The following is a 111939-nucleotide window of genomic DNA, read 5'->3' as shown; positions in this document are numbered from 1 at the left end:
GCGGGTGGGCTCGTACCGTGGCCTCGAACACGTCCAGCAGTGTCCGCGGCGCGGCGGCGGGGCGCCCGGGGAAATGCGCAGACGGGCCCACGGACGGTCCGACCGCGTCAGCCTGGGCTACAGGGTCGGCCGCAACGGCCGGTGCGGGGTTCTCGGCGGGCGTGATCGGCTCGATGCCGGCCACCGGGGCGGAGCCGTCGCCCACGGCCGTGATGTCGGCTGCGGGCGCCGCGTCGGCCGCAGGCGCCGCGTCGAGCGCTGCCATCGCGTCGAGCGGCTCTGTGCCGTCGGCCAGGGCCGGCTCCCTCTCCTCGACAGGCCCTCTGCTCGGCATTTCAGCCGACTGGATGCGCTCGACTCCGCAGCCTTCGGCGGCGGTCCGATTCTCCTCCCGCAGCATGTCGCTCCGCGCGGTCACCACCATGTGCTCCTCGTCCCGTCGATCCCTGTCCTGGCGGATGCCCGGCGCGAAGGGCCGAGTAGGTGTCTTCCTGCAGGCAGGCCACTCGGCCCCAAAATAAAACAAGTTGCACCATGCCAAGAGGGTCTGGCAAATAGAGGTCATTTCGGTCTTTTGTTGATGGGGTGGTCACCCGGACGGGCGAGTCCAGAGATACGCGACAAGTATGAGCATTTCAACGTGAAAGAGTCACCGATCCGGATCCCGGACCGCGGTCCGCCCCGTCGGCTCCGGCCGGGCCGAGCCCGCGGCGCGATCCGGCGTCGCCGCCGCGGCGGACGGAAGCCCACCACACCCTCGCGCCGGAGCCGAACGGGCCGAACACGGAGTCGGAGCCGACGGCGGCCGCCCGCCGCACGCCGGGGGCTTCGGCGTACGGCCCGGCACCGGGACGGCCGACAGCGGCCGGATCGCGATGCGGCCGGACCGTCGAGGCGTCACGGCTTTTAGGATGCATAAATAGCAACATAAAGGACATATAACTTAAAGTAGTCTGATGACCACGCATCTTGTGCCATCAAGACGAACCGACTCCGAACCGCTGACGTGGGCAGTACCACAGACGCAGGAGCTGTCGGACGGCCAGCAGCTGCCGCACAGTCGTTTTCTCGACCGGGAGCGCAGTTGGCTGGCGTTCAACGAGCGAGTACTGGAGCTCGCCGAGGACCCGCAGGTCCCGTTGCTGGAGCGGGCCAGATTCCTCGCCATCTTCGCGAGCAACCTGGACGAGTTCTTCATGGTCCGGGTCGCTGGTCTCAAGCGTCGGATCGCGACAGGGGTGGCCCAGTGCTCCGCGTCCGGGTTGCACCCAGGAGAGGTCCTGAAGCAGATCTGGAGCAGGTCCCGCACGCTGATGGCTCGGCACGCCGCGGCCTTCCAGCACGAGGTCCGGCCGCATCTCGCAGCCGAGGGCATCGAGCTGATCCGCTGGCCGGACACGTCGGCGAAGGAACAGGCCCACCTGCACACCCTCTTCCGCGAGCAGATCTTCCCCGTCCTGACTCCGCTCGCGGTGGACCCTGCCCGCCCGTTCCCGTACGTGTCGGGTCTCTCGCTGAACCTCGCGGTGGTGGTGCGCAACCCTGCCTCCGGGCAAAGACACTTCGCCAGGGTCAAGGTCCCGCAGTCCCTTTCCCGGTTCCTCGAGGTCTCCCCGCAGCGGTTCGTGCCCCTGGAGGACGTCATCGGCGCGCACCTGGAGGACCTGTTCCCAGGGATGGAGACGCTTGCCCACGACGCCTTCCGGGTCACCCGCAACGAGGACCTGGAGGTCGAGGAGGACGACGCCGAGAACATCCTGGCAGCGCTGGAGACCGAGCTAATGCGTCGCCCCTTCGGCCCGCCGGTGCGACTTGAGGTGGAGGCGTCGATCGACCCCTCCTTGCTCGATCTGCTGGTACGCGAACTGAACATCACCGAGGCCGAGGTCTTCGCACTGCCCGGACCGCTCGACCTGACCGGCCTGCTGGGCCTGGCGGACCAGGACCGACCGGAGCTGAAGTACCCCGCATTCGTTGCCGGCACCGCGTGCGACGTCCTGTCCGACGTCACATCCGCCTCGCAGCCGGACATCTTGGCCGTGATGCGTGAGCGCGATGTACTGCTGCACCACCCGTACGACAGCTTCGCCGCCTCGGTCCAGGCCTTCCTGGAACAGGCCGCGGCCGACCCGCACGTACTGGCGATCAAGCAGACGCTGTACCGCACCTCGGGCGACTCGCCGATCGTCGACGCACTGATCGACGCCGCCGGCGCGGGCAAGCAGGTGCTGGTCCTGGTCGAGATCAAGGCCCGGTTCGACGAGCACGCCAACATCAAGTTGGCCCGCACGCTGGTGCGGGCAGGCTGCCACGTGGTCTACAGCCTGATCGGGCTGAAAACCCACTGCAAGCTCTCACTGGTGATCCGCCAGGAAGGCGAAACACTGCGCCGCTACAGCCACATCGGCACCGGCAACTACCATCCCAGGACCGCCCGGCTCTACGAGGACCTCGGACTGCTCACCGCGGACCCGGACGTCGGCGCCGACCTGTCCGACCTGTTCAACCGGCTCTCCGGCTACTCCCGCCAGGACAACTACCGCCGACTGCTCACATCGCCGCGCGGCCTGCGGGACACGCTGCTCTCGCGCATCCGCTCCGAGATCGCGCATCACAAGGCCGGAAGGCCCGCATACGTCAAGTTCAAGGTCAACTCGATCGTGGACGAACAAATGATCGACGCACTCTACCGCGCCTCCCAGGCGGGAGTACGTGTGGACGCGTGGGTGCGCGGCGTCTGCGCGATCCGGCCAGGCGTGCCCGGGCTGAGCGAGAACATCCGGGTGCGCAGCATCCTCGGACGCTTCCTGGAGCACTCGCGGATCTTCGCCTTCGCCAACGGCGGCGCCCCCGAAGTCTGGATCGGCAGCGCGGACATGATGCACCGCAACCTCGACCGCCGCATCGAGGCCCTCGTTCGGGTCAACGCCCCCAAGCACCGGGCACAGCTGTCCGAGCTGCTCGACCTCGGAATGTCCCACGGGACCGCGTCCTGGCACCTGGGCCCGGACGGCAGCTGGGCCAGGCACGCACAGGATGCCGAAGGCACACCCCTGCGCGACATCCAGGAACTGCTCATCGCCAGCCGGGTTGCGTACCCGGGCCTGCAACCGCCCTGCCGATCGCTGGCCTGAGCCGTCCACCGGACCGGCACGGCACCCGGTGCCCCAGACACGTGAGCTCGGCTGCGAGGCTTCCGGTCGACTTCACCGTCCAGCCCAGCGGCGACATCGGGTCGCCCCGCTCGTCAGGCTCCACCAGTGCCGGCAGCGCGGACCGCAGACCCGGATCAAGGTCCACGGCCTTCTTCCGACCACCACCGGGCCTGCGGACCCGGTTCATTGGCTCCTCGCCGGCCTCCAACTCGTCCACGCCCTTGCGGAGCGTTGTCTCGCTGACCTGGGCGACCCGCACGACCGCCGGGATGCCGCAGCGACCCAGAATCCGGGCCTAAGCCCCCATCATCAGCCGTCGCTGCCGCTCGTCCAGATGCGGAAACAAAACCTCAAACCTCACTGCGAGTTGATGACAGATCAACTCGGAGATGCCCGTACCACACCAACGAGCCGGATCAGGGGAAGCACCGTGTTGATTCTTTACAGGCCCTTAGGGCGTCCGCCTGTACCAGGTCCGCGTCGACGCCGAGGGCGGCCACCGTGGCGAGGCAGGCGTCGCGCAGCCGCTGGTGCCAGTAGCCCAGGTAGCGGCCGATCTCTCATCGCACCCAGGCTGCCAGCAGGCGCACCTCCTAGCCCCGTTCCACCGCGTACGCCACGGCGGGACGCTCCCGAAACCTGGCCGCCGCCTCTCGTAGCCCGGCTTTACCTCACCTCGATCGCCCGCATCAGGACCGGAAACGCCTTTTCGATCTCACGTGCCCAGTAGGGCCACGTGTGCGAACCGGTGTAGGTCTCGAAGGTCACATCGAGACCGAAGCGGGTCGCCCGCTTGACGAACTCCTGGTTTTGCAGCAATTGAGAGGCTTCGAACTGGACGGAGACGTCAGAAGGATCGGTTTCCGATGGATCCAGTGGTCCGATTCGCCCATTACCGCAGGACACGAACAACTCCGTGCCACGCAGGTCTTTTACGAGATCTGCCGGGTTGTGCGCGGCCCACACGGCGCGCTGCGCCACTGGATCGCCGAAGAGGTCGAGCGGGTCGAACCCGTTCGGTGCGATATGCGTCTGCAGGAGCCACGTCGCGTACCGTTCGGAGGAGACGGGTTCGGTGGTCGGGTGGAGCGTATCCAGGGTGCCGCTGAAGGACGCCGCCGCGCGGAAGAAACCGGGATGGCGCGCCGCGTAGGACATCGCACCGAAGCCTCCCATCGACAGCCCCGCGATCGCGCGCCGGCCGGCAGCGTGGAGCCCCTGGGCGAGGATCTGCGAGAGCTCCACCAGGTGGAATGTCTCCCAGCCCGGCTTGTTCCCGGTACCGCGGGCCCACCAGTCCGTGTAGAAGCCTAGCGCTCCGCCATCCGGCATGACGACCAGTACGTCGCGCTTACGGGCCAGGCGCGCGATGTCGCTGTGCCGCGTCCAGTCCACGTAGTCGCCGTATCCGCCATGGAGAAGGTAGAGGACTGGCCATGAGGCGCTGGGCTGCGAGCCGAACCGGTTCGGAAGGATGATGCGCACCGACGCGGTGTGGCCGAGCGCCACCGAGTTGATCGTGATGTCCATCGTGCGCGGATCAAGGAAGTTCTGCGCGATCACCTTCGCGCCGTTGTCGGCCTGGACTCCGATGAGGCGCGGTTCTCGCGCATCCCGGCCGCGCGCCAGGGCAACGCCCTGCGACATTGCCGTGGCGACTCCGGCCGTCGAAGCGACCCCGATGAAGCGCCTCCGATTGAGCGTCGTCATTGACCTCTCCTCATGCGAAGCGAATCGCCACTCCATCGCGCGCCACAGCGATGAAAATTGAAGTGAATTCAATTAATGCAGGACTGTATAAGCCCTGTTTCATGCATGTCAAGAGTCGGTTGCCTGCTCTACCAGTGCCTGCCACGCGGTCGGGGCGGCAGAAGACGGATGCGGCCTCCGCCATGGTGAGCGTGGCCGGTTCGACCGCCAAGTCGTCCTGGAAATCGGCGATGCCCAGGATGAGCGGACGACGGAACGAAGGGCCGCCTTGAAGCCCCGTCACGGAGCTTGAGTCCAGCAGGTTGACGCCGGCCGCCTGGATCCGGGCCAGGACGTCGTCTGCGCCGTCTCGAGGAGCGAGGTAGACGGCATGACCGTCGAGGCCGCTCTGCCGCCCGGTGGGGCTGGAGCCGATCAGCTCGCCCGCTGTGGCCGCGCGTACGTTCTTGCGGACGATCGTCACGTCGAGACGAAGTTCAGCAACGATGCCGCCGATGCCCATGTGCTTGTTCATCAGCGCGTGGACTGTGGCGTGACGTTCGCGGACATGCTGGGCTCGTATGCCCTCGGGTTCTCCGGCGGGGGTGGGTCATTGCAGGCGGAGCCGGGCGACGAGCCGCTCGGTGGCGTCGGCCAGGACCCGCACCTGGCCGACTTCGGGGTCGGGCAGGACCCCGAAGAGCCGCGGCATCGCGTCCTTGCCGATCACCCCGCGCCGCACGAGGCGTGCCGTACGCGCTGCGCGCGGAGATGGTCTCGCTACTGAAGGCGGCGGCCCGCGAAGTGCGAGTCCTGGGCGTCGGCGTGGTGGACGCCGGACGGTTCCGGCCGCGCGGACGGCCGGGTTGGCACAACATGGGCTGACCTCGAAGGCACCAACGCTGAAGCGGCCGGAGGTCACCCCGCAGACCGCGATGCCGCTGGCGACCGCGCACGAGATCGTGCGCACCTTCACCGTCCCAGCCCTTGTCAGCCTATGACAGGCAACGGTAATTAGAGATGAAGTCAGTTCAACATGAACGCAGAGAGGAGTGGCGAGGATGGATGGCGATGTGCGGGTCGGCCGATTCGAGGGCAAGGTCGCGATGGTGACGGGCGCCGGTTCGGGCATGGGAGCGGCGGCCGCTCGGCAGTTGGCCGCCGAAGGGGCGCAGGCCGTTGTTCTCGCCGACGTGAACAGCGAGGCCGCCTCGGCCGTGGCGAAGGAACTGCCCGCCGGTCGGGCGGTCGCGCTCGATGTGGCGGACGCGGCTGCGGTCGACGCGGCCGTCGATGACGTACTGCGGGAACACGACAGGCTCGATGTCCTGGTCCATGCCGCCGGAGTCGACGACCCGGAGGCCAAGCAGGTGATCGCGGACGCGCTGGCCGAGAGCCGGCCACCGGAGGTCACCGACCGGCTCACCGACGCGGCTTGGCAGCGCGTCATGCGGATCAACCTGGACGGCACCTTCCACCTGCTGCGCGCAGCGGTACGGGGCATGCGGCCGGCCGGGACGGGCGCGATCGTCGTCATAGGCTCTTCTTCGGTCTTCGACACCCCTGTCGGTTATCCCCACTACGCCGCGTCCAAGGCAGGCGTGCACGCCCTGAGCCAGGCGGTGGCCAAGGAGGTCATCACGTCCGGGATCCGGGTGAACGTGGTCGCGCCGGGGCCGACGGAGACCGGCATGGCGGCACGTACACCCGCCGCACTGCGCAGTGATCTCACCGACCCGGGCGTGCGCCCGTACGCCACACCTGAGGAGATCGCCGACATCGCCCTGTTCCTGGCGAGCGACGCCGCGGCGAACCTGGTGGGTGCGGTGCTGCTCGCCAATGGCGGCCGTTTCACGGCCTGACGGGCTGCGGCCCGCCGGTACCGGCCCGGATGGGCGGGGTCCGCCGGCCGCCGCGCCGCTCCGTGCCGCGCCGTGGATGAAGGGGCACGAATCAATTCGTGCACGGTATTGCCCGTCCGGCACCTGATGCCTACGGTCGCGAATTGAGTTCAGTTTGCGAAGTGCTCGAACAGTACTGAGGCGCGGGGCGCGCGGGCGCCTGGCACGAGGAGACGGTCGACGTGGATCAGTTTCCGGTCGTCCTGGTGAGCGGTCTCGCCGGTGGTGCGGTGTACGGCCTGATGGGCCTCGGCCTAGTGGTCATTTATCGGGCGACGGACGTGGGCAATTTCGCGCTCGCCAGCCTGGCGACCGTGGGTCTGTACGCCGCCCTGGCGCTGTACAGCAGCGGCCTGCCGTTGCCGCTGGCCGCGGTGGCCGCAATCGCCGTGACCGCGACGGTCGGCCTGGCTGCCCGTGAAGTGGTGATCAGGCCGCTCGCGCAGGGGGAATTGCTCTCGGCGCTCGTCATGACCATGGGCCTCTCGCTCATCGCGGACAGCGTCATCAGCACGGTCTGGGACGACCAGCCGCGGCTCTTCCCAAGCCTGGTGGAGGGTTCGGTATCGCTCGGGAGTTACTCGATACCCACGCAGAGTCTGCTGACCATCGGCGTCGCGGCCGTCGCGATGGCGATGGTGGCGTACCTCTTCGGCCGCACCACGATCGGCTCCGCCATGCGCGCCGTCGCCGAGTCCGCCGACACCGCGCAGATCCTCGGCCTCGGTGCGCAGCGCATCGCACGGATCGCCTGGGCGCTCGGGCTCGGCCTCGCCGCGCTCGCCGCTTTCCTCTACGCCCCCCGGGCCGGGCCGGTGCCGACAGTGCTCAGCGCGCCACTGTTCCGCGCCTTCGCCGGGATCTTCCTCACCGGGCTGACCAGCATGTACGGCGCCGTCGTCGGCGGGCTGACCATCGGCGTTCTGGACAACCTGGCCGCAAGTTATGTTTCGGCGGGCTACCGGGACACCTTCGTGTTCTCGTTCACCATTCTCGTGCTGCTGATCCGCCCTCAGGGGCTGTTCGGCGTGTGCACGTTCCAGCGGGTCTGAAGAGGCGGTCCATGTCTGTCGTCAGTCGTGCCAGTCTCGCCAGGGCGGCGCTCGGCCGCTCGCCGCAGCCGTACTCATCGTCCGGCTGAACGCCGGGGCAATCCCTCCGTACCAGGCGTACAGCGTCGGACTCGCGGCGGTCTACACCGTGCTCGTCCTCTCGGTCGGTCTGCTCGCAGGTTGGGCGGGTATCTGGTCGGTCGCTCATCCCGCGCTCTTCGCCCTGGGCGCCTACTTCGCGGCGTACGGCAGCACCCACGGCTGGTCACTTGAGGTCGTGGTGCTCGGCGCGACCGCGTGCGGTGCGGCCCCCGGGGCGTTCCTGGGAGCTGCGGGCGCACGGTTCTCGATGCTGTACGTGACCCTGCTGACGCTCGCTTTCACCATGGTGTCGCTCGAAGTCATGGGCCGGTGGACCAGCGTGACCGGTGGCGACCAGGGCATTTCGATGGCGAAGCTGGAGAGCGCCCTGGGCCTTGGCACGCTGGCCAGCGCGGGCACTCAGGCGCAGTACATCGCGGTGGGCGGGGCCGGCATCGCTCTTGCGGTGGCAGCGCCGGCCCGGCCGAGTGCCCTGCGTGTGCGGCTGGTCGCCGCCAAGTCCCACCCGATGGAAGCGCGGTCGATCGGCATCGCGCCGGAGGCCCAGTCCGCCCTGGCCTCCGCCGTCAGCGCCGCGTTCGCCGCGCTGGCGGGTGTCCTGCTGGCCCTCGTCGTCGGGTTCGTCAGCCCGGACCCCTTCTCGCCGGCTCTGGCGATCTCGCTGATCGCCGCGTGCGTACTCGGTGGCGCGGGCACGCTGCTCGGCGCCGTCGTCGGCGGTGCGTACCTGACATGGGCACCAACGGCCGCCGACAGCGCGGGGGTGCCGCAGCCGATCCTCCAAGGCGTCGTGCTCATCGCCGCGCTGCTGTTCCTGCCGGGTGGAGTAGTGCTCTTCCTCGGGCGTACGGCGCGCCGGCTGCTGCGGCGGCCCGCACCGTCGCACGCCCCGACCGCTCCCGAGACCACCGAAGAACCACCGGGGTCCGTTCCCGCACCGGGCGCGGACGCTCGGGAACTGCTCCGACTTGACGAGGCGGCGGTCACCTTCGGAGGCCTCACGGCACTCGAAGGAACCTCGATGTCCGTACGTGCGGGCGAGACCCTCACTATGATCGGCCCCAACGGTGCCGGCAAGACGACGCTGGTGAACGTCCTGTCCGGGCTCGTCGGAGGCAGACGCGTGTCGGGCCGGGCTCTGTACAACGGCAGGCCCCTGTTGAAAACCAGTGCCACCGCCCGCCGCGGGCTCGGCATCGGGCGCACTCTCCAGCACGCCGGGAGGTTCCCCGAGCTGACCGTTCTGGAGAACGTCCTCTGCACCCGTCGCAAAGTCACCGCGCACACCGCCCCGCGCCGATCGGCGGGAAGATCGGCAGTTCACCAGTTTTGCGGTAGTCGATCCAGTCGACATGTCCGATTTCCTGTCCGCCGTCGGTGAGGTCGTCGTATTCCTCGGTGGCGAGCGTCGCGCGGACTTCGCACGCGGCGGTGGCGGCGCCGTGGCCGAGGCGGTCCAGCAGCGGCCGGTAGGTGGCCAGGGCCGCGGCGAGGTCCGATACGTAGGTGTCGCGGTCCATGCCGGGGCTGCGGCCGGTGTAGCCGAGGTTGTACGGGGTGATGGAGAAGCGGACGCCGTCGAAGGCCTCCGCGTACTGGTCGACGATGCGGCGGTGCATGGCGGGCATTACCGGGGGCCCATGCCACAATTGGCCGGAAATCGCGGCCCGTTAATTTAGTAAGATGAACGGCGCACACTCTCCTCCCTCTCACCCCTTCTCTCTTTTCCCCGAAACCTCGGCACTGACGTTCGAAGATGAAGGCGGCGGATTCGGGGCCTGAGGCGCTGTTGACCGGCGCCTGACGGATCGACATCCTAATCACGTGGAGAGGAGTGCCTGTCGCGCTCCTTCCGGGAGGTAAACGGAGGCGGCACAGACCCTCGTCGGGCCGAGGGCGCCGCTCCGCCTCGACATCGATTCCCGAGACCACGGAGAGGATTTACCTGTGCCGGGCAACAAGTCCGACTTGAAGTCGCTCAGGGCGACGAAATACACCTCGTCGCTCCGCCGGGCCGGAGCCGTCGAGCGATTACGCGGCTCCGGTTTCCGCGCGGGGCTCCACCTGCTGGATCTGCTGGATCGGGCGCGCGGCAGGCAGCACCAGCTCCTGCCGCCCCGCCGCTACCGCCGCTTCATCGGCAATGGCGACTTCCTCAAGGTCGGCAGCGAGATCACCGCCTATATGCGCGACGAACTGGGCATGAGCCCGTCCCACGACGTGCTGGACGCCGGCTGCGGAGCGGGCCGCATCGCGGTACCCCTGACAGATGTGCTCACCGAAGGCTCGTACCTGGGCTTCGACATCGTGCCGCACGCGATCGAATGGTGCAGCTCGGCGATCACTTCCCGCCACCCGAACTTCCGTTTCGAGCACGTCGACATCCGCCAGGAGATCTACAACCCCGAGGGCACCCTCTCCGCGTCCGACTTCCGCTTCCCTGCGGACGACGCGGCCTTCGACTTCGCCGCCCTGGTCGGGTTGATCAGTCACCTGCTACCGGAGGAGATGGACAACTATCTGGCGGAATCCGCGAGAGTGCTCCGGCCCGGGGGTCAGTGTTTCGCGACCGCCTACCTGGTGGACGACAAGGTGGCCGAGAACATTTCCCGCGGCAACACCGCGTTCAGCTTCACGCACGATCACGACGACTACTTCGTGCATTCGAAAGAAGAACCGACATACGCCATCGCCTATCGTCTGGAGCACATTCAGGCGGTGGCGGCACGATATGGTCTGCGCATGCGTCGGGAGCCTCGACTCGGCACCTGGGGCATTTCCACCGAACGGCCCGCTTCGATGGACCTTCTCTTCCTCGAACGCGCCTAGCGACACGACACGTTGCCGCCGTCCCGCCATTCACGCGGCGGCTCACCAGAGAGGAACTCCTTCCGCTCATGACCAACAACACCACCGCATCTCCCCAGGACAGAGAAAAACCCGGCGTCATCGTCATCTCGGGCATCTCCGCAGCGGGGAAATCTACCGTCGCGCAGGCACTCGCCGAGCGTTTAACCCGTTCCGTCCATGTGCGCGGTGACTTCTTCCGCCGCATGATCGTCAACGGCCAGGTGCACATGACGGCCGATCCGCCGCCGGATGCCCTCACCCAGCTCAGACTGCGGCACCAGCTCGCCGCCGCGTCCGCCGACGCGTACTGCCGCGCCGGGTTCACCGCCATCGTCCAGGACATCCTGCTGGGTGAGCACCTGGCCGAGATCACCGAGTCCATCACCAGCCGTCCGCTGGCCGTCGTCGTGCTCTCGCCCGACCCGGACGCCGTCGCGGCGCGCGAGGAGAAGCGGGCCAAGTCGGGATACGGGCCGAACTGGCAGCCGCGCGACCTGGACAAGGTGCTGCGGGACAGCACGCCCCGGATCGGGCTCTGGCTCGACACCTCCTCGCAGACCGTCGACGAGACGGTCGACGAGATCCTGGACCGGGCCTGGACCGAGGGCGCCGTCTCCTGAACGACCCATCGGCCGGACCGGCCGGCGACGGAGGTTCCCCTGCGCGTCCGGCCGGTCCGGTCTCCCCGTGCGCACTCCAACGCCCCCGAGGAGGAACCGCGTTGCGCACCATTCGAACAGCATCGGACGGGCAGCCGGTGGGCGTCATCGGCCTGGGCTGCATGGGCATGTCGTACGCCTACGATCCCGCCGGGCGGGACGACACCACCTCGGTCGCCGTGATCCACCGCGCCCTCGATCTCGGCGCCACCCTGATCGACACCGCCGACGTCTACGGCCCCCACACCAATGAGGAGTTGGTCGGCCGCGCGCTCGCCGGCCGCCGGGAGCGGGCGTTCCTGGCCACCAAGGTGGGCTTCGTCGCCGGTGGGACCCGGCTGCGACGTGACGGCCGCCCCGAACACATCCGTGCGGCGATCGACGCCAGCCTGCGCCGGCTGGGCACCGACCACGTCGACCTGTACCAACTGCACCGGGTCGATCCCGAGGTGCCGCTGGAGGAGACCTGGGAGGCCATGGCCGAGGTGGTGAAGGCCGGCAAGGCACGGATGCTGGGCCTGTCGGACGTGACACCCAACCAGGTCCTCAGCGCCCAGGCCGTGCACCCGGTGGCCTCGGTGCAGAGCGAACTCTCACTGTGGACCAGGGACAGGGCGGCGGAACTGCTGCCGTTCACCGCCCGGGAGGGGATCATGCTCATCGCGTACTCCCCGCTCGGCCGGGGCTTTCTCGCGGGCCGGTTCGGCTCGGCCGACGACATTCCCGCCGACGATTTCCGGCGGACGATTCCACGTTTCCAGGGGGAGAACTTCGCGGCGAACCTGCCGCTCGCCGAGAGTGTGCGCGAGGTCGCCGTGCGACGTGGCCTCACCCCCGCGCAGGTCGCCCTGGCATGGGTGCTCTCCCGAGGTGAGCACGTGGTGTCGATCCCCGGCACCAAGAACCCCCGCTACCTGGCGGACAACATCGCCGCCGCCGGCGTCCGGCTGGACGACGCGGAACTGGCGCTGCTGGACGCCCTGCCGGAACCGGCCGGAGCCCGCCAATGATCCCGTACGCGGTCGGCACGGCGCCCCCACGCGCCACCGAGCTACGCGGACGCCGTACGAAAGGAACCTCTCCGTGTCCGGAACCGACAGGTCCACCCTCCGCAGAGGTCTGGGAGTCCTCTCCGTCGCCGTACGTGAGGAACCGTGGATCTTCACCGCGGCGTTGCTGGCCAGCTGCCTCTACGGCGTGGCTCCGGTCGCCACTTCCTGGGTACTGGGCCGGATCACCGAGGGCGTGGTACTGCCCGCGTTCGACACCGGCCGGACCACCACGGCCGCGCTCGTCGGCGCCGGACTCGCCATCTTCGGGGTGGCGATGCTCCGCGTGGTCGGCGTCATCGGACGCCGGGTCGGAGCCGGCATCATGCAGTTCCGACTCCAGGCCACGTACCGCCGCAAGGTCGTGCACCGCTATCTGCGGCTCCCCCTCTCCTGGCACCGGCGACACCCGGCGGGGCAGTTGCTCTCCAACGTCAACGCGGACGTGGAGGCGGCGTGGTCGCCGATCGTGCCACTGCCCACCGCGATCGGCGTGGTGGTCATGCTGCTCGCCGCCATCGTCTCCATGACGCTGGTGGATCCGGTGCTCGCCGGGGTGAGCCTGCTGGTCTTTCCCGCGATCGGTCTGCTGAATGTGTTCTACCAGCGCAGACTGTCGCCCCTGGCGGCACGCGCGCAGAGCCTGCGGGCCGAGGTCAGCGATATCGCGCACGAGAGCTTCGACGGTGCCGTCGTCGTCAAGACGCTCGGTCTGGAGGCCCACGAGACACAGCGGATGACCGTCGCCGCGGAACGGCTGCGCGATGCCAACGTCGAGGTGGGCCGCACCCGCGGCCGCTTCGACCCGGTGCTCGACGCCCTGCCCAACCTCGGCATCCTCACCGTGCTCGCCGTGGGTACGGTGCGGCTGGCGGCCGGGGCGATCAACGTGGGCGAACTCGTGCAGGTGTCCTACCTCTTCACCATGATCGCCTTCCCGGTAAGGGCGTTCGGCTGGGTGCTGGCCGAACTGCCCCGCAGTTCCGTGGGCTGGTCACGGGTACGGCACGTCCTGGACGCCGAGGGCGAGCAGCCCATGGGCGAGCTGCGGCTCTCGGACGCCGGTCCGATCAGCCTGGACACGCGGGGCGTGAGCTACGCCTACGACGGTGGCAACGTGCTGCACGACGTGACCCTTCGGGTCGGTTCCGGACGAACCGTGGCCGTGGTCGGCCCGACCGGCTCCGGCAAGTCGACGCTGGCGGCGCTCATGGTGCGGCTCGTCGACCCGCATGAGGGCGATGTCCTGATGGACGGCAAGGACGCCCGTGAGATGCGGTCCGGTGAAGTCTCCTCGGCCGTGGCGTTCGTGCCGCAGGAGGCCCTGCTCTTCGACGACACGGTGCGCGGCAATGTGCTGCTCGGCCTGGAGGTTCCGGACGAGCGGGTATGGGAGGCGCTGGAGGCAGTGCAGGTCGCCGGTGTCGTGCGGTCGCTGCCGCAGGGACTGGACACCCGGGTCGGCGAACGGGGTGCCACGCTCTCCGGCGGCCAGCGCCAGCGTGTCGCCCTGGCCCGTGCCCTGGTGCGCAGACCGCGGCTGCTGGTCCTCGACGACGCGACGTCGAGCATCGATCCGCAGGTCGAAAGCCTGATCCTCGGACGCCTGCGGGAGGCGCGGGTGCCGTCCACGCTGGTCCTGGTCGCCTACCGGCAGGCCACCATCGCGCTCGCCGACCACGTGGTCTACATCGAGCGCGGACGCGTCCTGGACAGCGGAACGCCCGACGAGTTGCTGGCGCGCTGCGACGGCTACCGGGCGCTGGTCACCGCGTACGAGCGCGAGGAGCAGCAGACGGCCGGTCAGGAATGCTCCGGTGGCGCGAGGGCGGAGAAGGAGCGGACAGCATGAGCCGGATCGGCACGGAGCACAGGACCGCCACGGCCACGTTCCGGCGGGCGCTCCAGGTCTCCCCGGGGTTGCGGGAGGGGCTCCTCGTCGTGGCGGGGCTGGCCCTCCTCGCCGCGGCGGGGAGGGTGGTGGTCCCGATCGCCGTCCAGATCACGCTGGACGGGGGGCTCCAGGCGCCCGGGGAACCGCGTACCGGCTTCGTCCTGACGACGGTGGGCGTGTGCGCGGTGGCGGTGATGTTCACGGCCTGGGTGACGTACCGGATGAACTACCGCCTCTACCGCAGCACCGAGGCGGGGCTCTCGACACTGCGTGTCAAGGCGTTCCAGCGGGTACACGATCTGTCGGCCCCCGCTCTCAGTGGTGAGCGGCGCGGCGACCTGGTGGCGCGGGTCACCGCTGATGTCGACCAGTTCAGCACCTTCCTCCAGTTCGGCGGGATGCTGCTGGTGAGCCTGTGCCAGTTGGTGGTGGGCAGCGCGGTGATGTTCGCCTACTCATGGGGCCTGACGCTGATGGTGTGGGCGGTCTTCGTACCCCTGCTGCTGGTGTCGCCGCCGATGCAGCGCAGGCTCTCGCAGCACTACGGGCGGGTACGGGCCCGGGCGGGCGACATGCTCGCCGCGACGGGGGAGGCGGTGGTCGGGGTCGAGGTGATCCATGCGTACGGCGCCGGCGACCTGATCGGACGGCGTATCGACACGGCCGTCGAGGAGCACCGGCGGGCGCAGAGCCGTGCCCAGCGGCTGGTGGCCGTCACGCTCTCCAGCGGCGAGGTCGCGGCGGCACTGGCCATCGGGGGCGTGGTGAGTCTGGGCGTGGTGCTGGGCATTCAGGGGCATCTGACGGCCGGTGAGCTGGTGGCGTTCCTGTTCCTGGTCACGCTGTTCATCGGGCCTGCCCAGATGAGTACGGAGGTGCTGAACGAGCTCCAGAACGCGTTGGCCGGCTGGCGGCGCTCCTTGGCGGTCGTGGACACGCCTGTCGATGTGGCCGACCCCGGGGAGGCCGGGGTGGAGCTCGAACGGGGCCCGATGGAGGTGCGGTTGGAGGATGTCGGCTACGCGTACCCGGACGGTCCGCAGGTGCTGCACGGAGTGTCGGCGCACATCGCGCCGCGCACCCGAATGGCCGTCGTGGGTGAGACCGGGTCAGGCAAGTCGACCTTCGCCAAGCTGCTGATCCGTCTCGCGGACCCGTCCTCGGGCCGGGTCGCGGTGAACGGCGTGCCGCTGACGAAGGTGCGGTTCTCCTCACTCCGCCGACGGGTCGTGATGGTGCCGCAGGACGGTTTCCTGTTCGACACCACGGTCGGGGCCAACATCCGGTACGGGCGCCCCGGGGTGTCCGACGACGAGGTGCGGCAGGCGCTGGCCACTCTCGGTCTGGAGAGCTGGTGCCAGGGGCTTCCGCAGGGTCTGGACACACCGGTGGGGCAGCGCGGCCAAGCGTTGTCCGCGGGCGAGCGGCAGTTGGTGGCACTGGCCCGCGCCTATCTCGCCGACCCGGATCTGCTGGTGCTGGACGAGGCCACGTCCGCAGTCGATCCCGCCACCGAGCAACGGCTCCAGCAAGCCCTGGAAAAAGCCACCCGGGGCCGTACCGCCGTGTCGGTGGCGCACCGGTTGTCGACGGCGCGGGCGGCGGACCAGGTGCTGGTCTTCGACGGCGGGCGGATCGTCCAGCAGGGCAGTCACGATGAGCTGGTCGCGCGCCCCGGGCGGTACGCCGAGCTGTACGCGGCGTGGATGTCGGCGACGACGTCGGGCACCGGCGCATCCTGATCCGCCGTGCCGGCGGCGGGTGCCCCGGCCCTGGTTTCCGTGAGGGCCTGGGTACCCGCCGCCGGGACGCCCAGGTAGCGTCAGGAGACCCCGCGCATAAGCCTGCTGAGGTTCTTGCGTCCGGCGGCGAGCGCACCGGCGCAGAGCAGCGCGGCGGTGCCGAGTACGGCGAAGTAGGTCGCGGCCGACCACACGGTGGTGAGCTGAACGACCTGGGAGCTGAGTGCGCTGCCCATCGCGACGGACAGGAACCACAGACTCATGATCTGGTTGGCGAAGCGGGCCGGTGCCAGTCGCGTGGTCACGCTCAGACCGGTCGGGCTGAGGCACATCTCGGCCATGATCTGGACGAAGAAGGCTCCCAGCAGCCACATGGGTGAGACGCGTCCGCCGTCCGCCGCGGCCAGCCCGGCTCCCGCCATGATCAGTGTCGCCAGGCCCAGTCCGAACAGGCCGAGGGCGAACTTCGCCGCGGTGCTCGGCTGGCGGCGGCCCATACGCAGCCACAGCACGGCGAACGCCCCGGCAAGCAGGATGCTGTAGAGCGGGCCCAGGGACTGGAACCAGCTCGTGGGGAACTCCCAGCCGAACAGCGTGCGGTCGACGTGGTCGCGGGCGAACAGGCTGATCAGGGAACCACCCTGTTCGGCGATCATCCAGAACATGGCGGCCGCCAGGAAAATCCACACGTAGGCGCGCAGCCTGCTGCGGTCCACCGGATCCAGCCCGGCCGCGCGGAACATCGAGGTGAAGTAGACGACCGGGATGACAATGGTGAGCAACGTGATGGCCTGGATGACCCCGTCGGTGAAGGCCCTGCCGAACAGCGTGCTGACGCCGAGCGCCACGCCGACGAAGGCGAGCGCGCCGCCGCACGCGCCGAGCATGCTCCTGGTTCCGTCCGGAGTGGCGGTCCGCACCGGCCGGCGGACCGTGTCCGGCAGCCGGCTGCCGCTCCTGAGGCAGATGAGGAGTCCGATGAGCATGCCGACCGCCGCAGCCCCGAACCCGGCGTGCCAGTTGACGCGCTCGCCGAGGAAGCCGGTGACCAGCGGTGCGGCGAAGGCCCCGACGCTGATGCCCATGTAGAACAGCGAGAACCCGGCGTCGCGCCGGGCCGCGCCCTTGGCGGTGTCGCTCTCGGGCCGGGCCTCGGCGTCGTACAGTCTGCCGACCATCGTGGAGATGCTGGGCTTGAGCATGCCGGTTCCAGCGGCGACGAGCAGCAGGCCGCAGTAGGTGCCGGCAGCGCCGACGGGCAGCGCCAGGACACAGTGTCCCGCCGTGATGACCGCTCCGCCCGACAGGACGGCCCGGTGCGAACCGAGGACCCGGTCGGCGAACCAGCCGCCGGGCAGCGCCAGCAGGTTGACCAGCGCCCCGTACACACCGAAGACCGCCGCCGCCACGTGCGGTGCGAGGCCGAGTCCGCCGACGTCGGGCGACGCCGCGAGGAAGAGCACGAGGATCGCCCGCATGCCGTAGAAACTGAACCGCTCCCACATCTCGATGCTCCACAGCGTGAGCAGTCCTCGTGGGTGCCGTGCCCTGGCCCTCCGGGCCGGGGCCGTGTCCTGCGCCTTCAACCCGTCCTCCTCCCCCGCGTATACCGGCCGGCCGGAACTCAGCCGGCCGCCGGGGACGTCGGGGGCTGCGCGCCGACGGCGAGGACCGGGATCCCGTCGACCACCGGGTACTCGCGGGAGCAGGTGTCGCCGATGCAGGTCATACGGCTGTTGTCGGGGGCGAGTTCGAGCCGCTGGGTGCAGACGGGGCAGGCGAGTATGTCGAGCAGACGGGTTTCGATCATGGTGACTCTCCTTCGTGTTGCCGGATCCAAGGTTGTCGGGGCTCCGATGCCGGGTCCCCGGGGCTCGGGTGTGCTCGGTGGTGCCGGACCGCGGTGGTCACGCCCGGTACGGTGTCGGCGCCTGTGCGGGCGGATGTTCGCGTACGGCGTCCGCGGGGGACGGTTCGTCGAGCGGGTCCTCGGGGAGAAGTGCCGACACCGGCGCTCCGGCCTTGAGCAGCATCTCCCGGTACTCCTCGGCCGGGTCGGAGCCGAGCACGATGGCGCCGCCGGCTCCGACGGTCCATTGCCCGCCGGACCGGACGGCGGTCCGGATGACGATGTTGAGGTCCGCGCCACCGCCCAGGCCCAGGTATCCGATGGACCCGGAGTAGATGCCGCGCGGTGCGCCCTCCAGCCGGTCGATGATCTCCATGGTCCGCAGCTTCGGGGCACCGGTCATGGAACCGCCCGGGAAGCAGGCGCGCACGCAGCTGACGGCGTCCGCGCCGGGGCGCAGCGTGCCGCGCACGGTGGAGACGAGCTGGTGCACCGTCGCGTACGACTCCACATGCATCAAGCGCGGCACATGGACGGTTCCGATCTCGCAGAGGCGGCCGAGGTCGTTGCGGAGCAGGTCGACGATCATCAGGTTCTCGGCCCGGGTCTTGGGGTCGGTGGCGAGGGATTCCTTCAGCCGCGCGTCGGAGGCGGCGTCGGAGCCGCGCGGTGCGGTGCCCTTGATGGGCTTGCTCTCCACGACCCCGTCGGTGGTGATACGCAGGAAGCGTTCCGGTGAGGAGCAGGCCGCCTCCATCTCGCCGAACCGCAGATAAGCCGCGTAGGGGGCCGGGTTGAGGCGGCGCAGCCGGGTGTACGCGGCGAGGGCGTCGGCGTCGGCCGGGACCGTGAGCGTGTTCGTCAGGCAGATCTCGTAGCTCTCCCCAGCGCGCAGTTCCTCGCGGCAGCGGCGCACGTCCGCCAGGTGCTGTTCCCGGCCCCGGGCGAGCCAGTGGTCCGGCGGGGCGGGGGCGACGGAACCCGGGGCGGTTACGCGCGCGGAGTGCGGCGGGAGCGCGGCGATGCGTGAGCCGGTCTCGCGCAGCCAGAGCTCGGCGCGCTGCTGGTCGGCGCGGTCACGGCGCGACAGGCACAGGAGGTAGGCCGTCCGTTGCTCGTGGTCGACGGCGACCAGCCGGTCGGCGAAGATCCACCCGGCGTCGTCGGCGGTGGACGGCCGGGCGAGCGGTGATCCGCAATCGGCGCGCAGTTCGTAGCCGAAGTAGCCGACGTAGCCGCAGGCGAAGTCGAAGGGGAGGCCGGATGCCTCGGTCCGGCGGCGGGCGAGCTGGTCGCGCAGGTGGTCGAAGACGGTGCCCGCGACCTTGATCATGGTGCCGTCGGCCGCGGTCACCTCGACGTGGCCGGAGTCCGCACGGTAGCGCACGGTCTCGGCCAGGGGTCCGGAGGCGTCGCCGAGGAAGGAGAAGCGCGAGAGGCCCGGTTCCACTCGTGAGCTGTCCAGCCAGAAGGCGTGCGGGGAGTCGGCGAACAGAGCGCGGAAGACCTTCTCGGTGTCCGGTTCCCTCCCCAGCCGGCGTACGTGCAGCCGGTACGGCCCGCCGCCCCGCCGGGCGCCGTCGCCCCGGTTCGTCCTCCCCGCCGGGCCGGACGCCCGGCGGCGGGTGCTGCGCGCCCCGGACACGGACGCGTCGCGGTGGGCGAGGGCCAGGCGCGCGTAGTTGGCAATCAGTTCCGCGCCGAACTCGGTGGAAACGGACTCCGGGTGGAACTGCACGCCCCACTGGGGCAGGGTGCGGTGGCGCAGTCCCATCACCACGCCGTCCTCGGCCCACGCAGTCGCCTCCAGGGCGGCGGGAAGGGGTTCGGGTACGGCCAGCGAGTGGTAGCGGACCCCGGTGAAGTTCTGCGGGAGTCCCGCGAAGAGGCCCTCGCCCCGGTGGCGTATCGGGCTCAGGTGTCCGTGCCGGGGCACCGGCGCCCGGTGCACGCGGGCACCGGTGGCCAGTGCGATGCCCTGGTGCCCCAGGCACACCCCGAGGGTGGGGAGCCCGGAGCCGGACAGCAGGTCGGCGGCCGGTCCGAGGTCACGGGGCCGGCCGGGGTGCCCCGGCCCGGGGGATATCACCAGGCCGTCGAAGGCGTCGGGGTCCACCTGCCGCAGCGCCGGGTCGTCGTTGCGCAGGACCACGGGCTCCACCCCCGTCGTCCGGGCGATGAGCTGGTAGAGGTTGTAGCTGTACGAATCGTAGTTGTCCACGAGCAGCGTCCGCATGAGGGCTCCTGGTGCGGTTCGAACGGCGACGGCGGGGCGGGCCCGCGAACGGATGACGGTCGGGCGGCGGGGGTGCCCGGTGGCCCGTGCCGGGCGTCAGTGGCCCATGGCCAGCCCCCCGTCCGCCGGCACCACGGCTCCGGTGACGTAACTCGCCGCCTCCGAGGCGAGGAAGGCCACCACGGCGGCGATCTCCTCGGGGCGTGCCGCCCGGTTCAGCGGGGTGCCGGCGAGGATGCCGTCCCGGCGCCGCGCGGGCAGGCCGGAGGTGAGCCGGGTGTCGACGAAGCCGGGGAGCACCACGTTGCAGGTCACTCCGTCCGGGCCGAGTTCGCGGGCGACGCTGCGGGCCAGTCCGGTCAGGCCTGCTTTGGAGGCCGCGTAGGAGACCTGCCCGGCCATGCCGAGTGCGGCGGCGACGGAGGAGATCAGGACCACCCGGCCCCAGCCGCCGCGGACCATCGAGGGAGCGGCCCGGCGCACGGCACGCCAGGATCCGGTGAGGTTGGTGTCGACGACGCGCCGGAAGGACGCTTCGTCGGTCCGCATGAGCAGGCCGTCCGCACGGATACCGACCCCCGAGATCAGGATCTGCACGGGGCCCTGCATTTCCTCGGCGCGAGTGAACGCCGTGTCGACCTGCCGGGGGTCGGACACGTCGCAGCGCACGGCCGCGAAGCCGTCGGGTCCTTCGCCGCCGCGCGAGGCGACGGTCACCCGATGTCCCTGGGCGGCGAGGGCGTGTGCGGCGGCCAGGCCGATGCCCCGGCTGCCGCCGATCACCAGGGCGGAGCGCCCGGCGCCTTCGTCCCTGGGGACCGGCGCCCCCTGTGTGTCCTCGGCGGTCCGGTCCTGCGGCCGGAGGTGACGGTGGCTCACGGAAGCGGCACCGCCTTTTCGAGGGGCTGCATGAAGTTCAGCGCCACGGCGACGGGTTCGGGGTGCAGGAGGGCGGCGCGGGCGAGCACCTGGTTGGGGCCGGTGTCCACGACGGTGGTGACGCCGGCGTCCACGACCGTGCGCATCGCGTCGTTCCACCGCACCGGGGCCGAGAGCTGGCGCAGCAGGTCCTCACGCAGCTCGCCGGTGCCGAGGGCGGCCCTGCCGTCACCGTTGAGCAGGACGGGAACGAGGGGCTCGGCCAGGGGTACGGAGGAGAGTGCCGGGGCCATGGCCCGTTGCACGGGGTCCATCAGCGGCGAGTGGGACGCGACGCCCGCGGTCAGCTCCCGGACCCGGACGTCCTGCTCCCGCGCGGCGCGCTCGGTGACCCACCGCACCGCCGCGGTGTCGCCGGAGACGACCGTCTGCGCCGGTCCGTTGAAACAGGCGGGCACCACCACGCCCAGGGCCGCGGGGCAGGCGGCGCACCAGTCGGCCACCCGGCCTGGTCCGGGGCCGCTGACGGATGCCATCAGGGCGGGCCTGCGGCGGGCCTCCTCCCCCATCAGCCGGGCGCGCCGGGTGACGAGGCGCAGGGCGTCATCGAAACCGAGGGCACCGGCTTCGACGAGCGCCGCGAAGTGTCCGAGGCTGTGGCCGCCGACCAGGGCGGGCGGTGACCAGTGGGTTCCGGTGTGTTCGCGCAGCGCTGCGGCGGCCGCGAGGGCGGTCGCGACGACCGCCGGGTGGGAGATCTCCGGTGGCGCCAGCTCGGCCGGGGTCCCTGCGCGGCAGAGCCGTACGAGATCGAGACCGGTCGCCTTCCGGGCGCGTTCGAGCACGTCGGCGGCGGAGCCGAAGGAACGGCACAGCCGGCGGGCCATCGCGGGCAGGTGCGAGCCCGCGCCGGGGAAGACCAGGGCGTAGCGGCCGAGGGAGATGTCGTCGAGGACCGTCATGCGCTCAACTCCCCCCACAGGCGGGCCAGATGCACCTTGCCCGACCCGGTGCGCGGAAGCGTGTCCCGCAGGTCGAAGCGGGTGGGCACCTTGTACGAGGACAGGGTCCGGGCGACGTGCCGGCGCACCTCGGTCTCGGTGACGCCGGGTTCGACGGCCAGGAACGCCACGAAGAGATCGCCGTGTCCCTCGGTGCCCTCCGGTGGTGCCGCGACCCGGCATTCGGTCACGCCGGGTGCAGCCAGGACGGCGCGTTCCACCTCGTCGGGGTCCACCTTGCGGCCGGCCACCGAGATGCGGCGGGTGGTCCGGCCCTCGACCACGACGGTGCGGGGGGTGGGGAGCCGTCCGGTGTCCCCGGTCCGGAACCAGCCGTCGATGTGGCTCGTACGGCTGAGGTCGGGCAGCCCCCAGTAGATGACCGGTCCGCCGTCATGGCGGAGGTACAGCTCGCCGGAGGCGTCCGGGTCGTGCACGGCCCAACTGCCGTCCTCGGTGCGCAGCCGTGCCTCGACGCCGGGCATGAGACGCATCGGCCCGCCCGGGTCGCCGACGGTGTACGCGATCTGGCCGAACTCGGTGCACCCGTACTGGTCGCGCAGTGGGACACCGGCGGCCTTGAGCCAGTCGCGGGCGAGCTGGGCGGGGAGGGGTTCGCCCGCGCTGACGCAGACCCGCGGCGCGGGAGCCGTCGGCGGTTCGCCGACGGCGAGCAGCGAGCGGTAGAGGAACGGCACGCTCTGCACGACGGTGGCATCGCTGCGCCGCAGTGCGGCGGCGAGTGCCGCGGGGGTGGCGGGGTGCGGGGCGAGCACCAGCGTCGCGCCGGTGAGGAGGGCGGGCAGCAGGGCGACACCGAAGGCGTAGGCGTGGTGCAGCGGGGTGGTGCAGAGAATGCGGTCGTCGGCGCGGTAACCGGCGGCTTCGGCGAAGGCCGCCGCGTTGGTGAGGGTGGCGTCCCAGGGCTTGCGTACCACCTTGGGCAGGCCCCCGGTTCCGGAGGTGACCAGGCCGAAGTACCGCGCGGGCGGCTGCTGTCCGGCCGGTGCGTGCCCGAAGGACACGGGTGAGGCGGGCCCTGGAGCGACGGGAACGGCGGACGCCGTTACGGGCGGGCCGGCCGGCGTCGGGGCGGGCTCGCCGGCCGGGGTGTGCCAGGTGGTGGCGCCGGCGAGGGCCGCCACCTGGCCGCGTTCGTGGGCGGTCGCACGGGCGTCGTAGAGCAGTGGTTCGGCACCGTTCGCGGCCACCGCGAGCAGGGCGACGACAGTGTCCGGATGATTGCGCCCGAGTATGCCGACACGTCGGCCCGGCACCCGGTCGCCGGCCGTTCGGTACCGGGCGCGGGCCCGGGTGACCCGTGCGTTCAGCTGTTCCCAGGTGACGGCACCGCTCTCGTGCTCCAGCGCGGGGCGGTGCGGGGTGTGCGCGGCCCACCGGGCGAGGGCCGCGGCCAGGGGCGCCGCGCTCATGCGCCGGCTCCCGGTACGAGGGCGACGCGGGACCCGCCGCCGTACAGCTCGATGCCGTTCGACGGCCGCCGCGCGTACCAGTCTGCGAGCGCGGCGAAGGGCGCGCCGGTGCCGCCTTCGTCGCCGGCGTCGTTCCGGGGTCGTACGGCCGGGTGGCCGCCGCCGGGGCGCCAGTCGGTGATGGTCCCCCAGCCGCCGTCGGCGCTGAGCACCACGGCCGCGGTGCTCAGCGTGGTGGGGGTGGTGTCCCCCGGCACCTCGGGAAGCGGCCAGTGCGCGGTGGCGACCAGGACCCGCGCGCAGCGCCCGGAGGCGATCATCCCGGCCGCGTAGCCCAGCGCGTCCACTCCTCCGGCGGGGCCGGTCAGCGTGATCGCGGTGCCGTCGAGCCCGAGTTCGATACAGAGCCGTCCGGTCAGCGAGTGCGGCGAGTAGTCCAGGAAGCACTCCGGTGCCAGCCAACGGGGGCCCGGTCCGTCCAGCACCTCGGCGATGTACGTGGCGGTGGCCGCGGTGGCGCGGTGGGAGGCGGTGACACAGCCCAGTTCGCGGGCGTCCTCGGAGGTGATCCCGGCGGCGTCCAGCGCCTGCCGGGCGGTGGCGAGGAGTTCGGGGCCCAGCACGTCGCGTACCGCCAGCGGCATGCGGGGCAGGTCGTCGGTGTCCCCGGGCATCGGGGGGATCTGCCGGGGCGCCGAGAGCAGGGCGGTCCCGGCGATCCGGGCGGTGTCACGCCTCACGGCCGAACACCACCGCGACGTTGGAGCCGCCCAGGCCGCACGAGATGGTCATGGCGGTCCGAGGAGGGTGGTCGGGGCTCTTGTCGCCCAGGTTGAGGTGGTCCCAGCGCGGGTCACGGTCCTCCAGGCCGAGCGTGGGGAGCACCTCGCCGCGAACCAGGGTCAGTACGGTCACGATCGCCTCCACAGTGCCTGCGGCCCCCTGGCAGTGGCCGAGCGCTGCCTTGGTGCTCACGACGGGGATGCGGGGCAGGCGTTCGCCCAGCACTTCTTCCAGCGCGCGGAGTTCGGCCACGTCGCCGTGGCGGGTTCCGGCGGCGTGCGCGTTGACGTAGCCGAGTTCCTCCGGTTCGGTGCGGGCGTCCCGCAGGGCGCGGCGGATCGCCTTGGCCACGCCTTCGAAGTCGGGTCGGGCCGCCTGGCTGGCCTCGTTGCTGCCGCCCCAGCCGCGCAGGTGGGCGTAGGCGTGCGGCGAGCTGGACTCGAGAACCATGGCGGCAGCGCACTCGGAGACCCGGATGCCGGAGCGGCGGGTGCTGAATGGGCGGCAGCCGCGGGGACTGAGTGTGCGCAGGGAGGCGAGCCCCTGATAGGCGGTCTCGGTGACCGTGTCCACGCCGCACACCAGGACCCGTTCCGCGGTGCCGTCGCGCAGCAGGTCCGCGCCGACGCCCAGTGCGGTGGCGCCGGCCGCGCTGGCGTTGCCGACCTGGATCACCGGTGCGTCCCACGCGGGTGCGGAGTGCGGGGTCCAGCCCGCGCCGGCGTTCGGGGAACGGCCGTCGCGCCAGTCGCGCCACGCCTCCGCGGAGGGGCAGTCTCCGCTGTCGGTACTGCCGAGCACCAGGACGGTGGGCACACCGCGGCGTCCCGTGCGTGCCTCCGCGTCGGCCAGGGCGTCGGTCGTCGCCCGGTGCAGCAGGTACGGCAGCCTCCCCGGCCGGCCCGGGGCGGGTGCGTCGGGTGCGTCGGCGGGTACGAATCCGGCGATCCGGGCTCCGGTGCGGGAGACGTCGAAGTGCTCGATGGTGCGGAAGTCGGCGGTGCCCCGCTCGCAGTCCCGCCACAGCGCGTCCACACCGGCCCCGCCCGGCGAGAGCACGCCCAGTCCGGTGACCGCGACGGACGGCGCGGTGTCCCGGCCGCGCGGCACCGCGTTCACGGCTGCTCCGCGGGTGGGCGGCCGTGCTCGGACAGGTAGCGCACCAGCGCGTCGACGGTGTCGGCGATGTCCCATAATTCGCCGTCGGCGATCCGGTCGACTGCGCACTCGCGTTCGAGTGCGGCGAGGACGGTGACGATGTCGAGGGAGTCGATGCCGAGGTCGTGGAACTTCTCCTCCCGCCCGACGCTTCTCGCGAGGTCCTCACCGATCCGGTCGGCCAGCCGGTCGCGCACCAGGCTCTCCAGCCGCCCGGTGGTGTCCTGGCCGTCGTGTGTGTGCCGCATCCGTCTCCCCTCTCGTGTGTCCCGCTCAGTGGGTTCGTACGTGCGTGCCCTCGCGGCCGGTGACGGCCGCGACATGGCCGGGGGCACCGGCCGGCAGCGCACGCACCGCCCAGCCCTCCAGGTCGCCGGGGCGGGCGACGCTCACCCGTCCGTCGGCGTCGACCTTCGCGCCGATGCGGCCGAGCGCGTGGCCCAGGGCGGTGCCCGACGCCTTGGCGTAGGACTCGGCACTCGTCCATGCCCCGAGGAGCGCGATCCGGCGGCTGTACGGGGACAGCCCGGCCAGCCGGCGCCGCTGGGCGGAATCGAACAGCCTGGGCTCCAGCCCCCGCAGGTCGACGGTCCTGGCCGCGGTCTCCACGTCTACGCCTACCGGTCGGCCGGCGTAGTCGACGGCGACGGCCGCCAGGAGACCGGCATGGGAGACGGAGATCCGCCAGTCGGGCCCGTCCGGTGCCAGGCGCACCGGACCGTGGTCGGTTCCGCCGCACCCGGGGCAGCGGGTGAGCAGCCCCACCCGCGCGGGGTGCAGGCCGAGCCGGCCGCCGAGCAGCGAGCGCAGCAGGCCACGCGCGACGGTGAACCGGTCCCGGGCCCGGAGGCCCATCCGGGCCGACCTGGCCCGCTCGGCGGGGCTCAGCAGCCCGGAGCAGTGCCGGGCGAACTCCGGGCTGACCACGGCCTGGCGCACATCGGCGGAGCCGTCCTCCGGCGGCGGCCCGCAGCGCGCGAGCCGGGCCAGGCTGCGCGGGTGTGTGAGGGCCTCGGTCGCCGCCGCGGGGCCCGTCGGCAGCTCCGTCACGGGATCTCGCTCTCGTCGAGCCGTGCCAGGATGTCCTCCACGGTCTCCTGCGCCTTCTGCCCGGAGGTGTCGATCCACAGGCCGAGCCGTGCGGTGTCCCGCCGGAAGACCCGGTCCAGTTCGGGGGCGCCCCAGCCGCCGTTGCCGTACGCCCGGGCCGCCCGGCCCGCGTCGCGCCGCAGCACGGTGTCGCTGTCGGGTGCCAGCACGATCACGTGCCTCGGATGTACGTCGCCCAGCAGGCCGACGAACTCCTCCAGGTACCGGCCGAGAAGGTTGTCCTCGGCCACCACGGTGAAGCCCTCGGCGGCGTACGAACGGGTGAGGTGGGCCAGGTGGCGCAGGCGCAGACCGTACTGGCGCAGCGCGGCGGGCGACGGGGCGGGGGTCATCTCGGCCCGGCCGGTCACCACCAGGCGGCGCAGCACGTCGCCCTCGATCAGCACCGCCGGGTCGAAGCGCCGGGCCAGCAGCGCGCTCACCGTCGACTTGCCGCTGCCGGGGATGCCGGTGAGGACGAACACCCGCCCCCGGCCGGAGTCGTGTGAGGCCTCGTTCACGCGACGGCTCCGGCCGCGGACGGTTCACGGGTCGCGCTGCCGGAGCCGTGGTGGACCTGCCACTTGAGCGGGGGCTCACGGAAGGTCATGAGTTCCACGAGGAGGCGGTTGCCGATCGGCTCGACCTTCTGAAAGGCGCGCTTGACCGCTTTGGTGCCCGTCTCGCCGAGGGCGTCGGGGAGGTACTGCTTGATCTGTTCGAACAGCAGCCACTGGCGTCCCTTGCGGTTCTTGGTGACGCGCTCCACGTAGGCGGGCTCGATGCCGTACTTGTTGGCGAAGTGCTTCAGCGTGTCGGCCGTCCAGGCGTCGCTCCAGCGCAGCATGAAGTACGGCAGGTCGGTCAGTGCGAACGGCGGTGGCATCCGGTAGGTGATCACTGACGAGGGTTCGAACCACACGGTGCCGCCCGCGTCCAGGACCCGCCGGCTGAAGTCGAGGTGCTCACGGGTGGTCAGCAGTCCCTCGTCCATGCCGCCGACCCGGTCGAGGACGGAGCGGCGCACCAGCGCGCAGTGGAACTCGATGATGTCGCACTGCTGTCGCCTCAGCTCCTCGGCGGGAACCTCGGAGATGTGCTTCATGAAGTGGCGCTGGGTCTGGACGAAGCTCCTGGTCCCCCAGGTGCCCGAGAACTCCATGTCGCCGCCGGCCATGTGTACGGTCTGCTCATCCAGCGGCCCGTGCAGGTAGAGGGGTCCGACCATCGCGGCCTTCTCCTCGTCGGCGCAGGCGAGGAGGGGTTCGAGCCAGTTGGGGGTGTATTCCACGTCGTTGTCGAGGAAGGCGACGTACTCCCCCTGGGCATAGCGCAGTCCGATGTTGCGGGCGCAGTTCGGGGACACGTACTTGTTGACGCGCACGGCAGTGAAGCGGTGCGCGTCGCTCAGCCGCTTCAGGCGTTCCCAGCGCTCACGCGGGGAGTTGACGTCCACGTACACCACGTGGCACGGGACACCGGTGTTCTCGGAAAAGCTCTTCAGGGACTCCTCCGCGTAGGAGAAGCGCTCCCGGCTGGTGATGACGGCGGTGACGCGGGGCGAGGTATCCATGTCTGCTCCGTTCGCGTACGGGTGAGGGCCGGTGCAGGTCAGTCGGGTCGGGCGGTGACCAGTGCGTAGTGGCCGTACACCGGGGTGGCCTCACACCGCGGGAATCCGGCCTCTTCGAGCAGGGCGGCGATTTCGGGCAGGGTCCGCAGCCGTCCTCCGGTCATGACGGCGAGGGCCATGGAGTATCCGGCGGCGGTCGCGGACAGGTGGCGTGAGTCGTCGAGCAGCACTTGGTGGATCAGCAGGCGGCCGTCAGGGGCGAGGGCCTCGCGCGCCTTGTCCATGAGTTCGCGGGTCCGTTCGTCGTCCCAGTCGCTGAGGACGTCGGCGAAGAGGATCCGGTCCTGGCCGGCCGGCCAGGGGTCCGTGAACATGTCCCCGGGGCGCAGGGTGACGCGGTCTGTCAGTCCGGCGTCCGTCAGGACGCGCGTGGCAGGCTCCTCCACGACGGGCAGGTCCATGACGGTGGTCTCGAGGTACGGGTTGCGCCGGGCCAGCGCCATGGAGAAGGTGCCGACCCCGCCCGCGACGTCCAGCAGCGAGGTGCAGCCCGACAGGTCCAGGTGGGCGGCGAGCGCCGCGGCGGGTGCCGCCGAGTGCGCGTGCATGGCGCGGGCGAAGAGTTCGCCGTGGTGTGGGGAGCGTTCGTGCGTCTCCCAGATGGCCTTTCCCCGGTAGCCGTGCGAGCCGCCGTTGCTGACGACGTGGCGGACGGCTGTGCACCTCTCGTCCCAGCCGAGACCGAGCATCGGGCCCCAGTAGCGCGCGGCGCCCCGCAGCAGGAAGGCGCCCGCGGAGGGGGTGAGGTGGTACTTCGCGCCATGCACGGCGAGGAAGCCGAGCGCGGTCAGGAAGGAGAGGAGCACGGTGGTGCCGTGGGTGTCGAGGCCGCGGGTACGGGCAAGGTCCTCGGCGGACGCGGGCTCCTCGGACAGCACGGAGAAGATGCCGAGCCGGTCGGCGACGGCCAGGGCGGGCAGCCGGTACTGGGACATGTACGTGTCCATCAGCAGCCGGTCGTCGGGGGCCGTCGCGTCGGTGTCGGCGCCGGGGGGCGTCACGGCCCTTCCGGTCACCGGGCGTCCGGTCCGGCCACGCGGTCGACGAGCGTGTCGAGGAGTTCGCCCACGGTCGTGTAGCGCATCGGGTCGATGTCGTCGTTCTCGAAGGTCAGGTCATGCCTCTGCTCGAAATACGTGAACACATACGCAAGGGTGATCGAGTCGAGTTCGAGGGAGGACATCGAGTCCTTCTCGGTGAGGGTTTCCGCACGCTCCGGCGGAGTTTCACACTGCCCCACCAGCACCTTTCGAATATCATCGAAGATTTGACTCCGCAATGGCAATTCGAAGCTGTTTTCGCTGGTCAGCGACATCATGACTCCTTCGTTTCACGGCACTGAGACGCAAAACCCAGGCCATACGCTAGAGAGATATTCAACAGCTGTCAAACCTTGGGAAAATACTTCGGAAATGCCATCGGAGAACGCCGGACCTCCCTGCGGACTTTCCCTTTCCACAAGGCTTCATCGCTTTTTCCTTCGCGTTTCCCCCTACCCGAAGGGCAGTTCCGGCAGCGGTTTCTCCTCACCGAAACACCAGTGCGTCTCCCCGCGCAGCCGACGTACGAGACGGGTCCCGTCCCCGGCGGCCTGTGGGCGTACGGCATCGGCGTACCGGCACATCGCGTCCAGCAGCACATCGAGACTCGCGGCCAGCATCGCGACCTCCTCGTGCGCCATCGCGTAGACACCTTCCGCCCGGAACCGGTGCAGTCCGAGCAGGAGCAATCCGAGTTTCTGGGCGCGGGCGGCGGCTTCGAGGCACGCGGTCGAGACCTCAGCCGTCCGCCGGTCGTCCGAGCCGGCCAGTGCGTGCCCGAGGACGAAGAGCTGTGGCTGGATGTCGCCGAGCACGAGAACGTCCATGCCCTTGGCCAGCAGGAGAGGCAGCCGTGCCCCGGACCACACCCGGGCGTGGAAGGCGCGCAGTTCGGCGATGTCCAGCGCCAGGGGCAGCACGGACCCGGGCACCAGCCGGGCCGCCAGTTCCTCCGGCCGGTGCGCCACCAGGGGCTCCACGCGTTCCAGTACCGCGTACCGGGTGCAGGACCGTCTGAGACCCTCGGTGACCGGAATTATTCGCCGGAACCCCTCGGAGGCGGGGGCGTCGGTGTCGAGCAGATGCAGGCCGTCCTCGTCCAGCCGGTGGGCGAGCACCATGTGGTGGTGGAAGTGCTCCTTCCCCTCGTACTCGTCGCCGGGCCAGTGGTGGCCGTCGGGCATCAGCACCACGGGGGTGCCGGACGCGATGAGGGCGGCGATCTGCGGCCACTGCCGCGCACCCGTCCCGATGCTGGTCAGGTGCCAACGTGCGGTGCAGGCACCGAACTCGCTCATCGGGCCGTACCAGTCACCGCGCCGCACCAGGTCCAGGGGCGCCGCCAGCCCTTGTGCCACCTCTCTCGCACCGTAGCCACGGTGCAGGAGCACCGCCTCGACCGAGCGCAGGAAGCAGCCGAGGCCGTCGAGTCCGATGTTCTTCCAGCCCAGCGCGGTGGCCGGGTCGAAGGCGTAGGGGCGGGCGGCGGTGTCCGTGGACGTTCCGCTGGGGGGCTCGTCGGTCACATCGTCCTCCTGGTGTTCCGCAGCACGGTGGCCATGATCGTCAAGGTCGGGTTGTGCGCCCCGGAGGTGGGGAAGAGGCTGCCGTCGGCGACGAACACGTTGTCCAGCGCGTGCAGCCGGCCGACGCCGTCGGTGACGCCGGCGCGTGGGTCCTCGCCCATCCGCATGCCGCCGAGCGTGTGGAAGTTCCCCGGCACGGTCGCCGGTTCACCGGGAAACGCACGGGAGCGCGTCTCGGGCACGGCCGCGACCTCGTCGGCGCCCGCGGCGCGCAGCAGTGCGGCCAGCCGGGGCAGGTAGAAGCGCTGGGCCGTCGTTTCGTGGTGGTGCGGCGCCCAGGAGATCCGGGGCACCGGCACGCCGCGCCAGTCCCGGGTACAGGGATCGAGTTCGACGCGGTTCTCCCGCTGGGAGACGTCCTCACCATGCATCTGGACGCCCAGCAGCCGGTCACGCAACGGACTCTCGCGCATCAGCCGCTTGAATGCCGTGCCGTACGGAAGGCCCGCCGCTCCGGCCAGCAGGCGACGGTAGATCCTGCCCTCCTGGACCTGGCCCGGCGGGCTGGAACCCAGCTCCACCACTCCGCCCCGGAAGTACGCCAGTCCCGCCTCCCGCGCGGCATCGCGGGCTCCGGGATGCTCCGGGTCGGCGAAGTCGTCCAGCGCGTGGGTGATGTTGCGTCCGCGGTCCTCGCGTACCCGCTCGTTCAGGAACAGCCCGTACGCGACGGAGTACCAGTGGAACATCAGATGCCGCCCGAGGAGACCCGAGGGGTCGGGCAGTCCGGACAACAGGGCCAGCCGGCAGCTCTCCACCGCGGAGCCGGCCAGCACCACCCGCTGAGCGCCCAGTTCACGGCTCCGCCCCGCCGCGTCCACGTACACCACGCTGCTCGCCCGGCGCCCCGTGTGCCGCACCCCGGTGGCGGTGGACAGCGGCAGGACTTCCGCGCCGGCGAGCACCGCGCGGCGCAGCGCCGGGAGCGCGCTGCCGCGCGACTGGTTCGGGCAGCCGTAGCCGCAGCACATCCCGCAGTCGGTGCAGGCCGGTCTGCCGCCGTAGGGGCGGGAGTTGGCGGCCATCGGCATGGGGTACGGGCGCAACCCCAGCCCGCGCGCCGCGTCGGCGACCCGCACCGACGACTCCTGGTCCGGGCCCGGAGGCATGGGGAAGCCGCCCTCGCGCGGCGCGTGGCGCAGCGTCGGGGAAGCCGGCAGCGCCGCCAGATCGCCCTGGACGCCGAGCAGTTCTTCGGTCTCGGCGTAGTACGGGGCGAGTTCGGTGTAGTCGAACGGCCAGTCCACGACCTGGCAGTCCGGGAGGGGGCCGAGGAGGGAGCGCTTGGCGAAGTCCAGGTCCCACAGCCGGGGCGTCTTGGCGTCCCAGTGCACCGATCCCCCTCCGACGGCGGCGGGCAGCGCGTTGACGAAGCCGGTGTGCGGCGGCCCGGGGAACGCGCGGTCCTGGTAGACGCGCGGTTCGGCCAGCGCGTCGGGGTACTCGAAACCGCGCACCGGGCCCTTGATCTCGTCGGCGGAGAAGATGTGGCGGGGCGCGGGGTCCCGCAGGTCCTCGAAGTGGTTCGGGCCGCGCTCCAGCACCACGACGTCCCAGCCGTTCTCGGCGAGCACCATGGCGGCCACCGCTCCGCCCGGGCCGCTGCCGATCACCACGGCGCGCTCAGTCATCGGCCCCTCCGGACGCCACGGCGCGGGCGGCGTCGGTGAAGTGCCGGGCCAGCCTTCGCACAGGGTCCTCACCCTCCCCGGCGTACGGACGCAGCGGCGCGGGCCCGCGGGCACCGTCGCCGGGCGCGGTCCTGGCGCGTGTGCGGGGAACAGGGCCGGGATGCGCCGGGGCGCCGGCCGGGCCGGGCATCCCCAGGTGGAGGGGGCCGTCGGCGGCCGGGGGCTCCCGGTGCGTGGTGCGCCCGCTGTAGACCGGGTCGCCGTATGTCGCCTCGACGGCGTGGTCGAAGAGCAGTCCCCGGAAATCCTCCGCCCCGGGGTCGCGCAGCGCCAGGTGCCGGGCCGCCACCGGAGCGGCGGCGAAGTCGCCGCCCGCGAGACGGTCCAGCACAGCTATGCCGGTGCGGTACGCCTCCTGGAGCTCCCCGACACGCCGACGCCAGCCCACCCGCTGGGCGGGGGTCAGGGGCAGGAACGCGCCGTCGCCCCGCCCGGACGCGTAAACGAGGGGCGGTTCGGCCGTGAAGGCGCCCAGCAGCCGGTCGGCGTACCGCACCGCGTCCGCCTCACGGGCTCCGGGGTCGGTCTCCCCCGGCGCGTCGGTGGGGCCGGGAATGAGCAGCGCGGTCGCTTCGCGCACCACCTCCGCCTGGTGGGCGTCGAAGAAGCTCCACGCCAACTCTTCTAACTTCAGGGAACTTTGACCATAATATCCTGTTACGACCACATTCTTTCCTCCGTACTTGGGGAGATCCGTATGAGCCGTACTGAACCCGTTCCGCCCGCCGTTGCCGATCAGCGCCGGGACGCCAGGGACGGGGCCTTCGCCCTCACCAAGCAGCTCCTGGCCACGACGGCACCCCGTTTCACCGGACGCCACGGCGTGGAGGTGCACAGCCTCGTCTCGTCGGACCATGTGCCGCTCTACCTGTTCGCCGCGAAGTCGCTGGCCCGTTTCTGGCCCGAGGTGACCCCAGTCGTGCACGACGACGGCACACTGACCGCGCGCGACGCCGCACGGCTGCGCCGGCACGCTCCCGATGCGCGGATCATCGGCCGCGCGGAGGCGGACCGCCGGGTCGGGGAGCTGCTCGGGGACTTCCCCGTGCTCGCGGCGGTGCGGCGCAACAACGTCCGCATCCTGCAACTCGTGGACTACTTCCTGCTCAGCGAGGCCCCGATGGTGGTCAGCATGGACAGCGACGTGGTCTTCCTGGCACGTCCGGCGAAGCTGATCGAGTGGGCCGCCACGCCGCCCGCGGACCGCCCGGCCTTCCTGTATTCGCCGGAGTTCGGCTGGGAACCGCAGGGGGTGCACTGGATCACCGACCACCTGCCGGGCACGCCGTACGTGCCGTACATGTGCTGCGGGTTCGCGGCCGTCGACACCGCCGCGTTCTTCGACCCGGCTTTCCTGGAACGCACGTTGGCGGCCCTGCCCCGGGAGGTCAGCTTCGCGCCGCGCTACGTGACGCAGATGTCGTACTCCCTCCTCGGCGGGAGGCTCGGTGAAAAGGGAACGCTCGACCTCGGTGAGCCGTACCGGTCCGGCCGTCTGGAATGGCTGCCCCTGATCGAGGACCGCGTGATCTGCCACTACTTCGCCTCCCACGAACGTTCCACCACCTTCGACAACCTGGCCGGGGAAGGGCCGCTGCTCTCCCGGGCGCTGGGCCTCGCCCCCGGCACCGCGGGGTGACCGGGTGACCCGTGTGGCCGGTACGGACCGGGTCCGTACCGGCCACACGCGTTCACAGCGACATCAGCCGGCCGGCCCCGGCGGCCGAGGCGTACGCCGTCTCCACGACACGTGCGGTGTCGACGATCTCCCGCGCCGGCTCGTGCCACAGGGTCGGATCGGCCAGTACGCGGCGGAAGTCCGCGTACATCGGGGGGAACCACTCCAGGTGGGTCTGGTCCTTGCTGGGCGAGACCAGGGTGTGCTGCCAGGAGCCGTCCGCGCTCCGTCCGGTGACAAGTCCGTCGTCGATCCGCAGCAGGCCCGAGGTCCCGGACACCCGGTAGTGGCTGGACCGTTCGCCGCTCGTCCAGCTCAGCTCGATGTCGCAGTACGCCTCGCCGAACTCCAGGCGCAGCCGTGCTGCCTCGTCCACCGAGTCCGGGTCCCCGCCCGGCCTCTCGACTGTGCAGGAGAGCTTCTGCGGCACACGGCCGAACAGGCGCAGCGCCATGTACACACAGTGCGTGCCGTGGTCGAGCAGGATGCCGCCGCCCGCCAGTTCGCGGGAGCGGCGCCAGTCCGGCGCGTACTCGGAGACGCCGCGCGCGTGACGGTCGCGCAGAATGCGGAAAGCCGCCGACTCCAGCCGTCCGAGGCGGCTGTCGGCCGCGGCCTCCCGCAGGGTCCGCATGACCGGTGATGTCCCGTAGTTGTGCGACGGGAACAGCAGCCGGCCCCGCTCGGCCGCCTCACGGGTGAGGTCGAGGGCATCGTCGCCGCGCACGGCCACCGGCTTTTCGCAGATGACATGGCATCCGGCCGCCAGCGCGGCACGGGTGAGCGGGCCGTGGAACACCGGCGGGGAGCAGATGTCCACGACGTCCGCACCGTCCGCGGCGAGCAGTTCGTCGAGCGTGGCGAACACCCGCCCGTCGGGCAGCAGCCGCGCCGCCCGGTCCCGGCGCTCCCCGGACGGATCCACAACGGCCACCACCTCGGCGCCGTCCACGGACCGATAGCCGCTCAGCCGTGCGGTGCCGGCCACGCCGAACCCCACGATCGCCACCCTCATGCCTGTCCTCCCGGCTCGGCGGCCGGCGGGCAGGGGCCGCCGGCCTCGACCAGACTCCGGTGGAAGGCGGGTGACGCCGCGACGAGGTGCCCCCGCGCCGCCACGAACTCGCCGCCGCCCCAGCCGGTGACCGTTCCCCCCGCCTCGGTGACCAGCAAGGCACCGGGCGTGGTGTCCCACACCCCGATGCCGAACTCCAGATAGCCGTCGTACGCGCCCGAGGCGACCCGGCACAGCCCGGTGGAGGCGCTGCCCGGTTCCCGAATCTCGAATCCCGCGTTGAGCAGCCGGTCCACCACGGAACGCTGCTGTCCGCGCACCACCCCTTCCGTGCCGAAGCCCGTGCCCGCCAGGGGGCGTCCGGCGCGTGGGTCCGGGACGCGCAGGCGTACGCCGTCCCGGAAGGCCCCGCGTCCTTCGACCGCCCGGAAGACGGCCCCGTACTCGGGCAGCAGGATCAAGGACAGAACGGTCCGGCCCTCGACGGCGAGGGCGAGGGCCACCGCGTAGTCCGGCAGACCGCGCAGATAGTTGGTGGTGCCGTCCAGCGGGTCGACGATCCAGGTGGGCCGGCCGTCGCCGCCGCCGTCGGGGCTCTCCTCCTCGGACACGACGGCGAACCGCGGGGTGTGCTCGCGCAGTACGGCCAGCGTGAGCCTCTCGGCGGCCAGGTCCGCGTCGCTGACCGGTGCGTCTCCCTCCTTCATGCGCACCTCGCGGGGCGCGGAGCGACGGCGCAGGAGTTCCTCTCCGGCCACGGACGCGGCCTGTGCCGCGGTTGCGGTGAGACGGTCCATGTCGAGGGTGACCGTCATGCTTCACCTCGCGTGCGGATCAGCGTCTCGCGGATGATTCCGACAGCCGTGTCGGCCTGTTCCCGCCCGATACCGAGCGGCGGGTAGAGCCGTAGCGCGTTCCCGCCGAGCATCACCAGGACGCCGGCCTCCATCAGTTCGAGGTAGACACTCTGGACGACACTCTTGGGGGCCGGTTCCCGGGTCTCCTTGTCCGAGACCAGCTCGATCCCGATGGCGAGGCCCAGACCGCGCACATCTCCGACCAACGGGGCCAGTTCGGTCAGGTCGAGGAGTCGCGCCAGCATCTCGCGTCCCCGCTCGGCGGCGTTCTCGACGAGCTTGTCGCCCGTGAGGATCTCCGTCGTGGTGGCCACCGCACGGCATGCCATGGGGAACGCCCCGAAGCTGGACGAGCTCGCGCTGGGGTCGGAGAAGGGGGATGCCGCCATGGTCGTCCCGGCTGCTATCACCCCGGTGACGGGATAGCCGCCGCCCATGCCCTTGCCGACGGTGAGGACATCGGGGAGCACGTCCTCGTGCTGGTAGGCAAACGAGGCGCCGGTCCGGCCGAATCCCGTCATCATCTCGTCCGCGATCAGCAGGGCGTCGAACTCCTTCGCCACCTCGCCCAGGGCGGAGAGGTAGCCGGGCGGCGGTACGACGTTGCCGGACCTGCCCTGCACCGGCTCGACCACGATCGCGGCGAGGGCCCCGGTGGAGTTCTCCTTGATCACGTCCCGGGCGTGGTCGACACAGGCGAAGCCGCAGCCGGGTGCGGTCAGCTTGAAGGGGCAGTGGTAGCAGTTGGCGTACGGGGCGGAGAAGTAGCCGGGCGGCAGCGGCCCGAGGCCGGACCTGGCGCCCGCGGTGAGGGCCAGGCTCCCCATGGTCTTGCCGTGGAAGCCGCCCCAGAACGAGAGGAACTCGTGTTTGCCCGTGACGGACTTGGCCAGCCGCAGGGCCGCCTCGACCGCCTCGGTGCCGCCGCTGTAGAGCTGGATGGCGTCCAGGCCCTCCGGCAGGAAGCCGCGCAGCACCCGCACCATGTCGAGGCGAGCGGGCGTGGCGAAGGCGCCCGCCGTGGCCCGGGTGAGCTCCTCGGTGAGGGCAGCCGTGAACCGCGGCTCGGCGTGGCCGAGGGAGTTGACGCCGCCCGCTCCCTGGAAGTCGATGATCCGGTTGCCGTCGATGTCGGTGAGCACCGCGCCGTCCGCGTCCGCCACGCACAGCCGTGAGAGCAGCATCACGGCCTGGAGTCCCGGGCCGATCACCTCCTGCTCCTCCGCCCAGTGCCGCTCGGTGGCGGTGCGCGGCCGGATCATGCCCCAGCCGTGCCCGGCGGCGGGGACCGGCGGACGGGCGGCGGGAGGGGTCGTCACAGAATCCGTCATCGCGCCTTCGCTTCCTCGCTCGTGAGCCACCCGTCCCGGCCCAGCGCCTCGAACCCGGTTCGCGCGGCGCGTACCGCCGTGTCGATGTCGTCCTCGGTGGTGGCGGCCGATATGAACCAGTGGTGATTGGGGTGCAGGAAGACGCCTTCGGCAATGGTGGCCTTGTAGAAGGAGCGCTTCGCCTGCTGATTGCGCTCCTCGCTGCCGAAGCCGAAGCCGAGGAACGGCATCGGCGGGTGGCCGACGACCTCGACGGGCGCCCGGTAGGCGGTGACGAGTTCGCGCAGTCCGCTCTGGAGACGTTCGCCCAGTTGCCGGACGCGCTTGAGGTGCTCTCCGGAGCGGAGTTTGCGCACGGTGGCCAGGGCCGCCGCCATGGCCTCGGCGTTGGCGTAGTAGGTGGATGAGATGTGCACCGTGTCGAGGGTGCGCAGCACGTCGGCCCGGCCGGTGAGCGCGGAGATCGCGTAGCCGTTCGCGAACGCCTTGCTGAGGGTCACCAGGTCGGCGGTGACGCCGTAGTACTCCTGGGCTCCGCCGACCGCGAGCCGGAAACCGGACCGGATCTCGTCGAAGACGAGCAGGGTGCCGTGCTCACGTGTCAGCTCGCGCACCCCCTCCAGGAACCCGGGGTCGGGGCGGTCGACCATGAACGGCATCATCACCACGCAGGCGATGCGTCCCGGGTGCCGTTCGAACAGCACACGCAGGGAATCGAGGTCGTTGTACGTGAAGGTGTCCACCAGTTCGCGGCTGACGGCCGGGATGCCGTTGTCCCATTGGGCGCACCAGTCGTGCCAGCCGTTGTAGCCCCAGCGCACCACCCGGTCGCGTCCCGTGAAGGCACGGGACAGCCGCACGGCCGCGCCGGTCGCGTCGGAGCCCGTCTTGAGCAGCATGCCCATCTCCGCGCCGGGGATGATCTCCAACAGCTCCCCGATAAGTTCCGTCTGGATCGGCTTCATCAGGCCGGTGGCGAAGCCGCGCCGGATCTCTCTGACGACGGCCTCGTCCACGTCCGGGTCCGCGTGGCCGAGGATGACCGTTCCGTAAGACAGGAAGAAGTCGAGGTACTTGTTGCCGTCCACGTCCCAGAAGTGGGCTCCCTGGGCTCGGTCGGCAAAGATCGGGTAGTGCCCCTCGACCATCTGGTCCGAGGCGATGACGTTCTTCCGCTTGGCCGCCAGAGCGTCGATCTGCTCGGCCCTGCGATCGAGTTCGAAGGAATGGTCCAGGCCCAAGGGAATCCCTTTCGGCTAGGGCACGCCCGATCGCCACGGCGACCGGTGCGGGGTTGCCGCCGGAAGCGTGCGTGGGGTGCCGGTTCGCGAATGTCGGTACGTAGGGGTCGCGGGACGGGTGGCGCGTCGGGCGGACGGTGCCGGTTCGCCGTCGGCGTACGGGGCGGCTATCCGCCCCGTACGGCGCGCACCCGGTCGAGCAGGTCCGCCGCCCGGTGCCGTACGTCCGACAGGTTCCCGCCGTGCAGGGCGTCCCCGACGAGCGGCCGTCCCAGCGCGGCGGCGTGGGCACCGGCCCTGAAGTAGTCCGGCAGGTCCTCGGCGGTTATCCCACCGGTCGGGACGATCGGGATGTCGGTGAAGGCCATGGTCAGCGACGCCAGATACGCCGGACCGCCCAGCCGGGCGGGGAACAGCTTGACCAGAGCGGCGCCGAGCCGCCAGGCCTCCATCACTTCGGTGGTGGTGAAGGCGCCGCACACGACGGGGACGCCGAGCCTGTGCGCCTCGTCCAGCACATCCGGCAGCACCCCGGGGGTGAGGAGGTAGTGGGCGCCCGCTTCCACCGCCCGGACGGCGGTCTCCCGGTCACGGATGGTTCCGGCGCCGACCAGTGCGGCGCCGGTGGCCACGCTGCGTTCCACGGAGCGCAGCGCGTTGGGTGAGGTGAGGGTGATCTCCACGGCGCGGATGCCGGCCTTGCCGAGCTCCTCGGTCACACCGGGCACGGCCGGGGACTCGGGCTCGGTGAGCATGGCGATCAGCGGTGTGCCCGCGACCTCGGCGGCGATGTCCGGGCCAAGCGTCTTCGCCATGGTCAGGCCCGCTTCTCGAGGACGATGACCTGCCGCCGGGTCTGCCGGGTGACCAGGGCCTCCGGATCGGGCAGGGCACGCAACTCCCGTACGAGCGGCGCGACCTGCTCGTCGAAGACGGAGTCGTCCACCGCCCACAAGTGGTACAGCATGCGCTGTTCCAGCCCGGAGGCGATCTGCTCGGGGCTGTGCTCGTGTGTCGCCGCCTCCAGCTCCCCCACCTCGACGGCCTTGAATCCCACGGACTCGGCGAGGGGCACCAGTCGTTCCGCCCGGTCGTCGGCCTCGGCGGTCCGGGACTGGATCTCCTCCATGATCCTGCTGACCTCGTGGTCGTCGAAGAGGATCATCCCGGGGATCACCACGTACCGTCCGCCGGGCTTGAGCACCCGATGGACCTCTGAGAGCCCCTTGCGCAGGTCACCGACGACATGGGTCACCCACACGCTGTAGATCTGGCTGAAGGTGGCCGGCTGGAAGGGCAGAGCGGTGAGGGAAGCGGCCGCCGCGGCGTTGCCGATCCGGCTCACGGCCTTCGTGAGCATGGAGTGGGACAGGTCGATGCCCACCACCGCGTGCCCCAGCTCCGTGAGCGCGAGGGCCACCACTCCGGTTCCCATCCCGGCATCGAGGACGAGTTCGTTCTTCGCGATGCGTTCGGTGATGGCGGGGGCGATCCTGCGACCCCGCGCCTCACCTCCGCGTGTCTTGTCGTAGAAATCTGCTGCCGGGGAGAAATTCACAGACGACTGCACGGTCACCCACTTGTTCGAAGAATAATGCGCTGATACCCATTTTCTGCCGAACCCAACAGAGCACCGATCACGCGCATTCGGCTTCGAACGCGCGGATGCACCCGCTCGGAAAGTCGTACGAGAAACCTCCACCCTTTCGAGTTCTCCGGTTGTGCGCTTCCAGAGACACGCGGCGTCACGGAAAATCGGCCCGTGATCGCCGTGGGCCTGCCACGGTCATCGGGACTGCGTCGTAATGGCGGGAATACGCCCTGCGGTGTCGGCCGGCGCCTGCCGGCTAACGTCTGCCGAGAAGAGGGCCGCGATCCGTTCTTCGTACGGCGACGACGGCGGCTCTCGGTTGACTGTCCCCGCCGTCCGGCCAGTGTGAAACGGGATGACCGGGGCCGGCACCGGGAAGCTCCCCGGGATGCTGCACGGAGACCAGCACGAAGTCGGGCCCGATGACCGGACCGCAGCACTCCGCGCCGGTCGGTACGGTCAGGAAGCGCTGCACGCATCCTCGTTCGGGACCGCTCAGGGGCACCATGTAGAGCCCGTCGTTCACCCCGCCCCGCCCGCCGGCGTCGGTCGCGATCCACATGTTGCCGTGCTCGTCGAACGCCAGGTTGTCCGGGCACGAGATCGCGCTGACCCTGCTCTTGTCATAGCCGGCGTAGTACGTCCCCGGGGACTCCGGATCGCCGCAGACCAGCATCAGCCGCCATACGAATCGCTCGGACGTCGCGTCGTCACCGCGTTCGCGCAACTCCAGGATGTGCCCGTCCCGGTTCCCCGTGCGGGGGTTGGCCTCGTCCGGCCCCGGAACATCGGCGGCACCCCGGTAGTCGTTGTTGGTCAGAGCCGCGTAGACCTGGCCCGTACGGGGATGCGTCTGTACGTCCTCCGGCCGGTCCATCGGGGTCGCCTCCGCCCGGTCCGCCGCCATCCTGGTGAAGACGTACACCTCGTCGCTCGTCATGCCGGGAACGAAGCTGCGGCCGTTGTGCGCCAGGGGGATCCAGGTACCGGTCCCGTCGAACTCGCCGTCCCGGGGCAGCTCTCCGCTGCCGTCGATCTCCCCGGTGGGGCTGTCACCGGTGAAGCGTGCCGCGTACAGCGTCCCGGAGTCCAGCAGCCGCTTGTTGTGCTCGCGGGCCGCCCAGTCGTCGCCGTCGCGCATGCGCTCGTCCGAGACGAACTTGTAGAGATACTCGAAGCGCTCGTCGTCGCCCATGTAGGCCACGATCCGGCGGTCCGGGGAGACCGAGACGTTGGCGCCCTCGTGCTTGAAGCGGCCGAGCGCGGTGTGCTTGACGGGTACCGAGCCGGGTTGCAGGGGGTCGACCTCGACGATCCAGCCGAACCGGTGGGCCTCGTTCGGTTCCCGCCCGAGATCGAAGCGGGCGTCGTACGTCTCCCAGCCCCGCGACGACGCGCCTTCAGGAAATCCGTAGCGCTTCAGGCCCCGTCCGGTCAACGGGTCCGTCACCCGCTCGGCGTATGCGAAGGGCATGTGCACGTTCTCCTCGCCCGACAGCACCGTGCCCCAGGGGGTCGTGCCGCCCGAGCAGTTGGCCATCGTCCCCAGGACCCGGGTCCCGCCGGGGTCGGCGAAGGTGCGCAGCAGTGGCGACCCGGCAGCCGGCCCGCGCACTTCGAAGGGGGAAGTCAGGGTGATGCGCCGGTTCCACCGCCCGTCCGCACGCGTCCGCAGACGGCCGTCACGCCCTGAGCGCTCCACCAGCACCACGGACATCCCGTACGCGGCCCAGGCCGTTCGCACATGTTCCTCGGAAGGAGCATGAGGATCCCAGTCGGGGTACATCAGCGGTTCGGTGGCGTACTCGTGGTTGCTGACCATCAGCCAGCGATCGCTGCCCCGGAGGGGAACGAGTGCGCAGTAGTCGTTGTTCACGCCGAACTGGCGGGACTGCGCCACTTCCGTCTGCCGGTCGAAGTCGAAGGCGGGGGCGTCCGGCAGGACCGGATCCCCCCAGCTGATGAGCACCTCGTGCTCGAATCCCGCAGGGACGGTGACACGGTCCCCGTCATCGGGCGGCACGGACTCGAAGTACCGTCGGCTGCCGTGCCCAGCAGGGGACTCCTCCGGCGACGCTGCGGCGGCCGGTGCGGTGAAGGCGGCCAGTGACACGGAGGCGAGCACCCCGCCGCCGAGAACCGCCCGGCGCGACAGAGCATTGCGCAATATTGTCCCGAAGTAAGTATTCCCCGAGGTGTTCGGGACATCCTGCGCACAGGCATTGCCGCACCGAAATGCACAGGTCACCGCTGACCGGGGAGAATTTCCACCGATGGCTAAAAGGGATAACTTCCGCGCCGGCACGCTATGAACCGCCCTTCTTCAGGACCCTCTCGTCAAGCCGCCTCAAGCAGTATGCATGAGCGTACGCCGGGAAACAATCGCCCCCGGCATTCTCGGCACCGCCCGACATTAATCGGACAATACCTTAGCGGCGTTCCTTGCATTCGCGGTTGGATCCGGATCACTTGGCGCCGACCGCGTTCCGCGGGCTTGCGCCGGTGAGAGACCGGCGCGCATGAAGGAACACGGGGAGCGCGGCGGACATCGCCGATGCGCGGGCATTCGGGCAATAGCAAACCCGCTGCGGTTCATGTGCCCGGCCTTCCCGCATCCACGATGGGACGCGGCGCACCGCCAGAGGTCTGAAGCCGGGGCGCGAGGCGTCTACCTGACGGCGTTCCAGTACTCCCCAGCCTGCGCGGACATCATCGCACCTGCCCTGTTCGGCCTGCTCTTCAGCCAGGATCGCCTGCTCCCCTGGCTCGCCGTGGGCCTCCTCGCCGCGCTGGGCGCGGTGCTGATGCTGCGCCTGGAGCACCGGCTGCCGCGGGAGCGCAGGCTGTCGGGGTTGCGGATGACTCGGATCGGTGATCCGGCCCGCGTAGGCCATGACCAGGCGCTCCAACACTTCGAGTCGGCGTACAGGTGGTGGGTGTCCAACGGGAGCCCGGGCCCGGCCCGGTTCGGGATGATCCTGGCTGCGGGTGGGAGGCGCTATCTCATGCGCAGTGACGTCCGTGAGGCGTTCGAGGAACGGCTGGCCGGGCAGGACATGGGCAAGGGCTGCCTGCGGCTCATCAGGCCGGAGAACATCGACTTCGACCTGCTACGGGACCTGCTAAAGGCCACTGCCATCCGGCCCGGCAAGATCTGTTGACACCACCAGGCACCGGGCGCAACCCGGGATTGCCCGTGCGCGACGGGTTTACGCGCCCCCGCTGCGCCGACGGCTCCGGGGACCCGTTCCGGTAGAGGTTGAGTTCCAGGCGACAGGGTTGGGGTCACGAATGTCGTACAGGATCGAGGAGCAAGAGACGACCGATGGATTGGCGACGGGTGGCTGCAGCCATCGTTCTTCGGCAGGGCGACCGTGTGGCGCCGGACGTCGGCGGGAGCAGTCGCCCAGGGGCCGGCACGGCAGGGTCGGTCCTCAGGCAGTTCACAATGCCTGGGCCGAAGGGCAGCGGCTGGCAGTTGCTGCCCTTCGACGTGTGTAACCCGGAGCGCCGGAACAAGCTGAAGAGCCCAAAGGCGTGCGGTTGGGCCGAGCCCAAAGGTGCCCGCACCTACATCGAGGGCGGGCGTCGCCATGGAGCGGAGCTGACGGAGAGGCTCATCGCCGAACTCCAGCGACCCGTACCGGTTGCTGAACCGGGGCGGACTCAGCCCAGTGCCGAACGGATAACAGGTGTCCAGCAGTCCTTGTGGTAACGACCGCCTGTTCGTCACTCACCTTCAGCGAGATGCTTCGCCCGCCTGGAGATCACGCCGCCAGCCGTTCTTCTGCAGAACTTGGGTGGCGGCCTCGCCGTCGAAGGGCTCGTCGGGGCCGACGCCGGTGCAGTAGCCCAACGGACCGCGGTCGGGGGCGTCGATGTAGACGTGCCAGTCGGTGTCGTACTCGGCTCGCGCGGTCAGTTCCACGACGGTGTTTTTGTTCGGCATGGGGCACCGTAGGGCGTGGAGCATTCAAGCACGGCCGGTTCATCGGTTCAGGACCGCCGCCGGACCGGTGCCGGTAGGGGCTGACACGCTATCGGGGCGCCTTCGGCGTCGGCATATCCCCGTCCCCGGGGCTGGGGTCCCTTGTGGAGCGGAAGGCCTGAGGGCATCTCGTCCTCCAGGAAGCGAACCCAGCCCCGACACTAGCGCAGGCCGTCGACGCAGGAGCCGGAGCGGTAGCAGGTCTGTCCGTCGAGGATTTTCTGATTCTCGTCGGTCATGTAGACCCAGATGTTGTCGGCCCCACCGGCGACGTTCGCGTCAAGGGAAAAATTCGCCGGCCCGGATGTGTTGCACCAAGTGCTGGTGCTCTTGAAGTCCAGTGTGGTGCTGCCTGCAAACGCCCGCGCGTAGACCCGCCGACACCCGGTGGCCTTGAACGATCCCTTGACGTCGACCGTCCGGTTGGAAAAGGTGGCCGTGCCTTTGTAGTAGCTCGCAGTGTACTCAACCGAGAAGTTGCTGCCGGCGGCTACGGCCGTGGCGGGTGCCGCCGCGAAGACCATCCCCCCGGCGACCGCCGCGACCGCGGTCAACGCCGCGCCGACCTTCCTCGTACGGCTCTTCATCTTCGATGTGTCCTTCAATCCCACCATGGCAACCACTCCCAGGTTCATCGAGTAACGAGTCCACAACCCACGTACTCACCGTCGTACGGAGCCGCGCGCGGCAAAAAAGAACCATCGTTCCCCGCTCGCGTCGCCGCCCCCAGCTCCAGCACCCACCTGAGGGTGCCAGCGTCGGTACAGCACTACGACGCTACTACCGCACAGCGGGTGTTTTACGGCAGAATCCGACAACTTCACCCCTATGAACACCTCTACCGTCCTGACCAGCGAATTACGAGCGTGCGGGCCGCCTCCGGGCGCCCCGCAAGCATGTCGAGACCGTGCTCTCCGAAGACGGCCGGGAGCTCCAGTACCGACTCGGTGCGTGGATGGGCAACCAGCGGAGCCGGGCCGCGACACTGACCCCGGAACGGACGGAGCAGCTCTCCGCGACCGGGATGCGGTGGACGTGACGGGCATCGTCGTCACCGCGGCCGCCACGCTCACGGCCGGCTCATCTGCTTGGACGGCCGCGCCCGTGGCGTTGCCTGGGGCGACCGGGCGGTCGGCCAGGTCCGATTGGCCGGGGGCGTGGATCCGGGGCGGCGCTGGGCGGCAGGCCTTCGTCGTCCTGGTCCACGTCGTCATCGCGCCGCGCACCAGCTGGCGCATCATGCGCGCCGGCCACCACCACACGGGCTCCGGCGCCCGTACACGATCCGGACTGGGTTGCCCACCGCGCCCAGGCATACAAGGGAGGCACCACGTGAGCACCGAGCAGCACGACGCGGATGCGTACGGCCAGGAGCCGGCCCGCATCAGCCACCACCAGCACGAGGCCACGGCGGCACGGCTCACGGTCTTCCAGGCCCTGGCCGCCGTCGGCATCGGACACGAGCAGGCCGACGACATCGTCTCGAAGCTGGAGGCCGGGACGATGGCCGGCGCCCACACCCGGATCTCCGAGAGCAACGCACCGCACGGATCCGAGCCGCGGTTCGAGAACGGCTGGTTCGCCGGGGTCCTCAACGTCGCCAACTACCCGCTGTGCATCGCCGACACCACCGCCACCGCTCAGCGCGGGCGCGCCGCCGCCAGCGCCCTGCTGGTCTCCCAGCTTCAGCAGCCGGCCTCCCCCGCCCCGGCGTCCCCGACCGTGGCACTGGACGCACAGGACGCCCTGGCGGCGGCGCAGCGCTGCACGTGGGCCTTGACCGCTCCGGACAAGTTCCTCGTCCCCGCACCGCACGAAGGCACCATGGCCGCGATTTGAGCCGGCATCGTCGTCAACGACGAGCCCGAGCTGGCAAGACTGGGGGCCTCCGGTCGGTCATGCGTCCTGCGGCCAGTTGACCGGGACCTACGACACATCAGAGCGGGCTTCCAAATCCTGAACCGTCACCAGCGCATGCCGGCGGCGCTTGAACTCGGTCTGCGCGGAACCAATCTGCGCGGTGCGGTCGTTTTTGCATCAGGGGGTGGTCTGGGTGATCGAGACGGTATTCAGCACTTCTGACGTGCATGTGGCGGACAGGTTCGACTGCTGGCGTGAGCGCATGGTGAACTTGCACGCGCCCATGGACCTGAGCAGCGACTACGTCGGGGACTACCGGGCGGAGATGCGATTTCTTCAGCTCGGTACCACATGCGTGTGGCCGGCGGCCATGAGACCGGTGCGTCATCAGCGGACTCCCAGGCTGATTGGGCAGTCGGATCCGGAGGGTTACAACCTCACCTTCATGCTGCGGGGGACCAAGCGCCTTGCCCAGGCCGGCATGGAGGGCGCATGCGGCCCCGGCGACCTGCAGATCGTCGATACCTCGCAGCCCTATGACTGCCACGCGATCGACAGCGCCGCCGCGCACCATATCTCCGTCAGCTACCTCCACCGAGTCTTCCAAGCCCACGACCGCGGCACGACGGTCTCCGCATGGATCCGCCACCAGCGCCTGGAGGCGGCCCGTCGCGACCTCGCCGACCCCGCACTCCGTGCCGTCCCCGTCCACCGCATCGGCACCGGTTGGGGATTTACCCAGCACGCCGTCTTCAGCCGCGCCTTCCACGCCGCCTACGGTGTCCCTCCCCGCGACTACCGACACCGAGCTCTCAGCGCCGAGCAGTAGACGCACCGTCAAAGAGCAGTGGATTCCGCCAGGAGGCATCTCGCTGACCCCGGAAGATGAGTAAAGCGCCGTAGCCGTAAGGCAGGACTGGCCCTCACCCGCCCGGGCGGGGGCCAGTCCTCTTTCTGCCTCCCGAAAGGGAGAGGAGCAGGTGCTCCCTCGCTTTTAGTTGGCCCAGTCCTGGCACATTCTGAGCAGTTGATTTCCTTCGAAGACGGCTGCCTCAACCCCGGCCGCACCGATGCCGTACGCGCCGTTCTGGGCCGTTGTCTGCCACGTCGCGGACGTCCCGTTCCCGTCGTAGTGGTGCCGCCACGGCCATCGAGTCAGGATGGTGCCGTTGTTCCCCGACCGGCGACTCCGGTCGCTGAGCAGGAGGAGGACCAGATGGGGGCGGCATTGGCGGTGCCTTCGGTAATTGCGAGAGCGGAGGCCGCCAGGCATAAGGTCAAGGAGCACTGGATCACGGTCTTGATTCTGATCATTTCTCCCCGTTCAAGAAGAGGTTGTCTTTACGGCTGAATACGCCATCAGAATGCCGTGTCACCGATGGGCCGTCCATGACAGGGAATCCACTGTTCCTTGACGATGTGTCTACTGCTCAGTGCGCACGGATGGGGGACTTTTCGGGTCAGGTCGGCCGAGGGCCGTACAGGCGCTTCGCCCGTGCGGTGCGTCGTCGTCTGCGTCCGTGCCATTGCACTCCGACGTACACGCCGGGCAGTAGCGCTGCCCAGACTGCCACCAGGACGAGCCATCCCCGGTCCTCGTGGCCCGGGCCGATCGAGGCGAAGGCACCCGCGATGCCCGCCGGAACTACGGCGATGACTGCCCACAACGTGCACATGCCGAAGAACCAGAAGCCGTACGGCGGTCCGTGCTCGGCTATCCTCCGGGCGCGGGCGAGCAGTACAACTCCCAGGTAGAGCAGGTAGCAGGCGAGGGTCAAGGAGACCGCGGCCAGTCCCGCCTGCCACTCGGGCTCGCTCTCCGGGCTGTCCCCGGACTGCTGTGTGATGCCGTCACGGCTCAGGGCGGTGGCGTAGTCGCGCCACATTGTGACGGCGACCTCGTCACCCGGCTTCAGCCGCTTGAAGAGTGGCTCGTCCGCCCCAAGGTCCACCTCGTCCGGGACCCCCGCCGGACCGTCGAGTCGCACCTCGTACTTCGGGCTCTTGCCGCCTGTCCGCTCCGTGCTCCGGACGGTGGCGCTCTTCGAGTGGAGGCAGTCGGTCCGTGAACTCCCGTCCGTGCACCTGTCGGCCGAGCGGAAAGCGCGGACCGTCCCGACAGCCTCGGGTACCGACGCCGCGAAACCGGCTACCGCGAGCAACGGAACCAGGGCGCCGAGCAGCGAACCGATTCCCCACACCCGCCGCCACCACGCCCGACGAGATACGGAAGCTTTTGAGTCGCCAAGCGGTGGTATTCCGGGGTTCACCCCACAAGACTACGGGCAGGCACGCGCGCTCGGGAAACCCCCTGCGAAGCCGGCCGGGCTGGACGAGGGCGGCGGTGCGCCATCCTGGCGTGCGGCCGCCCACCGCTCGATCAGAACGATGCGTCAGCCCGTCTCGCTCGTTGGCAGGTCATGGAGAAACGTGTGGCGCAGGCTGAGGGCGTGGACACCGGGTGCGATTCCGGCGACTCGCCAAGGACCCGGTAGTAGCGGATGGTTCCGTGCTTGATGCGATGCTGCACTGCCTCCGCCTGCTCGCCTCCCGTGTCGAGAGAGCTGCATGACCGGGGACTTCGTGGCCCTGATTTCGATCAGCCGGCGCGGGCGGACTCACTGGTGTCGAGTCCACGACGCAAGGTGGGTACGGGCGAACCGCAGCCAGCGGGCCCTGAGGCGAAGCCCGGCAGAGCCTGCGCCGGCGCTGGGCACACCAGATCGGAGTCGCTCAACTGCGGTGACCTGCCCAGCCATCGGGGTCTCCGGCGCTCTCGCCCTCGATCTCCACGTGCAGTCCGGTGACGAAGGTGTCCAGGAACTCGTCCGGCATGGGCGTCCTCGTTGCGACGTGCGCTGCTGAGCTGGGGTGTCAGGCATCGCGGTATCACGATGCCTGACGTCTGACGGATGATCCGCCCGGTTGTCACGCGGTCACCCGACGGCGACGGCCTCGTCAGTCTCCGGCTCGTCCGCGACGGCGAGGTCGGAGCCCTTCGGCCCGCGAAGAGCGATGTAGATGAGCAGCATGCCCATGACGGCGGTGCCTGCCCACATGGCCTGCTGCCAGCCGTCGACGAAGGACTGCTGCGCGGTGTGGATCAGGGCCTGGGCGTGGCTGCCGGTGCTCGGGGCCACCTCGACGGCGTTGGCCATGCCTTCGCGTGCGGTGTCCGCGGCCCCCTGGGGGATGCCGCCGAGCTTGTCGTCGATGGCGCTGCGGTAGCCGTTGGCCAGGAGCGCGCCGAGCATCGCGACGCCCAGGGCGGTGCCGAATTCTCGGGTGACGTCGTTGAGAGCCGAGGCAACGCCCTGCTCGGCGCGGGGCAGGGAGCTGGTGATGGCCTCGGTGGAGGGTGTCATCGACAGGCCCATGTCGGTGCCTATGGCGAGCATGCCGGCGAGGATGGACAGGTAGCCGCCGTCGACGGAGACGAACAGCGCCATCAGCGCGAGGCCGAGGGTGGCCAGGGCGATGCCCACGGTCATGGTGGAGCGGGCGCCGGTCTTGGCGGCCATCCGGGGGGCCAGGCCGGACGTCATCATCATCATGACGGCCATGGGCATCATCGCCACGGTGGACAGCAGGCCCGACCAGCCCAGCACGGCCTGGAAGAACGGGAAGAGCACCACGGCGATACCGGCCTGGACACCGAAGACGACGAGCAGTGTGATGGAGCCGCCGGCCAGGCCGCGCTCACGGAAGAGGCGTACGTCCAGCAGGGATGCGTCGCGGCGGTGCAGCTCCCAGGCCACGAAGGCGATGGCGGCGACGACGCCGACGGCCAGGCCGGTCATGGAGACGGGGTCGGTCCAGCCGCGCTCGGGACCTTCCTGCAGGACGAAAATGAGACCGATCACGGCGATGGTGGACACCACCGCGCCGATGGTGTCGAAGGAATGGGTGGAGTGTTCGCGGGAGTTGGGCACCGACTTCAGGGTCATGGTCAGCGCGACGACGGCCAGTACCACGGGCAGCACGAACAGCCACCGCCAGTCCGCGACGTCCACGAGGAGCGCGGAGAGGAACATGCCCAGGATGCCGCCGCCTCCGGCGACGCCGGTCCATACACCGATTGCCTTGCCCCGTTCCTCCTCCGGGAACGTGGAGGTGATGACGGCCAGTGTGATCGGCATGATCATCGCGGCGCTGATGCCCGCGGCCACACGGGCGCCGATCATCACTGCGGCCGACGGGGCGAGCCCGGCGACGACACTGGCCGCGCCGAAGATGATCAGTCCGGTGATCAGCATGGGCTTGCGGCCCCATCGGTCACCGATCGCGCCGAGCGGCAGCAGCAGGGCGGCCAGGGCAAGGGTGTAAACATTGATGATCCACAGGACAGTGGTCTGCGAGGCGCCCCACTCGACGGCCATGTGGGTCTGGGCGACGTTCAGGCCGGACACCGACGCGATGACGGCCATCAGCGCGATCGACACGCTGATCAGGATCGCGCGCAGCTGACGCGCATCCGGCGCGCCCTCGCCGATTGCCGGCGTGGCCGCCGCTCGTGGAGGCTGGTTGCTACTCATGTTTTCCTCTCGAAAGGGGCATGCAGAATCAGCGCCGGGACAGGGCCGGGTCGCCGAAGGGGGGTGGAACAGGGGACGCGTCGCGCGGACCGCCGGCTGCGGTCCGCGTGGATGGGGCCGAGGGTCAGGCGGGGGTGTTCGCGGCCTGAGCGGCGGCGAGGGCCGCGTCGGTATCGGCGGTGGCCAGCAGGGCGTTGATACGGGAGCCGGCCAGGGCGCCGGCCGCTGCGGAGGCGCCGAACTGGGCGGTCGGGTCGGTGGCGTTGCCCGCCACCCACACGCCGGGGACGTCGGTGGTGCCGGCCATGGCGGAGGCGAAACGGCGGCCCATGTCGTCGGGCAGGTCCTCCATCAGCAGCTTCAGCCCGTCCAGGCCCTCGGTACGGGCCTGCAACCGCGTGGCCACCGCGATCACACGCCGGGCGACGAAGGTGCCGTCCACCAGGCACAGACCGGCCAGGGCGCCGTCCTTCCCGACGACTTCCTGCACCCCGGTCTCGACGATGCGGATGTTGCGGGCGACGAACCGGGCGCGCGCGTCCTCGTCCAGATCGGTGCCATGGGTGAAGTACACTAGGTCGTCGGTCAGCTGACGGAACAGCAGTGCGTGGTGGACGGAAGCGGGGCTGGTGGCGAGGATGCCGATGGGCTCGTCGCGCACTTCCCAGCCGTGGCAGTAGGGGCAGTGCACGACGCCGCGGCCCCAGTGCTCGGCCAGGCCCGGCACCTCGGGCAGTACGTCGCGCAGGCCGGTGGCCACCAGGACGCGGCGCGCGGTCACACCGCGGCCGTCGGCGAGGGTGACGGTGAACCGCAGATCACCCTCGACCGGTTCAGCGGGCTCGGCGGAGGCGACTTCACCGAAGACGATCTGCCCGCCGTATGCGCGGACCTGTCGGCGTCCGCGTTTGAGGATCTCGGACGGCGGGGTGCCGTCCAGAACGATGAAGCCGTGCATCGCCGCGGCGGGTGCGTTGCGCGGGGTGCCGCTGTCGACCACGACGACCGACCGGCGCGAGCGTGCGAGCATGAGCGCGCCGTTCAGGCCCGCGGCACCGCCGCCGATCACCACCACGTCCACCGTCTCGGCGGGCAGGGTGTCGCTCTCGTAGCGGGAAGTCTGCGCAGACATGTCGCGCCCTTTCGTCTTACGTGGCCCCTCGTGCTGGACCAGCTGTATGCGACGTTAGACACATATTGCAGCAGAGGCATAAGGAGTTGCTTAGTACGCAAGAAGATGGGGCGCTGGGCAGCCTCGTACGCAATCGGGTCCGCGCTCTGCGCGTCGTACAGGGTTGCCCCCTGGAGGAACCGGCCACCCGCGCCAACCTCGGCCAGTCCTCACCGAGCCGGATCGGAATTCCGCCGCCACATGAGGGGTGATCTTGCGCGGCGGGCAGCACATCAAGCCACCCGCTTGCGCATCCCGCAAGGAGTCGTGTGGTAGGCGCATGGGGTGCTTACGTTGATGTCATGCCCCCAGCGCACGAGCACACCCTGAGAAGGCCTGCGTCCGCGGCGTCTCGGACCAGGCGCGCACTGCGCACCCGATTACTTGCCTCTTACGCAACCCCTCGCCGCGCCACCGCCGTGCGCGTCGTCGGGTTGGACAACCATGCCCGCGCACCCCTCGCGTGGCGCCAACTGCCGTGCCCCACGGCGCGGTGAAGAGAAATCGCAAAGGCCAGGATCAACTGCCAGAACCCGCACACCCTGGCCGGACTGCCCGGCACATGGACCATCACCGACACCGGCACGCTGGCCGTGACGGCCAAGGCCGAGGACGGCGTGCGCGTCAGTGGCCGGACGGTCGACGGCACCACCGAAGTCCCCTCCGGCGCCACGCTGGACTTCCCCGGCGGCCTCAACGGGATGGTCGGCGGCGCCAACGGTTCCTACGGCGTGTGCGGCCTCGTAGGCGATCGCGAGCTTGCCCGTTCGCGTGGCCAGGCCTCGCCACCGCTGAGGCGGTTGATGCATCGTTCGACGGTGTTGCGCTGCTTGTAGGCCTCGGCGTCGAAGCCGGGTGGGCGGCCGCCTCGGCGGCCCCGCCGTCGGCGGTGGCCGATCTGGTCGGAGGGCTGCGGGATGACCGCGCGGATGCCCCGGCGCCGGAGGTAGTTGCGAATGGCGCGGGAGGAGTACGCGCGGTCGGCCAGGACAACCAGGGGCCGGGTGCGTGGCCTGCCCACGCCGCTTCGGGGTACGCGGATGCGAGACATCACCGTCTCGAAGGCGGGTGCGTCACCGGCCTGACCTGCGGTGACTGTGAAGGACTGAGGCCGTGCACCGCCGTCCGCGGCCAGGTGAACCTTAGTGCTCGGCCCGCCGCGGGAGCGTCCGAGCGCGTGGTCATTGAGTTCGTCAGAGCGGGCCGCCCCCTTTTACGAACTCCGGCGGCGTGCTGGTGAGCCCGGACGACGGTGGAGCCCACCGACACGGTCCAGTCGATGTCGTCGTCTGCGTCCGCTGCTGCCAGGACAGCAGCGAAGACCATCTCCCAGGTGCCGTCGACCGGCCCATCTGATCAGCCGCTTGTGGGCGGTATGGAACGAGCCGAGTTCCTCGGGGAGATCCCGCCAGGGCGAGTGGGTGCGGTACTTCCAGGCGATGGCCTCAAGGGTGCGGCGGTGGTCGGCCCATCGTCGCCCGCGGACCGGATCGGCTCGCATCAGCGGCGCGATCCGGTTCCACATCACATCGGTGATCACTAATCGGAGAGACACATCCGACCAACTGACCACCCCTCAAAGAAACACGCGCTAGAGGTACTTCGTCCTCGTCACCGTCGTCCGGAGCCCGCCCGGCGGGCTCCGCCGCCGGGGAGGGCCCTGTGGAGAAGGGGCCGGCGGGCGTCTGCTCGGTGGTGCCCGAGGCGGCGGTGTCGCCGTTGAGCGCGGGGCAGTAGGCCCGCAGCGCGGGGTGGTAGGCGCTCAGTGCCGTGGCCAGACGGTGTCCTTCAGCGGTGTCCGGCAGACGGGTCACGGTGTTGAAGGCGGAGATCAGGGGCCTGCGAGGTCTTCCACGGCTGGATCGTCGTCGTTGGCCACCGCGGTTCGCAGGGCGGACAGGACGTGGGTGGCGGCGGCAGGCAGTCCCTTCTGGGTGCCGGACACGTAGGGAAGTGCTGCGTCCACGAGTCCCGCCGCACGGTTCTTGGGGGCGTCGGTGAAGCGGGCGTGGAGGAGGTCGGGCTGGAGGTAGGCCGAGCCGATGGTGCCGAAGTCCCGTTCCGCGACGGTCACCTGGACCTTGGAGGGGGACGTGGTCGGGGTGAGCGCCAGGAGGACGTCGGCGGCGCACGGCAGGACCTGGCTCCGCTGCCCGCAGTAGAGTTACTGTGATCACTACGAGGGGGGCCTCATGCAGATTCGGCGTGTCCGGCGTACAGCGATCTTCACCGCGGTAACCGCGGCCTGTCTGCTGTCCTGTTCCGCGGGCGCGGACGACACCTCTGGAGGTGTCGGGACGCGGGAGACCGCCCGTTCCTCGTCCGCCCCGGCGCCGGCGGACTCCACGGTGCAGGACAACGTCGCCGTCACCCCGACCCCTGCGGCATCTCCGGGGTCGGAACTGGTCCGTGATGCCTTCGCCGGGCTCCAGGCCACGCTCAACGACACGTGCACACCAGGCTCGGGAGACTGCGCGTACTTCCTGGGGAGAGTCCACGAAGAAGTGACGGGTCTCGATGCGGCGATGAAGGCGGACCCGAAAGGCCCAGGCCACTTCCCCGAGCCCATCGCGTGGATCGCGGACCTCCGCACGACGCTCGACGGCAACACCTCCACGGAGAACCTGGAAAGGCACCGTACACAGCTGATCGGTGTCCGCGACCGGATCAACGTCTGGATGCAAGACCACCCCGACAGCTACAGCTGAGGACATGACCATCAGCTCCACCCGAGCCTCCTCGCCTTCAGTCTGACTGCATACCGGTCGGTCGCGGTGAAGACGCTTCAAGAATCACGCAGTTACGTCACTGCCCGATGCCATGGCAGGAAAAGGGCATATACCCCGCCAGTCGCCCACCAGGACCGACAAATGCCCCGGAGGGGGACCATGGTCGCGTTCCACGCGTCCGCGTTGGACGGAGTCGCCCGCAACCCGGCGCTGCCGACACCGTTGCTACTGCGCTTACTCGCCTTTGACGGCGGCGGGGACGGTCCGCCCCGGCACGCCCTCCAGCGGGCTGGACTTCCCGAGGCCGCCGTCGCGGTGATCCTGGCTCACCCGTACCCCGGCGCTCGGATCGACCTCGCGACGAGCACCAGGGCCGAGCCCGCGCAGCGGGCCCGGCTCGTGGATGACCCCTCCCCCAAAGTGCGGGCCGCTCTCGCGTACGGACCCGAGTGGCGCGACCCACGTACGACGTTCGCGCCGCTGCCGGACAACGTGTGCGCCCGCCTGCTCGACGACCCCGACCCTTCCGTACGGGCGGCCCTGCTGGATTCACCCCACCTGACGCCGTCGTTCGTGGCCTCGCTGGCCACACACCGCTATCCGGCCGCGCGCCGGCGCGCGGCGCACGCATGGAGGACGCTGCCGCCGGGCGAGCGGTCCGCACTCCTTGCCGACCCCGACCCCGAGGTACGGCGGGCCGCTGCGCTGCGGGAGTGCCGGCGCGACGCACGCGTCACCGCCGAATTCCTCCGCGATCCGAGGTCCGCCGCCGAGGCGCTGCGACATGGGCTCCTCCACCGCGCTGATGCCGAGCGGTGCGTCGCCGAGCAGACGCACCTGGCCGCTCTCGCCGAGAACCCGTCGCTGCCCACCGACCTCGTGGAGCGGCTCGCCGTCGACCCCGACGCGGCCGTACGGCTCGCGGTCTCTCTCAGACCGGAGCTGGACGAAACACGACGCATGACGATCGACTTCACGGTGGGGGCCTTCGCCAAGGGGAACGTGGAGTGGGTACGGGACGGACTCGCCGACCCCGAAGTGCTGCGACAGGCCGTGACCTCCGCACACCCGCTGCTCCGCCGCACCGCCGCGCAGAGCCCCCACCTGCCGCCCGACCTCCTGCGCCTGCTCGCGCGCACCGAGGACCCGCTGGTGGAAGACCTCCTGGGCATGCACCACCCCGATACCCCGGAGGAGGTCCTGATGCGTGTGTACGCACGCCTCGCCGGCACGTTCTCCGCCTGGATGGCCGAGACGCACCCCCGTTTCCCCCGCGAGGGTCTCGCCGCACGTTACGCAGACCACCCGGACGGCAACTACCGCCGGCTGGCCGTCCGGGACCCGGCCGCCACACCCGCGCTGATCGAACGGCTCAGCCACGACCCCACGCTCTGGACACGCCAGGCAGCGACCGGCGACCCTCGCCTCCCGCTCCGCCGGCTCCGCGAGGCACTTCATGTCCCTGGGCTGGCCGCCAGCGCGGGTGCCAACCCGGCCCTCCCCGAGGACGAGATGGCCACCGTCCTGGACCGGGCCGGCGTTCCTGCCTGACCACTGAGCACAACCGCCCCGCCCTGCCCCACGGCTCGTCCGGTGGCACCGGGCACGAAGGCCCTGATCGACCGGACACCCCAAGGTGACATCGACCTCGACCAATCACACAGGGCCGTGCCTGAGGGCTCCGGCCGACCCCAGCTCGTCGCCCTCGTCCGGGCCGGAACCCTCGTTGAACGCGGCCATCTCGCCGGACGCACCGCCGGCCTCGCGGCATATGGTCTGTCCACCATGACCGACCACCACACGTACGGCACCAACACCCACACCGCCAGCGAGCTGGTCCGGCTCATCAGTGACTGCCTCAGCCTTGTCTTCACCGAGCGCGAGAGCGACTACCGGGGTATCTATCACGTTGCCGACAGCCCCGACGGACAGATCGAGATCCAGCCCAACCTGATTCCCGGCGATGCCGGTGAAGACGACTTCTACGCCCCTGAACACCCCGCGATCCAGGTGCTCTTGCTGACCACCACCCCGGTCCCGGTCCCCACCTTGCTGGCCTGCCTGGGCTCTATCGACGGGCTCATCCGCCTGTACCACGAGTCATGGTGAACGACTGCTGATCCACAAGATCGACGAAACGCTCAACACTGAACCTGAGGATTTGAAGCGTCCTCGGCAGGCGCCGTTGTCCGTCCCCGGTGCGACCGGCCAAAGTCGGTCACACCGGGGCGGACGACCCGCGACGACGCGGGCCTCCGCTGCCCAGCTCCCGCTCAAAGTCATCGCGGTGGCAACCCGAACCGGCGGTGCGGCCTCTGCCGCCGCCGGCGCCGGTAGAGCACCGACAGCTCTCCCTGTTCACTCCGTCCGGCCGGGTCCTGCGGCGCGGCCGACAGCGCGGCTTCCCCGAGAGGGATACGCCCGAGGTAACGGCGGCGCTGAAGGCCACGGTCGATGACGACCACACGCCGAACATCGTGCCCTGGTTTCGCGACCCGCCCGCCCCACGACATCCACCAGGGTCGCCGCAGAACCTTCTCCCACATCCATGCCCCGATGTTAAGGCTCTCCCATCAGGTCTCGTATGGACGAACCAGATCCACACCACAGCGCGGGAAGCGGTTGCCGATCCCGGTGCGCAGCGATGGGTTTCTCAAGAAAACGGAAAGCTTGCAACAAAACCGGAGCAATTCTGCTCCACTGGATGTAGCAGAAGCCACTTGTCCCTCGGTCAGTTCACCGCGCTCAGCAGGAGTTGCGCGAGCAGCGACACGTCCATGCAGATCACCGCTGTTGTCGCCACCGCCATGGCAACCGCCAGTGTGCGGGTGTTCGCCGCCGTGCCCATGAGGTGTGGGGAGGAGGTGGCGGCGACCAGGGGGACGAGGACCAGGGGAAGGCCGACAGCCAGGACGACCTGGCTGGTGATGAGCAGGGTGACCGGGGAGACATCGAGGGCGAGCAGGACGACGGCGGGAAGAACGGTCGCGCAGCGCCGTGCCCAGAGTGGGATGCCGCGGCGGAGGAGCCCGCTGGTCACGACGGCGCCTGCCTGAGTCCCCACCGCGGTGGATGTCACACCGCTGACGAGCAGCGCGACAAGGAATGCCAACTGGGCAGCGGAGCCGATGCGGGTGGCCAGGTCGTCGGCGATGGCGCCGAAGTCGTCGCCGGTGGATCCGCGCAGGGCTCCGGCGCCGACGAGGAGCATGACCGCGTTGGTCGTCCCGGCGACGAGCATGGCCAGCGCCACGTCGATCCGGTGAGCGGACAGCCGAGGGTGGTCCCGGGCGAGTGCACTGTGGACGTGCACCGCGTGCGGCATGATCGTGGCCCCGACGATGCCGGCGGCGAGGAACAGGGCGTCGTCGCCTTCCAGCGAGGGAATCAGTCCCGTGCCCAGCTCGTGGAGACCGGGCGGACGGGCGAGCAGGCAGAAGAGGAAGGCGCCCGCGATGAGGGCGAGGGAGACGACCGCGACATTCTGGAGGAAACGTTGTCCGAAGCGGTCGCCCGCGGCCAGCAGGGCGGCGCCCGCGGCGGCGGCGATCACTCCGCCGATCGGCAGGGGGATGCCGAGGAGCAGGTGCAGCGCGATCGCGGCGCCGAGCACTTCGGCGAGGTCGGTGGCGATGGACACGGCTTCGGCCTGGTACCAATAGGCCACCCGGACCGGCCGGCTGCACCGGTCGGCGATCAGCTCGGGCAGGCTCTTCCCCGTCGTCGCGCCGAGTTTCGCGGCGAGGTACTGCACCGGCCCGGCCACCAGCGTCGCCAGCACGACGACCCAGAGCAGGGTTGTGCCATGACCGGCGCCCGCGGCCACATTGGTGACGACGTTTCCCGGGTCGACGTAGGCGACGGCCGCCACGAAGGCCGGACCGATGCGCCGGGAGGCGGCAACCGCGGCCCGGCCTTCGGGGCGCTGCGCCGCAGAGGTCCCGACGGTGGTCGTCCGCACCGGCCCTCGCGCTCGCACCGGGTCCTACACCCTGGGCCGGGGCGAAGCGGGTTCGACGGTCACCGGTGTCATTCGGTGGCGCCGATGGGATTGTGCCGGGCGACGATGAGCGGGTCCCGGGGGGTGAAGGGGAACCGGGGCAGTTCACGCTCCGGGATGCCGAAGGTACCGGCCAGCACCTCACGGGAGAACGCCGTCGCGGTCGCCCGGTAGCCGATGTCGCCGGGCATGGGCTGGTCGAAGAAGATGAGGAAGTGGAAGCCTCCCTCGTCCAGGACCTCGATGTGGTGCGGATAGGCGCGCGGCACGAAGTACACATCGCCCGGACCGAGTTCGTACTCGCCGAGGGTGACGTCGGGTGCCAGTACGCGCATGCGTGCCCGCCCCTTGGCCACGTAGCCCATCTCGGCGGTGACCGGATGCCAGTGAGGCGCCCGCATCCCGTCCTCCCTGATCCGCAGGGAATACATCGAGATGTCGTCGAGAGCCGCCCAGAACTGCTTGCGCGCCAGGCTCGCCGAACCGTACGCATACGAGAGAGGGGCGTGCTGGCCCTGTACGTCGAAGAGACGGGCGTTCGGCAGTCTCTGGGTGGGATCGACCGTGCCGCCGCCCCGACGGGCGAAGATCTGCTCCGCCGGGGCCCGCTCGAAAGCGGTGAACGCCGTACTCGGCAGGTCGTAGGTGTTGCCGAGCACCGGGTTGGTCATGGCCGACAGGCTGTCGCGCAGCGAGAAGTGCTGGGGGCGCTCGTTCCGCAGAGCGATGATGATTTCCGCATCCGCGGAGCCCAGGTTCTCGATGTGGTACACCGCACCGGACTCCACGTGGTACATCTGCCCTTCGCCGACCACGAAGGAGGCGAACTCTCCCTCATCGGCCAGCAAAGAGACCAGCACCTCGCCGCTGACCACATATGCCAACTGGTTCGCGTTGACATTCCACTGCGGTTCACGAATCGCCCCGGGCGCGAGGACCACACGCTTGATGGACAGCCGGCTGAGGATGGGCAGGTTCTTCCCGTCGACGACCTGGACACTGCCGAGGTCGCTCCGGAACGCCGCTTCGGTCTCGGTGAGGGACACCCAATACGGCGAGCTTGTCGTCGGCATCGCACTCCTCACTCGTCAGCCGGAAGGAACCCTTTACCGAGGCCCAAACCGAATTTCGCACAGGCCAGGAACAGCAGACAGTCGTGAGAGGCATCAGGGTGACACGAAACGGATCCGTTCCTGCCGCCGTGCAGGCAGCAGCCGAACGCGGCCACCGTCTTGTCCTCGCGCTCCACGCACGGGGACACGTCGGTGAGCGCCCGCAACCGGTCCAGGCGCAGCGCCTCCGGGCCCTTCTCAAGGTATTGCCGCCGGTGTAGTTCGTGAGGGTGGGATGGGCGGCGAGACGCTGCGGCCTTTCCAGAGGCTTGGTAGCGAATGGTGTCTCGGACATTCAGTGATCCTCGGGTGTCGGTTGTTCGGCGATGGCTGTCTTACCTGCAGTTACGGGTGTGGCGCCTCGTCGTTCCGTGCCCGGTCCAGGTCTCTGACCCGGGCGAAGCGCTCACATCGGCGTTCGTAGCTCGCGCGCACCTCGGATTCAGGGGTGAACCGCTGCTCGATGTCGGCGGCGAAATGCCGCAGCGCGTCCGGGTCATGGACGCCCACAGCCAGGCCGGCCAGGTAGGAGGCTCCTTGAGGCGGCGCCACGGCCCACGCGGGGGCGCAGAACGGGCACTCCCAGGACATCGGACTTGATCTGGAGCCACGCCTCGGACAAGTATCGGCTCTTGCGGCTCGCATAGTCTGGCCGGTCCCATCCGACGACCGCGACGAGGACCAGCCCATGCACAACAGCACGAGGATCCGTCTGATAAAGCCCGCCGATGCCGCCCCGATCGCCGCGCACAGAGTGCGGGACTTCGAGGCTTTCCGGCCGTGGGAACCAGCCCAGCCGGCCGACTTCTTCACTCCGGAGGGCCAGGCGGAGCGGATCGACAGCTTGCTGGCCGGATACCGGGCCGGCACGGTCTGGCCGGGCGTAGTAGTCACCGACGACCAGGTGATCGGACAGGTCACCATCGGAGGCATCCTGCCGCAGCCACACCTTCGCCGCGGTTCCGTCGGTTACTGGGTCGCCAGTGTCGCGCAGAATCAAGGGCACGCCGGGCGCGCCGTCGGGCTTGTACTCCGGGTGATGGCGGACGACCTCGGGTTGCACCGCGCCGAGGCCTCCACCAATCTGGAGAATCTGCCGTCGCAACGGGTTCTGCGCCGCAACGGGTTCAGCCCGTACGGCGTCGCGCACTCCTCGATCTTTCTCGACGGGAGCTGGCGGGACGGGCTGCTGTGGGAGCGGGTACTGGGCGACTGACTGATCGCTACACAAGGAAGTCCGCAGGCGGTCGGCGGCATATAAAGGCTGCGGGCCAGTTCGAGCAAGCCCGGCCGTGGGCTACACCGCGTCCGGCGATCACGGGTTTGATGCCGCGATTCTGCGGCAGGCGGCGGTACTTGTCGAAGTCATAGCCCCGGTCGGCGTACAACGGAGGCTTCGGGCCACCTGGCCATGTCGAAGCCTTGGTCCACGGCATCCTCCTCGTACCATCCCTGACCGGCCATCCAGGTCTCAAGCCACTCTGCGAGGCTGCCGGCATCCACGAACCATGCCCGGGACAGGTCCTGCCCGCTGATCGCGTTCGGCTCGAAGAGGAGAACCGTTCCCTCCTCGCTCAGGCAGTCGACGCACGCGAACATGGCACATCCCCAGTCCAGGACCGGCAGGACGCCCTTGGGCCATGACCACCAGGTGTCCGCATCCGCAGCCGGGATCCGCCCCAGATAGCTCTCGACCGCTGCCTTCTCACCATCCGGATTCGGACCACCTGACAGAGGCAGCAACGAGTCCATCGGGCCGAACCCGCCGTTGCCCACCTTCGAGTACAGCGCGGCAAGAAGTGGGTGCAGACGGAAGCCGAGCCTCTGCTCTGCCTGGTCCAGAGCCTGCGCTGAGACCGGGGGCTGCAGTCGCTCTCCCTCGGCAGCCTTGGCCGCGACCTGTTCAACCAACTGCTCAAAGTTGTCCACGGAGACATGCTCGCCTACGGCTTCGGCATGCTCTGCCTCGACGAGAGTCCGGGCCCCGAGTGCCGCCGCGGTGGTTCCAGGTGCGGCCACGCCTCCTTCACCCGGGCGGCCACGGCCGCCTCGTCGCGCTCCACGGCCCGACGGGCCGGAACCTGATGACGCCAGCCGTGCCGCCGCAGCATCTGCGAGTTGCCTGACAGCGTCATGCTCTTGTGGAACCGTCGGCCGGTCAGTGTCTTGAAGCGGGCCAGGGTCCATGGTTGATCCGGCCGGCCGTGAGCGGCCGGGCCCTTTGGCCAGCTCCTCCTCCAGCACGGTGAACAGTGCCTCGCTCAGTTTCGGACGGGACGCCGGGCCGTGGGGACGAACGGCGTCCTGGCCGGCCTCCCGCCAGGCCCGCCGCCACCGCTGGCCGGACCGGACGCTGCCCCGTAACCCCTTCCCGATCTCCGTACTGCCCCGCCCGGCAGCGAACATCCCGGCTGCTTCCATCCGGACCCGCTCGCGGAATGCTTGCCTCTCCGCCGTCAGACCCCCACCTTGCGGATACCTCATACAACCGGCGTACCGCGACGATCAACAACAGCCGACCCCAACGACAACCCACCTTCAAGGTCAGCGGGCGTGAGGTGAGTACGTCAAGTCGCCTGAGCAGCAGCGGAGATTGCTTAGCCTCCCACCAGTGCGGCCACGAGGGGGGCCATCTGGGTCCGCGGATCGGGTGAGCCCGGCCAACTGGTCATCAGGAGATGGTGAGCGGTCCCGACGATGGCGAGGGCCGCGATGGACGGGGTGACGGTGTCCGCCAATCGGTCGAGTCGGTGCTCGGCTTCCAGGTAGCAGGTGATGGCCTCCTGGATTGTGGTGAAGCCGGGCGCTCCGGCTTTCAGGGCCTCGCGGATACGCAGGGCGGCGGCGGGGCGGGTCATGGCGAGGCCCGAGATGGCCGGGCCGCCGGAGCTGAGCAGCACGAGGACGACGGCGTTGAGGTTCGCTGTCACCGAGCCCTGCCCGGCGAGCCCCAAGAGTGCTTGTGCCTTCGCGGCTGTACGTGCGAACCGGTCAAGGCAGAGTTCGGCCACGAACTCGTCGAGCCCGGCGAAGTGTGTGTGCAGCAGCCCCTTGGCGCAGCCCGCCTCGGTAGTGATCGCCCGGCTGGTCAGCGCGCCGGGCCCGTCCTTCGCAAGGACCCGCTCCGCAGCGTCGAACAGCCGCTCGCGTACGTCCGGTGTCGCCACTCCGCGCGGTGCCATGGGCCTCTCCCGTACCTACTGCTGCCGTTGTCGGTGGGTGCGTCCCCTCCGTTGATCAAGCGGATCTTAGCGAGGATTGCGAGTTTGGGCATCTGCCCATACCGTATGGGCAGATGCCCATTCTTCGTCGCCCGTATCAGGAGGCACCCGTGCCGAACGTCGTCAACACCGAGCAGGCGCAAGCGTGGAACGGCCCCGAAGGAACTCACTGGGCCCGCAACCAGGACCGCTGGAACGCCGTGAACGAAGGTTTTAACGAGTCGCTGCTCGACGCCTCCGGGGTCGCCGGGGACCACCAGCTCCTCGACATCGGCTGCGGTACCGGGCAGACGACGCGGCTCGCCGCGCTCAGGGCTCCCCGAGGGCGTGCGCTGGGCCTTGACCTGTCCGGCCCGATGCTGGACGAGGCACGCACCCGCGCGGAGCGCGAGGGCATCCCCAATGCCGTCTTCGAGCAGGGAGACGCCCAAACGTATCCCTTCGGGACAGGCACGTTCGACACCGTGCTCAGCCGTTATGGAGTGATGTTCTTCGCTGACCCTGTCGCGGCGTTCAGCAACATCGGCCGGGCGCTGCGGCCCGGCGGGCGCCTGGCGTTCGTCTGCCCGGCCGATGCCGCGCTCAACGGCTGGGTCGGGGCGATGGAATCCCTGCGCGACCTGCTGCCGGTCGGCGACTTCGGGCGGCCGGGACTGCCCGGCATGTTCTCGCTGGCCCTCCCGGACCGGGTCCGCCATGTCCTCGCGACGGCTGGATTCTCAGGCATCGCCATCAACCAGGCACAGGCGTACGGGACGTGGGGGCGCGACGCAGAGGACGCGGCGGAGTTCCTGCTGCGCACGGGCCCTGGCCGCCACCTGATGGAGCAGGTCGACGCGGCGACGCGGCTCCGCGCCCGCCGGACCCTGGAGGACCATGTGCGCACTCACGAGGCAACGGACGGCACGGTCCGGCTGCGCAGCACGTCATGGCTGGTCACGGCGGACCGCCCGGCCTGAGTGAGGGGGCGCGGCCGAGCCCGGTGGGAGTGTCCGGTGTCCGACCAGATGGCCGGAAGTGGCCGGCCAGAGCGTGCCGACTGCTGGACTCGCCGATTTTCTCACCCACCAGGGGTGTGGCAGGCGGTCCGTCAACGGATGAGGCTTTGGTCCGCGATGCGGACGGTGGGATATGTATCGGGGGGCAGGTGGTGTGCCGTTCGGATGTGGTGGTCCATCGTGGCGGCGTCGGTGTCCAGTCCTCGGTCGGTGTAGATGGCGGAGGCTTCCTGCCAGCAGGCGATGGCCTCGTCGACGTGCCCGAGGTGGTTCAGCGATGTGGCGAGCACGGCGAGGGGCCAGGCGAGTGTCTCGTCATGGCTGCCGAGGGACGCGCGGCCCAGCGCGATCGCACGCCGGCAGTTGGTGATCGCCGTTTCGTGGTCGCCGATGCCCTGCCGGCCTCTGGCGATGGCAGAGAGTGCGCATGCTTCGCCGTCGGTATCGCCGAGCTGGTGGCGCAGTTGCGCACTGCGTGTGCCGTGGTCGATGGCTTGCTGGTAGTTGCCGAGATCGGCGTGGAGTTGGGCGATGTTGCCTTCCGCGACTGCTTCCCACCGTCCGGTGTCGAATCCTCGGCTGAGTGCGCGCGCCTCGTCGAAGTGGAGCAGTGCTTCGGCGAACCGGGTTTGTCTGCGCAGTAGTTGACCGAGTTCGGTGCGGGCGGCGATCTGGATGTGGATGTTGCCGGCGTCCCGGGCGAGTGCGGAGGCGCGGGCGAGGTCGGGCTCCGCGTCGGGATGTTGCAGGTGGGCCAGTGCTTCTCCGCGGGCGAGCAGGACGTTGGCTTCGTGTTCGGCCTCGCCGGAGCGCCGCGCCGCGCGCAGGCCCGCTGTGGCGGTGTCGATGCGTTCCTCCCAGCCGCCCATGAGCACAAGGAAGCCGAGAGCATCGACAAGGTGCAGGGCGTAGCGGTCCATGGTGCGGTCGACAGCATGGTGCAGGACGGCGACCAGGTTGGCCCGTTCGGCGGTGAACCATGCCCAGGCGTGGTCACGGTCAGGGATGGGGTGGGGGTGGGCAGGTTCGGCGGGGTTTGTCACCAGGCGTGTGCAGGTTGGATAGAGTCGGCGGTCGGCGGTGTGAGCGGTGTGGCTGTACCACGTGAGCAACGCGTCGAGGGCGTGGCTGCGCTCGTCCTCGGCGTCGTGTTTCCAGGCCAGCTCGTCGGCGTAGGCGCGCAGCAGGTCGTGGAAGCGGTATCGGTCGTGCGCGGACGGTTCGATGAGGTGTGCGTCGGCCAGCGTGTTGAGCAGCCGCCGTGTTTCGTGTGGAGGAAGGCGCACGAGGGCTGCCGCGGCGGGTGCCGAGATGTCCGGTCCGGGGTGCAGGCCCAGACACCGGAACAGGTGGGCCTGCGGCGCGGTCAGTTGTTCGTAGGACCATTCGAGTACGTTGCGGACCGCGGCGTAGGGGTCTTGACCCCAGCTCAGTGCGTCGAGTCTGGAGTCCTCGTCGGCGAGTTCGGTCACGATGTCGGTGACGGAGGCGTGTTCGTGGGCGGCCGCGCGTCCGGCGGCGATCCGCAGCGCCAGCGGCAGCCGGGCGCACAGCCGGATGAGATTCTCCACCGCGGCTGATTCTTTTCGGGCTCGGGTGGGGCCGATGATGCCGACGACCAGGCTCAGCGCCTCGGCCGGGGAGAGGACGTCGAGGGTGAGCCGGTGGGCGGCTTCGGTGACGACCAGGCCGGTCAGGCTGTCGCGGCTGGTCACCAGCACCATGCACCCGGGTGCTCCCGGCAGCAGTGGCCGGATTTGTTCGGCGCTGTTGGCGTTGTCCAGCACGATCAGCATGCGCCGTCCTGCCGCGAGGGTGCGGAACAGTCCCGAGCGGGCGCCGGTCCCGGCGGGCACCGCTGCCGGATGTACGCCGAGCGCGACCAGGAAGTCGTCGAGTACCTCGTCCGGGCTCGCGGGCTGGCCGGGACCGTAACCGCGCAAGTTGGTGTGCAGTGTGCCGTCGGGGAAGCGGTCCTGGACGCGGTGGGCCCAGTGCACCGCGAGTGTCGTTTTGCCTACTCCGCCTGAGCCGTCGAGTGCGGAGATCACCACGGCCCGGCCGCCGGCCGGGGGTAACAGGGCGTCGAGCGCGGCCAGGTGATCGGCGCGGCCGGTGAAGTCACGGATCGTCTGCGGCAGCTGCCGGGGTACCGGGGAGGCGACGGCCCGGGACGGCCTCGGGGCGGGCAGCACGCTGACGGCACGGGTGCGGTTGGTACGGCGGGGCCGGGGGGCGCCGCGCAGGATCTGCTCGTGCAGCCGCTGTACGTCGGCTCCGGGATCGACTCCGAGTTCTTCGGCGAGGCGGGTTCTGAGGCGGTGGAAGACGTGCAGCGCGTCCGCGCGTCGGCCGCACCGGTCCAGCGCCGTCATCAGCTGCGCGTGCAGCCCCTCGCGCAATGGGTGATCGTGCACGAGATCCGCGAGATCATCGACGACCTCGTGGTGTTCGTCGATCTCCAGCCGCCACCTGCCACACAGCTCCAGCGCGCCGAGCCGCTGCTCGTCCAGCCGGGCGGCGGATCTGGCCAGCGCCGCGGAGCCCAGCCCGTCGAGCGCGGAACCACGCCAGAGGCTCAATGCGGACCGGATCACCCCAACTGCTCTGTCCAGGCTCCCCTCAGCGGCGTGGCGGCGGCTGTCGGCGAGAGCGGCGGCGAACCGGAGGGAGTCGAGAGCCTCCTCACCGACGCAGATCCGGTAGCCGGGTTCCTCGGTGCGGATGAGCCGCTGGCCGATGTCGCCCAAGCGTCCGCGCAGTGCCGAGACAGAGTTCTGCAGCTGCTTGACGGCTGTGGCGGGCGGCTCGTCGTCCCAGGTCATCTCGGTGAGCCTGGACAGCGGTACCACCGAGTTCGGTGCCAGCAACAACGCGGCCAGCACCCGTTGACGACGCGCTCCGGGCACAAGCACCCGCTCAGAACCCGTCCAGACCTCAAGCGCGCCGAGTACGCGAAAGTCCATCCCCCGAACTTCCCTCTCACTGAACGTAACTGAACCACAGCATAGCGTTCACGGGAATGTCTGCCCAACGGCGGTGGTGACGCGGTGATGACGCCGTGAGGACAGCGCGCGAGACGGTGGCCTTCGTCCTCGCCCATCCCCGCGAGCCGGTCGCCGAAGGCGCCCGCGCGGTGGCGGACACGGGGGCGATCCGTAGTCAATCGAGGAGATCAAGCATGGGACTCAAGGGAAGCTTCACCCGGTTCGCAGGTGCGGGCGCGGCGCTCGCGTTCGGCTCGACGCTGCTGGCCGGCGCCGCAACCTCGGCGCAGGCAGCGCAGACGGCACAGGCGCCACGGGCGGCGAACTTCCAGGTGATCAACGGCAACAGCAGCAACTCCTGCCTTCAGGTGGTGAACATCTCGGGAGACAAGGGCAACGTCACCCTCGGTGCGTGTGACCGCAGCGCGAAGCAGGTGTGGCAGATCAGCGGCGGCTTCTTCAGGAACCCGGCATCAGACCACTGCCTCGACGGAGACGGCGCGGACGTCTACACGTTCAAGTGCAACAAGGGCGACCATCAGAAGTGGACGACAACGTCCGGCAGCCCGAAGCAGATCAAGCACAACTGGAGCGGCAAGTACCTGCACGGGAGCGGCAGCGTCGGGAGCGAGGTCGTCTTCAAGCCCGCCGGGCAGTCGTCCCGCTGGGTGATCGACCAGGTGTGAGCCGGCGAACCCCGTGAACACGGTGGGCCGCCCCCCATCGGCGGCCCACCGTCCCGGCGGAACCATCGAACATGCCGAAAGACCACGTGCATGCCGAAAGACCACGTGGCACACCTGTACCGGTTACGGCATCGTGAGGCGCCGCTCGTGCGGGTGCCCCCGGCCGCGCCCCGGAGCGGCCGGTGCTCACCTACGACGAGGCGGGGCGGATTTTCGGCGACCCGCGGTTCGACCGGTCCCGTCCCCGGTCCGGAGCGTGCCTCGCCCGAGCATCGGCGCTGATGGCGCCGAGGAGTGCGTGCAGCGACTCGATGTGGGGTACGTCGAGGGTGTGCCGGGCGGCGGCGCGCAGGATCGCTCCGGTGAGCGCGTCGTGCTCCAGGGGCCTGCCGGAGAGGCGGTCCTGGAGCATCGAGGTGGAGGACCCGTCGGGGAGGTTCTGCAGCCAGGCGATGGTCGCGTCCGGTACGTCGTCGCCGATGGTGGCGCCTTCGGCGCGGGCGACCGTGGTGGCCTCGTTCAGGAGGTGGAGGGCATAGCGGGCGACGCCTGGTTCGCGAACGACTTCGGTGCGGCGTGTGGTGAGGGTGGTGATCGGGTTGCTGCCCATGTTCGTGAGCACCTTCCGCCAGGCCGCAGTGGTGAAGTCGGCGGCGTTCTCCACCCTGATGCCGCCTGCGGCAAGCCGTTCGGCTGCCGACAGGGCAGCGAGGCCGGCGGGGAGGGTGAGGTCGCGGTCGGCCGGTCGGTGGACGATCGCCCGGCCGGGCGCGGGCCGCTCGACAGGCACGTAGACGATCGCGGGGACGACGGCCGCCCGACCGACGTAGGGGGCGACACGCTCTCGGTGTTCGATGCCGTTCTGGGCGACGAGCACGATGGAGTCGTCGTTCACGGCGGCCCGTAGCCACGACGCCGCCTCTCGCGTTGACCACGGGGCTCCCGCTGAAACCGGTGGCCAGGTCGTTGCTGTCGGTGAGTTGGAGCAGCCCACCGGGCGTGCCGTCGACCGGCAGGAGGTGGCCCGCCTGCCCGTAGCCGAAATGCCCCTCGGACGGGGCCTGGGCGGGAAAGCCGTAGCTCCATATCCGGTGACCGCGGCCGTCCGCCGACGAGCCCAACCGCATCACCCCGACGCCCGGCGGTGTGCTGTCGAGCCGGATGAATGCGAGGTCCTGCTTTCCCGGGTCGCGCCAGCCCTCGGCGAGCAGGATCGCGGTGCTGCGCGCGACATGGCCCGCGTGCGGGAAGTGGACGGAGACCCTCTCGCCTGCGGACACCCTGGCATTCCGGACGACATGTGCGCAGGTGATCAGCAGGTCCTCATGGACCAGGAACCCCGCACCGGCCGTTCTGCCGTCCGCGGTGAAGACACGGGCGACTGACGCCTCCGGCGCCGTTCCTGCCACCTCGTCGCCCGCCTTCAGCCTGTCGCCGGTGGTTGCCGGGACTTGTTCCACTGCAGGCGCACCTTGAGATGGCAGGATGCCTCGGTGCTGGTGATGACGGCTCCGGCCCGACCGGCAAGGTTGACCCCGAACTCGACTTCCAGTTCGTCCGGCTGAACCTGCCTCAGCTGTTCGAGGATGGTCCGGGAGGCGGTTGTCACCGGCTGGAGCACGGCACGGAGGCCGATGGGGAGTTCGTCGACGAGGTCGCCGAGCCGGCCGGCCTTGACCGGTCCGTCCGCCCCGTCCGCCCCGTCACCGAGAATCTCCAGGAGCACCGTGTCCCCGTCTTCCAGCGGTATGCGCACAACGCTGCCCACCGGTCCTCCCGTCCCCGTGTACGCGGTCCGATGCCGCCCGGCGCCGAGCCGGCCACCGACCTCGTCATGGGCACAGATTTACCATCCGCACACCACGGCCGCAGCAATAACGCAGGAATGGCCAGATTATGCGTGCGGTGAACACAGGAGATGAACCGTTCCGAGATCAGTGAAGGCTCCATGGGAGCTGATTCGGGATATCGACCCGCGTTCACGCGACAACGGCTCGGCAACTGACCGGTAATGGCATGCGACGGTTCAGCTGAGCGGCAGGGTGCAGTTGCCGTGCGAGCATGAGTGGCCACTGATCTCGATACAGACGGTCTCCGAGGAGCCAGCGTGCGAAACAGCGTCGGATCGGCACTACTCCTGGGGACTCTGGCCCTGCTGACCGGGTGCGGGGTTTTTGCGGGAGACACCCGTTCCTGCACCCTGATGTACGCGCCCGCCGGGATCCGGATCGAGGTGCATCCGGAACTGTCGAACAGGGTGGCCGACGCGACCCTCGCCGTGTGCTGGGACGACACATGCCGAAAGCGCACGCTGAAGCTGCGTAAGACCGCGCCGGAAGAACCGGCAGCCCCAGGAAACCCGGTGATGACCACGGAATCCGCCACCACTGCAGAAGGCCCGGCAGCCAGGAGCCCCCAAACCCCCGAACTCTCCATCTGGCCGGGCTTCGTGGACATACGTGACCTGCCAGGAGAGCCGGTGCACGTCACGCTGGAATTCAAGGACCAGCGCGGCGCCACCGTCCTCGACCGACAGATCAGCACCACCCCGCAGCCCACCTATCCCAACGGCCGCGCCTGCTCGCCGGGCGGCCACCAGGCGCGACTGACGGTCACGGAAAAGGGCTCGCTGATCCCACGCTGACCGTGCCCCCTCCTCTCCCCTGTGACAAGGCTCCGGGACCAGGCGACAATCCAGCACATGGATGACGCGTTCACACTCCTTCGCCAGGCCGCCGGCCTACTGCCCGAGGTCGCCGTGGCGGAGAACGCCCTGACGGCTGGAGATGTTCGCAAGGAGATCGAGCTCCTGGAATGGGAGGTGGCGCTCGACATGCTCATCGAGATCGCGGATGTCCATCCGGCATCCATTACTTTCTGGGAGATGCTCTCCGAAGCCGCCCGGCAGATGATGCTCGACCACCATCGCCGTTGGTGCGATTGGCGGGGCTGGGAAGCCGAACACGGCATGATCCGCGCGACCTTGACTCTGCTGGGAGTCGACGAAGGAGGACGCCGGAGCGCCTTCTCGGGGGACGGTCGGCTCAGACCTCTGTGGGACATCGGTCACCGCACAGCAGACGGACAACAAGATCTGAACATCGCGCGACTTTGGGTCGAACTCGCGCCGCGGCTCAGCCCTGGAGAGACAGCCAACGTTCGCCTGGCTCCCCTGCAGCCCGAGCAGTGGCAGCATCTGAAGCCCGGTGATGTGATCACCCTGCACGAGGCCCAACCTGTTGTCGGCATGGCGGAGATCATCGAGATTCTGCCGCCTCGCGTCTGAGAAGCCGTATCTCAGTGGCTGTCGGCTTTACGATCTCGAAGGTGGAGATCAGCGGACGGTCGTACTGTTGAACCCGTCACCGAGGAGGACTTCTGATGCGCAGCGTGACCTATTCGATGAACGTATCGCTTGACGGCTACATCGTGGGGCCGGACGGCGACTTCAACTGGACGACACCCGACGAGGAGGTCTTCCGCTCCTGGATCGACGAGATTCGCCACGTCGGCGTCCACCTGTTGGGACGGCGGTTGTACGAGACGATGCTGTACTGGGAGACCGCCGACCAGGATCCATCGCTCGACGACTCAAGACTCGAGTGGGCCGCGCTCTGGAAGCCGCTCCCGAAAGTGGTGTTCTCCACCACGCTGTCGGCGGTGCAGGGCCATGCCCGCCTGGCCTCCGGCAGCCTGGCGGCGGAGATCGAGCAGTTGCGAGCCGAGCCAGGGGCGGGCGACATCGCGATCGGCGGCGCGAGGCTCGCCACCGAGGCCGCAGCGTTGGGTCTGATCGACGAGTACCGGGTCAGGGTCTACCCGGTACTCGTCGGCGGTGGCATCCCGTTCTTTCCCCGGCACGAGCGCCGGGTGGATCTCGAACTCGTCGAGACCCGCACCTTCGACTCGGGAATCGCCTACCTCCGCTACCGCGTGGCGCGCTGAGTCACGAGGATCTCGAAAATCGGAGGCTTCCAGCGTGATCCACGCCCTGGTGCGGCGAAGGAGGGACGCAGCCCTTCTCCACCCCACCGTCCAGGCGTCGGCGCGGTGCTCTCACCCATGACATCACCATCGAGCTGACGAGGAATCACTCCTATGCCCGACCCCCGGCCCCCGGTGCTCCTCGACGAGTCCTTCCAGGCCGATCCTCACGCCTCGTACGCTGCCTTACGCGGTACAACTGCGACCCTGCGGGCTCTTGCCCCGGACGGAGCACCGGTCTGGCTGGTCACCAGCTACCACGACGTACGCGCTTCGGCAGCGGACCCTAGGCTCTCGCTCAACAAGGCCCACGCGAAGACCGCCGGCCGCCACGGTGATTCCATGCCGCCCGAACTGGACGCGCATCTGCTCAACACCGACCCCCCGACCCACACCCGGCTCCGCCGTCTGGTCAACAGCGCATTCACCGGACAACGAACCGAGCAGTTCAGGCAGTCCACTCAGACAGTCACTGATCAGCTCCTGGACCGACTGGCCGCACGCGGCGGCCACGCGGACATCGTGGCCGACCTGGCCATACCCCTGTCACTCACTGTCATCAGCAACCTGCTCGGCATCCCGGAGCACGACCGCCCGGATTTCCGGAGCTGGACAGACACCCTGCACAGCCCGGCGCCCGACGCCGCTGTACGGTCGCGTGAGGCCATGCGAGAGATGCACCATTTCCTCGCCGAGCTCATCGAGCGCAAACGGGATGCTCCCGGCGACGACCTGCTGTCCGCGCTCATCGACGAACACACCCACCCGGACGGCCCCTGCCTGAGCAGGGCAGAGCTGGTGTCCATGGCCTTCCTTCTCCTCTTCGGCGGCTACCACAACTCCGCCGGCCTGATCTCCACCACCGTGCTGGCCCTCCTCTCCCACCCGGTTCACCTCGCTGCTCTGCGCAGCGGAGAACTGACCATGGACCAGGTCACGGAAGAGGCGCTGCGCTGGAACTCTCCGGCGATGCTGGCCGTCCGGCGGTTCGCCACCCAGGACATACGGATCGGCGAGGCGGCCATCTGCGAGGGGGAACGCGTCTGGCTGGCCTGGGCCTCGGCCAATCGCGATCCGGACCGGTTCGTCACACCCGAGACCTTTGATCCCACGCGTGACACTCGCGGGCACCTTGCCTTCGGCCACGGCCCCCATTACTGCCCGGGTGCTTCCCTCGCGCGGCTGGAAAACGAGATCGCCGTGACCAGTCTGGTTCGCCGGTTTCCGGAGCTGTCGCTGGTCGGCCCTGTCAGCGAGCTGCGGTGGACCACATCGCTGCGCAACAGGAGCCTGCGCGAATTGCCCGTCTCCATGGAGCGCGGGCGGACGCGCACGCTGCCCACCCGAAGCACACCGCGCCGCAGACCCGCTCGTACGAAGCCGGTTCCTTAACTCTCCGACCTCGCGGTCGGGGTGACGGTAAGTCCGGCCGGGCGGTGGCGGCGTTGGCGCGACTACCGGCGCCGGGTGGCCATCGAGTCCGTACGCCACCGTGACCTGGCCGGTCTCAGATCCGGCGCAGCGCGGACCACTGCAGGACGGCGAAACCGGCGACGGTCAGCGCCTGCGCCGGGATCCAGACCGCACCGGCCGTGGTCGGCCCGAACCAGAACAGTAGCGCCGCGACGCTGAGGACGGCCCACAGCAGATTCGCCTCGACGACGACCTTCACCGCTGGCCGTGGGGCCTGCCGACGGTTCGCGAGAAGACCGACCCCAGCGGCGAACAGAACGAGGAATACACCCACTCCGAACAGAAAAGTGCCATCGATCCCGAGCAGTCGGCCGAGCGGTCCGGACGACGTGACGTACGCCAGTCCGTTGACCCCGGTGACCGTGGCGTCGAGAGCGAGAAAGCGGCGCAGCATCGCCTGTGGCTCAGTGGTGCGGGAAATACCGGCGAGCAGGGTTACGGACATGGCGAATCGGCCTCCATCGAGTATGCACGGGCTGGACGAGGGACTGGAACTCGGACGAAGTGCGTCGCCCGAGTTCCAGTCCCGTAAGGGTGCCCGGCCACACCGCGAGCGTCGATTACGTACGAGGTAATGCCGACCCACCGCTCCCTGCCGTACGGCTCAGATCGTCGCCGTGTCGATCACGAAAGCGGTAGCGGAGGTCCGAGGTGAGGACGGGCTCGTACGCCTCGTTGATCCGGCTCGCCTCGAACAGCTCGATCTCGGCACCGAGGCCGTGCCCGGCCCTCGTGGCGCCCGCGGTCGCCCCGCTTACCGATGGTGCTGACCGACCTCCTGGACCACGGCGTTGAGGGTGTGATCCATTACGCCCATGAGCCTTTCGGTAGATGTCTTCGTTGTCGGTCCGCACGGTGAGAGACACATCCAGGATGTTCCGGAGGGATACTCGGACTCCGCAGGCTTCGAGAGCTGGCGCACTCGCGTGTGGGGCTCGGCGGTGGTGCGGTCGCTGGGGGTCTGCTTCTTCCCGGTCCTGGCCGAGGCGGACCTGCAGGTCGAACCTGAGCAGGTCCCTGAGTTCCTGCGCGAGTGCCTCCTGCTCCGCGAGAACCTGGAGAGGATCGTGGCGGAGACTGAGCCCGTGCGGTCGGTCGAGACACACAGGGACGCCATCCTGGACCGGTTGACGATCATCGAAGATGCCGCCGGGCGCGCGGGAATGATGGGAGGCGGACTCCTCATCTGGTGACACGTCCAGCAATCACCGCAGGGAGTGCATCACTAGGGGAAAAACACGCCTGGTCACGCCGATCGGCGCCGCCCGACTGGTGAGGACGACCCGCTCGGTCGGCTGAAGCCCGCAGGCCGCAGGCCGCACACGGCACGCTCGACACCATGGACCTGCTCACCAAGTCGCTGGAACGCCTCGGTACGCCCGCAGCCACCGCGTCGGCCCCGTCATGCGACACAGACGCCAAGCTTGTGATTTATCCGGTGCGGCGTGGTTTGGTGCCGACCTTGTGGTGGGTTGGTCGGCGGTAGGACTCGCCGGTGGCCAGGAGCAGGCCCACGTCGTAGCGGTTCGCGGGGCGGCGATTCTTCGAACCGGGCGGGCGGCCTGGGCCGGGCCGGGTGGGTTTCGGCACTGCGGCTGGCGTGCAGGTGTCGGAACCCGCGACGGACTCGGGCTGGAGTGAGCTTGTTCGGTTCGGTTGGCTTCTCCCAGGGCCTGCGCAGGTCGGTGGCCAGGGGGCGGGCGAGGCGGAGCTGAGTGTGGGCAGTGGCGACCAGCCAGGTCCAGCGGTCCGCCGCTTCGACCTCCCGCAGTCTCGGAGCAGTCCAGCCGAGTGTCTGCTTGATCATCCTGAAGAAGTGCTCGATGTCGAACCTGCGTAGGAAGGCATGCCAGGCCAGATCGGTCTCCGCGGGGCCGACTGCGGGGCGTGACCACCACAGCCACAGCGGCTTGGGGTCGCCTCCGCTGGGCAGGTGGTCGACCTGTAGGCGGATGACGGTGCCCTCGATGACCGGGAGCTGGCCGGGGTGGTCGCGCCAGGCGGCGCGCCCTTGCAACTCGGGGTGGAGCCGGTCCCAGCTCTGGGCGTGGGCGGTGCCGTAGCGGGTGGTCTCGGCCTTCGACTCCGCGTCCGGGGTGCCCCAGGTCCTGGCGTCCTTGAAGATGAACTCGCCGCCGTGCTTGGGCGGCCGCCCGCCGGCCGGGTTGGCGAGGGCGAACTCCGCACGGGTCGGTGCCGGGCGGCGCATCACCCGGTCCGAGCGCAGGCGTCCTAGGATCTCCACGGGCAGGTCGCGCAGCAGGTAGGCCGGCCGCATCACGTCGTAGCCGGCGTCGGTCACGATCAACACCGACGGGTCGCCCGGGCTCCACTGGCCGACGGCGACCAGGCGCTCGATCAGGTCCCGCAACTGTGTGGCGGTGACGGCTGCGAGGTCGTCGCCGGGCCGCAGCCGCACCGCGTCCAGCGGGGCGACCCACGAGGTTCGGCCCGATTCCAGGGCGACGACCCACGAGTACGGCCAGCCCGGGATCATCTGGTGCTTGGCGTCGCCCCGGCCGTAGGTGTGGCAGAACGAGCGGGCGTCGCTCGTGTCGGCATCGGGGCGAAGCCACGGCGAGACGTCCACCGCCAGCACCAGGCGGCCGCCGGCGGCGCGCGGCAGCGGCAGGCCGGCCAGCTCGGTCCGTAGCCGGGGGGCGTCCAGGCGGCCCCGGTTCAGTGCGCCGTAGAGGGCGCCGTGCCCGCGCCGGTGCTCGGGAGCCAGCGCCGGGCCGACCAGGGTCTTCACCGGACCGTCGGTGCACAGCACCGCGTCGGTGAGCTCGAACAGCGCGTCACGCCGTCCGGTCAGGCAGTCGTAGAAGCCCCCCCGGAAGCGTGACAGTTCCGAGAACGGCTCGCACTGCATGCTCTGCTCCACCACGCTCACCAGCACGGCCTTCGCGTCGAGTCCTGTACCTCTTGGAGGTCCAGAGTCATGCGGGGGCGGGTCCGCTGTCCTGGAAATCCCCATGTGGGTGACCTGCGCTTGCCGTCGGACCTGCTACTGCGGCAGGCAAGGATACTCGACCGTCGGCTTTCTCCGCTCGCCCTCGGGGGTGAAGGTCAACGATCCGCGGAACGAGCCGCCGCCGAAACGCACTGCGAGGAGCAACGGTTGCGCATGCTCCGGCGGCCACGGTTCGGCCCCCGGTTCGCTGCCGTTCCACAGGTGGAAGACCACCATCGGCTGCTGCGGATCCTCCGAGAGGTAGCCGAGCGTCTTCCCGTACAGCGGATTGTTCCCTCCGAACAGCACAGAGGGAGGACCGAACTCCGCCGTCACGTCAGCCCAGGTGCGGTCAGCCGCGGCCCACTCCCGGACTCGGCCTGTGAGGGCCTCGTACTCCTCACCTGTGAGAACCCGATCGGGCTTGAGCCAGCCGCATCGCTGCGCGAACTCCGCGTACACCGAGGCGACTTCGTAGCAGTCAGCCCGCGCAGGGAAGACATCCTGGAAGGCCCCACTGAGGCCGATGGGGGTCCAGAGCCCCTGCTCTTCCCAACTCTGCTTCAGCTGGTTCCACGCCTCGGGCTGGCGCTCGACGAACAGCAGGTGGTCAACCAGGATCCGGAAAGCCACCTCGCCCCCGTACATCCCGGGCCGGCGCAGGGCGAGGTTGAGCTGATCGACGAGGTGATCGTGGATCTCTTCAGCAGCGGCAAGCGGAGTAGGAAGCGTCACACGCACAGTCTTCCGCATGGTGATCACAACGGACACCTGTTCCACTGACGAGGACGAGTGGATAAATCACAAGCCAAGAGATCTCAGCGAAGGCGGTGACCCTGTCGGTCCGGGACAAGCAGCCACAGCGGTCGCCGAGGGGAACAGCGTGAATGTTGCCGGAGTGAGGACAGCAGAGTGGGCAGTGGCCACCCCGTCCCCCTGCGAGCCGGACCCGTCAGCCGTTCGGATACAGCTCCGCCCCCAGCCTCGCCTTCAGCATCGTCCACTGCGCGGTCATGTCGTGCACCAGATAGAGGTCACGCCGCCTCGTCCAGATCTGCCCGGACTCGGGATCGTAGGTGCCCGGCATCTCGAAGCCCTCGGGCGCGAACGCCTCCATGTTGCGCCCCCGCGTGGTCAGCACGCAGCGCTTGACGTGGTCGCGGAATCCGACAACGCCGGCCCTCCCGGGACCACCAGGGTTCCCCTTGCGCGCCTGCTCGATCTGCGCGGCGACCCCGTCGGTGCTCAGATACGTGATCGTGCCGTCCGCCGCGATCTCCGGCTCGATGGAAACAACCTGGGACATCCGGTACTTCGACTCCAGGAACCGCGCGATCTCCCACTGCGCGAACACCGGCACAGTACGCCTCGCCCTGATACGGGCAATCGTATCGGCGAGTTGCTCGTTCACCGGACCCGGCTCGTAGAGCACCTTCGTAGGATCCCCGCCGCCCGCGGGCGCACGGTTGCCGAACGCGTAGCCGACAAGGAAGTCGAACGTCTCGACCCGCGCGGTGGGCGGGGACCAGTCGAAGCCGATGTCGTAACTCCAGGGAGCCACACGCCGCGCCGTGGCCCTGTCCCCCAGCTCCGCGGCCAGCGCGGTCGCCATGTCACGCTCAAGGCGGGCCCCGTCTACGCCCGGGTGGTGCCCGGCGTCCCGGGCGTAGGACGGCGTGGCCCCGAACAGGACCGGTGCGCCCGCGGCCGCGGACAGCGCGGCAGTGAACTTACGTCGCTCCACGATGATGTGACCTCTCTCGCTCTCGAAGTACCCCTCATGGGAATCAACGTCAGCTCCTACTCCGGCCGGGGTGAACAGGATGTCCTTCGCACGAACCATGGAAAAACCCTGGTGAATCCCCACCACGGCACGCAGCACGTGGAACGGACCAGCCGGTCCAGGCCGCCGGAGGAGACATGCCCCGCGCTCACCTTCCGCCACCGGTCCCCCGGAAACAGCGTGACGGCGTCAGGTGGCAGGAGTTGGCCGAGGACCGGGAAAACGGTATGCCCGAACCTGGAGTGACCTGCCAGACTCCGCGATACGGCTTGTCCCAGCAGCCGCGTGCGAACGTGGCGAGGACGGAAGGTTTCCGAGTGAGTGACTGCCCCTTCTGCTTGATCGGCCAAGGCGAGATCGACGCGGACCTGGTCGCATACCGATCGAAGAACGTCTTCGTCATCCCCACTCTCATGCAGCGGGAGAACAACCCAGGTCACACCCTGGTGCTGCCGCTCGCCCATGTGACCGGCCTGCATGAAGCCCGAAGTGATCTCCTGCAGGAAGTCTTTGAGGTCGTCGCGAAAGTGTCGACTGCGGTGAAAGACGCCTACCGAGCTGCCGGAAGCACGATCACGCAGAACAACGGCATACCCGGTCAGGTGCTTCACCACCTGCACGTCCACGTCATCCCGCGCTTCGACGGAGATGGATTCCAGATGCCTGATCCCGGAGTATCCGAAGCACCGCGCGACGCTCGGGTCACCCGCGCTTCCTTGTTGCGAAAGGCGCTGACATCCTGAGCAAGTGCTCTTGATCTGCCCGGCTCAGCCGTCACCCACAGTGGTGCTCGTCTTCCTTCGGGATGCCCGGTCGGTCGCTCGGGCCGCCTTCCACCGTTCGTCGGTGGCCTTCGCCCGCACGGTAACCGGCGCCCGCCTCGACGAGCCCGTGACCAAGGTGCGTGAATCCGCCCTGAATTCATCAGCGAGGCGTTCAACCACCACCGTATGCCCCTGGACCCCGTCGAACCTTTGGCCGCAGTGGTCCTGACGATGAAACCCGAACTCCTCACGCACGCCCTCTACATCTTCGGGGCCACGCACGATCCGGAAGACAACGTCCACACCGCTGACGATTGCTCGACGTCGATGAGTCCTTCGAGTTGCAGACGCAGGCGTTCTCGTTCCGGACGGCCGGAATCGGAACATCGGCAGAGGTCCGACCGTCGGCTCTTATCTCCGCCTCTGCAGCCAGCGGAGGGAAGCCAGTCCCAGCGCGGTCATCATCTCCACCAGGTTCTGGTCCGCGTCCAGGCCCGCAGATGCGACGATCCGGAGCAGGAAGCCGGAGTGCGCGGCAAGCATGACGTCGATCCGCTCCCTGTCCGCGGCGCGGGTGAGGGGATGGCGTTCGGCGAGTTCCTGGGGGTCCGCGCCGCTGAGCGAGGCGCTCGACAGCAGCGTCACCGTGTCGCAGTACGGCGCGCCGATCCATGCGTGCGGCCAGTCGACGACGAAGACCTGCTGGTCGTGGAGCATGATGTTGAACGGGTACAGGTCGCCGTGTTGCAGGGTTGTGCCGGCCAGGGCCTGTGGGGCCTGTGCCTCCAGGTCGGCCAGGTCGGTGAGGTGGCCGACCGCCCAGGGGGCCATGGTGCGCAGCCGGTCGACCGGCGGGCCGCCGTGCCCGGCCAGTGCCCGCCAACCACCGAGTCGCGGCTCGGAAAGCAGCGTGCGGTCGACCGGTGACGGGGTCAGGGCTTCGGCCAGCTCGGTGAGTGCGGCGAGGACCCGGTCGAGTTCGTCGGGGCGCCAGGGCTGCGCGGGCAGCCTTCCCCGGATCTCCTCGTAGACCCCCGCAACCCAGACACCGTCGTCGTAGGCGTCCAGCAGCCGGGGCGTCCAAGCGGTGGCGAGCTGCCGCGTGACCGCAATCTCCCTGCGGTGGAAGGCGGACACCGCCGGAGCGTGCTCCGAACTCGCCATCTTCACGAACACCCGGCGACCGTCGGTCAGCGTCAGCAGCGAAGCCACGCCCTCCGAGAATCCACCGGGCTGCCCGGCCGCCTCGGCGACCCCGGCACCGAGCAGGCGCTCGATGCCGGCCGCGACATCCTGCGGCACCGCGTTCCACGCGATCCGGCGCGTGCCCGTCTGCTGCGGCAACCCGGCTGACGCAGTAGCGTCCCGCGTCTCGCGGGAGTTCTCTGAATTCATCTTGATCCTCGAATCGAAGTGCTACGACTGCCCTGGGCTCCCTGAGAAACGCCGAAGCCGTACGAGATGTCCGCTGCCGCTCATCGGATCGGTCGACTACGGGCTCGCCGCGCGGAAGGAGGCCGGCCACCGGATCAAGAGAGCCGTCGTACGCCCGGATACCCCAGCCCGGCGAGAAGCCGCAGCGGTGCTGTTGACTGCCGGGCAGGCTTTCGATCAAGGTCAAGACGTCGGTGGCCTGTCCCCCGATCCAGTGTGCGACCACCCTGCCGGGGTAGGGAACGCCCCGCTCGGCCGGGAGGGCGGGGATTCTGACGACCTCGATCACCTCGGTGGCGGCGACTGCTTCGGCGGGGAGCTGCATGTACGCAGTCTGCCCGCCGGGCCGTCCGACCTGGTCCGACTTCCGCACGTAAACAATCCCGGTGCGGGTCGGGCGGGTACGTCGCGCGAACAACGAGCGGACCGCCACGGCGATGGGCACGTCATCATGCCGCCTCCCTGCGGCTGGTGTTCAAGGAGGGACTCTGTGACCTGTACGCGTGGCCTGTTCGCCGGCGGCGTCCAAGACGCGGGGATGGAGTTCACCACGCGGAAGTTGCGCGAGCGCGGGGTGCTGCTCCGGCGGACCGGGGGCTCAGTAGCCGCCGAAGCCTCCACCGTATCCACCGCCGCCGTGGTCGCCTCCGATGCCTCCGTAGTCGCTGCCGTAGAAGCCGTACGCACGGCCCGGGCCGGCCGGGGGCGGCGGGGGCGGCGGCACCTGCCGGGGGGAGCGCCACTGGCGCACGGTGACGGTGGCCCACCAGACCTCGAAGGGCACGAGGTCGTCCGGAGTCGAGCACTCCGCCGCCACACACTCCATCGCCGCTTCCTGCCATCGCACGTCCGTCAGGCCCAACTCCTCCCGGAGTCTGTACAGTTCCTGCTCCAGAGAGCCCGCCGACAGCGGTTGTGCGGACTGCCGCGAGGAGGCCGCCAACGGCTGCCCGGTAGGTACGTCGTGCCGGTGCGCCAAGATCTCCGTCCCACCCCGCTCCTCGTCACCGACGACCGCCCAACCCCACACCTGCCGCCGCGCCAGATCGTGGCAGCGGGCCGCACGGGCCACAACTACCCGGCGTCGCGCCTCCTCTTCCGCCCGTTCGGCAGCCCGGCGGCGCTCGCTCTCCTCCCGCTCCCGCCGTGCCTGCTCCGCCTCGGCGGCCAGGCGCCGCCCGATCTCCGCTCGTACCGGCGCGTAGTGCTCCTCGGCGACTGCCGCCGCTTCTCGGAACCGCTCCGCCGCCCGCTCCTTCCGCCGCCCCGCGCCCGGCAGGTGGCGGCCCCTTCCCCGGGCGACCGCCCAGTACGCGCCCTCCGCCGCCCGGACCGCGGCGGAGAACCGGTCCGCGGCCGCCCGCCACTCGTCCTGCTCGGCCCGGGTTCCCCGGACGGCGGTCCAGCCGAGCATGCCCTGGTACGAGCGGCCGACGGGGTGGTACGAGCACCCCGTCCGCCCCAGCGGCTCGGGGTAGAACGTCACCTTCGGCACGTTGATCACCAAGAGCCGCTGTCCGTCGTCAACCATGAGGCGATCACCTCCCCACCGACCAGGGTCCACCGTTCCGGCCGCAGAAGGAACGGGGCGCACGCAGAAGCTTGGCGGGCCGGGGCATCTCGGTGAAGCGGCCGGGGCGGGATGTGCCGGGCGACCGCACCGGAGCGCGGGCGGCAACGGCGTGGCGAGCACCGGGTCGATCGCGGGCGGCCGCCCCGATGTCCACTCGGACGTGGACCTGATCCTGGTCATCGACGACGAGACGACGAGGCGTACGACGTGGTCATGCGGGAGCGGCTTGTACTGATCGGCTCCCGGGCCTCCCTGGTGTCCGGATTCGCCGGGGAGCATGTCGGCGAGCCGCGGCTGATCATCACGCTCGTCGGGCCGCCCCTCCCGCACGTCGACTTCAAGTTCGTCCGGGTCTCCGACTTCACCGAGCGGACGGAGGACCCGGAGACCCTGTGGGACCGGGACGGTCTTCTCGCCGGCGCCCTCGCCCAGCAGCCGGCGGTCACTGCGGTACCGCCACGACGTCGTCGCTCAAGGCCGCTGAGGGAAGCGGGCGTGCACACAGCCGGCTTGAAGTATCCTGCGCGAGGTACGACTCCGGTGGGTCTGCCGTCCCGCGGACCGCCGACGAGTTCGGCGTCACCCGCCCCACCATCTGCCGCTCTCCCGGCAGAGTCCGCAGCCGGCCCCACGAGCCTGCGTAACGGGACATCGCCGAGGCGTATCAGCACCGGTCAGCGATATCCGTTCGGTCTCGCGGCGATTACTGCGGGCACCCCGTGCAGATCACGAGATCCTCCGGTGCTCGGGGTCAGGCGTCGCCGTTGAGCATGGCTGCGGTCAGGATGTCGCCGGCGACGCCCCAGCCGCCGTCGACGACTTCGTCGACGAGGACGACGGTGGTGGGGCGGGCCCGCTCACCGTAGATTTCCGCATACAGGTCGGTGGTGCGCTCGACGATCTTCTTCTTGTCCTCGGCGGTGAGGGTGCCTGCGGGGACCTTGAAGTTGGCGAAAGGCATAGCGGTCTCTCCTGGGAGTGGGCTCTTCTGCGGGCGCGGACGTATCTGTGGTGCCGGTGTCGGTGATCAGAGGCCGGCCTGGGGGGGATCGCGCCACGGCTCTCGGCTGCTCGCTCACACCATGCCCCCGTTGGCCCGCAGGATCTGGCCGTTGATCCAGTGCCCCTCGGGGCTGGTGAGGAAGGCGGCGACGCGGGCGATGTCCTGCGGGGTGCCCAGCCGCTCCAGGGGCGGGGTCCTGGCGAGCTGCTCGATCTGTTCGGGGGTCTTGCCGTCGAGGAAGAGATCCGTGGCCGTGGGGCCGGGCGCGATGGTGTTCACGGTGATGTCCCGGCCTCGCAGCTCACGGGCGAGGATCAGCGTGATCGACTCGACAGCAGCCTTGCTCGCCGCGTACGCGCCGTAAGCGGGGAACTGGGTGGCCACCACGGAGGTCGAGAACGCCACGAACGAGCCCCCCGCACGCAGTCGCCGGGCGGCACTCCGGGCCACGACGAACGTGCCGCGGAGGTTGGTGCGCAGCACGGCGTCGAGTACCCCGAGGTCCAGGTCGGCGATGGGTGACAGGGCGAGTCGGCCCGCCGCGTTCACGACGACGTCGACGCCGCCGAATTCCTGCTCCGCCCGGTCGAACAGTGCGGTGACGGCGTTCTCGTCCGCCACGTCCGCCCGCACGCACACTGCCCGGCCACCGGTGGCGGTGATCGCTGCCACCGTCTCCTCGGCGGCCGCCGCGTCGCGGGCATAGTTCACCACGACGGCCAGCCCGTCCCGGGCGAGCCTTTCGCAGACCGCCCGGCCGATGCCGCGCGATCCGCCGGTCACGACGGCGACCCGCGCGGCTGCCGATGCCGCTGTCGGCGCATGAGCTTGGTGGTTCGTAGTCATGTCCTCCACGATGCGCGGTCCTGACCATGGCAACCAGGGGATGTCATCCCCTGGGTCCGTGACCTGGCCGAGCGCAGAATGGGGTGCATGGGTTCTGCGAAGTACACCGAACTGGGCACCTTTCTGCGCTCGCGGCGTGATCGCCTCCGCCCGGGCGACGTCGGGTTGCCGACCGGGCCCCGGCGCCGCGTACCCGGGCTGCGCCGTGACGAGATCGCCCAGCTCGCGGGGGCGTCGGTCGACTACTACAACGAACTCGAACGCGGAGCCGGATCCCAGCCCTCCGAGCAGATGCTCGCGGCGCTCGCCAGGGCCCTGCGCCTGACCGCCGACGAACGCGACTATCTGTTTCACCTGGCGGATCGCCCGATGCCCGTACAGGGCGGAGCCGCCTCGCACGTGCACCCCGGCATGCTCGATCTCCTCGATCGCCTGACATCGACACCGGCTCAGGTGATCACCGACCTGCATGTCACCCTCGTACAGAACCCGCTCGCGGTGGCCCTGCTCGGAGACCAGTCCGGTTTCCGGGGCGCTCGGGCCAGCTTCGTACACCGGTGGTTCACCGATCCCGACGCCCGGCACCTCTACCCCGAAGCCGATCACCAGGCCCAGTCCCGCGCCTTCGTCGCCGATCTACGCGCGGCCGCCGCCCGGCGGGACGCCAAGGACACCGAAGCAAGCTCCATGGTCGGCTTGCTGCTCGGCACCTCGGCCGAATTCGCCACGCTGTGGGCCGACCACGACGTGGCGTTCAGGCGGGACGACCGCAAGCGCCTCAACCATCCCGTAATCGGTCTGATCGAGGTCAACTGCCTCAATCTGTTCAGCGAGGACGGCCGGCAGCGACTGCTCTGGTTCACCCCCGCCCTCGGCACGGACAGCGCCGACCTCCTCAGCCTGCTCTCGATCATCGGCACCCAGGAGATCGCCGAGCCGACACTCGAGAACCCTGCCAACTGAACTGAACGGTGCCGGGAAAGTGGATCCGCCGGATTCTCGGTGTACGGGTCTCGAAGGAGGCGCCGCCGGCAGCCGTCCGGAGACGCCCGGACTGGTCGCAGCCTCAACGAGTGGCTGTGACCAGCACCGTCTTCGTGACGCGGGAAGAGTCAGCGATGGCTCAGAACGTTGACCACACGGCCGTTGGGGTCGCGGACGAAGAACCGCCGTACCCCCCACTCCTCGCCCCGCAGGGGATGAACGATCTCCGCGCCGCTGCCCGCGTGCCCGGAACCGGCCACCCGAGCAGTCACGACTTCCTCACCGGTCCCGGTGCCGTCCCCGTCGCCTACGGACCGGGCCGGCCGGACGGGTCCGCGCGCTGGGCATCCCGCACGTCGACCGTGCGCTGGACGTGTCCGGGGCCGGCTCACTCGACGAACTCGTCAGGCTCGCCGGCGGAGCGGAATCGGTGGTCCCGCTCGCTGACTTCACGGGTCCCGACCACGGGGTGCGCCTCTCTCTCGGTCGGTACGGCGGCCAGCCGGACGGGTGCCACGGGCTCGCGCTCGCCGTGGACCTCGCCGTACGGGGACTGTTCCGTGTACCGGTCCGAGCAGTCTTTCCGGCCGGCCGGGCGGCCGAGGCACACATCGCCGCGGCGACGGGCCGCGCCGTGGAAAGACCGTCCTCGATCTCGCGGGACTCGTCCCCGGCACGTGACGCCTGCCGCACTTCAGCGGGCGAGGTCGCCCGGCGGTCGCCCGGCCGGCGCCGCGGGCAGTTCCACAGTGATGCGGATCCCGCCGGCAGGTCGCGGGGTGAGGGTGAGTGTTCCGTCGTGTGCCTGGGTGATGGTTTTGACGATGGCCAGGCCGAGGCCGACGCCCGCGTGGTCGGTGTGTATTCGCTCGGTACCGCGCTGGAACGGTTCGGTGAGTGTCGAGACGAGTTGCGGGGTGAGCTTCTCGCCGGTGTTTTCGACAGCGAGCACCACGGTCTCGGGGCGGATGCCGGTGTTCACCCACACGGTGCCCTGGTCCGGCAGGTTGTGGGCGATCGCGTTGTGGACGAGGTTCATGGTCAGCTGCAGCAGGAGCGCCGGCGATCCGATCGTGGGGGTGATGTCGCCGTGGATCTCGATGGTGACGCCGTGCTTTTCCGCGAGGGGAAGCAGTGTTTCGGTGGCCTCTTCCGCCACAAGGGACAGGTCGACGGGTTCTCGGGTGAATGACCGCTGCTCAGCGCGGCTGACCAGGAGCAATGCCTCGGTGAGGTCGATCGCTCGGGTGTTGACGGCGTGGAGGCGGTCGATGAGTTCGCCGGCGTCGCGGTTCGGATCGGTGCGGGCCACGTCGAGAAGTGCCTTGGAGATCGCCAGCGGGGTGCGCAACTCGTGAGAGGCGTTGGCTGCGAACCTCCGCTGTTCGGCGACGTGCGCTTCGAGCCGTGCGAGCATCGTGTCGAAGGCGTCGGCGAGTTCGCGGAACTCGTCCTTCCGCCCCTGGAGCCGGATTCGGTGGGAGAGCGATCCGGTAGTGGCCGCGCGCGCGGCGCCTGTGATGCACGTCAGAGGGGCGAGCATACGGCCGGCGAGAAGCCACCCTCCCACGAGGCCGAACACGAGCAGGAATGCCAACACCGCGGCTGCTCTCGGAGCGAAAACGCGCAGGAGGTTGGACCGGACGGGAAATACACCATGTGTGGGGGCGTCGGCGGAGACGATGAGCGCGCGCTCGGGGACGTAACGCAGGAGGAACACCCACACCGCGGCGAGCAGGAGGACGCCGGCGATCGTGAGGAATCCGGCGTAGCTGAGGGTGAGTTTGAGGCGAACACTCGCTCCAGGGGCCCTATCCACGGTCTCCTCCCTCGTGTCCGGTGCCGGGCGCTGTGTCGATGCGGTAGCCGACGCCTGGCACGGTGGCGATGATCCAGGGTTCGCCGAGACGCTTGCGCAGTGCCGAGACGGTGATACGTACGGCGTTGGTGAACGGGTCGGCGTTCTCGTCCCACGCGCGTTCCAGGAGTTCTTCCGCGCTGACGACACCGCCTTCGGCAGCGACGAGGACTTCGAGCACTGCGAACTGCTTCCTGGTCAGCGCGACGTAGCGGCCGTCCCGGTACACCTCTCTGCGGAACGGGTCCAGCCGCAGACCCGCAATCTCTCGTACGGGAGGCCTGTTGTGGGCACGTCTGCGGTCGAGCGCTCTGAGCCTGAGCGCGAGTTCTCGGAGCTCGAAGGGCTTCGTGAGGTAGTCGTCGGCGCCGAGTTCGAACCCGGAGGCCTTGTCGTCGAGACGGTCGGCCGCGGTGAGCATGAGGATCGGCATGCCACCGCCGGAGGCGACGATGCGTGTGGCGATCTCGTCACCGGACGGTCCGGGTATGTCGCGGTCGAGGACGGCGATGTCGTAGGTGGTGGTGCTCAGCAGCTCCAGAGCGGTGTCGCCATCACCCGCGATGTCAGCGGCGATCGCCTCCAGGCGCAGACCATCACGGATGGCTTCTGCCAGATAGGGCTCGTCCTCGACGATCAACACACGCATGGTGTCGATGCTACGAGCCGGCGCGTATCGCCGGCGTATCGAGAACCGCATACGTGCCGGCAACACCGTGCGACCTTGACTGGCGGCATGACTCGGCCCCCACCACCGACGCGAACAACAAGCCACCGGATTCGGTGGCTCCTTGCCGTCGGCCTGATGATCGTCCCGACCGTGATCGCCGGGGCCCTCGGCCGTCAGGCGCCGGAACCCTCGTCCGCCTCGGTCTCCTCGTCCTTCTCGTCCTCCGCGGTCACATCACCCTCGATCACTCTTCGTAGCGAGCACCGTGGCGTGCTCGGCGAGGCTGACGGCGTCGTCCTCGATGACGTGACGGGCTTCGACGGCGCGATTCCGGCTGTGGCCGACCTCGGTCCGGATCCGGTCGAGGCCCTCCCCCGGGCCGGAACGGCTGCCGCGGACGACGGAGTCGGCCCGTACCAGACCTACGGGAACGAACCCTCGCCCCGCGAGCCGCGCACCACTGCGAGCGATCGTCGTTGTTGCCCGCGTATGTATACCGACTTCACCCAGGACCCGAGGACGCAGCAGTGACCGGCAGTGAACGAGGACACACGATGGCGCGGGTGGACCCGGCGGAGACCTCGCAGGGCGGCGCCGAGATCCGGGACACCGGCGCCGGGACCCGGCGCGAGATCCGGGACACCGGCGCCGGGACCTGGCGCACGGGCGGCCGCCGGGCGATCCGCCTCGCCTTCCGGCCGGGGCCCTGGAAGCGCGGCCCGGTGCTCGCGGCGCAGGCGCTGCTGCTCGGCCTGGTCATGCTGCTGCACGCGCAGATCACGGACCGCGGGGGCCTCGGCAGCCTGGTGGAGACCTGCCTGCCGTGGTTCGGCCTGTTCATCCCAGTGCTGCTGGCCGGGGCACTGTGGCGCCGCTCCGCCTCCGCGGTGGCCGCGCTGCTGCTGCCGGTCACCGTGTGGCTGAGCCTCTTCGGTGAGCTGCTCGGCGACAAGTCCCAACCGGGCGGCGACCTCACCGTGGTCAGCCACAACGTCGGCGCCGGCAACCCGGAGCCGGCCGGCACGGCCCGCGACCTGGCCGCCTCCGGAGCGGAGGTGCTGGCCCTGGAGGAGATCACCCCGCAGGCGAAGCCGCTGTACGAGAAGGAGCTGGAGGAGGCGTACCCGTACCACACCGTGCAGGGCACGGTCGGGCTGTGGAGCAAGCTGCCGCTGTCGGACACCCAACCGGTCGACATCAGCATGGACTACGGGCCGCTGGCGGACACCAAGCCGGCCGACGTCAAGATGACCTACAACCGGGCACTGCGCACCACGGTGGCCACGGACCGGGGTCCGCTGTCGGTGTATGTGGCCCACCTGGGCTCCGTACGCGTGTTTCCCAGGAACGGCTTCTGGACGGACAGCCGGGATCGCGGCGCGCAGGCGCTCGGCAAGGCCGTCGCCGCGGATCGGAGTGAGCGGGTGGTGCTGCTCGGCGACCTGAACGGCACCCTGGACGACCGTGCCTTCGCCGGCATCACCTCGCGGATGAACTCGGTCCAGGACGCGGCAGGGGACGGCTTCGGCTTCAGCTGGCCGACGACGTTCCCGGTGGCGCGGATCGACCAGATCCTGGTCCGCGGTGTGGAGCCGACGAACTCGTGGGTCCTGCCGGCCACCGGCAGCGACCACCGCCCAGTGGCGGCCGGAATCAGCTGGTGAACACCGCGTGAAAGCTCCGCGACGCTGCTGGAAGGCTGGACGCGGGCGGACAGCGGCATCGGCCCCGAGCTCTCGGGGAAAAGGGGACCTCGCATAGGAGGAAATACGGGACGCCCTCGGCAGGGAATCCGCCGCCGTCCTTCCGGCACCGGACGGCGTGAGCTTCGAGACGGTCGAGCTGAACGGTGTGCCGGCCATGCAGGTGGTGCAGGAAGTGGCGGGTGACCGGACACTGCTCCGCCACCCCGGCGGAGGTTACGTACACGGCGCGGTCGAGGCTTATGTCGGGCCGGCCCGTCACTATGCCAGGCGGCTGCGGACGCGTGTCGACGTGCCCGACCAACGTCAGGCACCCGAGCATCCCTTCTCCGCACCCATCGACGACGCGTGCGCCGCTGGCCGGGCACTCCCCGTTCCGGGAACCCCTCCTGAGGAGATCGCGATCCCGGGTGACTCCGCCGGGGGCGCGATGGTGATCACGGTCATGAGGAAGGCACGTGCCGCGGGCCTGCCGTTGCCCGTGGCGGCCGTTTCCTTCTCACCCTGGGCCCACCTCACCCAATCCGGTTTCCTCGGGTTCGGAACCGCGACGGCCACATGACCGAGTCCCACGGGGCCCTCGACAACGCCGTCTCCCTCATCACGCGGAAGTACGAGCGAGCGCGTTGAGCCTGGTCCCCCACCACACGTCCCGGTTCCTTCGCCCCTCCGCGCTCGCTCCGCACGGCCGGACGCGGCGGGCGTGAGCCGGCCATCGTACGGCCGCCGGGACTTTGACGCCGGTCGTACGATGGCCGTATTACGATGCGCCTGCCCAAGGAGTTGCCGTGGCCCGCCCCCGTACCGCCGCCCGGACAGTGGAACACCCCGACCTGTCGGACGTCTCCCTGCAACAAGCCCTGGAGGCGCTGGCGGATCCGGTGCGGCGCACGGTGGTGTTCCAACTGGTCCGAGCGGGCGCGGACATGAGTTGCGGCACGTTCGACGCGCCGGTGTCACTGTCGACACTCACGCACCACTTCAACGTACTGCGCGAGGCGGGCGTGATCCGCCAGTACTACGTGGGCACGACAAAGATGAACACACTGCGCACGGACGAGATGGAGCAGCGCTTCCCGGGCCTGCTCTCGGCCGTGGTGACCGCCTCCACAGCGGAGGAGGCAGCGGGCTCGGCCTGAGCCGCCGGACAGGCAAGGTCCCCGGTGCGGCGAGTCGGCACACTTATTTCGATGGCTTTCAATATTTGACGCACGTCGAACTTAGGTGCAGGCTGGGTGGTGGCGCCGAACTGATCCGGTGCCCGCCTCTGATCCCCGCTCCCAGGATGGACGCACCATGGCAACGCTCGTACAGTTCGACCGGCTCGGCGGTCCTGAGGTCCTGACCCTCCGCACCGTCGAGGTGGGCGCCCCAGGCGCGGGAGAGGTGCGGATTCGCGTCGACGCGATCGGCCTGAACCGCGCCGAGGTCATGTACCGCGAGGGCGGTTACTTCTACCAGCCGGTCTTCCCCTCCACCCTCGGCTACGAGGCCGCGGGCGTGGTGGAGGCGGTCGGCGAGGGCGTGAACGGCTTCACCGAGGGCGACCCGGTCTCCGTCGTGCCGGCGTTCCTGCAGAGCGAGTACGGCACCTACGGCGACCACGTCGTCATTCCGGCCTCGGCCGTCGTGCCCCGCCCCGCGACCGTCGGCCCCGTCGAGGCAGCAGGGGTGTGGATGGCCTATATCACCGCCTACGGCCCCCTTGCCGAGAGCGGCCGGGTGCGTCCGGGCGACCATGTGCTGATCACCGCGGCTTCCAGCAGCGTCGGCCTGGCCGCTGTCCAGGTCGCCCGTCATGTCGGGGCGATCCCCATCGCCACCACCCGCGGCGCCGGCAAGAAGCAGCGTCTCCTGGACGCCGGCGCGGCCCACGTCATCGTCACCGACGACGAGGACCTCCCCGCCCGTGTCAAGGAGATCACCGGCGGTGAGGGGGTCCGGCTGGCCTTCGACCCGATCGCCGGCCCCGGCGTCGAGACCCTCGCCCAGGGCATCGCCCCCGGTGGCAGCCTGGTCGTCTACGGCGCCCTGGACGCTCGCCCCACCCCGCTGCCCAACGCGCAGTCGTTCCCGGCGCTGACGAGCAGCACCTACACGCTCTTCGAGATCACCACGGACGCCGAGCGCCTGCGCCGCGCGGTCGCGTTCGTCAACGCGGGCCTCGCCTCGGGATCCTTCACCCCGGTCATCGACCGGACCTTCGACCTCGCCGATATCGCCGACGCCCATCGCTACCTGGAGGCCAACGGCCAGGTCGGCAAGATCGTTGTCACCGTTCGCCACGACGACGCGTCCTGAACCCGGGCGCGCACCACCGCGCGAGAATCCACGCGCCGGACCACGAAGGAGTCAGATCATGAGCCGTACTGTCCGCTTCCACCGGACCGGCGGGCCCGAGGTCCTGCGGCTGGAGGAGGTACCCGACCCGGTGCCCATGGAAGAGGAGGTCCTCATCCGCACCCGGGCGCTGGGGTTGAACAGGGCGGAGTCGATGTTCCGACTGGGCCAGTACGGCATCGACCCGGTCCTCCCGTCAGGTCTCGGCTACGAGGCGGCCGGCCTGGTCGAGGCCCTCGGGCCTGGTGTCACCGGCCTGCATGTGGGCGACGCAGTCAGCGTGGTGCCCTCGTTCACCATGACCGACTACCCCGTGCACGGTGAACTCGTCCTCGCCCCCGCCCACGCCGTCGTCGCCCATCCCGAGAACCTGACCTTCGAGGAGGCGGCCTCGGTGTGGATGCAGTTCATCACCGCCTACGGCGGGCTGGTCGACCTGGCGGCCGTGCGCCCCGGGGACACCGTGCTGGTCCCCGCCGCGTCCAGCAGCGTCGGCCTGGCCGCGATCCAGATCGCGCACAAGGCCGGCGCGCGCGCGATCGCGCTGACCCGCACCAGTGCCAAACGCCGACACCTGCTGGACGCCGGCGCCGACGCGGTCATCGCCACCGCCGAGGAGAACGTCGTTACCCGCGTGCACGAACTGACCGACGGTGAAGGCGCCCGGGTGATCTTCGACCCGGTCGGCGGCCCCGCACTGGCCGACCTCATCGAGGCAGCCGCCCACGAGGCTGTCATCGTCGTCTACGGCCTTCTGGACCGCGAGCCCGTACAACTGAACGTGGGCACCGTGCTGTTCAAGCACCTGACCATCCGCGGTTTCGAACTGTTCGAGATCACCACCGATACCCAGCGCCGGGCTTCCGCCGTCGAATTCGTCCGGGACGGGCTCGCCAAAGGCGAGCTGACCCCGGTCATCGACAGGACCTTCCCCCTGGACGCCATCGTCGACGCCCACCGCTACCTCGAAGCCGGCTCCCAGGTCGGCAAGATCGTCGTCACCGTGGCCGCCGAGGAGAACGCGTCCCGAGTGTGACCGGAGGCCGACCGGCGCGGGGCGCGAGGAACAGCACACTCATCGGTACGCCTGCCTCAGTGAGCACGACGCGTTCGCCGGTGGACTCGACCAGCGAGACGAGGCGCTCGTAGTCGATCGGGTCCGCAGCGTACCGACGCTCAACAACGATCTTCACATCATCCATGGAGCCTGACGCTACCGGCCGACTACGACAGTCGTACGGACTGTTGCCCGCCCCCGGCCGAGGCAGCCGCTTGCTGCCTTGCCCGTGCCACGGGGCCCACGGCAGACCAGCCACCTACCTCTGACCCGAGAGACGCGCCCGCACCCATGTCCGGTCCTCGGTCACGTACTTGTCCACCTTCAGACCCGCCTCCGCGAGTGCCCCCTCGAACTGCTGCGTCGTCAGCGGTCGGGACAGGAACGTCTGTGTCCAGGTGGCGTCCGGGAACTCGTACTCCGCGTGGACCGAGTTCGCCCCGTCGCCGGTCGGTTCCGCCGACACGATCCGTACCGTGAAACCGCTGGGATCGACACGCTCACGCGGCAGGTTCGTGTGCCAATCGTCACCCTCTCGCTGGATCAGCACGCAGCCGTCCGCCGCGACATGCCGGACACAGGTGCGCAGCAGCGCACGCCGCACTTCAACGTCTCCGGCGTGTACAAGGAACGATGCGAGCATCACCGCGTCGAACGTCTCGCCCAGGTCGAGGACCTCGATCGGGCTGCATATCGTGCGCGCGCCACGGACGCGGTCGAGCATCTCCTGGGACTCGTCCACCGCAGTCACCGCAAGCCCCCGCTCCAGAAGCGGGTGGGTCACACGTCCCACACCGCAGCCCAGCTCCAGGATGCGCGCACCGGCCGGCACGGCAGCCGCGACGACGTCCGGCTCGGACCCGACCGGCAACCGCGAGTACAACTCGACCGCGCAGCCGTCCGGAGTGATCGCTCCTGGCCCGCTCCCCTGATGTCCCGCTCGCACACTCAGCTCCATACCCGTCCAACGGGCCGGATCAGACGGCCGTTCCCCAACTCGGGCTGCTTCCTCCAGGGCGCGCGTGGTGCTGCCACACCCGCAAGACGCCTGCCCCTGCGCAGCCCTCGGCACAGGCACACGGCCAGATTTGATACGGATCCGGCATGAATATATGCCGGTTTGATGCTGGACGCCGATCCGCTGTCGCTCGGAAACTCTCGCATAGCACATCCGCCCCGCCCCTTCCACCCATCGCGCTCTCCCGCGCGGAAAGCCCAGGCCACCGGATGACGAGAAGAGGACTCATGCCAGGGTTCACCAGACGTACGGCCCTCACCATCGCCGCAGGCGCCGTCACCGCGGCTGCGGCAACTCCCGCAGCGACCGCGGCGGCGGCCGACGCCGCGGCAGCGGACCGGTCGACGGCGCCCGGGCCGAATCCGGTTCTGCGGTGCGACCTGCTCACGCGGGTGACGCCGAGGCACAACTGGCTGGTGGCAGCCGTCGCCATCCGGTACGCGGTACCCATCGATCTGCGCGGAGGTGTGATCCCGCCCTCCGCGTTCCAGGTCACCGCCACCGTGGGCGGGAAGACTGCGGCCCGGACGGTGACCCGCGTCTATCCGAACACCACAGCCGAGGTGGACGACCGGGCCGACCCCGGACGCCCGGGAGACCACCTGATCATCGAACTCGACCCCGGCGACACCAACGCGCGGGCTGCCGGGGCGACCGATCCGCTTCCCCTCGACCGCGCCTACGCGGTCAGGCAGGTGGCCGATGTGACGGCGCGCGGCGGCGGCCCCGTACTCGCGGCGCGTCCGTTCGCCGTCCGGAACGACGGTGTGCGCACCCCCGTGGTGGACGACTTCACCACGGGATCGTTCACCGACTCGACCGGGTTCGAGCTGGACTTCCGCCTCCATCAGCCGGCCGGGTACCTACGGCACCCCGGGGCGGGCACCCGGTACCCGCTCGTGGTCACGCTGCACGGCGGCGGCGAGGTCGCCGACAACAACATGACCCAGCTCACCGCCAACCGGATCGCGGTCACGTTCGCCAAGCCTGAACGCCAGCGCAGGAACCCGGCATTCGTGCTCGCCCCGCAGATCCCGCTGCCCCGCCCCGTGGAGGGCCCGGACGGCACGGACTGGACCGATGCCAAGGTGCAGGGCGCACTGGTCGAGCTCATCGACGCCGTGACGGCCGCGTACCCGGTCGACGCGGACCGGCTCTACCTCGTCGGTCTGTCGTCGGGCGCGCGGGGAATCCTCAACCTGCTCCCGAAACAGCCCGGCAGGTATGCCGCGGCCCTCGCCACCGCCGGCTGGGGCGACCCCTCCGTCATGGAAAGGATCACGCGCATCCCGCTGTGGGCCGACCATTCCGTCGACGACCCCGTCGTCCCCTACAAGGAGGGTCGCTTCGGCAAACCCGGTACCTGGACGCTGATGAACGCATTGGAGAACGCAGGCGCCAAGGTCACCCGCGGGCAGTGGGGCAACGACCTGCCCAAGGCACAATTCGAGGCCCACTCCCGGGCCCTGCTGCACCAGGCCCGCCGCACGGGCAGTCATACGCTGTTCACCAGCTACCCGGCCGGCACGACACCGGTGAGCCCCCACGGGGCCTGGGCACAGACGTACGAGAACGACGTCGTCATCGACTGGCTCTTCGACCAGTCGCGCCGATGAGCTGAGTCGGAGCTTCGTCGGCAGTAGGCGATGCGTTCGGCGAGACGGGGCTCGTAGGAGACACCGGGGAGAGTGTCGACGGGGTGGTGACGATCTCGCACAGGCCGGGTTCCAGGAGCGGCAGCAGTGCGGAGGCGAGAACCGCGAGGGGACTGCTCCCGGACGCGGGCCGCATGACGACGACACGGGCTCCGCGCGCCCGCCGCCGTGGCGCCACACCGGCCGGCGCGAGCGACGACTTGCCGGATCCCGACGGCGCCACGACGGTGACGCGGCGCTCGGCAGCCGGCGCCCGCGCCGCCTTGTCGCTCTCCTCCTGCCGACCGTGGAAGAGCGCCGCATCCGACTCCTGGAACGCCGTAAGGCCCCGGAACGGCGACGGAGGCAGCGCGACCGCATGCAACTCGGGACGGGCGGCCAGCAGACCGTCGGTGGGGATCAGGTAACTGACGGGCGGCTGCCCGGACTCGGCCACCGTGACCATGCCGACCCACACCCGACAGCCGGTCGTCCCACACCGGGCCGCCACTGAAGCCCCGCGAGACCGGATAGCCGTCACCGGCAAGATCGGCCTGTACCCGCGGGAGGCCGGGGACCCGGACACCGAACAGGCGCTGGTGGGGCCTGGCGGCTGCGTCTGCGTGAACTCCTGCGCGACAATCCGAGTATCGCCGCCGACCTGCGACAACTGCTCGACGAGCATCTCACCCCGGCTCTCCCGGCGAACGAACGGACCGAGGTCCGGTCGGTTGTCATGAGGGTCGAGGCGCGTGACAACTCCCGTGTGTATAGGGCGGGCGGAGACCAGCACATCTCGGGCGCGTGAACGCACCCGCCCGCGATCCGGAGCCGACCGGCGTCCAGATCGAGGCTCAAGCTCGTGACAGCGCCCAGGTCTACCTATCGAGCAGGGATATCTACGTCACCCAGTCCGGCTCGGTGGCCGACGACAGGCATGACCGTCACCAGGGCATGGCCGATGCTCTTCGGGTGTTCGGAGGCCCGTTGCTCCTGCTCTGCGGATGCGCGGCGCTCGTCGGAGTGGGACTGTTCGGTCCGGGGAGTCTGGATAGCGGCCCCCTAAGACTGATATCGCTGATTGCGGGCTTGTGCGGACTGCCCATGGCGCTCGACCGGATGCGTCACGCCTCCTGGCGCCGGCAGCAGAACCGGCTGCTGAACAACCCCGCGCTCATGCGCCGTCATGACCGGGGTCCGGACCGCACGGCGCAGCGTCTCGCGAGGGCACTGCGCTCGCAGTGGGAGGCCCAGGAGAGGCTGCGCAAGGTGCAGCATCTCAGTCCGCTGCCGGTTCGCCGGATCACCGAGGAACGGCCTTCCGACCATTGGTCCAGCGTGCGCGGGGACGGCGGGTGCGACACTCCGTTGGACCTCTCGGGCGGCTTCGCTTCCGTTACCGAGACAACGCCCGGGTGCCTTCCGGCAGGCCGCTCGTGGTCGGTGCCCCTGGTGCCGGCAAGTCCGTACTCGCCCCGCGGTTCGCGCTGGACCATCTGAGCGGGGCCAAGCCCGGCGGCCGCATTCCGGTGATGCTTCCACTGGCATCCTGGGATCCGACCAGCCAGGACCTGGTGTCCTGGGCGGAAGCGCGGCTGATCCTCGACCATTCCTGGCTGGCGGCCCGCACCGCCTGGGGGACCGCCCTCGCCGTCGAACTCCTGCGCACCGAAAGACTGCTGCTGATACCCGACGGCTTCGACGAGATCCGGTCCGAGGCACGCCCCGAGGCCGTCCGGCGATTGCGCGCTTCACTCGGGCACGCAGAACCCGTCGTCATCACCAGCCGGGGCGACGAGTTCGATGCCGCCACCGCCTCGGCAGGCTTCCTGCTGCCCGCCACCGCCGCTGTCCGCCTGCTGCCCTTGGGCCTGAACGACGTGGCCGAATATCTGCGCCGCACCATGCGCAAGGTGGTCACCGGTGACCTGGTGTCCACGAAGTGGGACCCGCTGTTCGCACGGCTGCGCGAGGACAGCGGCGTCGCACACACCAACCGGCTGCGCAACGTCCTGACCACTCCACTCATCGAGGCACCGCTACTGACGGCCCAGTCGACGGGGTTGACGGCGTCGCGGCCTCGTTGGCTTTCCAAGTCATCAGGGCGGCCGCGGGCAACAACAGCGGCACGGCGGCCCTCACACAGGGGTCGCCGCCCGCCCGCAGGTTCCCCAGTCCGAGGGAAGCGACAGTGGCTCTGCGGTCCTGGCGCAGCACCCACCGTGGGCTGCGCGCAGAGGACAGGGGGCGGCGGGGAGACATCCGGTCCGTAGGCATCGGCGGCCGAGCTGATAAGCAGCAATTGCCGATACGAGCGTCAGGGCGCCCGGGAGAAGCTGCAGAAGCGTCTACTTCCAGGGGAGCGCACGTATGCACACACAGCGCCAGCCGGGCCGGGGCCGGTCTTCGGACGGGCCCGGCCGACCTGCGATCTCACCGGCAGCCGGACGAAATCGCCCGCACGCTGCCGCTGCCGGCATCCTCGACCATGCCGAGCACGATCGGGGCGAACGGGGCGATCTACACCGGCCCCGCCAAGATCGCGTCACACCCATCACAACACGGCCGGACCGGCTCGGAGTCGCTCCGGCCGATGCCTCGGCAGAACGCTGATGCTGCCGAGATGCCCGGCGGCAGCCCGACCGCTGCCCTCGCTCGCGACGTGATCCACTCGGCAGGCTGGAGGGAGTGCTTGCCTGCGATTACCTGGCCCCGTCCACAACGGCCGTCGGGAGCACAGACGGCGTGAGAGTAAAGGCATGATGGTGAATTCGGATGGCACAACGGCGAGACATCGACCGTGCGGCGCCGCAGAGTTGGCCGTGAGCGCCGAACACACCGGTGTGACATCCATGCGGATGCCATGGCACTCGGATGCCATGGCATCGGCACGCGGAGACCACTGGCCGCAGCGGACCGTCCCTCCCCTAAGTGACATCCACCCCTTCATTTCTCCGCGCAGCCAGTGCCATGCACGGCGCTGACCACCTGCCCGCTCCGGTAGCCGGGCCGCAGTGCGCACGGGCGCGCATCACCAAGGAGTACGTTCATGATCGAGTCCATGCCATCGGTTTTCGACGAGCTCGTCGCGGCCGGTCCACCGGACGCCGGTACCTCCTTGTTCGACACCGCCTGTGTCCTGGGCGGCAGCGTCGCCGGGCTGTTGGCCGCGCGGGTTCTGTCCGACCACGCACGCCGTGTTGTCGTCGTGGAACGCGACAACCTCGACGGGCCCGTCGGGTCACGGGCGGGAGTGCCGCAGGTCCAGCAGGTACACGCACTGCTGCCTTCCGGCCTGCACTGGATCGAACGCTGGCTGCCGGGATTCACCCAGGACGCCCGGGACAAGGGCGCGGTCCTGGGCACTCCCGCTCAGGTGCTCATCACCCACGACGGCTCCTACCAGCCGAGCGGCTCCGTGGCGCACTCCCTGCTCACGGCCAGCCGACCCTTCCTCGAAGCCCGTCTGCGCGACGCGGTGACGGCCCTGCCCAACGTATCCGTCCTTCGCGCCAGGGTGACGGGACTGGATTACCGTGACGACGCCGTCGGCGCGGTGCGGTACGTCGGCGACGAACCGGGTGTCCTCGCCGCGGACTTCGTCGTCGACGCGATGGGGCGCGGCAGCAGACTGGCGGAGTGGCTGGAACAGGACGGTTTCGACAAGCCGGCGATCGAGCGGCTGCAGAGCCCGATCAACTATGCGACCGCCCTCTTCGAGCGTCCCGAGCAAGCGGTCGACCTGGAGGTGTCGACCGCACTCGGGACCTTCACCCCGCAGTACAGAACCGACGGGGTGTCCATCGCCACCCTGTCCGCGGTGGAGGACGAGCAGTGGATCGTCATGCTGGTGGGCTTCGGCGAGGACCGGCCAGGTGCGACCACCGAGGAGTTCCGTACGGTGTGCGCGAGTATGCCCGAGGTCTGGCGCGAAGCCACCAAGGGCGCCGTCACCCGCGACGTCGTCACCTACCGACAGGCCGACAGCCGGCGACGCGACTTCGTCGGCGCGAACCGTCTGCCGGCGCGGCTCGTCGCTGTGGGGGACGCCGTGGCCTCCTTCAACCCCATCTACGGCCAGGGCATGTCCTCGGCGGTGCTGCACGCCTCATGCCTGTCCCGGTACCTGGTCGGCGGGCACCGTTTCGACTCCCCCGCCACCGCGTTCTTCGATCTGCAGCAGGTGGTCGTGGACGCCGCGTGGGCCGTGTCCGCCGGCGGCGACATGGCACGCCTCGACGCGCTGAACGGAACCGACGTGCCCGAGGACGTCCGCCGCCGGCGATGGGCCCTCGAACAGATCATGACCGCCGCCATGAGCGACAGCACGGTCGCCCGGGCCTTCAACGATGTCTCCTTCATGCTCCGCCACCCGGGCACCCTGGCCGACCCCGCACTGCTGGAGCGAGCGGTGGCGGTCACCAAGGAACAGCTCTGACCGGCTCCACGCACTACTGGAACACCACCGTTCTTGAGAACGGCACTCTCAGGGCCGAACGGTTATGCACAGCGCGCACGCAGGACGTCAATGAGCCCGGCTGACCCGAGAGTTCGTATGTGGGAGCTGACCGGCGGGATCCCCCGCTCGCGCAGTTCAGTACGGTGCCGCCCGTCGTGATCGCCCAGTCACACTGCCGGCGCCCTCACCGACCCGCCCACAACATCAGGGCCTCACACCGCCCGCACGCCTTCACGGTCTTCGAGGGCGCTGATGGTGCTCCTGAAGATCGCGGGTACGGGGTTCGTCGCCCGGCGTGGTGGCGATGTCGTCGGCCGTGCGGCGCGCTGCCGCGAGTTCGGCGGCGGTCGGGTCCAAGGACAGGCGGACCTCGAACAGCCGGCGGGCCTCGTCGGAGTTCATCACGGAGACCCGGACGTCGCGGTGGGTCTCGACCGTGAGCAGCCCCTCGCTGCTGAGGAGCCGGATCGCCTCGCGCAGGGGCGTGACGCTGTTCTTCGTGTGCGTCAGGCGGTGAAGTCCGTTGTGGACTCGGCGCGTTGCGGGGAGGTACGGGCCGACCGCAGGTGGTCGTGGAGGGCCGCGAAAGCCGTGCAGGTGAGTGGGAGGGTCACGGCCGCGGTGACCAGGATGCCGACGATGACGGGCGCGAGGATGCCGGCGTAATACGCGGCGAAGAAGTTACCCGTGGCCTGTTCGAGGGAGGCGCGTACGAGGGGGCGCAGCGGCAGGGCGAGCTGCGTCACCAGCCGGACCAGCCCGGCGATGAGCGCGGCCGAGGGCAGGGCGAGAGCGAGGACACGGGTCATTCCGGTGCGCGTCCACGTCAGCGACCAGGAACGGCGCAGGGCTGCGCGGGGGCCGAGGCCACGGGCCGCGGCGGCCGGGGCGAGGGTGAGCGCGAGGCGCAGCAGCACGGCGGCGAACACGGCGGCGGCAGGAGAGGCCGCGACGAGTGCGTAGGGCCACGATCCGCGTTCCAGGGGCTGCGGGGTGTCGAGATGACTGCCGGTGAGACTGTTCGCCACGGCTCCGACGAGCAGCGGCAGGGGCCATACGATCAGGCCGCGCAGCGCGTACACGGCGAACACCGGTCGCAGCCGCGCGGGGACCGCTCCACGTGACCGGGTCCGTTTGCGGGGGTCCTTGAGGCCCTGCCGCGACCGCCCGGGAGCACACGGTCTGCAAAGCCGCGCTGCCGGCGCCGAGAAGGGCCAGGAAGATTGGGAGCGTGCAGAGGGCGACCCGTACCAGGTCGGTGTGGTCGTGGGAGTAGGGGTCCTCGATGTGCCGGTACCAGATGCGTTGGTTTCGCATGTGGGTGAAGAGGGGCCAGGCGAGGGCGAATATCGCGGCCGTCGTCAGCAGCCCGGCCAGTCCGGTCAGGCCGACGACGCGTACCGTCGCACCCGCCAGAGTGCCCCGGTGCCGGCGCAAGACGGCGAACGCTGTTGCCATGACGCCGCGTTCCGGACTTCCGCCCGTCGTCGGCACCGGGTGGTCGTGCTGTGTGAGCATGGGGCGAGCCTTCTGTACGTTCCGAGTCCGTTCCGGACAAGGACGCCGGGCGGGCCGGGCACGGTTCTCCGGACGAGTCACGGTCTTGGCGGCAGGGCCGGAAGTCCACACCTCGCGCCCGGTACGGACGGTTGCGCACGAGGCGGGCGCCGGAGCGGGCTGCGGAGCCGTGCGTACATGACGAATCCGGGGTGTTCTTCGGGCGGCCGAGGGGCTGGAGGGCCAGGTCGAGCCGGGTCGTGACTGGGTGCTACCGCAGGTAATCTCCGGCCTGGGCTCCGAGGACGTTCAGGAGAGCCAGAGCCTCGGCGCCCGGGGATCCCGGCGGCGCGCTGTAGAGCACGAGGTGCTGGTCGCGGTCCGTGAGTGTGAGCGTGTCGCAGTCGACGGTGACTTCCCCGACGACCGGGTGCCGGAAGGACTTCGTGAGCGTCGGTACGGACTGCACGTCGTGCCGCTCCCAGAGCCGGGCGAAGTCGGGACTGGTGTCGCGCAACTCGTCGACGAGGCCGGTCACCGCGGGATCCGTGGGATAGCGGGCGAGAGCGACCCGGAGTTCCGCCACCACTCGGTGGCGGAACTCGGCGGCGTCGGAGACTCCGTACAGCGAACTCTCCGTGATCTCCGGCCCGGTGAACGCCCTGCGTGCGAAATTGCGGTCCTTGGGGGCGTGCGCGGCGAAGTCCTCCATGAGCGCGGCTGCGAGGTCGTTCCACGCGAGAACCTCGAACGCGGCGGACATCACGAAGGCGGCCGTCTGCGGCAACCGCTCAAGGAGGGTGAGGATGCTCGGGCGGACGTCGCGCCGGTGCAGCCGGGTACGGATCGGCGCGGTACCCGCGAGGACGTGGAGGTGGTCGGCCTCGGCGTCGGTCAACCGGAGCGCGCCCGCGATCCCGGCGAGAACCTCGCCCGACGGCCTCGGTGCCCGGCCCTGTTCGAGCCGGACGTAGTACTCCGTGGAGATGTGCGCGAGCACCGCGATCTCCTCGCGGCGAAGCCCCGGGGTCCTGCGCCGCGGGCCTGAGGGGAGGCCGACGTCCTGCGGCCGGAGCCGCTCGCGCCGGCTGCGGAGGAATGCCCCGAGTTCCTGCTTGTCCATACCTGAAGTGTGCGCCCTGGCCGCCAGCGGATCGTAGTACTGGCTGTGCCTGTATCCGGTACCGATCCGGAACGACGGTGGTGGCATGACAGAAAACACCACCACCGCACCCATCGGCCTGCTCACCGGCAAGGTCGTGTTCATCACCGGCGCCAGCCGCGGCATCGGCGCGGCCGCGGCCCGGCTCTTCGCCTCCGAGGGCGCCGCCGTCGTGCTCTCCGCCCGCGGCGCGGACGCCCTCGACCGCATCACCGCCGAGATCCGCGCCCACGGCGGTGTCGCCGACGCCGTCCCTCTGGACCTCGCCGACCGGGCGAGCATCCGCGCCGCGGTCGACCGCGTCGAAGAGCTGCATGGGCGGCTGGACGGCGCCTTCAACAACGGCGCGGCGATCCAGCAGCCCGGCCCGGTCGACACCACCAGCGACGAGGACATCGACGAGCAGTTCGCCGTGAACTTCCGCTCGCACTGGACGGCCATGACCGCTGAGGCCGCGCTCATGCGGCGAGGCGGCGGCGGGGCGATCGTCAATACCTCCAGCATCGGCAGCCGCCGCGCGAACCCCGCCCTGCCCGCGTACGGGGCCATGAAACGCGCGCTCAACAGCCTCACCGAGACCGCCGCGGTGAACTGGGCCCGCGACAACATCCGGGTGAACGGCATCACGCCCGGCGGCACCGCCACGGAAATGATCGACGCCTGGGAAGCGGCCACGCCCGGCACCGTCGAGCGGCTGACCGCAACGATCCCGCTCGGCCGGATGGCCGAGCCCCGGCAGATCGCCGAGGCTGCCGCATGGCTGCTCAGCGACCGGGCATCGTACGTGACCGGCGCGATCATCCCGGTCGACGGCGGGGCCGGTGCCTGAGCCGCGGAGTGCGCCGGCCGAGGCGGACCCGCGTGCGGCGGTCGACCTCGGCAGAGCCTCCAGGACATGCCCCCGGTTGATCGACTCGGTGGCCGGGGCATGTCTGAGCCGGTTACTCGCCGGCGGCCCGGCCGGCGATCGGGGCGGTCGTATCACGGTCAGTGACCGGTGGCCGAGGAGCGCTGCTACGGCAGTCGACAACACCACGCTGGATGCGACTCTGCGGCCCGGTGGGATCCGTGCTGTGGGGCGCGGGTTCGGAGCAGCCGCTCGGACGGCTGCTCCGAACCCCCGGCCGGTCAGTTGACGGCCAGAACAGCCCTGTTGTTCGTGAGATCGGGGTCGAAGTCGAAGGGGTATTGGCCGAACTCGCCGTATGCGGGGTGGACGCTCACGGCACCGGTCGCGCCGGGCACCACGGTGTCGACCCGCACGGAGAACGCGAACGTGCGCTGCGTGTCCTCCAGCACCCAGTACTGCAGGTCGCAGTCGTAGCGCGGGGCGCCCGTCCGCTTCGGGTAGTAGCCGCCGTCGAGGGTGCGCGGGTAGCAGTCGGACGGCACGCCGGTGACCGTGGTGCCCTCGGGCACGATCAGCCGGACCTGGGCGGCCGCGTCGCCGGAGCCGAGGTTGCCGAACCAGGCGGGGCCGTTGTTCTTGAACGTGAGCTCTGCTGTGACCGTCTCCCCCACCGCGCCGGAGACGGCGTCGCCGGTCACCGAGAAGTCCGCGGTGTTCTCCACGCCGATCTGGAGGATCTCGTAGTCGTTCTGGGAGTCGATGTCCTGGGCGCCGTCGCCCGGTTCGACATCGATGTCCAGCCGCTCGTTCAGCGCGTGCGAGGCGAGTCGCACCGTCAGCGGCTCGGGCAGCGCGAAGGAGTCGCCCGGCGCCAGCACCTGGTCGAACGTGCAGGCTGCCTTGGTTGACGGTGCGAAGTCGTTGCCGTCCGTCGTGGTGTAGGTGCAGGCGTCGTACCGGGTCAGATCCGTCAGGCCGTACGAGGCGTACAGCGCGACGGTGAAGCCGTTCGCGCTTCTGTTGCCGTTGTTGGTGACCTTGAACGGGATCGTCCGCTCATCGCCGGGCCGACCGTCCTCGATGTCGGCGACGGGCTCGATGGCGAGATCGGGCCCGGCGCCGACGGTGAGCGTGGTGTCGAAGCTCTCGTGCGGCGCGGTGAGCGTGCCGTCGGGCCCGCCGGTGGCCGTCGCCTCGTAGGTGATCCTGCCCTGCGCGCCGACTTCGGCACCGTCGGCGGCGCGCACTGTCAGGAACACCTGGTCCTCGTAGTCGCCCCCGATCACGGGCACCACGGGGACGTCGCACACCGCGCTCGTGCCGCTCGGCGTGCAGTTGTCGGGCCAGGTCACTTCGGCGACCCCGGCAAGGTCGGAGACGTCGATGCTGAGCCTGCCGTCGGTCACCGTGAAGTTCTTGTTGTCGTGGTAGATGCCGACGCCGAGGGTGCGGGGCTGCGGCTCACCGCCGTCGATGCCGAGCGGCAGCGTCTGCTCGTACGGCTCGTTGATCCACAACTGGTCGGTCTGCGGCGGGTCGTCGTCAGCGAACGCGGGCGCGGCGACGCCGACAGTCAGCAGACCGGCCGCCACCGCCACGGCGGCGCCGGATCTGAGACGTACCGGGCGTCCAGCAGAGAACAGTCTCATTGCTACCCCCCAAGGGTGTGGTAACGCGACTGACGCGCCGGCAGCCCCGGCGCACCTGAAGGATCATCACACGGAAGGAATCCCACCGCTCCCCGGTTTTTCGGCCCTGTAGCGGAGGGATGAATTCACCCTCGTCGACAGCCGACGGCCCCTGATCACTCCGTGTCCGGGCCGTCTCCCTGCCTGAACTGCTGATGCCGGCACAGGCCGCCGGTTGTTCTTCACGAACCGGCGACTCCGCGAAGGGCGTTGGCCGAAGAGACTCACCAGCAGCTTCATGCCTCGACGATGACGGTGCCATGGCTGATTCCGGACGTCGCCGTGACTCATCTTGTCGGTCATGTGCCAAGTAAACAGGTGGCCACTGACAACGGGCCCTTCGATCAAGTTGTCACGTCGGCATCAGACACAGCTTCCGAGTTCATCTCGCCGGACGCCGAGCTTCCGGCCCGTCAGCTCTTGGCGCATGGTGTGGAAGGGCGTCACGTTTTCGGAGACCGGTACGGCGCGGCGGGCACTTGGTGCTCACCGTCAGCGCCGATTGACTGCGATTCCCCTGTCGACCCGCCCGCCCTGATGGTGTGCTACTGAAAGAACGGTGTTCCATACCGACGGCGTACCGCCGGGCAAGGACCATCTGCCGCTGATCCCCAAGGGCACGGTGGGTCTGACCATCGATGGGCATGACAGTCTGTACGGACCGTCGGGGATGCGCACCAACGAGTCCTCGCGGCCGTTCGAGATCCGGCTGGGCACCCGTTCCTGCACCGCCGCCGATGTGCCGCGGCTGGAGACGGTCCTCGCGGACCCGGCACTGCGCACCCGCCCGGTCCACGAGATCACCCACCGCTGAGGCTTCACCCACCACGCCGTCTTCATCCGCGCCTTCGCCCTGGGGAGGAACGCGACCGTATGACGGAGGGCATCACCTTCCTGACCCGCAACCGGTACGCGACGGCGAGCGCCTCGGCGCGGTGCGCGACGGTAACCGCTCCGGCTTGCTCCCTCCGCCGGTACAATCGGCAAATAATTTGAACATGTTCAATAAGAGGGGAACAGGTCATGCCCGAGCCGACCATGCCCACCCGGACGGACACTCCCGCCGATGCCCTGGGGCCCACCGCACTTGTTCTCGGCGCCCTCTCCACGGTGGGCGTCTGCGCGCCCGCACTCTTCCTGTTCCCCTGGGCGGTCATCGCCGGAGCCCTCGCCGTCACTCTCGGCGCGACGGGTATCCGCTACGCCCTCCAGGGAACCGGCCGCCTGTGCACCGCTGTCGCGGGGACCGTCCTCGGCGCCGTCGGATTCGTCGGCACCGGGGCTCTCATCTGGGTGCTCGGCGTTTCCTGAAGCGTGTCGCAGAAGGTTGCGGGCGGGCAGGTTGGGGCTGGTCCGGTCATGCGGTCAGGGCGAGGTCGTGCCTATGGGCGACGGCCTGGACCGGGGCGTTTGCGGTACGGGACGACAAGGTAGGCGTTTTCGGCACGGTTGCGGCGTCGGCGATCTCCAGTGGGTCGACGTGGCGACAGTTGGAGAGGCGAGCCAAGGCCGAGCACTCCCAGTGGCGCAGACAACTGCGACGAGACGCGTACAGCGCTTTCCTCGCCCCGGCCGATGAGACGCGCAGCGCTCTGAAGATGGCTGCACGAGCACTGATCGGCGATGCCCCAGACGTGGCGGAGGCCGACCGGCGGCTCCGGATCGCGCAAGATCAGTTGGTTCTGGCGCAGGCGGCTTGGGCCGGCCTCACAGTCGAGGGGCCCGAGTCGGTGGAGCAGGCCGCCCACAGCGTTCACCTGGGGCTCCACTCGATGCATACGACTCTTCTCGCCTGGCGCGACTCCTCGGGTGCCCCGGATCGCAACGTAAAGTTCGTCGAGCGTCACGCTGTCGAGGTGACCATGGTCTCCGAGCGCCTCGGCAGCTTCACGTCGGCGGCGCGAGCCGCTTTGGACGACACGAACCTTCCGTCAGGCAGGCGCAGTTGACGGTCCGGCGCGAACCCGCGGCGCGCTCGGCCGGCCCCGGTTCGGCGGGACGGATGGCGCCGGGGCTGACGCCGTGTTCGCCGGTCAGGGTGGTGATGGAGCGGCCCTCCGGGTACGCGGTGCGGACCGGATCGATCCGCCCGGCCGGGGTTGCCGGGCGGCGGCCGCCCCATGAACTCCACCGTGGACAGCAACTCGCCTGTGCGCGGGTGGCCGGCGGTGAGGTCCATCGGGGACGGCGCGCCGCCGTGGATACGCGGGGCGAGACGACCGCGGTGGAGGATCGAGCACGTCGAGGATGTACCGGGGCCCGCGCACGAGACCGAACATCTCGGAGACGTGCACGGTGTCGCCCCGTCGCGCGTACATGAGCGGCTCATCGGACGTCGGCCGCTGGAGCGGGTGGAGGTGGCTGGAGGTGCCCGCGTCCTCCCCGGAATGTCCGGGCTCGGTGAACGCTTCCGCCGCCTGTCGGCGGGCGATGGCGAACTCAAGGAGCCAACGGGGTAGCCCGCACGGCGATTTGCTGCGGCTGCGGCGTTCGGATCCGGCCCGGCAGAAAGCCAGGAAAGCCAGGTCAGCGTCGGCTTCGGGCCAGGTCCCCGACTGTCAGCGGTGGATCGCCGAGCGCGAAGAGCGGTTCCGGTGGCACCGACCGGTCAGCGGAACGCGGGGGCGTTGCGGGCGGCCCAGTCGGCGAAGGGACGCGGAGCGCGGCCGAGGACCCGTTGGACGTCCGGGCTGACGCGCAGCTCGGCCGGGTTCGGGGAGCCGAGGATGTCCAGAGTGTCGTCGGCGAGCTCCGCCGGCATGCTCCGGGTCATGCCGGCCTTGGCCTCGTCGCGGGTGAGCTCGTGGAACCTCACCGGCGAGCCCAGCTCGGTGGCGATGGCCTCCGCCTGCTGGCGCGGAGTGATCACCTCCGGGCCGGTCAGCTCGAACACACCCCTGGTGTGCCGGTCGTCCAGCAGGCAGGCCGCCGCGACCGCGGCGATGTCCGCCGGGTCGATGATCGGCACCCCGACGTCACCGAAGGGCGCGGCGACGACCCGTTGCGTGCGGACGGACTCGGCCCACCACAGGGCGTTGGAGGCGAAGCCGCCCGGCCGCAGGATGGCCCACTCCAGGCCGGACTCCCGCAGCAGATCCTCCAGCGCGCGCATCGCGATCCGCGTGGCGCCGAAGGGCCTGGTCACCACCCCCAGTGTGGAGAGCAGGACGACCCGGCGGACCCCGCTGTCCGCGGCTTCGCCGATGATGTCGGCAGGGCGGGCGCCCGTGGCGTGCAGGTCGCCGGAGAGCAGCAGGAACAGCGCCTTCGCCCCGGCCAGCGCGGGCTTGAGGCCGGCCGGCTCGGCCAGGTCGGCCGCCACATGACGGACGCCGTTCGGCACCACGGCCGTGTGCCGTGACACCGCCGTCACCTGCTCGCCCGCCTCGGCCAGCGCCTGCGTCAACGGCCGGCCGATATTCCCGGTAGCCCCGGTCACCACGATCATGATCAGCTCCTTGTCGGATGTCTTCTGTGGTCTTCACGCTAGGAGACTGGGCTAACTCTTGGTAAGGACATACCTAGAGGTAAGCTGATGACGTGACAGGAAGCGTGCAGCGCAGACAGGCCGGTGCAGCGGAGCGGTATGACGTGTTTCACACTGACTGCCCCGCGCGCGATGTGGTCGACCATGTGACCAGCAGGTGGGGCATCTGGGTGCTGATCTCCTTGCGGAGCAACGAACTCCGGTTCTACGAGCTGCGCGAGAGCATCCAGGGCATCAGCGAGAAGATGCTCGCTCAGACCCTGCGCGCGCTGGTCCAGGACGGCCTGGTCTGGCGGGAGGTCGAACCGACGACGCCGCCCCAGGTCACCTACGGACTGACCGAGTTCGGCCGGGACGTCGGCGAGCCGCTGACGGATCTGTTCGACCGGATCACCCGGCGACTGCCGCCGCGCAACGCGGGATAGCACGGTGGTGGCCGGGCACGCATCCGCGACGCGGTGGACATGTTGCTGAGCCAGATCCTCGCCCTGATCCCGTAGCGCCCTACGGCCGCCCCGAACGCGCCGCATGACCTCCAGATGGAAGAACACGTTGTGCCGTGATCCGTGCCCGGCACAACGGCGAGGCCGGCAGCGGATCGACAAGCATCTGGGCGTCTCCCGATAGCCGGTGTGGAAGAAGTACCAGCTCGCCCGTTCCACCGAGGATGTCGACCCCGCCTACGCGAAGGCCGGATCGCCTTCGGTCGTACGGGGCGACCTGCTGCAGCGCGCCGACACGCAGGGCCGCGGATCAGAACCTCACCCTCCGGTGTGGTGAACGAGGCGCCGACCGCACGGTCCAACCACCTGGCCGCACCGCACCGCGACGCCGGCCACTCCTTCGGGCCCTGACCGCGCCGTTCGTCGTGCCCGGCCCGGCGGGCGTCGCGGTGCGCACGGCCACAGGAAGCACTTCCGCCGTCCGATCTCCCGCTTGGCGCCGCTCCACAGGGACACAACTACGCAGGGCTCGGTTCAGCCTGCGAGGCGGTGTGCGAGATGGAGCAGATCCGCCAGGTGCAGCACTCGTCCGTCGAATCCCGGGAGGGGGAGATGGAGCGGCTGGGTCCAGCGGGCGGGGATTGCGTCCAGCCCGTAGTACGCACCCGCGAGGCCTCCGGTCACCGCGGCGACGGTGTCCGTGTCACCGCCGAGATCGATCGCCGCGCGTATCGCGTCTTCGAAGCCGGTGGTGGTACGCAGGGCCCAGACCGCGGAGCCCAGGCAGGGCCAGACGGCACCGTTGAACTCGGTCGCCTGATCGGGGTGCCAGTCGGGCGCGAGGACGGTGGCGTAGCGGCCGCGGTGGTCGGGGTGGACGAGAGCCAGGATGTGCGGGAGCGCGGTGAGGGGGTCGGTGTCCTCGAACGTGACGCGGACGAGCTCGTGGAAGATCGCGGTGCCCTCCCAGGCCGCGCAGTCACCGTGGGTGAGGGCAGCGATGCGGCGGGCCGCGTCCATGCTGGCCTTCCGACCGGCGGCCGCGAAGTGGACCGCGGAGGTCGATGCCCGCATCAAGGAGCCGTTTCCCGCTGCTCGCTGGTTGACCCGGGCATGCGTCACGGCGGCGAGGTCCCAGGGCATGCCGTTGGTCAGGACGTCCTCGGTCTGCAAACCGATGTCCTTCGGCTCTGACACCGCCCACCGCTGGAAGCGGGCGAAGATGTCCGGCAGATCCAGTCCGCCCCGCTCCAGCAGCGACTCCGCGACCAGGACGGCCATCTGCGTATCGTCAGTGGCCTCGCCGGGGTCCCAGCCACCGCCTCCGCACATCTCGCCACCGGCACCAGGCACGGGAAACCGCGCGGAGAACGCTCCCTGCGGACCGAACTCGAAGGGGCCGCCCAGGGCGTCACCCACCGCCGAGCCGACGATCACGCCGGCGGCCCGCTGAATCCGCTTCATCCGCGCAGGCTATCTGCGCCGCGCCGACTGCCGCGCGGCGTGCTTCCTTCGCCGTCTGGGCGGCCGGCGCGGGCGGCCGGTCCGCAAGGTGGGGTCAGCTTGTGGGCCAGGTACGCAGGAGGGCGGCGATGTCGCGGGCGGTGCAGGTGGGGGTGAGGAGGATGTCGCGTAGTGCGGTGGCGTGTTCGTGGGTGGGTTTGACGGTGATGCCGGAGGCCTCCAGGTACATGACGCCGGTGGCGGCGGCGACGGCGAGGTTGGAGCGTTCGAGCCATCGGCAGCGCCCGAGGGTGTGCACCAAGGCGGCGGCGCGGGTGTAGGGACCGTCGTAGACCGGCTGTTCGAGCAGTTCGGCGCGGTGCCGGGCGCAGGCGGCGACAGGGACACCGTAGTCGTCGGGGGCGGGGTCGCCCGCGCCGGCGAGTTCGGCGACCTGCAGGATCCAGGAGACGTCGATGTGCAGGTCCATTACGCGGCGTGGGCTCCTGGAGCATCCGTGGCCTTCTCGGCCTCGTCGAAGACGTGCTGGTGTTCGTCGAGGAACCGCCCGGCTGCGCTGACGGCGCGTGCGCGCAGGCCGCTCGCGTCCTCGAGAACGAGCTGTGCGAGGTAGTCCCCCAGAGGCAGTCCCCGGTCGACGGCCCGCTTGCGTGCGAGTTCGGCGATCTCGGAATCGACTCGGGCACCGAGCTGTGTCTTGGCCATACCCGCATGGTAACAGTTGTTACCATGCGGGTACACCCCTCCCGCCGGACTCCCACTCAGCGGCGCCCTTCCCACGCCTCATGAGCGCCGGCCTCAGAGGGAACGACGCGGACAACGGTGACGGTGAGCCGAGGCGGCCATTGGATGGAACGCGAGACACTGCCCCTGCCGCCCTCTGCGACCGCTCCCGCCTCGGCCAGGACCACTCCGGGAGGCTCGGCGGCGGGCGGGACCGATGCGGAGCGTCCCGCCCGCCGCAGGAGCACTCGATCGGGCCCGGGGTGTTACCAGTTCTGGCGGGTGGGTGAGATGACCAGGTCGTTGACGGTGACGTCGGCGGGCTGGTCGAGCGCGTAGACGACGGCGTCGGCGATGGACTCGGGGCTGATGGCGATGGCGTTGAGCTCCTGGGCAACCTGCCGTCCGACGGGGTCGGTGACCTTGTCGGCCCAGCCGGTGTCGATGACGCCCGGGCTGATCGTGGAGGCCTTGATGCCCTCGCGGACGCCGAGTTCCCTGCGCATGGACTCGGTCATGGCCTGGACGAAGAACTTTGTCGAGCTGTAGACACCGGCGCCGTCGCCGACCTGGTGTCCGGCGACCGAGTCCATGTTCAGGATGTGGCCGGACTTCTGGCGGAGCATCACGGGAAGGACGGCGTGAACGCCGTTGAGGTATCCGCGGATGTTCACGTCGAGCATCCGGTTCCAGTCGTCGAGCGCGAGGTCCTTCCAGTAGGAGAAGAGCATCAGGCCGGCGTTGTTGACGAGGACGTCGATACGCCCGTAGGTGCCGACAGTGAAGTCGGCCAGCGCCCGCATGTCCGCGGCGTCGGCGACGTCGGTGAGCCTGGCGACCGCGGTGCCGCCGGCCTTCTCGATGCCGGCGACCAGTTGGTCGAGGGCTTCCTGGCCACGGGCGGCGAGGACGACCTTGGCGCCGCGGGCGGCGAGGGCCTTGGCGCTGACTGCTCCGATACCGGAGGAGGCGCCGGTGATGACGACGACCTTGTCCTGAAGGTGGTTCATGGAAATCTCCCGGTGGGGTGGTTCCGCGCGTCTTCCCTGGTGAGGGCAGGGCGGTAGAGGTCGCAGGGGTCAGCGCCCGCCGCGCCTGACGACGTAGGCGTACTGCTCGGGCCAGCGGGGCTCGGCGTCGAGTTCGAGCGCGGCGTGCTGGGGCCAGTAGGGGTTGCGCAGCAGTTCACGGCCGAGAAGGACCGCGTCGGCCTGCCCGTCGGCGACGATCTCCTCCGCCTGTCGCGGCTCCGTGATGATGCCGACAGCAGCGGTGGGGATGCCGGTGGCCTGGCGGGCCTGGGTGGCGAAGGGCACCTGGTAGTTCGGTCCGGAAGGGATCTTGGCGTCGCGGACCATACCGCCGGTCGACACGTCGAGCAGGTCGACGCCATGGGCCTGGAGTTCCTTGGCGAGGCGGACGGTGTCGTCCCCGGTCCAGCCCTCGCGCTCGTCCTGCGGGTTCTCGGTCAGCCAGTCGGTGGCCGAGGTACGGAAGAAGACCGGCAGGTCCTCGGGCCACACCGTGCGGACGGCGTCGACGACCTCCAGGGCGAAGCGGATCCGGTTCTCGAAGCTGCCGCCGTAGGCGTCGGTGCGGCGGTTGGAGGCCGGGGAGA

Annotated in this window: 107 protein-coding genes and 10 pseudogenes (2 of these 117 running past the window's edge); 45 read left to right on the top strand and 72 right to left on the bottom strand. The window is 69.8% G+C overall.

The annotated features are described in order from the left end of the window. Positions 1-418, bottom strand: the beginning of a protein-coding gene (locus ACFXKG_RS21295) for a Pls/PosA family non-ribosomal peptide synthetase (RefSeq protein ID WP_384841137.1). The gene continues 3827 nt to the left of window position 1, outside the view; only the first 418 of its 4245 coding nucleotides appear in the window; its start codon is at positions 416-418; the stop codon falls past the left edge of the window. A gap of 538 nt (positions 419-956) precedes the next feature. Here ACFXKG_RS21295 and ACFXKG_RS21290 point away from each other — a divergent pair. Beyond that, positions 957-3134, top strand: coding sequence for an RNA degradosome polyphosphate kinase (locus tag ACFXKG_RS21290; protein ID WP_384841134.1), 2178 nt, complete (start codon positions 957-959; stop codon positions 3132-3134). Here the strand turns inward: ACFXKG_RS21290 and ACFXKG_RS21285 are convergent. The 4 genes and pseudogenes from ACFXKG_RS21285 to ACFXKG_RS21270 form a co-directional block, all read right to left on the bottom strand. After that, positions 3133-3444, bottom strand: a pseudogene (locus ACFXKG_RS21285) (ISAzo13 family transposase); the annotation flags it as partial. The gene ACFXKG_RS21290 and the pseudogene ACFXKG_RS21285 sit on opposite strands and share 2 nt — an antisense overlap. A 377-nt stretch (positions 3445-3821) precedes the next feature. Next, entirely contained in the window at positions 3822-4865 is a 1044-nt protein-coding gene (locus ACFXKG_RS21280; RefSeq protein ID WP_384841131.1) for an alpha/beta hydrolase, read from the bottom strand. Positions 4866-4875: 10 nt separating this feature from the next. After that, positions 4876-5379 (bottom strand): hypothetical protein, encoded by a 504-nt coding sequence (locus ACFXKG_RS21275; RefSeq protein WP_384841128.1) that lies wholly within the window; start codon positions 5377-5379, stop codon positions 4876-4878. A 75-nt stretch (positions 5380-5454) separates the two neighbouring features. Then, a complete protein-coding gene (locus tag ACFXKG_RS21270) occupies positions 5455-5586 on the bottom strand; it encodes a hypothetical protein (RefSeq protein WP_384841125.1) in 132 nt (43 codons plus the stop codon). A gap of 319 nt (positions 5587-5905) precedes the next feature. On the opposite strand from ACFXKG_RS21270, the gene ACFXKG_RS21265 reads away from it, so the two are divergent. From ACFXKG_RS21265 to ACFXKG_RS21255, 3 genes are all read left to right on the top strand, one after another. Beyond that, positions 5906-6706 carry an SDR family NAD(P)-dependent oxidoreductase gene (locus ACFXKG_RS21265; RefSeq protein WP_384841122.1) on the top strand — a complete coding sequence of 267 codons (801 nt, stop codon included), beginning with the start codon at positions 5906-5908 and terminating at the stop codon, positions 6704-6706. A 221-nt stretch (positions 6707-6927) separates the two neighbouring features. After that, the gene (locus ACFXKG_RS21260; protein ID WP_384841119.1) at positions 6928-7797 is read left to right on the top strand and encodes a branched-chain amino acid ABC transporter permease; all 870 of its coding nucleotides are present in this window, start codon (positions 6928-6930) and stop codon (positions 7795-7797) included. A gap of 148 nt (positions 7798-7945) precedes the next feature. Further along, positions 7946-9280: an ATP-binding cassette domain-containing protein gene (locus ACFXKG_RS21255; protein ID WP_384841115.1), complete on the top strand. Its 1335-nt coding sequence runs from the start codon at positions 7946-7948 to the stop codon at positions 9278-9280. Here ACFXKG_RS21255 and ACFXKG_RS21250 read toward each other — a convergent pair. Next, complete coding sequence (locus ACFXKG_RS21250) at positions 9174-9518, bottom strand: hypothetical protein (RefSeq protein WP_384841112.1); 345 nt, start codon at positions 9516-9518, stop codon at positions 9174-9176. The two genes, ACFXKG_RS21255 and ACFXKG_RS21250, sit on opposite strands and share 107 nt — an antisense overlap. A 328-nt stretch (positions 9519-9846) precedes the next feature. On the opposite strand from ACFXKG_RS21250, the gene ACFXKG_RS21245 reads away from it, so the two are divergent. The 5 genes from ACFXKG_RS21245 to ACFXKG_RS21225 all read left to right on the top strand — a co-directional run bounded on the left by ACFXKG_RS21245 (position 9847) and on the right by ACFXKG_RS21225 (position 16093). Beyond that, positions 9847-10728 (top strand): class I SAM-dependent methyltransferase, encoded by an 882-nt coding sequence (locus ACFXKG_RS21245; protein ID WP_384841109.1) that lies wholly within the window; start codon positions 9847-9849, stop codon positions 10726-10728. A 68-nt stretch (positions 10729-10796) separates the two neighbouring features. Further along, positions 10797-11369: an AAA family ATPase gene (locus tag ACFXKG_RS21240; RefSeq protein ID WP_384841105.1), complete on the top strand. Its 573-nt coding sequence runs from the start codon at positions 10797-10799 to the stop codon at positions 11367-11369. Positions 11370-11470: 101 nt separating this feature from the next. Then, positions 11471-12418: an aldo/keto reductase gene (locus ACFXKG_RS21235; protein WP_384841102.1), complete on the top strand. Its 948-nt coding sequence runs from the start codon at positions 11471-11473 to the stop codon at positions 12416-12418. Between the two features lie 73 nt (positions 12419-12491). Continuing rightward, entirely contained in the window at positions 12492-14309 is a 1818-nt protein-coding gene (locus ACFXKG_RS21230; RefSeq protein ID WP_384841098.1) for an ABC transporter ATP-binding protein, read from the top strand. Then, entirely contained in the window at positions 14306-16093 is a 1788-nt protein-coding gene (locus ACFXKG_RS21225; protein WP_384841095.1) for an ABC transporter ATP-binding protein, read from the top strand. The genes ACFXKG_RS21230 and ACFXKG_RS21225 overlap by 4 nt, the downstream gene beginning before the upstream one ends. Positions 16094-16173: 80 nt before the next feature. Here the strand turns inward: ACFXKG_RS21225 and ACFXKG_RS21220 are convergent, their stop codons facing one another. From ACFXKG_RS21220 to ACFXKG_RS21140, 17 genes are all read right to left on the bottom strand, one after another. Beyond that, positions 16174-17679 (bottom strand): peptide MFS transporter, encoded by a 1506-nt coding sequence (locus ACFXKG_RS21220; RefSeq protein WP_384841092.1) that lies wholly within the window; start codon positions 17677-17679, stop codon positions 16174-16176. Between the two features lie 38 nt (positions 17680-17717). Further along, the gene (locus ACFXKG_RS21215; RefSeq protein WP_384841089.1) at positions 17718-17903 is read right to left on the bottom strand and encodes a Trm112 family protein; all 186 of its coding nucleotides are present in this window, start codon (positions 17901-17903) and stop codon (positions 17718-17720) included. A gap of 97 nt (positions 17904-18000) precedes the next feature. After that, the gene (pabB, locus tag ACFXKG_RS21210; RefSeq protein WP_384841085.1) at positions 18001-20178 is read right to left on the bottom strand and encodes an aminodeoxychorismate synthase component I; all 2178 of its coding nucleotides are present in this window, start codon (positions 20176-20178) and stop codon (positions 18001-18003) included. A gap of 96 nt (positions 20179-20274) precedes the next feature. Continuing rightward, complete coding sequence (locus ACFXKG_RS21205; protein WP_384841160.1) at positions 20275-20964, bottom strand: SDR family oxidoreductase; 690 nt, start codon at positions 20962-20964, stop codon at positions 20275-20277. Positions 20965-21053: 89 nt separating this feature from the next. Then, positions 21054-22019: an ACP S-malonyltransferase gene (locus ACFXKG_RS21200; protein WP_384841082.1), complete on the bottom strand. Its 966-nt coding sequence runs from the start codon at positions 22017-22019 to the stop codon at positions 21054-21056. Further along, complete coding sequence (locus ACFXKG_RS21195; RefSeq protein ID WP_384841078.1) at positions 22016-23491, bottom strand: class I adenylate-forming enzyme family protein; 1476 nt, start codon at positions 23489-23491, stop codon at positions 22016-22018. Before ACFXKG_RS21195 ends, ACFXKG_RS21200 begins: the two co-directional genes overlap by 4 nt. Beyond that, positions 23488-24231 carry a beta-ketoacyl synthase N-terminal-like domain-containing protein gene (locus ACFXKG_RS21190; protein WP_384841076.1) on the bottom strand — a complete coding sequence of 248 codons (744 nt, stop codon included), beginning with the start codon at positions 24229-24231 and terminating at the stop codon, positions 23488-23490. Before ACFXKG_RS21190 ends, ACFXKG_RS21195 begins: the two co-directional genes overlap by 4 nt. Continuing rightward, complete coding sequence (locus ACFXKG_RS21185; RefSeq protein ID WP_384841073.1) at positions 24221-25393, bottom strand: beta-ketoacyl synthase N-terminal-like domain-containing protein; 1173 nt, start codon at positions 25391-25393, stop codon at positions 24221-24223. Before ACFXKG_RS21185 ends, ACFXKG_RS21190 begins: the two co-directional genes overlap by 11 nt. Then, positions 25390-25680, bottom strand: coding sequence for an acyl carrier protein (locus ACFXKG_RS21180; RefSeq protein WP_384841070.1), 291 nt, complete (start codon positions 25678-25680; stop codon positions 25390-25392). The genes ACFXKG_RS21185 and ACFXKG_RS21180 overlap by 4 nt, the downstream gene beginning before the upstream one ends. 25 nt (positions 25681-25705) lie before the next feature. Further along, entirely contained in the window at positions 25706-26482 is a 777-nt protein-coding gene (locus ACFXKG_RS21175) for a 4'-phosphopantetheinyl transferase family protein (protein WP_384841067.1), read from the bottom strand. Then, positions 26479-27042, bottom strand: a complete 564-nt coding sequence (locus ACFXKG_RS21170; protein ID WP_384841064.1) for an AAA family ATPase — start codon at positions 27040-27042, stop codon at positions 26479-26481. Before ACFXKG_RS21170 ends, ACFXKG_RS21175 begins: the two co-directional genes overlap by 4 nt. Then, positions 27039-28094, bottom strand: coding sequence for a glycosyltransferase family 2 protein (locus ACFXKG_RS21165; RefSeq protein ID WP_384841061.1), 1056 nt, complete (start codon positions 28092-28094; stop codon positions 27039-27041). Before ACFXKG_RS21165 ends, ACFXKG_RS21170 begins: the two co-directional genes overlap by 4 nt. 38 nt (positions 28095-28132) lie before the next feature. Beyond that, entirely contained in the window at positions 28133-29155 is a 1023-nt protein-coding gene (locus ACFXKG_RS21160; RefSeq protein WP_384841058.1) for a methyltransferase, read from the bottom strand. An 11-nt stretch (positions 29156-29166) separates the two neighbouring features. After that, positions 29167-29472, bottom strand: coding sequence for a phosphopantetheine-binding protein (locus ACFXKG_RS21155; protein WP_384841055.1), 306 nt, complete (start codon positions 29470-29472; stop codon positions 29167-29169). A gap of 174 nt (positions 29473-29646) precedes the next feature. Further along, complete coding sequence (locus tag ACFXKG_RS21150; protein WP_384841052.1) at positions 29647-30720, bottom strand: hypothetical protein; 1074 nt, start codon at positions 30718-30720, stop codon at positions 29647-29649. Then, positions 30717-32411 carry a GMC oxidoreductase gene (locus tag ACFXKG_RS21145; RefSeq protein ID WP_384841049.1) on the bottom strand — a complete coding sequence of 565 codons (1695 nt, stop codon included), beginning with the start codon at positions 32409-32411 and terminating at the stop codon, positions 30717-30719. Before ACFXKG_RS21145 ends, ACFXKG_RS21150 begins: the two co-directional genes overlap by 4 nt. Further along, a complete protein-coding gene (locus ACFXKG_RS21140; RefSeq protein WP_384841047.1) occupies positions 32404-33090 on the bottom strand; it encodes a hypothetical protein in 687 nt (228 codons plus the stop codon). The genes ACFXKG_RS21145 and ACFXKG_RS21140 overlap by 8 nt, the downstream gene beginning before the upstream one ends. A gap of 78 nt (positions 33091-33168) precedes the next feature. Between ACFXKG_RS21140 and ACFXKG_RS21135 the strand changes: the two genes are divergently transcribed. Next, positions 33169-34110, top strand: coding sequence for a hypothetical protein (locus ACFXKG_RS21135; RefSeq protein ID WP_384841044.1), 942 nt, complete (start codon positions 33169-33171; stop codon positions 34108-34110). Between the two features lie 52 nt (positions 34111-34162). Here the strand turns inward: ACFXKG_RS21135 and ACFXKG_RS21130 are convergent, their stop codons facing one another. From ACFXKG_RS21130 to ACFXKG_RS21100, 7 genes are all read right to left on the bottom strand, one after another. Then, positions 34163-35164 (bottom strand): Gfo/Idh/MocA family protein, encoded by a 1002-nt coding sequence (locus ACFXKG_RS21130; protein ID WP_384841041.1) that lies wholly within the window; start codon positions 35162-35164, stop codon positions 34163-34165. Next, complete coding sequence (locus ACFXKG_RS21125; protein WP_384841037.1) at positions 35161-35979, bottom strand: inositol monophosphatase family protein; 819 nt, start codon at positions 35977-35979, stop codon at positions 35161-35163. The genes ACFXKG_RS21130 and ACFXKG_RS21125 overlap by 4 nt, the downstream gene beginning before the upstream one ends. After that, positions 35976-37352 carry an aspartate aminotransferase family protein gene (locus tag ACFXKG_RS21120; RefSeq protein WP_384841035.1) on the bottom strand — a complete coding sequence of 459 codons (1377 nt, stop codon included), beginning with the start codon at positions 37350-37352 and terminating at the stop codon, positions 35976-35978. The genes ACFXKG_RS21125 and ACFXKG_RS21120 overlap by 4 nt, the downstream gene beginning before the upstream one ends. Then, complete coding sequence (locus ACFXKG_RS21115; RefSeq protein ID WP_384841032.1) at positions 37349-38593, bottom strand: aspartate aminotransferase family protein; 1245 nt, start codon at positions 38591-38593, stop codon at positions 37349-37351. The genes ACFXKG_RS21120 and ACFXKG_RS21115 overlap by 4 nt, the downstream gene beginning before the upstream one ends. A 167-nt stretch (positions 38594-38760) precedes the next feature. Then, positions 38761-39408, bottom strand: a complete 648-nt coding sequence (locus ACFXKG_RS21110) for a bifunctional 4-hydroxy-2-oxoglutarate aldolase/2-dehydro-3-deoxy-phosphogluconate aldolase (protein ID WP_384841029.1) — start codon at positions 39406-39408, stop codon at positions 38761-38763. 2 nt (positions 39409-39410) lie between these two features. Beyond that, positions 39411-40163, bottom strand: a complete 753-nt coding sequence (locus tag ACFXKG_RS21105) for a class I SAM-dependent methyltransferase (protein WP_384841025.1) — start codon at positions 40161-40163, stop codon at positions 39411-39413. Between the two features lie 277 nt (positions 40164-40440). Then, a complete protein-coding gene (locus ACFXKG_RS21100) occupies positions 40441-42489 on the bottom strand; it encodes a PhoX family protein (protein WP_384841022.1) in 2049 nt (682 codons plus the stop codon). Positions 42490-42778: 289 nt separating this feature from the next. Between ACFXKG_RS21100 and ACFXKG_RS21095 the strand changes: the two genes are divergently transcribed. After that, positions 42779-43345: a hypothetical protein gene (locus tag ACFXKG_RS21095; protein ID WP_384841019.1), complete on the top strand. Its 567-nt coding sequence runs from the start codon at positions 42779-42781 to the stop codon at positions 43343-43345. Between the two features lie 578 nt (positions 43346-43923). Here the strand turns inward: ACFXKG_RS21095 and ACFXKG_RS21090 are convergent. Beyond that, on the bottom strand, positions 43924-44133 hold the full coding sequence (locus ACFXKG_RS21090) for a hypothetical protein (protein ID WP_384841016.1): 210 nt from the start codon (positions 44131-44133) through the stop codon (positions 43924-43926). Between the two features lie 200 nt (positions 44134-44333). Beyond that, positions 44334-44807 carry a hypothetical protein gene (locus tag ACFXKG_RS21085; protein WP_384841013.1) on the bottom strand — a complete coding sequence of 158 codons (474 nt, stop codon included), beginning with the start codon at positions 44805-44807 and terminating at the stop codon, positions 44334-44336. 239 nt (positions 44808-45046) lie between these two features. On the opposite strand from ACFXKG_RS21085, the pseudogene ACFXKG_RS21080 reads away from it, so the two are divergent. The 3 genes and pseudogenes from ACFXKG_RS21080 to ACFXKG_RS21070 all read left to right on the top strand — a co-directional run. Then, a pseudogene (locus tag ACFXKG_RS21080) lies at positions 45047-45211 on the top strand (helicase associated domain-containing protein); the annotation flags it as partial. Positions 45212-45504: 293 nt separating this feature from the next. Beyond that, complete coding sequence (locus ACFXKG_RS21075) at positions 45505-46011, top strand: hypothetical protein (protein WP_384841010.1); 507 nt, start codon at positions 45505-45507, stop codon at positions 46009-46011. Positions 46012-46225: 214 nt separating this feature from the next. Further along, entirely contained in the window at positions 46226-46861 is a 636-nt protein-coding gene (locus ACFXKG_RS21070) for an AraC family transcriptional regulator (protein ID WP_384841007.1), read from the top strand. A 631-nt stretch (positions 46862-47492) separates the two neighbouring features. Here the strand turns inward: ACFXKG_RS21070 and ACFXKG_RS21065 are convergent. The 3 genes from ACFXKG_RS21065 to ACFXKG_RS21055 form a co-directional block, all read right to left on the bottom strand. Then, entirely contained in the window at positions 47493-48233 is a 741-nt protein-coding gene (locus ACFXKG_RS21065) for a hypothetical protein (RefSeq protein ID WP_384841003.1), read from the bottom strand. 735 nt (positions 48234-48968) lie between these two features. After that, entirely contained in the window at positions 48969-50567 is a 1599-nt protein-coding gene (locus ACFXKG_RS21060; protein WP_384841000.1) for an MFS transporter, read from the bottom strand. Between the two features lie 124 nt (positions 50568-50691). Next, positions 50692-51699, bottom strand: a complete 1008-nt coding sequence (locus ACFXKG_RS21055; protein WP_384840997.1) for an NAD(P)/FAD-dependent oxidoreductase — start codon at positions 51697-51699, stop codon at positions 50692-50694. Between the two features lie 86 nt (positions 51700-51785). On the opposite strand from ACFXKG_RS21055, the pseudogene ACFXKG_RS21050 reads away from it, so the two are divergent. Further along, positions 51786-51923, top strand: a pseudogene (locus ACFXKG_RS21050) (transcriptional regulator); the annotation flags it as partial. 548 nt (positions 51924-52471) lie between these two features. On the opposite strand, the pseudogene ACFXKG_RS21045 reads toward ACFXKG_RS21050, so the two are convergent. Together ACFXKG_RS21045 and ACFXKG_RS21040 are read right to left on the bottom strand one after the other, a co-directional pair. Continuing rightward, positions 52472-53293, bottom strand: a pseudogene (locus ACFXKG_RS21045) (IS5 family transposase); the annotation flags it as partial. Positions 53294-53569: 276 nt separating this feature from the next. Further along, positions 53570-53812 carry a hypothetical protein gene (locus ACFXKG_RS21040; protein WP_384840994.1) on the bottom strand — a complete coding sequence of 81 codons (243 nt, stop codon included), beginning with the start codon at positions 53810-53812 and terminating at the stop codon, positions 53570-53572. 118 nt (positions 53813-53930) lie between these two features. Here ACFXKG_RS21040 and ACFXKG_RS21035 point away from each other — a divergent pair, with 118 nt between their 5' ends. From ACFXKG_RS21035 to ACFXKG_RS21025, 3 genes are all read left to right on the top strand, one after another. Next, positions 53931-54446 carry a hypothetical protein gene (locus ACFXKG_RS21035; protein WP_384840991.1) on the top strand — a complete coding sequence of 172 codons (516 nt, stop codon included), beginning with the start codon at positions 53931-53933 and terminating at the stop codon, positions 54444-54446. Positions 54447-54626: 180 nt separating this feature from the next. Continuing rightward, on the top strand, positions 54627-56018 hold the full coding sequence (locus ACFXKG_RS21030) for a Mucin-2 (RefSeq protein ID WP_384840988.1): 1392 nt from the start codon (positions 54627-54629) through the stop codon (positions 56016-56018). 42 nt (positions 56019-56060) lie between these two features. Continuing rightward, positions 56061-56576: a hypothetical protein gene (locus ACFXKG_RS21025; RefSeq protein WP_384840985.1), complete on the top strand. Its 516-nt coding sequence runs from the start codon at positions 56061-56063 to the stop codon at positions 56574-56576. A gap of 622 nt (positions 56577-57198) precedes the next feature. Here ACFXKG_RS21025 and ACFXKG_RS21020 read toward each other — a convergent pair. The 3 genes from ACFXKG_RS21020 to ACFXKG_RS21010 form a co-directional block, all read right to left on the bottom strand. Further along, positions 57199-58446, bottom strand: coding sequence for an Nramp family divalent metal transporter (locus tag ACFXKG_RS21020; RefSeq protein WP_384840982.1), 1248 nt, complete (start codon positions 58444-58446; stop codon positions 57199-57201). A gap of 50 nt (positions 58447-58496) precedes the next feature. Next, positions 58497-59540 (bottom strand): cupin domain-containing protein, encoded by a 1044-nt coding sequence (locus ACFXKG_RS21015; protein ID WP_384840979.1) that lies wholly within the window; start codon positions 59538-59540, stop codon positions 58497-58499. Positions 59541-59924: 384 nt separating this feature from the next. Continuing rightward, entirely contained in the window at positions 59925-60170 is a 246-nt protein-coding gene (locus ACFXKG_RS21010) for a hypothetical protein (protein WP_384840976.1), read from the bottom strand. Positions 60171-60267: 97 nt separating this feature from the next. Between ACFXKG_RS21010 and ACFXKG_RS21005 the strand changes: the two genes are divergently transcribed. Further along, positions 60268-60795, top strand: coding sequence for a GNAT family N-acetyltransferase (locus ACFXKG_RS21005; RefSeq protein ID WP_384840973.1), 528 nt, complete (start codon positions 60268-60270; stop codon positions 60793-60795). A 73-nt stretch (positions 60796-60868) separates the two neighbouring features. Here ACFXKG_RS21005 and ACFXKG_RS21000 read toward each other — a convergent pair. The 4 genes and pseudogenes from ACFXKG_RS21000 to ACFXKG_RS20985 all read right to left on the bottom strand — a co-directional run. Next, positions 60869-60967: pseudogene (locus tag ACFXKG_RS21000) on the bottom strand (IS5/IS1182 family transposase); the annotation flags it as partial. Further along, positions 60945-61508, bottom strand: a complete 564-nt coding sequence (locus tag ACFXKG_RS20995) for an SMI1/KNR4 family protein (protein WP_384840969.1) — start codon at positions 61506-61508, stop codon at positions 60945-60947. The pseudogene ACFXKG_RS21000 and the gene ACFXKG_RS20995, both read right to left, overlap by 23 nt. A gap of 14 nt (positions 61509-61522) precedes the next feature. Next, positions 61523-62063 (bottom strand): annotated as a pseudogene (locus ACFXKG_RS20990) (winged helix-turn-helix domain-containing protein). A 113-nt stretch (positions 62064-62176) separates the two neighbouring features. Continuing rightward, complete coding sequence (locus ACFXKG_RS20985) at positions 62177-62761, bottom strand: TetR/AcrR family transcriptional regulator (RefSeq protein WP_384840966.1); 585 nt, start codon at positions 62759-62761, stop codon at positions 62177-62179. 149 nt (positions 62762-62910) lie between these two features. On the opposite strand from ACFXKG_RS20985, the gene ACFXKG_RS20980 reads away from it, so the two are divergent. After that, positions 62911-63759 (top strand): class I SAM-dependent methyltransferase, encoded by an 849-nt coding sequence (locus tag ACFXKG_RS20980; protein WP_384841157.1) that lies wholly within the window; start codon positions 62911-62913, stop codon positions 63757-63759. A gap of 131 nt (positions 63760-63890) precedes the next feature. Here ACFXKG_RS20980 and ACFXKG_RS20975 read toward each other — a convergent pair whose 3' ends face one another. Further along, on the bottom strand, positions 63891-66623 hold the full coding sequence (locus ACFXKG_RS20975) for a BTAD domain-containing putative transcriptional regulator (RefSeq protein WP_384840963.1): 2733 nt from the start codon (positions 66621-66623) through the stop codon (positions 63891-63893). 356 nt (positions 66624-66979) lie between these two features. On the opposite strand from ACFXKG_RS20975, the gene ACFXKG_RS20970 reads away from it, so the two are divergent. Next, positions 66980-67471, top strand: coding sequence for a ricin-type beta-trefoil lectin domain protein (locus tag ACFXKG_RS20970; protein WP_384840960.1), 492 nt, complete (start codon positions 66980-66982; stop codon positions 67469-67471). 190 nt (positions 67472-67661) lie between these two features. Here ACFXKG_RS20970 and ACFXKG_RS20965 read toward each other — a convergent pair whose 3' ends face one another. From ACFXKG_RS20965 to ACFXKG_RS20955, 3 genes and pseudogenes are all read right to left on the bottom strand, one after another. Continuing rightward, positions 67662-68465, bottom strand: coding sequence for a ketopantoate reductase family protein (locus ACFXKG_RS20965; RefSeq protein WP_384840957.1), 804 nt, complete (start codon positions 68463-68465; stop codon positions 67662-67664). Continuing rightward, positions 68383-68880: pseudogene (locus tag ACFXKG_RS20960) on the bottom strand (serine protease); the annotation flags it as partial. The pseudogene ACFXKG_RS20960 and the gene ACFXKG_RS20965, both read right to left, overlap by 83 nt. 14 nt (positions 68881-68894) lie before the next feature. Further along, entirely contained in the window at positions 68895-69239 is a 345-nt protein-coding gene (locus ACFXKG_RS20955) for a CU044_2847 family protein (RefSeq protein ID WP_384840954.1), read from the bottom strand. Positions 69240-69578: 339 nt separating this feature from the next. On the opposite strand from ACFXKG_RS20955, the gene ACFXKG_RS20950 reads away from it, so the two are divergent. The 4 genes from ACFXKG_RS20950 (at position 69579) to ACFXKG_RS20935 (ending at position 72847) form a co-directional block, all read left to right on the top strand. Then, on the top strand, positions 69579-70115 hold the full coding sequence (locus tag ACFXKG_RS20950) for a hypothetical protein (RefSeq protein WP_384840951.1): 537 nt from the start codon (positions 69579-69581) through the stop codon (positions 70113-70115). A gap of 57 nt (positions 70116-70172) precedes the next feature. Further along, positions 70173-70757: a hypothetical protein gene (locus tag ACFXKG_RS20945; RefSeq protein ID WP_384840948.1), complete on the top strand. Its 585-nt coding sequence runs from the start codon at positions 70173-70175 to the stop codon at positions 70755-70757. 95 nt (positions 70758-70852) lie between these two features. Further along, on the top strand, positions 70853-71416 hold the full coding sequence (locus ACFXKG_RS20940) for a dihydrofolate reductase family protein (protein WP_384840945.1): 564 nt from the start codon (positions 70853-70855) through the stop codon (positions 71414-71416). 153 nt (positions 71417-71569) lie between these two features. Next, on the top strand, positions 71570-72847 hold the full coding sequence (locus ACFXKG_RS20935) for a cytochrome P450 (protein WP_384840942.1): 1278 nt from the start codon (positions 71570-71572) through the stop codon (positions 72845-72847). A gap of 115 nt (positions 72848-72962) precedes the next feature. On the opposite strand, the gene ACFXKG_RS20930 is transcribed toward ACFXKG_RS20935, so the two are convergent. After that, on the bottom strand, positions 72963-73373 hold the full coding sequence (locus ACFXKG_RS20930; protein ID WP_384840939.1) for a hypothetical protein: 411 nt from the start codon (positions 73371-73373) through the stop codon (positions 72963-72965). 159 nt (positions 73374-73532) lie between these two features. Next, positions 73533-73656 (bottom strand): annotated as a pseudogene (locus ACFXKG_RS20925) (alcohol dehydrogenase); the annotation flags it as partial. A gap of 87 nt (positions 73657-73743) precedes the next feature. On the opposite strand from ACFXKG_RS20925, the gene ACFXKG_RS20920 reads away from it, so the two are divergent. After that, a complete protein-coding gene (locus ACFXKG_RS20920) occupies positions 73744-74121 on the top strand; it encodes a hypothetical protein (RefSeq protein WP_384840936.1) in 378 nt (125 codons plus the stop codon). 238 nt (positions 74122-74359) lie between these two features. Here the strand turns inward: ACFXKG_RS20920 and ACFXKG_RS20915 are convergent. The 3 genes and pseudogenes from ACFXKG_RS20915 to ACFXKG_RS20905 form a co-directional block, all read right to left on the bottom strand. Then, positions 74360-75821 (bottom strand): annotated as a pseudogene (locus ACFXKG_RS20915) (NF041680 family putative transposase). Positions 75822-75935: 114 nt separating this feature from the next. Next, entirely contained in the window at positions 75936-76634 is a 699-nt protein-coding gene (locus ACFXKG_RS20910; RefSeq protein ID WP_384841154.1) for a hypothetical protein, read from the bottom strand. 199 nt (positions 76635-76833) lie between these two features. Beyond that, on the bottom strand, positions 76834-77724 hold the full coding sequence (locus ACFXKG_RS20905; protein WP_384840933.1) for a hypothetical protein: 891 nt from the start codon (positions 77722-77724) through the stop codon (positions 76834-76836). Positions 77725-77981: 257 nt separating this feature from the next. Here ACFXKG_RS20905 and ACFXKG_RS20900 point away from each other — a divergent pair, with 257 nt between their 5' ends. Then, positions 77982-78407 (top strand): HIT family protein, encoded by a 426-nt coding sequence (locus tag ACFXKG_RS20900; RefSeq protein WP_384840930.1) that lies wholly within the window; start codon positions 77982-77984, stop codon positions 78405-78407. Between the two features lie 432 nt (positions 78408-78839). Here ACFXKG_RS20900 and ACFXKG_RS20895 read toward each other — a convergent pair whose 3' ends face one another. Beyond that, positions 78840-79823: a phosphotransferase family protein gene (locus tag ACFXKG_RS20895; RefSeq protein WP_384840927.1), complete on the bottom strand. Its 984-nt coding sequence runs from the start codon at positions 79821-79823 to the stop codon at positions 78840-78842. Between the two features lie 637 nt (positions 79824-80460). Beyond that, positions 80461-81393, bottom strand: coding sequence for a hypothetical protein (locus ACFXKG_RS20890; protein ID WP_384840924.1), 933 nt, complete (start codon positions 81391-81393; stop codon positions 80461-80463). 151 nt (positions 81394-81544) lie between these two features. Between ACFXKG_RS20890 and ACFXKG_RS20885 the strand changes: the two genes are divergently transcribed. Then, positions 81545-81670: a hypothetical protein gene (locus ACFXKG_RS20885; RefSeq protein WP_384840921.1), complete on the top strand. Its 126-nt coding sequence runs from the start codon at positions 81545-81547 to the stop codon at positions 81668-81670. A gap of 516 nt (positions 81671-82186) precedes the next feature. Here ACFXKG_RS20885 and ACFXKG_RS20880 read toward each other — a convergent pair. Both ACFXKG_RS20880 and ACFXKG_RS20875 read right to left on the bottom strand, forming a co-directional pair. Continuing rightward, on the bottom strand, positions 82187-82396 hold the full coding sequence (locus tag ACFXKG_RS20880) for a tautomerase family protein (RefSeq protein ID WP_384840918.1): 210 nt from the start codon (positions 82394-82396) through the stop codon (positions 82187-82189). Positions 82397-82510: 114 nt separating this feature from the next. Further along, positions 82511-83284, bottom strand: coding sequence for an SDR family oxidoreductase (locus tag ACFXKG_RS20875; RefSeq protein ID WP_384840915.1), 774 nt, complete (start codon positions 83282-83284; stop codon positions 82511-82513). Between the two features lie 78 nt (positions 83285-83362). Between ACFXKG_RS20875 and ACFXKG_RS20870 the strand changes: the two genes are divergently transcribed. Beyond that, a complete protein-coding gene (locus ACFXKG_RS20870) occupies positions 83363-84247 on the top strand; it encodes a helix-turn-helix transcriptional regulator (RefSeq protein ID WP_384840912.1) in 885 nt (294 codons plus the stop codon). A 149-nt stretch (positions 84248-84396) separates the two neighbouring features. Here the strand turns inward: ACFXKG_RS20870 and ACFXKG_RS20865 are convergent. The 3 genes and pseudogenes from ACFXKG_RS20865 to ACFXKG_RS20855 form a co-directional block, all read right to left on the bottom strand. Next, positions 84397-84504: pseudogene (locus ACFXKG_RS20865) on the bottom strand (glyoxalase); the annotation flags it as partial. Between the two features lie 458 nt (positions 84505-84962). Continuing rightward, the gene (locus ACFXKG_RS20860; RefSeq protein ID WP_384840909.1) at positions 84963-86087 is read right to left on the bottom strand and encodes a sensor histidine kinase; all 1125 of its coding nucleotides are present in this window, start codon (positions 86085-86087) and stop codon (positions 84963-84965) included. Next, a complete protein-coding gene (locus ACFXKG_RS20855; protein WP_384840906.1) occupies positions 86080-86775 on the bottom strand; it encodes a response regulator transcription factor in 696 nt (231 codons plus the stop codon). The genes ACFXKG_RS20860 and ACFXKG_RS20855 overlap by 8 nt, the downstream gene beginning before the upstream one ends. A 156-nt stretch (positions 86776-86931) precedes the next feature. Here ACFXKG_RS20855 and ACFXKG_RS20850 point away from each other — a divergent pair, with 156 nt between their 5' ends. The 6 genes from ACFXKG_RS20850 to ACFXKG_RS20825 all read left to right on the top strand — a co-directional run bounded on the left by ACFXKG_RS20850 (position 86932) and on the right by ACFXKG_RS20825 (position 91875). Then, complete coding sequence (locus ACFXKG_RS20850; protein WP_384840903.1) at positions 86932-87327, top strand: hypothetical protein; 396 nt, start codon at positions 86932-86934, stop codon at positions 87325-87327. A 23-nt stretch (positions 87328-87350) separates the two neighbouring features. Then, entirely contained in the window at positions 87351-88460 is a 1110-nt protein-coding gene (locus ACFXKG_RS20845) for an endonuclease/exonuclease/phosphatase family protein (RefSeq protein WP_384841152.1), read from the top strand. Between the two features lie 157 nt (positions 88461-88617). Then, the gene (locus ACFXKG_RS20840; protein WP_384840900.1) at positions 88618-89061 is read left to right on the top strand and encodes an alpha/beta hydrolase fold domain-containing protein; all 444 of its coding nucleotides are present in this window, start codon (positions 88618-88620) and stop codon (positions 89059-89061) included. Positions 89062-89287: 226 nt separating this feature from the next. Next, the gene (locus ACFXKG_RS20835) at positions 89288-89638 is read left to right on the top strand and encodes an ArsR/SmtB family transcription factor (RefSeq protein ID WP_384840897.1); all 351 of its coding nucleotides are present in this window, start codon (positions 89288-89290) and stop codon (positions 89636-89638) included. 157 nt (positions 89639-89795) lie between these two features. Continuing rightward, entirely contained in the window at positions 89796-90800 is a 1005-nt protein-coding gene (locus ACFXKG_RS20830) for a zinc-dependent alcohol dehydrogenase family protein (protein WP_384840894.1), read from the top strand. Positions 90801-90858: 58 nt separating this feature from the next. Continuing rightward, complete coding sequence (locus tag ACFXKG_RS20825) at positions 90859-91875, top strand: zinc-dependent alcohol dehydrogenase family protein (protein ID WP_384840891.1); 1017 nt, start codon at positions 90859-90861, stop codon at positions 91873-91875. 280 nt (positions 91876-92155) lie between these two features. On the opposite strand, the gene ACFXKG_RS20820 is transcribed toward ACFXKG_RS20825, so the two are convergent. Continuing rightward, positions 92156-92842 carry a class I SAM-dependent methyltransferase gene (locus ACFXKG_RS20820; protein WP_384840888.1) on the bottom strand — a complete coding sequence of 229 codons (687 nt, stop codon included), beginning with the start codon at positions 92840-92842 and terminating at the stop codon, positions 92156-92158. A gap of 299 nt (positions 92843-93141) precedes the next feature. On the opposite strand from ACFXKG_RS20820, the gene ACFXKG_RS20815 reads away from it, so the two are divergent. Next, positions 93142-94530, top strand: coding sequence for an alpha/beta hydrolase-fold protein (locus ACFXKG_RS20815; protein ID WP_384840885.1), 1389 nt, complete (start codon positions 93142-93144; stop codon positions 94528-94530). On the opposite strand, the gene ACFXKG_RS20810 is transcribed toward ACFXKG_RS20815, so the two are convergent. Next, positions 94496-95014 carry a hypothetical protein gene (locus tag ACFXKG_RS20810; protein WP_384840882.1) on the bottom strand — a complete coding sequence of 173 codons (519 nt, stop codon included), beginning with the start codon at positions 95012-95014 and terminating at the stop codon, positions 94496-94498. The genes ACFXKG_RS20815 and ACFXKG_RS20810 overlap by 35 nt on opposite strands. A gap of 338 nt (positions 95015-95352) precedes the next feature. On the opposite strand from ACFXKG_RS20810, the gene ACFXKG_RS20805 reads away from it, so the two are divergent. The 3 genes from ACFXKG_RS20805 (at position 95353) to ACFXKG_RS20795 (ending at position 98986) form a co-directional block, all read left to right on the top strand. Next, positions 95353-96048, top strand: coding sequence for a hypothetical protein (locus ACFXKG_RS20805; RefSeq protein WP_384840879.1), 696 nt, complete (start codon positions 95353-95355; stop codon positions 96046-96048). Next, positions 95964-96821 (top strand): NACHT domain-containing protein, encoded by an 858-nt coding sequence (locus ACFXKG_RS20800; RefSeq protein WP_384840876.1) that lies wholly within the window; start codon positions 95964-95966, stop codon positions 96819-96821. The genes ACFXKG_RS20805 and ACFXKG_RS20800 overlap by 85 nt, the downstream gene beginning before the upstream one ends. Positions 96822-97597: 776 nt before the next feature. After that, a complete protein-coding gene (locus tag ACFXKG_RS20795) occupies positions 97598-98986 on the top strand; it encodes an FAD-dependent oxidoreductase (RefSeq protein ID WP_384840873.1) in 1389 nt (462 codons plus the stop codon). A gap of 252 nt (positions 98987-99238) precedes the next feature. Here ACFXKG_RS20795 and ACFXKG_RS20790 read toward each other — a convergent pair whose 3' ends face one another. The 3 genes from ACFXKG_RS20790 to ACFXKG_RS20780 form a co-directional block, all read right to left on the bottom strand. Beyond that, entirely contained in the window at positions 99239-99409 is a 171-nt protein-coding gene (locus tag ACFXKG_RS20790) for a hypothetical protein (RefSeq protein ID WP_384840871.1), read from the bottom strand. Positions 99410-99513: 104 nt separating this feature from the next. After that, a complete protein-coding gene (locus tag ACFXKG_RS20785) occupies positions 99514-100098 on the bottom strand; it encodes a hypothetical protein (RefSeq protein WP_384840868.1) in 585 nt (194 codons plus the stop codon). Positions 100099-100775: 677 nt separating this feature from the next. Further along, positions 100776-101627: a helix-turn-helix transcriptional regulator gene (locus tag ACFXKG_RS20780; RefSeq protein ID WP_384840865.1), complete on the bottom strand. Its 852-nt coding sequence runs from the start codon at positions 101625-101627 to the stop codon at positions 100776-100778. Between the two features lie 85 nt (positions 101628-101712). Here ACFXKG_RS20780 and ACFXKG_RS20775 point away from each other — a divergent pair, with 85 nt between their 5' ends. Further along, the gene (locus tag ACFXKG_RS20775) at positions 101713-102495 is read left to right on the top strand and encodes an SDR family NAD(P)-dependent oxidoreductase (RefSeq protein ID WP_384840862.1); all 783 of its coding nucleotides are present in this window, start codon (positions 101713-101715) and stop codon (positions 102493-102495) included. Positions 102496-102794: 299 nt separating this feature from the next. On the opposite strand, the gene ACFXKG_RS20770 is transcribed toward ACFXKG_RS20775, so the two are convergent. Then, positions 102795-104165, bottom strand: a complete 1371-nt coding sequence (locus ACFXKG_RS20770) for a hypothetical protein (protein ID WP_384840859.1) — start codon at positions 104163-104165, stop codon at positions 102795-102797. Between the two features lie 598 nt (positions 104166-104763). Here ACFXKG_RS20770 and ACFXKG_RS20765 point away from each other — a divergent pair. The 3 genes from ACFXKG_RS20765 to ACFXKG_RS20755 all read left to right on the top strand — a co-directional run bounded on the left by ACFXKG_RS20765 (position 104764) and on the right by ACFXKG_RS20755 (position 106153). Then, the gene (locus ACFXKG_RS20765; RefSeq protein WP_384840856.1) at positions 104764-105018 is read left to right on the top strand and encodes a hypothetical protein; all 255 of its coding nucleotides are present in this window, start codon (positions 104764-104766) and stop codon (positions 105016-105018) included. A 209-nt stretch (positions 105019-105227) separates the two neighbouring features. Beyond that, positions 105228-105515, top strand: coding sequence for a hypothetical protein (locus tag ACFXKG_RS20760; protein WP_384840853.1), 288 nt, complete (start codon positions 105228-105230; stop codon positions 105513-105515). A gap of 287 nt (positions 105516-105802) precedes the next feature. Beyond that, positions 105803-106153 carry a hypothetical protein gene (locus ACFXKG_RS20755; protein WP_384840850.1) on the top strand — a complete coding sequence of 117 codons (351 nt, stop codon included), beginning with the start codon at positions 105803-105805 and terminating at the stop codon, positions 106151-106153. Between the two features lie 659 nt (positions 106154-106812). Here the strand turns inward: ACFXKG_RS20755 and ACFXKG_RS20750 are convergent. Then, positions 106813-107652 (bottom strand): SDR family oxidoreductase, encoded by an 840-nt coding sequence (locus ACFXKG_RS20750; RefSeq protein ID WP_384840846.1) that lies wholly within the window; start codon positions 107650-107652, stop codon positions 106813-106815. A 92-nt stretch (positions 107653-107744) separates the two neighbouring features. On the opposite strand from ACFXKG_RS20750, the gene ACFXKG_RS20745 reads away from it, so the two are divergent. After that, positions 107745-108116, top strand: coding sequence for a winged helix-turn-helix transcriptional regulator (locus ACFXKG_RS20745; RefSeq protein ID WP_384840843.1), 372 nt, complete (start codon positions 107745-107747; stop codon positions 108114-108116). Between the two features lie 205 nt (positions 108117-108321). Continuing rightward, entirely contained in the window at positions 108322-108471 is a 150-nt protein-coding gene (locus ACFXKG_RS20740; RefSeq protein ID WP_384840840.1) for a hypothetical protein, read from the top strand. Between the two features lie 197 nt (positions 108472-108668). Here the strand turns inward: ACFXKG_RS20740 and ACFXKG_RS20735 are convergent, their stop codons facing one another. The 5 genes from ACFXKG_RS20735 to ACFXKG_RS20715 all read right to left on the bottom strand — a co-directional run. After that, positions 108669-109598: an ADP-ribosylglycohydrolase family protein gene (locus ACFXKG_RS20735; protein ID WP_384840837.1), complete on the bottom strand. Its 930-nt coding sequence runs from the start codon at positions 109596-109598 to the stop codon at positions 108669-108671. Positions 109599-109692: 94 nt separating this feature from the next. Next, complete coding sequence (locus ACFXKG_RS20730) at positions 109693-110067, bottom strand: fic family toxin-antitoxin system, toxin component (RefSeq protein WP_384840834.1); 375 nt, start codon at positions 110065-110067, stop codon at positions 109693-109695. Beyond that, the gene (locus tag ACFXKG_RS20725; RefSeq protein ID WP_384840831.1) at positions 110067-110303 is read right to left on the bottom strand and encodes a hypothetical protein; all 237 of its coding nucleotides are present in this window, start codon (positions 110301-110303) and stop codon (positions 110067-110069) included. The genes ACFXKG_RS20730 and ACFXKG_RS20725 overlap by 1 nt, the downstream gene beginning before the upstream one ends. Positions 110304-110587: 284 nt before the next feature. After that, positions 110588-111331 (bottom strand): SDR family oxidoreductase, encoded by a 744-nt coding sequence (locus tag ACFXKG_RS20720; RefSeq protein ID WP_384840828.1) that lies wholly within the window; start codon positions 111329-111331, stop codon positions 110588-110590. A 69-nt stretch (positions 111332-111400) separates the two neighbouring features. Beyond that, on the bottom strand, positions 111401-111939 hold the 3' end of the coding sequence (locus ACFXKG_RS20715; protein WP_384840825.1) for an NADH:flavin oxidoreductase/NADH oxidase. Its footprint extends 571 nt past the window's final position; only the last 539 of its 1110 coding nucleotides appear in the window; its start codon lies off the right edge, out of view; its stop codon occupies positions 111401-111403.

It is taken from the genome of Streptomyces sp. NPDC059255, assembly GCF_042752355.1.
Taxonomy (GTDB): Bacteria; Actinomycetota; Actinomycetes; order Streptomycetales; family Streptomycetaceae; genus Streptomyces.
Note: the sequence above shows the minus strand (reverse complement) of the source record. Positions and strands in the feature narration are given on the sequence as shown.

What these genes read in the sequence shown, in the direction of transcription:
- ACFXKG_RS21290 (WP_384841134.1), top strand. Translation starts at nt 957, where the DNA reads ATGACCACGCATCTTGTGCCATCAAGACGAACCGACTCCGAACCGCTG.
- ACFXKG_RS21280 (WP_384841131.1), bottom strand. Translation starts at nt 4,865, where the DNA reads ATGACGACGCTCAATCGGAGGCGCTTCATCGGGGTCGCTTCGACGGCC.
- ACFXKG_RS21275 (WP_384841128.1), bottom strand. Translation starts at nt 5,379, where the DNA reads ATGAACAAGCACATGGGCATCGGCGGCATCGTTGCTGAACTTCGTCTC.
- ACFXKG_RS21265 (WP_384841122.1), top strand. Translation starts at nt 5,906, where the DNA reads ATGGATGGCGATGTGCGGGTCGGCCGATTCGAGGGCAAGGTCGCGATG.
- ACFXKG_RS21250 (WP_384841112.1), bottom strand. Translation starts at nt 9,518, where the DNA reads ATGCACCGCCGCATCGTCGACCAGTACGCGGAGGCCTTCGACGGCGTC.
- ACFXKG_RS21240 (WP_384841105.1), top strand. Translation starts at nt 10,797, where the DNA reads ATGACCAACAACACCACCGCATCTCCCCAGGACAGAGAAAAACCCGGC.
- ACFXKG_RS21225 (WP_384841095.1), top strand. Translation starts at nt 14,306, where the DNA reads ATGAGCCGGATCGGCACGGAGCACAGGACCGCCACGGCCACGTTCCGG.
- ACFXKG_RS21215 (WP_384841089.1), bottom strand. Translation starts at nt 17,903, where the DNA reads ATGATCGAAACCCGTCTGCTCGACATACTCGCCTGCCCCGTCTGCACC.
- pabB (WP_384841085.1), bottom strand. Translation starts at nt 20,178, where the DNA reads ATGCGGACGCTGCTCGTGGACAACTACGATTCGTACAGCTACAACCTC.
- ACFXKG_RS21200 (WP_384841082.1), bottom strand. Translation starts at nt 22,019, where the DNA reads ATGACGGTCCTCGACGACATCTCCCTCGGCCGCTACGCCCTGGTCTTC.
- ACFXKG_RS21195 (WP_384841078.1), bottom strand. Translation starts at nt 23,491, where the DNA reads ATGAGCGCGGCGCCCCTGGCCGCGGCCCTCGCCCGGTGGGCCGCGCAC.
- ACFXKG_RS21180 (WP_384841070.1), bottom strand. Translation starts at nt 25,680, where the DNA reads ATGCGGCACACACACGACGGCCAGGACACCACCGGGCGGCTGGAGAGC.
- ACFXKG_RS21165 (WP_384841061.1), bottom strand. Translation starts at nt 28,094, where the DNA reads ATGGATACCTCGCCCCGCGTCACCGCCGTCATCACCAGCCGGGAGCGC.
- ACFXKG_RS21155 (WP_384841055.1), bottom strand. Translation starts at nt 29,472, where the DNA reads ATGATGTCGCTGACCAGCGAAAACAGCTTCGAATTGCCATTGCGGAGT.
- ACFXKG_RS21145 (WP_384841049.1), bottom strand. Translation starts at nt 32,411, where the DNA reads ATGACTGAGCGCGCCGTGGTGATCGGCAGCGGCCCGGGCGGAGCGGTG.
- ACFXKG_RS21135 (WP_384841044.1), top strand. Translation starts at nt 33,169, where the DNA reads ATGAGCCGTACTGAACCCGTTCCGCCCGCCGTTGCCGATCAGCGCCGG.
- ACFXKG_RS21130 (WP_384841041.1), bottom strand. Translation starts at nt 35,164, where the DNA reads ATGAGGGTGGCGATCGTGGGGTTCGGCGTGGCCGGCACCGCACGGCTG.
- ACFXKG_RS21125 (WP_384841037.1), bottom strand. Translation starts at nt 35,979, where the DNA reads ATGACGGTCACCCTCGACATGGACCGTCTCACCGCAACCGCGGCACAG.
- ACFXKG_RS21120 (WP_384841035.1), bottom strand. Translation starts at nt 37,352, where the DNA reads ATGACGGATTCTGTGACGACCCCTCCCGCCGCCCGTCCGCCGGTCCCC.
- ACFXKG_RS21110 (WP_384841029.1), bottom strand. Translation starts at nt 39,408, where the DNA reads ATGGCGAAGACGCTTGGCCCGGACATCGCCGCCGAGGTCGCGGGCACA.
- ACFXKG_RS21095 (WP_384841019.1), top strand. Translation starts at nt 42,779, where the DNA reads ATGTGCCCGGCCTTCCCGCATCCACGATGGGACGCGGCGCACCGCCAG.
- ACFXKG_RS21090 (WP_384841016.1), bottom strand. Translation starts at nt 44,133, where the DNA reads ATGCCGAACAAAAACACCGTCGTGGAACTGACCGCGCGAGCCGAGTAC.
- ACFXKG_RS21085 (WP_384841013.1), bottom strand. Translation starts at nt 44,807, where the DNA reads ATGAACCTGGGAGTGGTTGCCATGGTGGGATTGAAGGACACATCGAAG.
- ACFXKG_RS21060 (WP_384841000.1), bottom strand. Translation starts at nt 50,567, where the DNA reads ATGAGTAGCAACCAGCCTCCACGAGCGGCGGCCACGCCGGCAATCGGC.
- ACFXKG_RS21055 (WP_384840997.1), bottom strand. Translation starts at nt 51,699, where the DNA reads ATGTCTGCGCAGACTTCCCGCTACGAGAGCGACACCCTGCCCGCCGAG.
- ACFXKG_RS21035 (WP_384840991.1), top strand. Translation starts at nt 53,931, where the DNA reads ATGCAGATTCGGCGTGTCCGGCGTACAGCGATCTTCACCGCGGTAACC.
- ACFXKG_RS21030 (WP_384840988.1), top strand. Translation starts at nt 54,627, where the DNA reads ATGGTCGCGTTCCACGCGTCCGCGTTGGACGGAGTCGCCCGCAACCCG.
- ACFXKG_RS21015 (WP_384840979.1), bottom strand. Translation starts at nt 59,540, where the DNA reads ATGCCGACGACAAGCTCGCCGTATTGGGTGTCCCTCACCGAGACCGAA.
- ACFXKG_RS21010 (WP_384840976.1), bottom strand. Translation starts at nt 60,170, where the DNA reads ATGTCCTGGGAGTGCCCGTTCTGCGCCCCCGCGTGGGCCGTGGCGCCG.
- ACFXKG_RS21005 (WP_384840973.1), top strand. Translation starts at nt 60,268, where the DNA reads ATGCACAACAGCACGAGGATCCGTCTGATAAAGCCCGCCGATGCCGCC.
- ACFXKG_RS20985 (WP_384840966.1), bottom strand. Translation starts at nt 62,761, where the DNA reads ATGGCACCGCGCGGAGTGGCGACACCGGACGTACGCGAGCGGCTGTTC.
- ACFXKG_RS20975 (WP_384840963.1), bottom strand. Translation starts at nt 66,623, where the DNA reads ATGACCTGGGACGACGAGCCGCCCGCCACAGCCGTCAAGCAGCTGCAG.
- ACFXKG_RS20970 (WP_384840960.1), top strand. Translation starts at nt 66,980, where the DNA reads ATGGGACTCAAGGGAAGCTTCACCCGGTTCGCAGGTGCGGGCGCGGCG.
- ACFXKG_RS20945 (WP_384840948.1), top strand. Translation starts at nt 70,173, where the DNA reads ATGGATGACGCGTTCACACTCCTTCGCCAGGCCGCCGGCCTACTGCCC.
- ACFXKG_RS20940 (WP_384840945.1), top strand. Translation starts at nt 70,853, where the DNA reads ATGCGCAGCGTGACCTATTCGATGAACGTATCGCTTGACGGCTACATC.
- ACFXKG_RS20935 (WP_384840942.1), top strand. Translation starts at nt 71,570, where the DNA reads ATGCCCGACCCCCGGCCCCCGGTGCTCCTCGACGAGTCCTTCCAGGCC.
- ACFXKG_RS20930 (WP_384840939.1), bottom strand. Translation starts at nt 73,373, where the DNA reads ATGTCCGTAACCCTGCTCGCCGGTATTTCCCGCACCACTGAGCCACAG.
- ACFXKG_RS20920 (WP_384840936.1), top strand. Translation starts at nt 73,744, where the DNA reads ATGAGCCTTTCGGTAGATGTCTTCGTTGTCGGTCCGCACGGTGAGAGA.
- ACFXKG_RS20910 (WP_384841154.1), bottom strand. Translation starts at nt 76,634, where the DNA reads ATGCGGAAGACTGTGCGTGTGACGCTTCCTACTCCGCTTGCCGCTGCT.
- ACFXKG_RS20905 (WP_384840933.1), bottom strand. Translation starts at nt 77,724, where the DNA reads ATGGTTCGTGCGAAGGACATCCTGTTCACCCCGGCCGGAGTAGGAGCT.
- ACFXKG_RS20895 (WP_384840927.1), bottom strand. Translation starts at nt 79,823, where the DNA reads ATGAATTCAGAGAACTCCCGCGAGACGCGGGACGCTACTGCGTCAGCC.
- ACFXKG_RS20890 (WP_384840924.1), bottom strand. Translation starts at nt 81,393, where the DNA reads ATGGTTGACGACGGACAGCGGCTCTTGGTGATCAACGTGCCGAAGGTG.
- ACFXKG_RS20880 (WP_384840918.1), bottom strand. Translation starts at nt 82,396, where the DNA reads ATGCCTTTCGCCAACTTCAAGGTCCCCGCAGGCACCCTCACCGCCGAG.
- ACFXKG_RS20875 (WP_384840915.1), bottom strand. Translation starts at nt 83,284, where the DNA reads ATGACTACGAACCACCAAGCTCATGCGCCGACAGCGGCATCGGCAGCC.
- ACFXKG_RS20870 (WP_384840912.1), top strand. Translation starts at nt 83,363, where the DNA reads ATGGGGTGCATGGGTTCTGCGAAGTACACCGAACTGGGCACCTTTCTG.
- ACFXKG_RS20855 (WP_384840906.1), bottom strand. Translation starts at nt 86,775, where the DNA reads ATGCGTGTGTTGATCGTCGAGGACGAGCCCTATCTGGCAGAAGCCATC.
- ACFXKG_RS20850 (WP_384840903.1), top strand. Translation starts at nt 86,932, where the DNA reads ATGATCGTCCCGACCGTGATCGCCGGGGCCCTCGGCCGTCAGGCGCCG.
- ACFXKG_RS20845 (WP_384841152.1), top strand. Translation starts at nt 87,351, where the DNA reads ATGGCGCGGGTGGACCCGGCGGAGACCTCGCAGGGCGGCGCCGAGATC.
- ACFXKG_RS20830 (WP_384840894.1), top strand. Translation starts at nt 89,796, where the DNA reads ATGGCAACGCTCGTACAGTTCGACCGGCTCGGCGGTCCTGAGGTCCTG.
- ACFXKG_RS20825 (WP_384840891.1), top strand. Translation starts at nt 90,859, where the DNA reads ATGAGCCGTACTGTCCGCTTCCACCGGACCGGCGGGCCCGAGGTCCTG.
- ACFXKG_RS20815 (WP_384840885.1), top strand. Translation starts at nt 93,142, where the DNA reads ATGCCAGGGTTCACCAGACGTACGGCCCTCACCATCGCCGCAGGCGCC.
- ACFXKG_RS20810 (WP_384840882.1), bottom strand. Translation starts at nt 95,014, where the DNA reads ATGGTCACGGTGGCCGAGTCCGGGCAGCCGCCCGTCAGTTACCTGATC.
- ACFXKG_RS20795 (WP_384840873.1), top strand. Translation starts at nt 97,598, where the DNA reads ATGATCGAGTCCATGCCATCGGTTTTCGACGAGCTCGTCGCGGCCGGT.
- ACFXKG_RS20790 (WP_384840871.1), bottom strand. Translation starts at nt 99,409, where the DNA reads ATGAACTCCGACGAGGCCCGCCGGCTGTTCGAGGTCCGCCTGTCCTTG.
- ACFXKG_RS20780 (WP_384840865.1), bottom strand. Translation starts at nt 101,627, where the DNA reads ATGGACAAGCAGGAACTCGGGGCATTCCTCCGCAGCCGGCGCGAGCGG.
- ACFXKG_RS20775 (WP_384840862.1), top strand. Translation starts at nt 101,713, where the DNA reads ATGACAGAAAACACCACCACCGCACCCATCGGCCTGCTCACCGGCAAG.
- ACFXKG_RS20770 (WP_384840859.1), bottom strand. Translation starts at nt 104,165, where the DNA reads ATGAGACTGTTCTCTGCTGGACGCCCGGTACGTCTCAGATCCGGCGCC.
- ACFXKG_RS20760 (WP_384840853.1), top strand. Translation starts at nt 105,228, where the DNA reads ATGCCCGAGCCGACCATGCCCACCCGGACGGACACTCCCGCCGATGCC.
- ACFXKG_RS20755 (WP_384840850.1), top strand. Translation starts at nt 105,803, where the DNA reads ATGGCTGCACGAGCACTGATCGGCGATGCCCCAGACGTGGCGGAGGCC.
- ACFXKG_RS20750 (WP_384840846.1), bottom strand. Translation starts at nt 107,652, where the DNA reads ATGATCGTGGTGACCGGGGCTACCGGGAATATCGGCCGGCCGTTGACG.
- ACFXKG_RS20735 (WP_384840837.1), bottom strand. Translation starts at nt 109,598, where the DNA reads ATGAAGCGGATTCAGCGGGCCGCCGGCGTGATCGTCGGCTCGGCGGTG.
- ACFXKG_RS20730 (WP_384840834.1), bottom strand. Translation starts at nt 110,067, where the DNA reads ATGGACCTGCACATCGACGTCTCCTGGATCCTGCAGGTCGCCGAACTC.
- ACFXKG_RS20725 (WP_384840831.1), bottom strand. Translation starts at nt 110,303, where the DNA reads ATGGCCAAGACACAGCTCGGTGCCCGAGTCGATTCCGAGATCGCCGAA.
- ACFXKG_RS20720 (WP_384840828.1), bottom strand. Translation starts at nt 111,331, where the DNA reads ATGAACCACCTTCAGGACAAGGTCGTCGTCATCACCGGCGCCTCCTCC.